Consider the following 114443-nt stretch of genomic DNA (forward strand, 5'->3'; position numbering starts at 1 on the left):
TGCCGCCGGCCGTATCCGTTCCTGTGGGACGCGTCTCGTCCAGCACGAGGGTGTCGGTCGGGCCAGTCACCGTGCCGGCGGTCGGGCCGCTGTCCTGGATCGTGAACACACCGGTGCCCACGTTGATCGGCGTCGCAACGGTGTCGCCATCCGCATCGGTGATGGTCTGCACCACCTGAAGCAGGTTCGCGGCCGACAGGGTCAGCGTCGCGGCATCGTCCGGATTGGTCGGATCGGAATGCCAGATGTTGTTGACCTGGGTGAACGTCACGATCCCGGTCGTCTCATTGATCGTGATCGTGAAGTAGGTCGTGCCGTTCGCCGAACCGGTGATCGTGTCACCAACCTGGTTGAGCACGATCTGCGTACCCTGCCCGAAATGGGTCGGGTCGGTGTCGGTCGGATCCAGCGCATAGAGACCGGAGGCCACATTCACGCCGGTCAGCTTCAGCGTGTAGGCCGTGTTGCCCGGGCCGTCGCTGCCGTAGCTGCCGGCCGAGAAGTTGTTGGAGAAGTCCGCCGTGACGGTGTCGAGCCCGGTCGGCGCCGTGCCGCCGGCAGTATCCGTTCCTGTGGGACGGGTCTCGTCCAGCACCAAGGTGTCGGTCGGGCCGGTCACCGTGCCCGCGGTCGGACCGCTGTCCTGGATGGTGAACACACCGGTGCCGAGATCGAGCGGCGTCGACACGTGGTCGCCATCCGCATCGGTGATGGTCTGCACCACCTGCAGCAGGTTGGCCGCCGACAGCGTCAGCGTCGCGGCATCGTCCGGGTTGGTCGGATCGGAATGCCAGATGTTGTTGAGCTGGGTGAACGTGACGATGCCGGTCGTCTCGTCGATCGTGATCGTGAAGTAGTTGGTGCCGCCGGCCGAGCCGGTGATGGTGTCACCGACCTGGTTCAGCAGAATCTGCCCACCCTGCCCGAAATGGGTCGGGTCGGTATCGGTCGGATCCAGCGCATAGAGGCCGGAGGCGACGTTGGCGCCGGTGAGCTTCAGCGTGTAGGCCGTATTGCCCGCGCCGTCGCTGCCGTAATTGCCGCCGGTGAAGTTGTTGGAGAAGTCCGCCGTCACGGTGTCGAGCCCGGTCGGCGCCGAGCCGCCGGCAGTGTCGCTGCCGACAGGCCGCGTCTCGTCCAGCACGAGAGTATCGGTCGGGCCAGTCACCGTGCCCGCCGTCGGGCCGCTATCCTGGATCGTGAACACACCGGTGCCGACGTTGATCGGCGTCGCAACGCTGTCGCCATCCGCGTCGGTGATGGTCTGCACCACCTGCAGCAGATTGGCAGCCGACAGCGTCAGCGTCGCGGCATCATCCGGATTGGTCGGATCGGAATGCCAGATGTTGTTGAGCTGGGTGAAGGTGACGATGCCGGTCGTCTCATTGATCGTGATCGTGAAGTAGGTGGTCCCGCCGACCGAACCGGTGATCGTGTCACCGACCTGGTTGAGCACGATCTGTGCACCTTGGCCGAAGTGGGTCGGGTCGGTGTCGGTCGGATCGAGCGCATAGAGGCCGGAGGCCACGTTCACGCCGGTCAACTTCAGCGTATAGGCCGTGTTGCCCGGACCGTCGCTGCCGTAGCTGCCGGCCGAGAAGTTGTTCGAGAAGTCTGCCGTCACGGTGTCGAGGCCGGTCGGCGCCGTGCCGCCCGCCGTATCCGTGCCGACGGGACGGGTCTCGTCCAGAACCAACGTATCCGCCGCCGCGACCACCGTGCCCGCGGTCGGACCGCTATCCTGGATTGTGAACACACCGGAGCCGAGGTTGAGCGACGTCGTCACGCTGTCGCCGTCGGCATCGGTGATGGTCTGCACCAATTGCAGGATTTCCGGACGCGACAGCGTCAGCGTCGCGGCGTCATCCGGGTTGGTCGGATCGGAGTGCCAGATATTGTTGAGCTGGGTGAACGTCACGATCCCGGTCGAGGGATCGATAGCGATCGTGAAGTAATCGGTGCCGCCAGCCGAGCCGGTGATCGTGTTGCCGACCTGGTTCAGCAGAATCTGCGCACCCTGCCCGAAATGGGTCGGGTCGGTATCGGTCGGATCCAGCGCATAGAGGCCGGACGCCACGTTGGCGCCGGTGAGCTTCAGCGTGTAGGCCGAATTGCCCGGGCCATCGCTGCCATAGCTGCCGCCGGCGAAGCCGTTCGAGAAATCCGCCGTGACGCTGGCAAGGCCGGTCGGCGCCGTGCCTCCCGCGGTGTCGGTGCCGACAGGCCGCGTCTCGTCGAGCACGAGCGTGTCCGTTGCGCCGGACAGCGCGCTCGCCGTCGGGCCGCTGTCCTGGATCGTGAACACACCGGTGCCGAGATCGAGCGGCGTCGACACGTGGTCGCCATCCGCATCGGTGATGGTCTGCACCACCTGCAGCAGGTTGGCCGCCGACAGCGTCAGCGTCGCGGCATCGTCCGGATTGGTCGGATCGGAATGCCAGATGTTGTTGAGCTGGGTGAACGTGACGATCCCGGTCGTCTCATTGATCGTGATCGTGAAGTAGGTCGTGCCGTTCGCCGAACCGGTAATGGTGTCACCAACCTGGTTCAGCAGAATCTGCGCACCCTGCCCGAAATGGGTCGGGTCGGTGTCGGTCGGATCCAGCGCATAGAGGCCGGAGGCCACGTTGGCGCCGGTGAGCTTCAGCGTGTAGGCCGTGTTGCCTGCGCCGTCGCTGCCATAATTGCCGCCGGTGAAGTTGTTGGAGAAGTCCGCCGTCACGGTGTCGAGCCCGGTCGGCGCTGTGCCGCCTGCGGTGTCGCTGCCAACGGGACGGGTCTCGTCCAGCACGAGGGTGTCGGTCGGACCTGTCACCGTGCCCGCCGTCGGGCCGCTATCCTGGATCGTGAACACACCGGTGCCGACATCGAGCGGCGTCGACACGCTGTCGCCGTCCGCATCGGTGATGGTCTGCACCACCTGAAGCAGGTTCGCGCCCGACAGGGTCAGCGTCGCAGAATCGTCCGGATTGGTCGGATCGGAATGCCAGATGTTGTTGAGCTGGGTGAAGGTGACGATGCCGGTCGAGGGATCGATCGTGATCGTGAAGTAATTGGTGCCGCCGACCGAGCCGGTGATGGTGTCACCGGATTGGTTCAGCACGATCTGCGCACCTTGGCCGAAGTGGGTCGGGTCGGTGTCGGTCGGATCGAGCGCATAGAGACCGGAGGCCACATTCACGCCGGTCAGCTTCAGCGTGTAGGCCGTGTTGCCCGGGCCGTCGCTGCCGTAGCTGCCGGCCGAGAAGTTGTTGGAGAAGTCCGCCGTGACGGTGTCGAGGCCGGTCGGCGTGGCGCCGCCCGCAGTGTCGGTGCCGACAGGACGGGTTTCGTCCAGCACCAACGTATCCGCCGCCGCGATCACCGTGCCGGCGCTCGGGCCGCTGTCCTGGATCGTGAACACACCGGTGCCGACATCGAGCGGCGTCGTCACGCTGTCGCCGTCGGCATCGACGATGGTCTGCACCACCTGCAGCAGATTGGCGCCAGACAGCGTCAGCGTCGCGGCGTCATCCGGGTTGGTCGGATCGGAGTGCCAGATATTGTTGAGCTGGGTGAACGTCACGATCCCGGTCGAGGGATCGATCGTGATCGTGAAGTAATTGGTGCCGCCGGCCGAGCCGGTGATCGTGTTGCCGACCTGGTTCAGCAGAATCTGCGCACCCTGCCCGATGCCGTCGCCGTCGGCGGTGGTCGTATCGGTCGCATCAAGTGCGTAGAGACCGGACGCCACATTCGCGCCGGCGAGGTTCAGCGTGTAGGTCGTGTGGCCCGGGCCGTCGCTGCCATAGCTGCCGGGCGTGAAGTTGTTGGAGAAGTCTGCCGTCACGGAATCAAGGCCGGTCGGCGTCGTGCCGCCCGCGGTGTCGCTGCCGACAGGACGCGTTTCGTCCAGCACCAGGGTGTCGGTCGCGCCGGTCACCGTGCCCGCCGTCGGGCCGCTGTCCTGGATCGTGAACACACGGGTGCCGACATCGAGCGGCGTCGACACGCTGTCGCCGTCCGCGTCGGTGATGGTCTGCACCACCTGCAGCAGGCTGGGGCTCGACAGCGTCAGCGTTGCCGGATCGTCCGGATTCTTCGGATCAGAATGCCAGACGTTGTTCGACTGCGTGAAGGTGACGATCCCGGTCGACGGATCAATCGTGATGGTGAAATACGTCGTCCCGCCGGCCGAGCCGGTGATCGTGTTGCCGGACTGGTTGAGGACGATCTGCGCGCCCTGTCCGATGCCGTCGCCGTCAGCAGTGGTCGTGTCGGCCGGATCCAGCGCGTAGAGACCCGAGGCCACGTTCGAGCCGGTGAGCTTCAGCGTGTAGGCCGTATGGCCGGGTCCGTCGCTGCCGTAGCTGCCGGACGTGAAGTCGTGGGAGAAGTCCGCCGTCACGCTGGCAAGCCCGCTCGGCGCAAAGCCGCCCGGCGTGTCGCTGCCAACCGGGCGCGACTCGTCCAGCACCAGCGTTTCCGCCGGCCCTTCCTTCTCGATCACCGTGCCGGCCGTCGGACCGCTGTCCTGAATGGTGAACACGCCGCCACCGAGGTTGATCGGCGTTGTCACGCTGTCGCCGTCCGCGTCAGTGATGGTCTGCACCACCTGCAGCAGGCTGGCGCTGGAGAGGGTCAACGTCGCCGCGTCATCCGGGTTGGTCGGATCGGCATGCCAGATGTTGTTGACCTGGGTGAAGGTCACGATCCCGGTCGTCTCGTTGATCGTGATCGTGAAGTAGGTCGTGCCGTTGGCCGAGCCGGTGATGGTGTCACCGGACTGGTTCAGCACGATCTGCGCACCCTGCCCGAAATGGGCCGGGTTGGTGTCGGTCGGATCCAGCGCATAGAGGCCCGAGGCCACGTTCGTGCCGGTGAGATGCAGCGTGTAGGCAGTGCTGCCGGCACCGTCGGCGCCGTAGCTGCCGCCGGTGAAATTGTTGGAGAAGTCCGCCGTCACGCTGGCGAGGCCGGTCGGCGTCGTGCCGCCCGCGGTGTCGCTGCCGACAGGGCGCGTTTCGTCCAGCACCAGCGTGTCGGTCGCGCCAGTCACCGTGCCCGCCACCGGACCATCGTCAAGGATCGTCAGATGCGAGCCGACATCGACGCTCGCGCTTGCCGACTGATTGTTGTTGTCAGTCACGGTGGCGGTCAGCGTGATCAGACCCGATGCCAGCGTGATCCCTTCATTGAAGTTGCCCGGTGTTGCCTCATGAACCGCGCGCAGATCAGTCAGCGTCACATGACCCGCGGTGTCAACCGAGACCGTGAGGACCAGATCGCCACTGATCGCCGTGCGCCCTTCCACGACGCCGGCCGCGTTGACCGTCAGCACAACGTGCTGACCGGTCGCCGAATCGATCAGACCGGAATCTTCGTTCGGGGTCGTGACCGACAGCGCATAGGTCAGCGACTGCTGGCCGCCCGGTACCGTGACGTTGAACGACACCTGCACAGACGCGACCGTTGCCCCTGCGGGTCCGAGCCCCGAACCGGCGACACCATGGTTGGTGGCCGCGGTCAGGAAGCTCTCGTCGACAATCAGCGCCGACAGCGGGTTGCCGGAAATGGTCGGAGGCGGAGCAATGCCCAGCACGAAGCCGGTCGGCGGCACAGGGGTCACGAGGTTCGGCAACTCTTCCTGCGGCGCCAACACGTTGGTCGGCACAGGAGCTAACGGATCAATCGCGAACGGACTGAAATTCGCGCCGCTCGCCTGCGCGTTGCCGTTCGAGTTGCCGCCATTGTCGGCCGCCGGCAACACGGAGGCGTCCGTGCTGATCGGAAAAAGGGTCGCGAATTCCTGAACCGAGACCTCGCGTCCCGGCGCCATCTCGATCGTGACATTCTTCAGTCCATCCGCACGGGAGTCGAAGAACGGCTCAACCGTGACGGTCGACTGGTTGTCGAACAGGATGATCAGCTTTTCGCCGACGTGAACCAGCGTGATCTTTTCATTGGCGATCGACGAAAAGTCGACCTTCACCTTCTGGTCGTATCCAAGATTGACGACCACCGCCTGATCGGTCAGCGGCTTGGTCAGCTTGTAAATTCGTACGGGAGCCGAATTGGTGGAATTGCCGGTGCCGGTTGCCTGAGCGACCTGAAACGAACCCTGCATTATCAACTCCGCAAAATGCGATTAGAGGAAAAGTTGTAGAAAAATTTAGTTTTAGGCTATTGTTAACCCTCCCCGCGGTCAAGAAATGTATTTGGTTAATCAATGCTTTCCGTGGAAGTGTGGTAAAGATCGGACAGGTCGAAGCTGAAAGAACAACGGCTTAGCCGGATTAACTTGGCCAAAGGCAGTATTTCCCCGGCCCCGTTCGTCCTTCCCGGCGATTTGGAGCAGCAGTCGATGCGGGTGATTCTTCAGGCGTGTGCCGCTGTCCTGATTTGGGGATGTTTCGGCGCGGCGGCCGCGCAAGCCCCTGCACAACCTGTCCCGCAGGAGACCACGGTGGAGCGCCAGGTTCGCGCCCTGGCCAACCGGGACACCCAGATTGGCCTCTACCTCAACGTGTTACCTGATTGCACGTCGGGGCCGCTGCCGACTATCCGCCTGGTCACTGCGCCGGCTGCCGGAAAGGTTGTGGTGAAGTCGGCGAAGGCGAAGGCCACCAATTACAAGGCCTGCCTGGCGCTCGAGGTGCCGGCCTATGTCGCCTTCTACAAGGCGCCGCCGGAATTTCTCGGCGATGACGCCCTGACCATCGAAGTCAAGTACCAGGGCGGTCGAACCGAAATTCAGAAGATCACCGTCAAGGTGAGTGCACCAGGCGGGCAGCAGAAGATCTGATGGTGTTACGGACGACCTGAGGCCCGCGCGCCGACCAATCGCCTTACAGCGGCTCGCCCTCGGCTTCGTCCTGCTGCAACGACACCTCGCTCGGTGCGGAGGCCGGCTGGCTGAGCGAAGCTCTATCCTCGTGGCAATCGCTGATTCGGCGGGCAACCACCCGGTCGGTCCGCGGCGCCTGACCAACATTGGTCTTGTTGACCTCGGTATAGGCCTCGTCGCTGAGAACCGTGATGACGGTGCTGACCGGCCCGAGATAGTCGCAGCGGTTGGAGAAGACGTATTTGTTGTTGATCTTCTCCGGTCGCGAAGAGTGGCAATTTCCAACGGACGGAGATGAGAAGGTCGCCTTCATCGCCTGGGTTGGATCGACACAGCGCGTCATTTCGCGCTCGAGCAGCGTTTGCCGGACGTTCGAGGACGTGGCGATTTCCAGCGTCCGCACGAAGCGCCACATTCCCTTTCGGAAGGTCGGCCCGCTGAATCCTTCCTCCGCCATGGCGCTCGGGGAGGCGAGCACGAACACGGAAAGCGCGGCCACGACGCCAAGCGCGGATGCGAAGATCTTCGACGGGGCGAAGCCCTCACGCGATGTCATTTATTGAATCCCTAACCGGCCGATTGACGCGGATCGCGTGACTTCGCTTGAAGCACGTCCAACCTCACATCATTCAGGAGCATTTCGTGTTAAGACCCCGTAAATGCTTAGCCTTTGCCCGAAACTCTCACGAGCTCTTGCGCCAAACACGGTGAATGCCCGGTTGCTTCAGGCCGGGGCAGCTTCGGCGCGAAGGAAGCGCAGCGTCTGCGCCGTTGGGGACGAATGGACGCCTCGTCCGCCGCCACCCGCCGTCTGATTACCAACTAGTGCTGCAAAGCCGCCGCAGCGGACTTGTCAGTCTTGGCCTCAGACTTGGCCTCAATCTTGGCCTCAATCTTGGCCGCACTACCGTCGTCGCAGTCGCCGATCCTTGTCGCGACGACCGTGTCGGTCCGGGGATGCTCTCCGGTGCTGATCTCGTTCAGCTCGGTATAGGCCTCGTCGCTGCGCACGGTGATGACGGTGCTGACCGTCCCCATGTAATCGCAGCGGTGCCCGAAGGTGTATTGATTACCGACCTTCTCCGGCTTGTCCGAGACGCAGCTTCCGATCGATCCCGAGGCAAAGGTCGCCTTCATGGCGTGGGTCGGGTCGACGCAGCGCGTCGTCTCCGCGTTGACCACCCGATACTTGAAGTTCTTGTTGGCGGTCCTGACCACATCGAGCGTTCGCACGAAGCGCCACAGACCTTTGCGGAAGCTCGGGCCAGAAAAGGCTTGATCGCCCTGAACCGGCGCTGCCGCAGCTGCCCGGCCGTTCGCCGGTTGAGGAGCCTGAGTCTGCGCATGAGCTGCCAGCGCAGGCAATGAGACAATCATCAGGGTCAGCAGCGAACGTGCAATGCCACCACGGAAGTCCATTCCCACCCCCGATGTTCGTCCAAATGCGTTCGTGATGCGATCCGGTCAGCTCATTGAAGCAATCTCCGGAACACGACTCAATACATCACACCACTTGCAGGCCAATTGTGGCCGGTAAAGGTGCATTAACGCTACCGGGCAGCTCGCAGCCGAATTCAGACCCACTGCAGCAAACTTGCAACACCTGACACGCCATTCGCATTGACGCCAGCCGATCTCCCCGCACCGCACTGGGCAGAGGTTTGACCTCCGAAGTTTTTTTTGCTCATTTAGCGCGAGATATTTTCCTCAATTGCTTAGCCTATCGCTGGACGAGGGGGCACTGATGCGTATTCGGTTTGGCTACACGGTCGCAGGCATTTTGGCGTTGGGTGCAACGCTGTTCGGCAACTCCGGGCCGGCGGCGGCAGCAGACCTTGGCCTGGTCACAAAAGCACCGGTCGGCACCTGCACCGAGATCGTCTTCACCTGCGAGAACGGCCATCAATATCCGCTGTGCCCGCGCGCTGTGTCGGTCGAGGGCGAAGTGGTCACGGCCTCCCTGCTCACCGGCCGTGGCGGCATCCATGTGCGGCACGTTCCGATGGGCGTCGGCTATCGCTATGCGGGCCGCGGCGTCTGGCTGGACGGCTTCCGGGAAAACGCGCTGCTCAACTTCGGCAAGCGCCACCAGGTGGCGTGCACCATCGCGCATTCATGAGTGCGCGCTCTGCGTCGCTGCAATGGGCGTGACGCAGAGCACCTCAAGCTGCCGAACTCTCCTCACCCCTTGGTGCGGAGCACGACGCGCGACGAGCGCGAGAACATATATGCCTTCGGATTGACGTAGACCGGGCAGTAGTCCTGCCACTGGTACAGCTGCCAATTCCATTTCCAGCAGCCCGATACGATCTGGGGCTCTTGCACGTAGTCCAGCCGGTACGGCGGATCGCCAAACGGATAGTAGTCGCCGCATCGCGCCGCCGTCGAAGACAGAACGACGATTGAAGCGGCCGCGGCAATGATAACAGAAAATGACTTGTTCATAACGCCCCTCGATCGAATGACGTGACCGCGCCAGAGTGCCAAATCCGCCGGTCGTTATCAAGGTGGCGGCCGCCTGCCCGGAGACGTCAACCGGCCGTCTACACCGCGCGATTCTGCGTCGGCGCGCGGCCGCCGCCATCGGCGACCAGCACTGCGCCGGTCACGAAGGACGCCTCGTCGGAGGCCAGGAACAGACAGCACGCGGCGATCTCGGCGGGCTCGGCCATCCGTCCCAGGGCGATGCGTCGTTCGACGCCGAGAATCTCGGCATCGACGGTGGTGCCATTCTGGTCCGCGAGCAGCTGCATTTCATGGGCGCTCATCGGCGTCCGCACCCAGCCCGGCGCCACCGCATTGGCGCGGATGCCGTCGGCGCCGTGCGCGTAGGCCAGCGAGCGCGTATAGGCGACGACGGCCGCCTTGCTGGCGGCGTAGCTTGCGCTGTCCGGGCTGGCATTGAACGCGGCAACCGAGGCGACGTTCACGATCGCTCCGCCGCGCTGCCGGAGCAGCGGCAGCGATGCCCGGCAGACCCGCATGGTCCCCGTGAGGTTGACATCGAGCGTCCTGGCCCAGACCTCGTCGGAGACACTGGCGGGCTGATCCGGCACGATCAGGCCTGCGGCGTTGACCACGATGTCGAGCCACGCCCCGCAGGCGGCGACGGCGTTGGCAATGTCCTCCGGACGCGTGACGTCGCCATGGACCGCCTGCCCTCCGCACTCCGCCGCGGCGGTCTGGAGCTCTGCCTCACCGAGCCCGAACAGCACGACGCGCGCGCCGCTCAACGCCAGCAGCGCCGCCGTCGCCCGGCCGATCCCCGTGGCTGCGCCGGTCACCAGCGCCGTCCTTCCGTCGAGCCGCGGCATCAGGGCATGATCCGGAAAGGTGGAAACCGGTTTTCCGAGAAGATCATGCTCATCTAGACTCCCCATTGCCGTTCGACGGCGAATCCGGTCTCCGGCAGCGTTGAGCCGCCGTCGACGACGATGGTCTGCCCGGTGACGTATTTGGCCTCGGTGGAGGCGAGATAGAGCATCGCGCAGGCGATGTCGTCGGCGCCGCCCATGTGCCCCATCGGAATGAAGCGCTCGAGCTTCGCCTTGTTCTCCGGCGCGCTCATGGTGCCGCGGCCCGGCTTTTCGATGAAGCCGGCCTCGACGCCGTTGACCGTGATGCCGTCGCGCGCGAGCTCGAAGGCGGCACCGCGGATGAATGCGTTGACGCCGGCTTTCGCCGCCGAGTAATGCGCGCCGCCGCCCATCGCGACACGCGCGGAGACCGAGGACGTCACGAGGATGCGCCCGAACCTGACGGCACGCATGTGCGGAATTGCGGCCTGCGCGAGCCAGATGCTGGCGTTGAGGTTCAGCGCCAGCGTATCCTCGAGCTTCGCTTCATCAAGCTCTTCAAGCGATGACCACGGACAGCCGCCGGCATTGTGCACGACGATATCGAGCCGGCCATATTGAGCAGCGACGCGATCGACCATCGCGCGCAAGCTACCGCGGTCCAGGCGGTCGAACGGAACGCAATGCGCCGCACGTCCATCGGCCACGAGTTCGCGCGCCAGCGCCTCGGCCACATCAAGCGTCCGGTTGGCGATCACCACGGTCGCACCGGCCTCTACGAGCCGTCTCACGATGGCGGCGCCGATCCCTCTGCCGCCGCCGGTGACGATGGCGATGCGCCCGCCAAGATTGAACGGAGGCGCCTGCATCAGATCGCTCCCGCGCCGCGCAGCACGTCGATGAACTGCGCCAACACCGCCGTGTGCTTGTCGACGTCGCGCGCGGACGTCGCCGGACACATCAGCAGCATGGTGTGGAACGGGGTCACCAGAATGCCCTCGTTGATGTAGAAGGCATGCAGCAGGGTCTCGAGATCAGGTTGCCGGCCAGCAATCACGTCGGCGCCGCGGCGTGGCGGCTGCGGCATGAACATGATCTCGGCGCGCGCGCCGATCTGCGTGACGTGCCAGGACAGACCAGCCGCCGCGACCAGGCGGCGCGCTTCCTGCGCGAGCCAGGTCGCGGTTCCGATCATCCGCTCGTAATTCGCAGAGGTCAGCACCTTCTCCAGCACCGCGCGCATGGTCGCGACCGTCAGCGCGTTGCCGGCAAGCGTGCCGCCGAATCCAAGATGCGCCGACTGCCGCTCGCGCGGATTGACGTGGGGGACGAGTTTCCAGAGCCGCTCGGCGATCTCCTGGCTGAGACCGAACACACCGGCGGGGATGCCGCCCGCGATCGCCTTGCCCGCAACGAAAATGTCGGGCTTGAGCCCATGGCTCTCCGTATAGCCGCCCGGCCCGCAGGAGAGCGTGTGGGTCTCGTCGATGATGAGGACGGAGCCGGCGCGGCGCGTCAGCTCCCGCAACGCATGGTGAAAACCAGGATCGACCGGGATCATGCCGAAATTCGTCATCAGCGGCTCGGTCAGCACGCAGGCGACGTCGCCATGCGCAAGCGCCGCCTCGAGGCCCGCGACATCGTTGAACTCGACGACCCGGCTCACCGCATCATGATCGAGGCCGTTGGGATGGATCATGTTGCGCAGGCCGACCCGGCCGTCGCGGATCTCGACATGCGCTTCCTCGACGCCGCCATGATAGCAGCCGGAGAACACCAGCACCTTGCGCCGGCCGGTGATCATGCGCGAGATGCGGATCGCGGCACGGTTGGCGTCGGTCGCCGACGTCGTCAGCGTCCAGTATTTCGGGCCGAAGCGCCGCGACAGCTCGGCGCCGACCCAAAGGCTGTCTTCCGTCGGCAGCATCATGGTCGCGCCACGCCTGAGCTGAGCGAGCGCAGCCTCGGTCACCGCCTCGGGCGCGTGGCCGCACATGCCGCCGGTGTCCCCAAGGCAGAAATCGATGTAGTCGCGGCCATCGATGTCCCTGATATGCGCGCCCTGCGCCTCCTCGGCATAGACAGGGAAGCCGCCGGCCCAGCGCCGCATCCAGTGCGACGGGCCGCCGTAAAGATAGTGCCGCCTTCCCTCCTGCCACGCCGCGGCCGAGCGCGGATGCAGCGCGCGAAAGCGCTCCTGCTCGGCATCGAGCAATCGGTTCAGAACGCCGGCGCGTTCGGCAGCCAAAGATGTCATAGCGCGATCCAGGCGGTCTTGAGGTCGGTATAGGCGTCGAGGGCGTGCAGCGACTTGTCGCGTCCGAAGCCGGATTGCTTGAAGCCGCCGAGCGGCACCGTGATGTCGGCGCCGCCATAGGCGTTAACGTGCACGACGCCGGCCTTGATGGCGCGCACCATACGATGCGCCGTCGACAGACTTGCGGTCCACACCGCCGACGCAAGTCCATAGGGGGTCGCATTGGCGAGCGCTGTGGCATCTTCCTCGCCCTCGAACCGCGTCACTGCCAGCACCGGGCCGAACACCTCATCGCGCCAGACCTGCATCGACGGCGTCACTTCGGTGAGGATCGTAGGCACCATGAAGTTGCCGCCGCTCTCGGCGCGGATTTGCTCGCCGCCGATCAGCCGCGTCGCGCCCTGCGCTTCCGCGCGGGCAACGGCATCCAGGTTCTTGCGCAACTGCGCCTTGCTCGCGATGGCGCCGATATCCGAGGTCAGTTCGAGGGGATCACCGACCCTTAGTTTTGTGGTGGCGTCGAGCAGCTCGGCCATGAAGCGATCATAGATCGAGGACTGCACCAAGAGCCGCGATCCGGCCACGCAGACCTGGCCGGAGTTTCGGAAGATGCCGTTCGCCGAGACCTTGGCCGCATGCTTGATATCGGGCCCATCGGCGAACACGATGTTGGGCGACTTGCCGCCAAGCTCGAGATGGACGCGCTTCAGGTTCGACCGCGCCGAGCATTCCAGGAGACGCCGGCCCACCGCACCCGAGCCGGTGAATGCAAGCACATCGACATCCATGTGCAGCGCGAGCGCTTCGCCGGCCGTTGCGCCGCGGCCGGTGACGACGTTGAGCACGCCGTCCGGCAACCCCGCCTCGGTCGCGAGTTCGGCAAGCCGCAACAGCGTCAGCGACGCCAGCTCCGGCGGCTTGACCACGACCGAATTTCCGGCGGCGAGCGCCGGGCCGATCTTCCATGCTCCGATCATCAGCGGGAAATTCCAGGGCACGATCACGCCGACGACACCAAGCGGCTCGCGATGCACGAGCCCGAGCACATCGCCTGAGGTCGGCGCGATCTCGCCATAGACCTTGTCGATCGCCTCGGCGTAGTAACGGATGGTGCCGGCGGCCGAGAGCGGTTCGGCCTTGTAGGCCATGCTGATCTCGGTGCCGTTGTCGCGCACACCGAGCACCGCAATCTCGAGCGCGTGCCGCTCGATGAGGTCGGCAAACCGCAACAGCACCTTCTTGCGCTGCGCCGGCGCCGCGCGCGACCAGCCGCCCTGCTCGAAGGCCTGCCGCGCATGTCTCACCGCGGCGTCGACATCGGCCACGTCGCCGTCAGCTATGCTGGTCAATACCTTGCCGTCGATCGGCGACACGACATCAAGCCGTGCCTCGCTGATCGCCGGTGTCGGCCGGCCGCCGATGAAGAGCTGCTGGGCCGGAATGACGGCCACGCGTAGTCGATCGATCTGGGCTTGCTGCATGCGAGATAATTGTGACGATAACAAAAGCGGCTTCCGAGCAAGACCGCTGGCACGCGCAATCCTCGCCAAATCAAGGCTTTGGCAGCAATCAACCGATAGGTGGATGTCACGGCAAGGCGCGCCCCCATAGCGTGATCGCACGATGGCCGAGCGCTCCGCCTGCGTTATCCAAACCGGTTGTCACCATCCCTTACGCCTGCCGGCGAGCCGAAGGTCATGCCTGAGATGACGCAGCCCCGCATTCTCCTGATCGGAACGGGAGACACCAAGGCCGACGAACTGCTGTTCATGAGCGAGTGCATCGCCCGCGTCGGTGGCCGAACCATCATGATGGACATCAGCGTGCTCGGCGATCCGCCGTACCAGCCGGCACATGACAAGCACGCGGTGGCGGCCGCCGCGCAGACCACGATCGAGGCGATCGCATCGAGCGGCGACGAGAATTCCGCGATGTCGCTGATGGCGGTTGGCGCCGCCAATCTGGCGCGCGCGCTCGCGGAGCGCGATGCCATCGACGGCGTGATCGCGATCGGTGGCACGATGGGCACCGACCTTGCGCTCGACGTCGCGCAGGCGCTGCCGCTCGGCCTGCCGAAGCTGATCGTCTCGACCGTCGCCTTCTCGCATCTGATCCCGCCCGAGCGCGTCGCCGCCGATCTGATGATGATCCTGTGGGCCGGCGGTCTCTACGGCCTCAACGGCACCTGCACCGCCGTGCTGTCGCAAGCCTGCGGCGCGATCGTCGGCGCCGCCAGAAGCGCAATCAGGCCGCGCAAGGACCGGCCGGTCGTTGCGATCACCTCGCTCGGCAAGAGCTGCCTGCGCTATATGGTCGAGCTCAAGCCGCAGCTCGAGCGGCGCGGCTACGAGGTGGTTGTCTTCCACACCACCGGCATGGGCGGCCGCGCGATGGAATCGATCGCCGCGCAAGGTGGCTTTGCCGCGGTGCTGGACCTCAGCCTGCAGGAGGTCGCCAACCAGCTCACCGGCTCGGTGGTCAATTCCGGCGCTGACAGGCTGGAGAATGCGGGCAGAGCCGGCATTCCACAGATCGTCGCGCCCGGGGCGATCGACATGGTCGACTTCCCGGCATGGCTTGGGGTTCCGAACGAACTGTCGGATCGTCCATTCCACGCGCATAACCGGCTGCTTGCGTCGGCAACGTCGGGATCCGCTGATCGCCAACGGATCGCCCGCGCGATTGCCGAGAAACTGTCCCAGGCCAACGCTCCCGTTGCCTTCGTGCTGCCCGCCGGCGGCATCCAGCAATGGGATCGCGAAGGCGAAGCGTTGCACGATCCCGACGCCCTCGCCGCCTTCGTCGACGCCATGCGATCGGCGATCAAGGCGCCGGTCGAGCTGCACGAGATCAAGGATCACATCAACAGTGCCGCATTTAACGAAACGGTGCTCGGCATCTTCGATCGGTGGGTCGCTGCCGGCATTGTCCCTCGCGGCCGCACCACGGCTGCCGCATGAGGAGGCCGCTTGCCCAGGCGCTGGTGCTCGACTTCGGCGGGGTGATCTCGAAGACATTGTTCGAGACCCATGACCTGACCGAGCGTGCGCTCGGGCTCGCCCCGTGCACACTGAAATGGCTCGGACCGTTCGCGCCCGACAGCGATCCGCTCTGGACTTCCATGCAGCGTGGCGAAATTTCTGAACGCGACTACTGGCTGACCCGCAGCCGCGAGGTCGGGCGCCTGGTCGGCGAGGACTGGCGCGACATGGAGACCTTTGTGAAACGCGCGCGCGGCGCCGATCCCGACACCGTGATCCGCCCCGAGGCAGCGCGCGCGATCACCCTCGCCGCCGATGCCGGGTACCGGCTCGCCATCCTCTCGAACGAGCTCGACCTGTTCTACGGCGCCGATTTCCGCAGCCGCCTCTCCATCCTCAAGCGCTTCGACACCATCGTCGATGCCACGCATACCGGAATCCTGAAGCCCGACCCCCGCGCCTATCAAAGCGTGCTGGACGAACTGGCGCTGGAAGCAGACAATTGCGTCTTCGTCGACGACCAGCGTCGCAACATCGCAGGCGCCGCCGCATGCAACATGCGCACGGTGCCGTTCGATGTGCGCAATCCTGCAGCGTCCTACAGCGAGGCGCTGCGGCATTTCGGGCTGCAATTCGACTAAAGCACTTTCGAGCGAAGCGGGTACCGGTTCGAAAACGCGTCAAAACCAGAATCTGGAGCCCCGTCCCGATTCCATCGGAACGGAAAAGGCTCCAGCCGGACAGGGAACGATCATGCGCGACAGAAACTTCCTGGTTGAGAACAATGCCAAGCCGATCTGGCACCCGATGGCCCATCCCGCCGAGATGCGGGCGCAGCCGCCGCGGATCGTGATGAAGGGCGAAGGCGTTGAAGTCACCGACATCGACGGCAAGACCGTGATCGATGCGGTCGGCGGATTGTGGAATGTCAATCTCGGCTACAGCTGCGATCCGATCAAACAGGCGATCGCGGACCAGCTCAGCGCGCTGCCGTATTATTCGGGCTTCCGCGGCACCTCATCCGGTCCCTCGATCGAGCTCGCCTACGAGCTCACCGAATGGTTCAAGCCGGAACGCATGGTGCGCGCTTTCTTCACCTCGGGCGGGTCGGACTCGGTCGAGACCGCGCTACGGCTCGCCCGGCAATACTGGAAGATCAAGGGCCAGGCTGACCGCACCAAGTTCCTGGCGCTGAAGAAGGGCTACCACGGCACCCATTTCGGCGGCGCCTCCGTCAACGGCAACGCCAATTTCCGCCGCAACTATGAGCCGATGCTGCCCGGTGTGTTCCATATCCCCGCGCCGTCGACCTATCGCAATCCCTTCAACGAGACCGATCCCGCAAAACTCGCGCAGCTGTGCGCGGCGGCGATGGAGGAGGAGATCGCATTCCAGGGCGCCGACACCATCGCGGCCTTCATCATGGAGCCGGTGCTCGGGGCTGGCGGCGTGATCGTGCCGCCGGACAGCTTCATGAAGCTGGCGCGCGAGATCTGTGACCGTCACGGCATCCTGATGATCGCGGACGAGGTCGTCACCGGTTTCGGGCGCACCGGCGCATGGTCGGGTTCGCGGCTCTGGGGCGTGAAGCCCGACATGATGACGATCGCGAAGGCGATCACCTCGGGCTATTTCCCGCTCGGCGCGACGCTGATCGGCGAGCAGGTTGCGGAAGCCTTCGAGGCCGACACGACCACGTTCGGCTCGATCGGCCATGGCTACACCTATTCCGGCCATCCGGTCGGCTGCGCCGCGGGCCTTGCGGCGCTCGCCGAGACCCGCCGCCTCAAGCTTGACGAGAATGCCGCCGCGCGCGGCGAGGACCTTGCGCGGGCGCTGGCCGCGCTCAAGGCGAAGCACGCGCTGGTCGGCGACGTCAGGGGCAAGGGTTTGATGGCCGCGCTCGAACTGGTCGCCGATCGCGACAGCAAGAAGCCCGCCGACAAGAAGACGATGGCGAAGGTTGCCGATGCCGCCTACGAGGCCGGCGTGATGCTGCGCGTCTCCGGCAACAACCTGATCCTGTCCCCGCCCCTGATCCTGACGTCGGCCGACGTTCGGCGGATCGCCGAAGGGATCGACGCCGGGCTCTCAGCGGCTACCTGATAGCGCGCTGACGCAAGCCATAGCGCGCTCGAACAGGGCGCCATCCGCCTTGTCGCGGTCGAGGCAATCGGCCAGCGATATGGCCGACATCCGCTGGTCGGTGCAGAAGATGCGCATGAAGTCGGCCGCGAGCGCGACCTTGCGCGGCGCCGGTTGCCTCTCCCAGTCGCTGGTGCTCAGATAGAGCAAGGACGCATCGTCAACGCTGCTGTTTTCGGCCGCTGCGCCACGCGCGGCTGGGCCGGTCGCCAGCAACGCCAACAGCGCGCCGACCGCGGCTCCCATGCGATGCATGCGGCCGCTCATTTCGTCTCCCTGGCATTCACCATCGGCGGCACGTCGAGCGCGGGATTGCGATCGAAGAAGTTGAACGGACGCAGCCGGAAGCCGTGCCATAGGCCCGGCATGACCGGCCAATCCTCGGCGCGCGGCACGTGGCGGAAGCCGACCGTGTACCACAGCACGAGGTCGCGGTCCTCGATCGGCCGCTTGGCCGCCGTCCATTTCGGCAGGCCGTCGACCTCGGGGTTTCCGTTCGGATACATGCCCGCGGCGTAGCGCTCGTCCTTGGCGTAGGCCGAGGTCCACAACGTGTAGGCGCTGAAACCGGCACGCAGCTGGATCGGATCGTCCTTGGCGAGCAGCGAGACGTCGGAGTGGCCGGGCATCAACTGATAGCTTGTGCGGTAGCCGCGGCCGTTGGTCCTGCCCGTGCTCTCGACCCTGAATTGCGCCGCGTTCAGCGGCATGGTGATGGGCCCTTCGGTCGCGACCGGCCTGGTGTCGACCTGCCAGAGGCTCTTGCGCTGACCCTGCTCCAGGCGGCGGACATTGAAGCGATCCTCGACCAGCCGGTTCGAGGTGCCGTCGACGTCCATGTCGATCCGGAACGTCATGTAGTGATCGTGATTGACCGCGAGCAGCCGTTCGTCGACCAGCGTCCCAAAGGCGGTATCCTGCGCCGCCGTCGGGTCGCTCAGTGTCTTGCTCGCGACGCCCTTGGTCGCATCGATGCCGTAGGCGCCGAGCCGCACATCGATATTGCCGGCACGGTCGAACACGTAGTCCACCAGATAGTCGTAATTGCCGACCACCGGCGCCATCCGCACCACCAGCTCGTTGTTCGGCCGCACCTCGGCGGTGTTGTTGATCAGCTCGCTGTGGCGCCAGATCGGATCGCCGGTCGGGCGCTCGAAGATGCACACCGCGCCCTTGGAAACGACCGGCGCACCCTTGGTATCCGAGATCGTCAGGTCGAGATAATGCGCGCCTTCGGGACAATCCACGCCGCGCTGCAATTCGCTGGAGAGCACGCCGAAGCCGTACTCGCCGATGTCCATATAGGCGCGGAACGACCAGGTCGGCGCCGGATCCATGTAGGGCACGAACATCTCGCTCGCCGAAATCTGGTATGCGATGTCGCGGAGCGTGCCGTGGTCATCGTAGCGGATCAGCGACAGCACGGCGCCGACACGCGGCTCGAGACGGACATGGAACGACCAGTTGTCCCAGCGGACCTGACCGCCCTCCACCTTCACATTGCTGCCCTCGGGCGCGGCGATTTCGATCGGCTTCGGCGGCTTGCGATATGTTCCGGAGTCGGCATAGGCGTGCGAGGGCGTCTGCGGCGGTGGCGGCACCACGCCGAGATCGGTCACCGACAGCACCGTTTTGCTCTTGAGATCGACCTGGGCGAATAGGTTCTCGATCGGCTTGCCCCAGAGATTGTTGGCGGCCCCCGTGGTGTCGACACAGGGAACGTTGAGCAGGCGGCGGCCCTTCAACGCCGGATCGGTCACTGGACCCACGGTCAGCGGCAGGCACAGCACGTTGCGGAAATCGGTGATGCCGCGCTTCGCCATCGCGGCGATCCAGCGCGGGTCCTGCTTCGGCAGGTCGCCGGCGGAGATCAGCTCGTCGATGGTCAGCGCAGCCTCGTGATCCCTGACTTCCTGCCAGCCGAGCAGGCTTCGCGTGGCGAGATCGATATGCGCCTCGTAGAGATGCCCGCCGCTCAGCAGCGTCGCGCTGGCCCGGCGCGTGAAGGGCTGTCCGGGCTTCCACGCCCGCACCTCGTCCTTGGGATCCTCCTCGACCGACATCGAGACGACCCGCGCCGAATCGTCGAGCTTGCCGGCGCCGCGCAGGATATCGGAGACCGAGCGGATTTCGTCGGTGGTGAGCCCGTCCATCGGGTGCGTTGCGGCCGCCTGCGGCCACATCCGCCGCTCGGCCTGCGCCGGCAGCGGCGCCGCCAATGTCGCGACCATCAGACCGGCCACTGCCCACACGCCATGCCTGAAAATCAGAGCCATTCCGCCCTCCACTCAAAGCCAGAACTGTCAGAATACAAGCAACGGTGGCGACGTGAAGGCCCGCTCCTTCATCCGGTAACCTGTTCCGACGCCGCCGGCAGGATCGCGGCCGCGGCCGGGCGTGGCGCGGCGCGGTGGACATCGAGCAGCCGCACGCCGATGCGATCGCGCAAGGCCGGCCAGAGGCCGCGCGGCGCCACGATCATCACCACGACGGCGATGATGCCGAGCCCCACCAGATACCAGCCGCCGGATAGGCCGAGCGGTCCGGTCATCAGCTCGCGCAGGCCGAAGAAGATGATGACGCCGAGGATCGGGCCCTCCAAGGTTCCGATACCGCCGATGATCACGATAAACATCATGTAGACGGACCAGTTGACGTCGAAGGCCGCCAGCGGCGCGATGAACAGATTGCCCATGAAGCTGAGCGCGCCGGCAAGCCCACATCCCGCCGCCGAGAGCACGAAGGCGACGAAACGATTGTGTCGGACGTCGACGCCGACGCTCATCGCGGCAAGGTCATTGTCGCGCACGCTCATCAGCCCGAGCCCGAAGCTCGACGTCATCATCCTGTACAGCGCCGCGATGGTCACGAGCGTCAGGCCGCCGGCGAGCCAGAACATCGTCGGCTCGAACCAGTCGAAATCGATCAGCTTGCTGGTCGCGAGCGGCACGCCCGACGTGCCGCCGACGGCCTGCGACTTCATTGTGAACGCGCCGATGATTTCGGCGAACACCCACATCGCGATCGAGAAATAGGCGTCGCGCAAACGAAACAGCGGAAAGGCGATGATGGCCGCAACGGCGCCCGCCACCAGCGGCGCGACCGGCAGCACCCAGATCGGCGTAACCTCGAGCCAGCCCGAGGTCAGGAACAGCGCATAAGCGCCGAAGGCGATGAAGACCTGGTGGCCAAGCGAGACCAGCCCGGCATAACCCGCCAGCAGGTTCCACATCTGCGCCATCGTCAGCAAGAGCAGGCACTCGGTCGCGAGCCGCAGAAAACCCTCGTTCAGCACGAAGGGCGCGCCGGCAATTGCGGCGACAAGCACGATGGCAGAGGCTATGAGAATTGTCCGCGTCGGCATCGGCATCACACCCTGCTCGACACGAGACCCGACGGGCGGATCAGCAGCATGAGGAAGAACAGGAGGTGCGCATAGAGCAGCCCGGCATTCGGATCGATTTTCAGCCCGATCAATTGCGCCATGCCGAGCGCGATGCCGCCGAGCAGCGCGCCCCAGAACGAGCCGAGCCCGCCGAGCACCACGACCTCGAACGCGATCAGAAGCCGCTCGGCGCCCGAGAACGGCGTGAAGCTCGAACGCACCGCCAGCAGCACGCCGCCGATCGCGCCGAGCGCGAGCGACAGGCCCATGACATAGTTATAAACCCGGTCCGGCTTGACCCCGGACAGCCGGACGATATCGCGGCGATCGGCGGTGGCGCGCACGATCCGACCGAACTCGGTATGGCGCAGCACGAGTTGCAGCGCCATGAAAAGCAACGCGGCGAGCACCAGCGTCAGCAGCGGCATGATGCCGATGTTGAGACCAGCGACCTCGAGGCTGGCGCGCGACAGCTCGCCGACCTGGAGGCTGCGCACGTCGGCGCCGAACACCTCGACCATCACGTTGCGCAGAATGACTGAAACGCCGAACGTCAGCAGCAGCGGCGAGAGCGGATCGGGCGAGGTCACGACCCGGTTGACGATGGCAGCCTGATAGAGCCAGCCTACCGCAAAGGACAGCGCGATCACCGGGATCAGCATCAACAGCGGCGACACCTGCGGAAACAGGTTGGCCAGCAGCACGGCGCAGAACGCACTCAGCACCATGAACTCGCCATGGGCGATGTTGACGACGCGCATCACGCCGAACACCAGCGCGAGCCCGATGCCGAGCAGCCCATAAAGCCCGCCGAGCAGGGCCCCGTTGATCAATGTCTCAACCCAGATCATGTCGTGCCAATCCTGGCTAGTTACCGAAATAAGCGTGCGTCAGCTGCTCCGGCTGCAAGCCTTGCGCCGGGCCGGTCAGCGACACCCGCCCCTTCAACAGGCAATAGATCCGCTCCGAGGTCGCGAGCGCGCGCTTGACGTCCTGCTCGACCAGCACGACGGCGGTGCCCTCGCGGCGGATGTCGGCAAAGGAACGGTAGATCTGCTCGACCACGACCGGCGCGAGCCCGAGCGAGATCTCGTCGCACAGCAGGAGCCGCGGGTTCGACATCAGCGCGCGGCCGATCGCTGCCATCTGCTGCTGGCCACCGGAGAGCTGGCTAGGAAACGCCCGCCGCCGCTCCTCGAGGACCGGGAACAGGTCGAACACTCGCCGCAAGGTCCAGCTCCCTTTGCGCCGGTTGACGCTGCCCATCAGCAGGTTCTCCTCGATCGTCAGCGAGTCGAACAGCAGGCGGCCCTCGGGCACCATGATGAGGCCGAGCCGCGACACCTCTTCGGCCGGCATCTGCGAGATATCGATGCCGTCGAACTGTACCGCCCCTCGCCGCTCCTCGTTCAGACCGACCAGCGCCTTCAGGAAGGTGGACTTGCCGGCACCGTTGGCGCCGACCAGCGCCACCGCCTCGCCGTCCGCGACGGTGAAGTTCATGTCGAACACGGCTTGCAGATCGCCGTAGAATATCTGCAGGCCGTTCACATCAAGCAACGCCATCGGCCTTCAATCCCATGTAGATCTCGCGCACCACGGCGCTGTCCATGACCTCGGCCGGCGGTCCCTCGAGCACCTTGCGGCCGAAATCGAGCACCAGGATGCGATCCGACACCGCGCGCAGCGCGTGCGGAATGTGCTCGATCCAGATCATGGCGTGATCGGCCTTCACCGACTGGATGATGGCAACAAGGCGCTCGACCTCCGGCTCGGTCAGCCCGGCGGCGATCTCGTCGAGCAGGATCAGCTTCGGCTTCGAGGCCAGCGCCTTGGCGAATTCCAGCCGCTTGCGGTCGATCAGCGGCAAGGCGCCCGCGAGCTTGTCGGCCTTGGCGTCGAGCCCGGTGCGCTGCAGCACCTCCATGGTCCAGCTCGATGCCGCCTCGCCGGTGAGGCCCGCGCCGTAGGATGCCGCGACCAGCGCGTTCTCGTAGACCGACAGATGCGGGAACGGTTGCGGAATCTGGAACGCGCGCCCGAGCCCCATCCGCGCCCGGCGGTGCGGCGGCAGGGCTGATATCTCCCTGTCGTCGAGCATGATCGAGCCGCCGTCGGCCGTGAGCAGGCCGACGATCAGGTTGAGCAGCGAGCTCTTGCCGGCGCCGTTCGGGCCGATCACGCCGAGGCACTCGCCGCGCGCCAGCGCGAAGCTGACATTGTCGGCGACCACGATCTCGCCAAAGCGCTTCGACAGCCCGCTGACGCGCAGAAGCGGTGCCATCTCAGGCCAGCTTGGAGAGCAGCTGGAGATCGGCCTGCTTCGGGATGAACGGCGCCGTTCCGTTGTGCACGATCAGGAGCTCGTATTTCGACTTGCCGCCCTTGGCCTTGCGCCATTGCCCGCCCGACAGCGAGGTCACCGCGACGTTCTTGATCGGGCTGTCCTTGAACTTGACCCGGCCGACGACGGTCTCCATGTCGAGGCTGGCGATCGCATCGCGCAATGAGTTCTTGTCCTTGGGATCGCTGTTCTGCAACGCTGCGAGCCCGACCTCCCACAGCGCATGGGCGTAGCCGATCGGCTGGGTCCACTGCTTGCCGGTGGTCTTCTCCCACTCCGCGGCGAGCTCGGCAGCGCTCTGCCCGGTCAGCGAGGACTTGAACGGATAGGCCGGCGTCCACCACACCTCGGTCGACATGCCGTCGCCGCGATCGCCGAGCGCATTCACCGCGGCCGGGAACAGGAAGGCCGCCGCCACCGTGCAGATCTGCGGCTTGAAACCGGCCTGCGCCGCCTGATTCCACAGCGTCACCCAGTGATTGCTAAATGTGAAGCCGGAGACGATGTCGACGCCGTTGTTCTTGAACAGCGCGATCTGGTTGGTGAAGTCGTCGGTCGCGATCTGGAATTTGCCGGCCGAGAATTCCTGATAGCCGGCCGCCGAGATGCCCGCCGGCAGGCCGAGCTTCGGATCGGAGAACGCCTGGCCCGGCGGGTTGTCGATGTAGAGCGTGCCGACCTTCTTGTTGGTGTCGACCGACTGCCACATACCCAAGAAATTTTTGGCGACGTCGTCGGCGCCCCAGAAGAAATGGTAGCTGTACGGAAACCCCTTGTCCGGCGTCGACTTGCGCGGGAACATCCAGCCCTGCCACGGCACCATCGTCGAGATGGTGGGAATGCCGCGCGCGTCGGCGAGCTCCTGCACCGGCGGCTGCGCGTCGCCGTCCTCGATCAGGATCAGGTCGCACTTTTCACGCAGCACCAGCTCGCTCGCGATCACCGACGAGCGGTTCGGATCGGATTGATTGTCCTTGAACACCAGCTCGACCTGATAGGTCTTGCCGCCGATCTTCAGGCCGTCCTTCAGCCGCGCCTTGATGCGCTCATGGATCCAGGGATCGGGCTCGGCGAACTGCGCGCGGACACCGGAGAGGCAGCCGACCCAGCCGATCTTGATGGTGTTGCCGGCGGCCCGCGCGACATTGACCAGCGGCACGCTCATCGCCGATGCGAGGCCGGTGGCACCGGCCGCTTTCAAGAGCGTGCGCCGATTGAGCCGGCCGGATGCCGTATTGTTCTTTGTCTCAGTCATGTCCCTCTCCCTCCACAACCAATGAAAATGCCTGACCGCGGCTCACGCAGCCGATCGCTGGATCGCCGCACGGCTCACCGCGGCGAATTTGCACAAGGTGTTTTCGATGATCTGGCGCGGGATGCCGCGCACGATGAAGACGAGCCGCGAGCGCCGGTCCGCCGACGGCCAGCCCTGCAGCGCGATCGGCGGATGGAACACGTGCTGCACGCCGTGCACCACCATGGGCGCATCGGGCTGCTCGGCGACATGCACGATCGCCTTGAAGCGCAGCAGGTCCTCGCCTCTAAGCGCCGCGACATAATCGAGCCAGCGCGCGAACGCCTCCCGCTGGATCGGCTCGTCGATGATCAGGCTGTAGGACGATACGCCGGTGTCGTGCGCGTGGTGACTGTGGTGGCTGCACGCCTCGCCGTCGCAATGGTGATCCCCGTGATGGTGCGGCGTGTTCGCCGCCTGCGCTGCCAGATCGAACCAGCGCACCACATCAGCGGAGCGCGCCGCCGGATCGAACAGCCCGGCATCGAGGACTTTTGCCGGATCGACGATCCCGTTCCGCACGTGTGAGCGCGTTGCGACCGGATTGATCGCCGCAAGCTGCGCATCGAGCCGCGCAAGTGCATCATTGGCGGCCAGGTCGGTCTTGGTCACCAGCAACCGGTCGGCGACGGCGATCTGCCTGACGGCTTCGCTGTGCGCCGCAAGAGTGTGCGCACCATTAACCGCATCGACGGTCGCGACCACACCGTCGATCCGGTAGCGGCCGACGATATCGGACGCCGTCATCAGCGTGTGCAGCACGGGCACGGCATCGGCGAGCCCGGTGGTCTCGACCAGCACCCGGTGGAATGGTGGGATCGTGCCGTCAGCGCGGCGCGATGCGAGGTCGGCCAGCGTCTCGATCAGGTCCTCGCGCACCGAGCAGCAGATGCAGCCATTGTCGAGCAGCGCCAGGCGGTCTTCGCTGCTCTCGACCAAAAGGTGATCCAACGCCACCTCGCCGAACTCGTTGATGATGGCGACGACGCCGCCGAGCTCGGGCTGGCGCAGCAAATGGTTCAGCACCGTGGTCTTGCCGCTGCCGAGGAAACCGGTCAGCACCGTGACCGGGATCTGATCCGCCGTGCCCATCACGCGCCCCGCTCGTAAACCTTGCGGCCCTCGAAGAAGGTCAGCTCGACCCGCGTATCGGCCAGTTGATCCGGCGGGATGTCGAAGATCATCTGGTCGAGCACGATCAAATCGGCGGATTTGCCCACCTCGATCGAGCCGATCGACTGGCCGAGCCCGGCCGCGCGCGCGGCGTCGATGGTGTAGATGTCGATCACGGTTTTGAGGTCGAGCGCCTGCTCCGCCCACAGCGACTTGCCGGGAAAATCTCCGGTCGGATTCTGCCGCGTCACCATGCCCTCGATGCCCTGCCAGGGGTCGGGGATCGGGATCACCGGCCAGTCCGAGCCGCCGGCCATCAGTGCGCCGGCTTCCTTCAAATCCTTGTTCGGCCAGAAGCGCTGCGCGCGCTCCTCGCCCATCGCGGCCTTGTGCGCCTCGAGGAAGATGGTCGGATACCAGATGATCGGCGACAGGTCGGCGGCGACGCCGAGCTCGGCGAAGCGCTTGACATCGTCGGGCGCGATATAGCTCGCATGCGCGATCTGATGGATCAGATGGGTCGGGCCGTTGAAGCTGCGCACGACATCGATGGCGTCGAGCGCCTGCGTCACCGCGGCGTCGCCCGCGCAATGGATCTTCGCGGCAAGGCCGAGCTTCTCGCAGCGCCCGAGCCAACGGATCAGGTCCGGCACGGTCAGCATGGTGGAGCCGCGGAAGCAGCAGCCGCGCACCGGGTCGGCCACATACGGCTCGTGGAAGGCCGCGGTCTTGGCGCCCGGCACGCCGTCGAGGAACACCTTGACATAATCGGGCTTCACATGCGCACCGCGGTAATCCTCGCGCAGCGCGAACAGCTCCTCGCCGGCCTTGCCGAACATGAAGCCCGGCTCGACCACCGGCATCGCGCACACCGCCCAGGCGGTGAGCTCGCCGCGATCGTCGAGCCCCTTCAGCGCCGCCATGATCGGCTGCATGCTGGCGGCGTCGATGAAGGCGGTGACGCCATAAGCGTTCAGCACCGAGATCGAGCGCGCCACCGCCGCGCGGTCCATCGCGGCCGTGTAGTGACCGGAGGCCGCGAGCGCCCGCTCGACCAGGCCGGAGGCGGCCTCGATCACGATCCCGGTGAGCGTTCCGGACTTGAGGTCGCGGCCGATCTCGCCGTCGGTCGGATCGGGCGTATCGGCCTGCACGCCGGCAAGCCGCAGCGCCGCAGAGCTCGCCCAGCGATTGTGATAGGTGTCGTCGCGCAGCACGACGGGATGCCCGAGGCATGCCGCATCCAGCAGCGCGCAGGACTCCGCGGTGTTCATCTCGTTCAAGAGATTGTTGCCGAACTGCCCGCCGACGATCCAGGCGCTGGGCGCCGCCGCCGATGCGGCCTTGTGCAGGCTCTCGGCGATCCTTGGAATGCTGTCGGCGTTGGAGAAGCGCAGCTCGTAGAGATCGGCCTGCCCGCCCATCATGATGTGATTGTGGATGTCGACGATCCCCGGCATCGCCATGCGTCCGCCGAGATCGACGGTTGCCGTCCCCTCGCCGACGAGCGCCGCGATGTCGCGTTCCTCGCCCACCGCGATGAACCGGCCGGCCTTGACGGCTGCGCAGCTTGCCCAAGGTTGCCCGCGGTTCGACGTGTAGATCCGGCCGTTGCGGAAGACCGTGTCGGCGAATGTCCTGTTCATACGGATCAAACTTCTCGATTGGGAAAGCCTGGAGCGATCAGCCTCTCACCGTGCGGCGCACAAGGCTGAACCGCGCACGACGCCAGCATGATGGCCAAACGTTCGGCATGTCGGCATTTGGAACAATCCACCGTCCGGTGGATGCTCCGCCGCGTCCCCGCAATGCGGGCGGCGGCCTCAGCTCAGGATGATAGTCATGGGGCACATCGGTCCATCCACGTCATTGCGAGCCGAGCGAAGCAATCCATCACTCCGCGGGCGGTGATATGGATTGCTTCGTCGCTGTCGCTCCTCGCAATGACAACTGTAAGAGCCTCACCGCCCCTCAAAACCCCAGCGCCAGACCGTCCTTGCGGTGGTCGGAGGCACCGAACAGCACGCCCGTCGCATGGTCGATGCGGATCGCCTGGCAGCCGCCGATCGGCTCCTCCGAGAACCGGGCATCGTGGCCGCGGGCGCGAAGGTCGTCGCGTATCCCTGGAGAAATGGTCGTCTCCAGCGACAGCGCGCCGTCGAAGGCAAAGGAGCGCGGTGCCTCGGCCGCGGCCTGGATGTCCATCTTCATGTCGAAGATGTTGGACAACAGATTGGCGTGGCCCGCGGCCTGGTAGTGCCCGCCCATCACGCCGAACGACATCACGGTCTTGCCGTCCTTGCGCAGCAGACCCGGAATGATCGTATGCATCGGCCGCTTGCGCGGCCCGAGCGAATTGGGATGTCCCGGTTTGGCGCGAAAGCTCCAGCCGCGGTTGTGCAGCAGCACGCCCGATTGCGGCGCGTAGATGCCGCTGCCGAACGGATAGAACAGCGAGTTGATCAGCGACACGGCGTTGAGGTCGCGGTCGACCACCGTGACATAAACGGTGTCGCGATGCTCGATATCGTCCCAGGTCGCGGGCGCGGACGCGCGGCACATGTCGATCTTGTCGCGGATTCTCCCGATATAGTCCTCGGCAAGGAATGCGGCCGGATCGACCTTGCTGGTGGCAGGATCGCAAAAGAAGGCATCGCGCGCGCGGTAGGCCGCTTTGGTGGCTTCGGCCAGCAGATGGATGCGATCGGCCTCTCCGAGCTTGCCGACATCGAAGCCGGCAAGCGTCCGCAGGATCATCAGCGCGGCCAGGCCCTGCCCGTTTGGCGGACACTCGACCACGTCGTGGTCGTGGTAGCGCGCCGAGATCGGGCGCACATAGTCGGAGGCTTGGGCGGCGAAATCGTCGGTGCTGTGTGCGCCGCCCAAGGCACGCAAGATAGCCACCATCTCGTCGGCAGCCTCGCCCGCGTAGAACGCGTCGCGCCCGTGCTGCGCGATCCGGCGAAGGGTGCGGCCGAGCGCGGGTTGCGTACGGATGTCGCCGACCTCAGGCGCCTTGCCGCCGGGCAGGAACTGCGCCGCCGCATTGCCGTCGATCTCGATCCGGGCCCGGAAGCGGCGCCAGTCCTCCGCGACGCGGGGCGTCACGCAAAAGCCCCGCTCGGCAGCCGCGATCGCCGGCCGGAAGATCTCCTCCAGGGACCTGCTGCCATGATCGGCGACCAGCCGGCACCACGCATCGATCGCGCCGGGCACGGTGACGGCCTCGGGCGCGGTCGGCGGAATGTCGCGTGCACCGCTCGCGGCAAATTTCTCGGCATCGGTTGCGGCAGGCGTGCGGCCCGAGCCGTTCAGCGCGATCGGCTCGCCGGCGTCAGGCGAATACAGCGCGAAGCAGTCGCCGCCGATCCCGGTCATCTGCGGCTCGACGACGCCCTGCACCGCGACCGCCGCCACCGCGGCATCGACGGCGTTGCCGCCGGCCTTCAGCATCTCGACCGCGGCCAGCGTCGCCTGCGGGTGCGAGGTCGCGGCCATGCCACGCTCCGCAACCGCCACCGAACGGCCGATGGCCATGAAATCGCGCATGTCGTTTCCTTCAATGTTGTGAGCGGCCGCCGCTCGCCACATTGTCGAAAACGACACCGGTCCTCGCGGAGGACTCTCGTTTGGCCACCGGGCAGGCAGCAATCCACCTAACGGTGGATCGGTGAACACGGACGAGGTTGTTCTGCCAGACGCGTCTCGGACGCGGCGGATTGATCCGGCGGGCAACCCGGCAACACACCTGTCAAACCTGCACGTGAGGAATTCTTTCGGCCTATCTGAATAGTTGCGTGCTCGGCGGCAATTCTGTGGTGGGTAACTGGTTGCCAAGCCCGGAGCGCGATGGCACGCTGCCATGATCAATTTAGCTCATGTCGATTGCCAATGCCGATGTCATCTCTCAGAGAGTTTCATGGCGCCAGGCGAAGTCGGTTCGGTTGCGGGGCTGGTTGGTTACGCATTGTCTCGTCTCTGGTTTCACTGTCATGCTGCGCCGTCGTTCACGACGTGCGTGCAGCGTCGCCCAATGAGGAGTCGAGCCGGCAGGTGACGGCATCCGAACCGTCGGCTCAATCCGATGCCGACGGAGGTGTCTTGCCGGATGCGGACCGAGCGTCGCCCGAGGCTCTGTCGACGACGCCAAGCGAGAAGCAAGCTGAGCAGGCCTCTCAAACCGCCAACGTTACCGACCCGCTCAAGGCCGCTCCGGACAATGTCGATACAGTCTTGGTCCTGGACGAGTGCTTTGTTGCCGAGACGTGCATCGACCGGTTCCTTGGCGCGCTTTACATGCGCGCGCCGAAGACCGACTGGATCGTCGTGTACGAAAAAAAGGACGTGATCATCAAACGGAAGCGCAAGCTGATCACCGTCACGCGCAGCTTCCCGAAGCGGGTCGAAAATGACTTCGGGTGGAAGGACCCCAAGGCGGCAGAAAGAGCCCGCATGCCTCTGATGGATTACGTGATCGGAGGGATGGATCGAGCCTTCAAGCTAAAGCTGTTCTATTTGCTCCATGCAGCGGAACAGGCCGGATTGGCACCCGGGATCACAAGCGGATTCCGCGATGACTACCGCCAATCGATTGCAAACGGGCTGAAGGCCGCAAATGACAAATCTTATCACGGTGGCAGCTCGCGTGGAGGCTATGGTCACGGGCTCGCTGCAGACGTCGTCAGCATGAATGGCGGGAGCAAGGACGAGCGTGCAACCGAGACCAAGCGATTATGGAAATGGATAGATGAGCACGAAAAGCAGTTCGGAGTTGGACGTCCATACTTGAATGGAGACCCAGCGCATCTCGCACCGGTCGATGGTCGGGAGTATGCTGCTCATCGTACTGTATCAAGGCACACAAAGCTGGCCGGCAAGCGACATACCCGAATTGCAGCATCGTCCAGACATGGCGTGACGCCGCGCGCAAAGTCAAAGGCAGCGTCGAAGGCCGCGACGACGAAACTCAGCTCGCGCCTCTGATTGGCCTACCCCTCCTGCGCTTCGTGCGCTCCGGCGCCCCAACTCAGGGGGTGAGCTGGGGCTGACGGCGGCTTCGGAGGCCGTAGCGGCCAGCCTCCACCCATGACGTTACGCCTCGCTCCGGACTCTCATCTACCAGGAACCGCGATTGCTGCGCCGCGCTACTACTTCTGCGCTGTGGAGCCTGCTTGCCGCTGAATCTGTTACTCGGGGCTAGTCCAGAATGGCAATTGCCGCGTGCGCTTATCGATCTATCATGTCCCCAGTCGTGCGGATTGGCCGACATTTTGCCCACACCCGACCATGCACCTCGCGCGATCAGGGATCGCCGCTTCGGCCCACGGAGCGACGGTCCCGCCCAATTCCGGATGTGTGACTCACGGACCGCGCCCCACACTCAATGTCGTCCTGGCGAAAGCCAGGACCCATTGCCCCGGATCGCAATTGTTGCGCGACGCTGGGGCCACGATCCCGTTCATGATCAAATGCTGTGGTTATGGGTCCTGGCTTTCGCCAGGACGACGATCGTGTGTGAGGAACCCGCACCATCTCTGGAATACTGGATCGCTCGCATGCGCGGGTGATGACACCGACGATGGGAGCGCAATGATGGTGCGTTGTCTCGCGCGAGAACGATCCTCATCGTCCTCCCTGCGAAAGCAGGGACCCATAACGACAGGCAGTCATTGTTGAGCGACGCCCGAACGACGAATCCCGTCCACAACATCCGCCGCGGCGGATGGGTCCCTGCTTTCGCAGGGACGACGTGCCGGAAGAGCCGCGGGCTCTAATCGACAGCCCGCGCCTCAATGCGGCCGCGACATCATTGCCACGACGGCGGAGCGGGTCTCGACGCCGAGCTTTTCGAAGATATGGATCAGATGCGTCTTCACCGTCGCGAGGCCGATGTTCAGGCACTCGCCGATCTCGCGGTTGGTTCGGCCGCAGCACAACAGCTCGACGACTTCCATCTCGCGCGAGGTCAGGCCAAAGCGCGCCGGCTCGTCGGCATTCGACGACAGGCGACTGGTCAGGTTGAACTCGAGATAGTCGTGGATCTTCTCCGCAATGTGCATGCTACCGTCGGGGATCGCGCAGCCCGGCGCCCACAGCACGCTCATTCCGGCGACGATGCGGTCGTTGCGGCGGAAGAAGAACTCGATCATGTCGGCGACGCCGCATTGGCCGGCGAAGGCGCGGTAGGTCGCCGCCTCCTGGGTCGCGCATTGGTCGAGCGCCGTGCTCAGCCGCGCAATCGGCCGGTTGCTCGCCGAGCGCGGATGTAACGGATCGAGCCGGTTCATGCCGGCAAGATACTGGTCGTGGAAACTCGGCGGCACGTTGCTGCTGAGCACGAAGCGGTTGAGGGTCAAATTGCCGTCGACCTCGTAGAACGCGGTCGCCGACCCCTCGAGAATGCCGCGCGCGAACTGAATGGCCTGCGTGGTTGCCGGATCCGGTCGGCCCAGAAGCGCGATCATGACCTACCTCCCGATGTTTCCCGATGGCGAACGTCTGCGCGTCGCGTAACCGTCACGCTGAGGCACGCGCGAGCCATAGTCAAGCAAATTGCGGGCCAAACGCACGGAGCGCACATCCGGGGAAACGGTTACGCCGAAGTAACCCAACGGCCCCCTCCACCATCCGGTTGATTGCGAGCGACGCGAGCCATGCGGAACTTTCGCGCATCATCCGATGTCATTGCTGGATCAAGAATGAATTCGCGTCGCATCATGGCCGCCTTCCCGTCGGCGGCCGACGAACAGGTCACGCTCGCCAACTGGCGCCAACATCCCTTCAACGAGTGGGCATTCCGCAATGTCCGCGAATTGCTGCCCACCGCGAACATCGCGCGCGCCGCAGCGCCGGCGCCACTGTCCTTTGCGCCGCGCTATCTCGACGACCTCAGCTTCGCCAACCCGCGCGGCGAGACGGTCGGCGTCGGCGAGGCGCTGCGCGCCAGCCACACCGACGGCATCGTCGTGTCGCATCGCGGACAGGTCGCGTTCGAATGGTATGCCCATGGCCTGACGCCCGATACCCCGCACCTGATCTTCTCCGTCAGCAAGTCGGTCGCCGGAACGCTCGGCGGCATCCTCGCCGATCACGGCAAGCTCGATCCCGACGCGCCGGTCACGCGCTACATCCCGGAGATGGAGGGCTCGGTCTATGGCGGCGGCTGCAGGGTGCGGCATCTGCTCGACATGAGCGTCGGCATCCGCTTCGACGAGGATTACATGGCGCGCGACGGCGACGTCATGAACTACCGGCGCTCGACCGGCTGGGAGCTGCCCGATCCGGCGATTCCGCCGAGCAATCTGCGCGACTATCTGCGCACGCTGCGGTCGAACGGCGCACCGCATGGAGAGACCTTCCACTACGTATCGACCAATACCGATGTGCTCGGCTGGGTCTATGAGCGCGCCTGCGGCCTGTCCTACGCAAAGATCCTCTCGCACTATCTGTGGCAGCCGATGGGCGCCGAGCACAATGCCTACATCACGGTCGATTCACGCGGCGCAGGCCGCGTCGCCGGCGGCATCTGCGCGACACTGCGCGATCTCACCCGCTTCGGCGAGATGATGCGCAATCACGGCATCAGCAACGGACGACAGGTCGTCCCCGGCTGGTGGATCGACGACATCAGGCAGAACGGCAATGCCGAGGCCTGGTCGCGCGGCGACCTGACGAAAGTGTTTCCAAACGGCAATTACCGCAACAAGTGGTACACGCTCGATCGACGCGAAACGCCGTTTGCCGCGGTCGGCATCCATGGCCAGTGGATCTACATCGATCCGGCCAATGAGACCGTGGTCGCACGCGTCTCCTCGCAGCCGCTGCCGATGGATCTCGATCTCGATCACATGTGGATGCGCGGCTATCGCGCGATCGCGGCCAGGCTTGCCGGCAAGAGCTGACCGATTGCGACAGGGGGACACCATGGGACCATCGATCAACCGCCGCCGTCTGTTGCAGATCGGCGCGGGAGCAAGCCTCGGCATTGCGATGCCGCGCATCGCGCGAGCCAGTTCGAAGACGATCACGGCCGTCATGCACGCGCCGCTGCGCGCCACCGACCCGATCATGACGACGGCGTGGACCGCGCGCAACCACGGCTACATGATCTATGACACGCTGTTCTCGACCAATTCGAAATTCGAAATCAAGCCGCAGATGGTCGAGGCCTGGGATGTCTCCACCGACAACTTGACCTACACCTTCCGCCTGCGGCCCGGCCTCAAATTCCATGACGGCAGCGCGGTGACGTCGGCCGACGTCATCCCTTCGCTGCAGCGCTGGGCCAGGCGCGACACGATGGGCCAAAAACTCTTCGAATTCGTTGCCGAGCTGAAGGCGGTCGACGAGCGCACCTTTCGCATGGCGCTGAAGGAGCCGTGCGGCTTCGTTCTGGCGGCGCTCGGGAAACCGACCGCCAACGTGCCCTTCATCGTGCCGGCGCGGATCGCCGCGACGCCCGCCGACCAGGCCATATCAGATCACCTCGGCTCCGGACCGTTCCGCTTCGTGACGGCGGAATTCCAGCCCGGCGTCAAGGCCGCCTATGAGAAGAACCCGGACTACGTTTCCCGCGACGAGCCGTCCGACGGCACCGGCGGCGGCAAGGTCGTCAAGATCGGCCGCTACGAATGGATCAGCGTGCCGGATTTCCAGATCGCGACCAACGCGCTTGTCAACGACGAGATCGACTATTTCGAGGTGCCGCCGCACGACCATCATCCGATGCTCGCGCGCGCAGCGAATGTCGAGCTGACCGATTACAACACGCTGGGCTTCTCCGGCATGTGCCGGATGAACTGGCTGGTGCCGCCGTTCGACCGGCCGGAGATCCGCCAGGCCGTGCTGCACGCGGTGAACCAGAAGGACTGGCTCGACACCCAGATCGGCAATCCCGATTACTACAAGATCACGCCGGCGATCTTCGTCGCCGGCACCCCGTTCGAAAGCGCGGTCGGATGGTCGACCAAGGCGGACACCGCGAAAGCCAGGGAGCTGCTCAAGCAGGGCGGCTACAAGGGCGAGCCGATCACGATCCTGCACGCAACCGACGCGCCTATCATCACCGCGCTCGGCACGGTCACCGCCGAGGCGCTGCGTTCGATCGGCATGAACGTCAACCTGCTGGCGATGGATTGGGGTTCGGTGGTGGCGCGGCGCGCCAAGCAGTCGATGCCGGCCGAGGGCGGCTGGTCGCTCTACCATTCGACCTGGGCCAGCGCCGACCTCGTCAATCCGATCGGCAACGCCTGCGTCAACGGCAAGGGCAAGAACGGCGGCTTCTTCGGCTGGGTCGAGGACGCCGAGCTCGAGCGGCTGCGCGACAGCTTTGCCCGCACCGCGGCGCCGCCGGACCAGAAGGCGCTGGCCGACAAGATCCAGGCACGCGCCTACGAGGTGGTCACCCACGTCCCGACCGGGCAGTACAATCAACCGGCCGCGACGCGCAAGGCGCTGAAGGACATCGTCCGCGCGCCGGTGCCGCTGTTCTGGAATGTCGACAAGACAGGCTAGCGATGCCTATTCGATCGGCGGCCGCCGCGTATGCCAGTCCGTCACCGACTGGAACGCGGCGCCGGCGCGGACCAGCACGTCTTCGGACAGATGCGGGCCGACCAGTTGCATGCTGAGCGGCATCTGGTCCGAGGCCATGCCCATCGGCAGCGTGATGGTCGGGCTGCCCGAGAAATCGAACACCGCCGTGAAGCGCAGAATGCTCAGGAGGACATTGGGGTCGGCACCGTATTCGCTCATCTTGGTGAGCGTCGGGATCGGCACCGGCATCGTCGGGATCAGCAGCAGGTCGATATCTTCGAACATGGCGGCGAGGCTGCCGCTGAACTTCTGCCGTTCATGATGGATGGCCGCGATGTCGACGCCGCTCGTCGCCCTGCCCTGCTCGATCAGCTGCGCGAGGTCGGGTCCGTATTCCGACTTGCGCGACGGGTAGGTGTCCAGATGCGCCTCAGCCGTCTCCACCGAGCACATCGCAATCCACTGGCTGACGAGCTTCTGGTAAGGCGGGAAATGCACCTCGCGGATGTCGGCGCCGAGATCGGCGAGCGTGCGCTCGGCTTGCACCAGCGCAGCGACGACCTGCCGATCGATGCCCTCCTGGGTGTACCTGCGGTCAACACCGATCCTGAGGCCCCTGATGCCGTCGCCCGCTCCAGCCAGATAGTTCGGCACCGGAGCCCGCAAGGCGGTCGGGTCGTTGATATCAGCGCCCGCGATGACGCCGAGCATCGCCGCGGCATCCGCAGCGCTCCGGCACATCGGCCCGACGTGATCGAGCGAGTCGGCCAGCGGGAAGACGCCGTAGCGGCTGACCCGCCCCCAGGTCGGCTTGATCCCGGTCAACCCGCAGGTCGCCGACGGAAAGCGGATCGAGCCGCCGGTGTCGCTGCCGATCGAGCCGTAGCAGAGCCCCGCCGAGGTCGCGACGCCCGATCCGGTCGATGAGGAGCCAACCCAGTAGTTCACATTCCACGGGTTGAGCGGGGCCTGAACGGCCGGATGATGGCTGGTATAGGCCCCCTCCGTCATCTTCAGCTTGCCGAGCGTCACCGCGCCGGCGACTTCGAGCCGATCCACGATCGTGGCATTGAAGGACGGCACGAATTTGGCGTGGATCGTCGTGCCACCCGCGGTCGGTGCAAACGAGGTGTAGCAGAGGTCCTTCAACCCGATCGGAACGCCATGCAGCGGGCCGCGCCAGACGCCCTTGGCGATCTCCGCATCGTACTGCTTGGCCTGGGCCATCGCCCGCTCCGCAAGGACCAGCGCATAGCCGTGAAACTGTCCATCCAGCTTCGCAATCCGGCCCAGCATCGCCTCGGTGATCTCCGAGGGCTTCACCTCCTTGCGGCGAATGAGCTCGGAGATTTCGGTGATGGATTTGTAGTGCAATGAATCCGCTGACATCTGACGCCCTGCTGTTATCGGAATATGCCTGCCCGGACCGCCGCCGCGGGCGGCGATCTCGCGACTCCGCTGACGGCGCGACCCGCCTAGAACTGGACGCCGCGCGTCAACGCGCCGTCCACCACGAGGTTGGTCCCGGTGATGAAGCTCGCCGCCCTGCTGGCGAGGAACACGGCGGCGTTCGCCATCTCTTGCGGCGTGCCCATGCGGCCGGTCGGGTTGAGCGCCAGTGCGGTCTTGTACAGTTCGGGATTGCCGTCCTTGATCATGTTCCAGACACCACCTTCGAAGTAGGTGTTGCCCGGCGACACCGAATTGGCCCGGATGCCCTTGGCGGCGAGCTGGTAGGCGAGGCCCTGCGTGTAGTGGATGATCGCCGCCTTGAACGTACCGTAGGGACCGCTGGCAAAATCGACCTCGCGCCCCGACACGCTCGAGATCGTGACGATCGCGGCCGCCGCACTCTTCTCCAGATACGGCATCGCCGCGTTGACGAGCCGCACCGTGCCCATCATGTCGGTCGAGAACTCCTTCTCCCAGCTCTCCTCGTCCTGCCCGATCGAGAGCGCGCTGACATTGGCGACCACGACATCGATGCCGCCGAGCTTGGACGCCATGTCGGCGACCCAGGCCTTCAGGGCCGGCCCGTTTGAGACGTCGACGGCACTACCGAACGCCGAAACGCCCTTGGCCTTGAGCGCTGTGACCGCAGCGTCGACGTCGCCCTGGTTGCGCGCACAGATGCCGACATTGGCGCCCTCGGCGGCGAACGTGTCGGCGATCGCCCTGCCGATGCCTTTGGTGCTGCCGGTAACGAGAACCTTTGCTCCCTTGAGTCCGAGATCCATGTCCATTCCCTCCATTATTATCAATTATGCAACGCATTGACCTCACCGCATCGCGCGGTCGATCACAGTAACAGCTGTGCGCGAACGTTGTCCGCGTTGACCTCCTCACCGGCCAGCGATCGCGTGATCTTGCCCTTCTCCATGATGTAGCAGCGCTGCGCGATCTCCAGGATGGTGTCGAGGTTCTGCTCGACGAACACGATCGTGGTCCCGAGCTCCGCTCGGAACGATTTCAGCGCCTCGCAAATATGCTGCACGATCGACGGCTGGATGCCCTCCGACGGCTCGTCGAGGATCATCAGCGCCGGATTGCCGATCAGCGCGCGGCCGATCGCAAGCTGCTGCTGCTCACCGCCGGACATAGTGCCCGCGATCTGGCGCCGGCGCTCCTTCAGGCGTGGAAAATACTCGTAGACGAGCTCGGGCAGCTTCTTGCCTTCGGGCCCGCCGATCAACTCGCCGACCTGCAAATTCTCCTCGACGCTCATTTGCGGAAACACGTCGCGGCCCTGCGGGATGTAGCCGAAGCCGGCGCGCGCCCGCGCATCGGCCTCGAGCTGCGTGACATCCTGATCCATGAAGCTGATGGTGCCGCGCCAGGTCTGCAGCAGACCGATCAAGCACCGCATCAGGGTCGACTTGCCGACGCCGTTGCGGCCGATCACGCCGACGATCTCGCCGCGCGACACCGACATGCTGACGCCTTGCAGGATCGGCGTCGCGCCGTAGCCCGCCCAAAGTCCCGACACCTCCAGGATGCGATCAGTGGGCATGAGTCTTACCCAGATAGATTTCTGCGACCTTCTCGTCTTCCAAAATCGCCTCCAAGCTGCCGCGCGCGAAGATCTTGCCAAGATGCAGAACGGTAACGCGCTGAGCAACCTGACGCACGAACGCCATGTCGTGCTCGACGACCAGGACGGTCATGCCCTCGGCATTGAACGACTTGATCAGCTCGCCGGTCTTGAAAGTCTCTTCCGGCGACATGCCGGCGGTCGGCTCGTCCAGCAGCAGCAGCTGCGGCTGCAGCGCCAGCGCCATCCCGATCTCCAGCCATTGCTGCTGGCCGTGCGAAAGCGCACCGGCGAGCTTGCCGCTATCGTCAGCCAGATTGAGCAATGCGAGCAGCCGCTCCTCTTCAGCACGGCATTCCGCGCCCGAAATGCGTTCCTGCAGCGCGATCTGGATGTTCTGCCGCACCGGCAGCTCCTTGAACACGCTCGGCGCCTGCATCTTGATGCTCATGCCGCGCTGCACCCGCGCGTAGGGCCGCTCGGCGGTGATATCGATCGAGTCGAAGAAGATGCTGCCCGTGGTCGGCGGATAGAGCCCGACGATCAATTTGAACAGCGTGCTCTTCCCGGCCCCGTTGGGCCCGATCAGGCAGTGCACCTCCCCGGCATTGACCGTCAGGTCGACGTCGGAGACGGCGGTCAAACCACCGAAACGCTTGGAGACACCTTTCACATCGACCAGCGCCATGATTCAGGTCTCATCCGATTGCAGGCGGGCGGTATCGGCCAGCGCCGGGGCTTCGTCGCGGCGCCGACGCCTGGTCCACCAATCGACGACGAGCTTGCCGATGCCGAGCACGAAGCCCTGCGGCGCCAGCATCACGGTGGCGAGCAGCAGCACGCCCATCAGCACCAGCGCCGCTTGCTGGCTGTAGACCGTGATGGTCTGAAAGCCGAACAGCAGCAGGAACGATCCGACCAAGGTCGCGGTCAGATCGTTGCGTCCGGAGAACGCCACCCACACGATCGGCATCGCCGCCGCCGGCAGGCCGATGCTGGATGGCGTGATGAACTGCCCCCACGACGTGTACAGTGCGCCGCTCAACCCTGCGAGGCCGCTGCCGATCACGAACGTCAAAAGCTGATACTTGCGGACGTCGTAGCCGAGCATCTCGGCGCGCTGCGGATTTTCCCGCGTCGCCACGATCACGTTGCCGACGCTCGAGTTCACCAGCATGCGCAGCGCGATGTAGACGATCACGATCAGCGCGATCATGACGTAATAGAGCGCCGAGCCCTCGATGTCGAAGTCGCCGACCGTGAGCGGGTCCATCCCCTTCATGCCGTTGAAGCCGTTCAGCCGAGCCGGACCGATATGCCATTCGGGCCCCGCGGTCTGCCCGAGGAAGAAGGCAAGCACTAGCGTCGCCGACAACGTCACGATGCCGAAGAAAATCCCGCTGATGCCGCCCCAGATCATGAAGTAACCGAGGATCCCGGCCGCGATCATCGCGATGACCACGGAGAGAACCAGCGCGGCGATCGTGGTCGTTCCCCCGCCCATATTGATGGCGAGCACGCCATAGCCGTAGCCAGCGATGCCAAAGAAGAAGGTCTGGCCGAACGACAGCATGCCGCCGTATCCCCACATCAGGCAGAGACCGAGCGCCATGAATATCCAGATCAGGAAGTAGGCGAAATTGCCGACGTCATAGGAATCGGCGAACAGCGGATAGATCAGTGCCCCCGCCAGCACGGCGAGGAAGCAGGACCAGAAGATCTTCCCGCGTCCGAGCGTCTGCGGGCCCTCGAGCAGCTTCAACATCAGAAATTCCCGTCTAGCGCCCACGACGAACCAGCACGCTGGATAGTCCCTCAGGCAGCACACGTATGATCAGGATGACAGCAAACAGCATGCCGATCTGCCCGATGATCTGCCCGTAGCTGGCATTCAATGCCATTCGGATCATCGCCAGGAACACCGCGGCCGGCGCGGTTCCAAGCAGGACATTGGCGCCGCCGATCACCACGGTGACGAAGCTCTCGACCACAAAGGTCGCTCCCATGGTCGGGATCAGCGTCATGGTCGGCGCGTAGAGCGCGCCGCAGAGCCCCGCGAGCGCGGTGCCGATGCCGAAGCTGATGGAATAGATCCGCCCGGTGCGCGCGCCGAGCGCCTTGGCCATCGCCGCATTCTGCATCGTGGCGCGCGCGATCACGCCAAAGCGCGTCTTCATGAAGATGATGTAGAGGCCCGCCAGCACCGCTACCGCACAGGCAAACAGCACCAGCCGGTAGGTCGAAAACGTGTAGCCCCCGATCGCGAAGCTTCCTTCCGGCGTGCCAATACCCCGCACCGCGGAGCCAACGATCAGCAGCATCGACTGCGTCACGATCAGACTGAGGCCCCAGGTCGCGAGCAGCGAGTCGAGCGGTCGCTTGTAGAAGCGCCGCACGACGAGGTACTCGACGATCATGCCGATGATCCCCGCCGTCAGCGCGGCCAGGATCTGCGCGATCGGAAGCGGGACGCCGAGATTCACGAGCCCCACGGTGACGTAGGCACCGCACATAATGAACTCGCCATGCGCCATGTTGATGACGCCCATCATACCGAACACGATGGCCAGGCCCGCCGCCGACAGGATCAGGAACGCGAAGACATCGGCGAACTGATAGAATACCGAGAAGAGTTCAGCCGACATTCCGGTCTCCCTGATCGCGGCGCCGCATCATTGCGGCGCCGGCTTGCTTCAAAGCCGCGATGCAAACACGAGCAAGATTCGTGCCTGCGCGCATCACGACTTGCTGGGAAGATGACTCGGCGTGTACTGATCCTTGTCGTTCTTCTTGGTGAGGTCGCAGCCGATCTCGCCGAGCCAGTATGGCTGGATCGTCCCGTAGTCCTTCTCCACCGTCACCTCATGCTTGGGCCCGACCGAGATCAGGCGCATGCGGTGCGACGTATGCTGGCTCTTCGGATCGATGCAGACCTTGCCCTCGGGAGCCTCGATGCAGGCATCACCCGTTGCGATCACCTTGCGCATGTCCTCGAGCTTGGTCGACTTCGCCTTCTCGACCAGCGCCTTGTACATGTAGAGCGCGTTATACGCGTTGTAACCCATGTCGTTGATGTAAAGCTCATCGGGGAACTTGGCGTGCCAGCGCTTCTTGAAGTCGTTGGCTTCGGGGGTATCGATCTCCTCGAACCAGTTCGCGGTCGCATGCATGTTGTTAAGCGCCGGCGGCTTGAACCGCTTGTGTTCGAAGCCGAGCATGATCTTGATCGAAGAGCCCATCGGCAGGTTGAGGTTGGCCGCGGCCGCCTGCTCGAAGAACGAGTCCTGCGCCGCGCCGACATTGATCGTCAGCAACCAGTCCGGCTTCGCCTTCTGAATGTTCTGGATCGTCTGCGCGAATTGCGACACGCCGAGCGGGATGAATTCCTCGCCCACGACCTCGCCGCCGAGGTCCTTCATGATCTTGCGGTTCCACTCCGCGGAGATCTGGCCGAAATTGTAGTCGGCTGCGATGACATAGACCTTCTTGCCGAACTTCTGGACCATCCAGGGGATCAGGGTCGAGAACTGCTGCTCCGGCACCGCGCCCATGCTGATCATGCTGGCGTCGCAGACACCGCCTTCATACTGGTTCGTATAGAAGTACGGCGTGGTGGTGCGATCGACGATCGGGCGCAGCGCCTCGCGCGATGCAGAGGTGATGCCGCCGATCAGCACGTCGACCTTGTCGCGATTGAGCAACCGGCGGCCGAACTCCTGATAGCGGGCATTGTCACCCTGGGGATCGAGATGGATCAACTCGATCTGCCGGCCGAGAATGCCGCCGCTCTTGTTGATCTCCTCGACCGCGAGCTGCGAGCCGTGCAGCTTCGGCATGCCCATGAAGGCGAGATCGCCGGAGACGTCCTCCAGCAAGCCGACCTTCAGCGGCGGTTCAGCCGCCTGGGCGGCACCTATTGCCGCGGTCCCGAGCATTGCACCAAGCAAAGCCATTCCGACTATACGCCCCGAATACATCGCGATGTCCTCTGTCGTTGAAGGATGTTTGAAGTCACGCCTTGAGGTAATTCTTCAGGATCGACGCCCCCATCGTGTATTTGGGATCGACCATGTTGCCGAGCCGCATGCGGCCGGCCTGGCTGAGCAGCATGTAGGCGTCGATTTCGTCGAAGCCGTAATCGGCGCTCATCCAGCGCACGAGCTCGCGATAGGCGATACGCGCAGCGTCCTCGAGCGGGCGTGCGCTGCCGATCGTCATGATGAAGTCGCGCGTCTCCAGCCGCGGCCAGGCGAAGCTCCAGTTCTTGATCAGATCGATCTGCAGCGTCACCGTCGCGCGCTGCTCCAGCGCGACGCCCGAGAGCTCGCCGTCGCCCTGCGTGGCGTGGCAGTCGCCGACATAGAGCAGCCCGCCTTCGGCATGCACCGGCAGATAGATAATCGCGCCCGGGGCGACGTCGGGCAGGTCCATGTTGCCGCCGTGATAATCGGGCTGCAGCGAGGAGATCGCCTCGATCTCCGGCGAGACGCCGATCGTGCCGATGAACGGCTCATAGGGCAGCGTGATCTTGTCGTTCCAGCGCACGCCGTTGCGGTCGACATGCAGCTTCCTGACGCGTTCCGGCAGCGGTGGATTGAGCAGCGCCGTGGATGCGGTCCCGACCAGGCCGCCGAATTCCGGAATGATGCAGGTCGTTCCGGCCGGCTGCGCGCCGCGAGTCTCGACGTCGCGGATATAGACGGCGAGGCAATCGCCCTTCTTGGCGCCCTTGACCGCGATCGGCCCGCATTGCGGGTTCAGATAGGGGAAGTTCAGCTTCGCCGTGGGACTGTCGCTTTCGCTGGTGAGCACGCCGCCGAAGGCGTCTTCGGTCTCGACAACGACGACCCCGCCCGGATCGATCGACAGGGTCGGCTTGGCATAGGGCCCATAGACGTAATGGAAGCCGCCCTGCTGCTCGATCGTCAGGCTATGGGTCGTGCCGATCGCGCCCTTGGCAAGGGCGCGCTTGGCCATGATGGAACTCTTCAACCAGTCTTCGGTCATGCGAACGGCTCCTCAATTCAGATCGCGGGATGGCGCTTGTGCCAGTCGGTGACGCGCTGGAAGGCATCGCCCGCGCGAACGAGGCTTGCTTCGTCGAAGTGACGGCCGACGAACTGGAAGGCGATCGGCCCGCCGTTCGGCGCGAAGCCGCCGGGAAGCGTGACGGTCGGGCTGCCGGTCATGTCGAACGGACAGGTGAAGCGCAGCAGCCCGGTAATCAGCGACGGGTCCTCACCCAGCGCCGCCATCTTGGCCAATGTCGGCGCAGCGAATGCCTGGGCCGGGACGGCGATCAGATCGACCGTCTCGAACAACAGCCGCACCGCGCCGCGGAACGCTTCGCGCCGCAGCACGATCTTCTGATAGTTCATGCCGGATTGCGCCCAGCCGAGATCGAGCAGGCCGGCGAGCGCCGGACCGTATTCGTCCTTGCGGGCCGGATAGGTCTCTTCATGCGCGACGGCCACTTCGATGCCGCACAGCGGGAACCAATCCTCGATCACAGCCTTGGGATCGGGGAATGTGATGTCCTTGATCTTCGCACCGAGGTCGGCCGCGACGCGCAGCCCTTCGCTGAGCACCTTGCCGGCAGCCTCGTCGGTTCCTTCGCTGGTCCAGCGCCGATCGACCCCGATCGTCACGCCGCGCAAATCGCCGGACAGGCCAGCGAGATAGTTCGGCACGGGCAGCGGCACGGAGGTGGTGTCCTTGGGATCCTGGCCGGCAATCACGGCGAGGATCGCGCCGCAATCGGCCGCGCTGCGCGCCATCGGCCCGATGTGATCGAGCGTTGCCGCGAGTTCGAACGCGCCATAACGGCTCACGCGTCCCCAGGTCGGCTTCAGCCCGGTGATGCCGTTGGCGGCCGATGGAAAGCGGATCGAGCCGCCCGTATCGGTGCCAAGCGAACCGAAGCAAAGCCCCGCGGCGGTGGCGACGCCGGAACCGCTCGACGATGCGCCCGACCACAAATCGGCATTCCACGGATTCTTCGGCGGATCGATCTTCGGGTGGTGGTCGGCATAGGCGCCCTCGGTCTGCTGCAGCTTGCCGAGGATAACAGCGCCGGCATCCTTCAGCCGCGCGACGACCGTGGCATCCTCGCTCGGCCGGAAATCCCGGTGGATGGTCATGCCATGCGCGGCCGGCGCGCCCTTGGCCCAGCACAAATCCTTGACGGCGATCGGCACGCCGTGGAGCGGTCCCTTGATCTTGCCGGCAGCGATGTCCTTCTCGGCTGCCGCCGCTTCGGCCAGCGCCGCCTCGCCCATCACATAGGCGTAGCTCTTGAGCTTGCCGTCGAGCTGCTCGATCCGCCCGAGCATCGCCTTGGTCACCTCGACCGGCGAGAGCTTTTTGGCCTGGATTTGCTGCCCGATCTCAATGAGCCCGAGATAGTGAAGATCCGTCGTCGGCATCGTTTCTCATCCCCACACTTGACATGACGCAAGCGCAGGCACTGCCCATCACCGCGCATGCGCCTCCGGCTTGGCGGCACGGACGTGTCGCCAATTTGTTTAGCGGCAAAAGCAAAAAGCCACCCGCCCCTCCGAAACGAAGGTGACGAATGGCCCAAATGCCGCGGCTATGAACTATCGCATGGGTCCGGAGTCGAACGGAGCACTCTGCGCGGCGATCGGGACGTCATCGGCCAAATCGACGCACGCAAGGTTCGACAGGAAGCCCTGTAGGAGAAAATTCTAAGGAGGTGTGCAGCGCGTTGTCAACGAGGCTGGCTGCACAAATTTCGCGAGGTGCATGCGCAGCAAATCGGCATGACCTCTTGCACCGACCTCTGCGAAGATGATTTCCTTGATGCGTTGCGCCGCCGAAAGCACTCAATGACCAAGCCCTCCATTCCAGTTGGCATCATCTGCTCGCAGCACGGGCCCTATCAGGCCATGGGACGCGAGATCCTGAAGAGCGCCATGATGGCGGTCGACGAAATCAACAATCAGGACGAGTTCGACTTCGCGATAGCTGCGCATGTCCGCGATCCCCGCGGAATCATTTCGGAGTACCACACGGTCTGCGACGACCTCATTCGCAACGTCGGCGTTGAGCACATCATCGGCTGCTACACCTCAGCCTCGCGCAAGCAGGTGCTGCCGATCGTCGAGCGTACCGACCGCCTGCTCTGGTATCCGGCGCGCTACGAGGGGTTCGAATGCTCCGACAATGTCATCTATGTCGGCGCCTCACCCAACCACAATGTGCTGCCGCTGGTGCGTTACGTGCTCGATAATCTGTCGCGCGAGATCTTCTGTGTCGGCTCCAACTATGTCTGGACCTGGGAAACCAATCGCGTCACCCGCGAGCTGGTGACGGCGGCCAAAGGACGCATTCTCGCCGAACGCCTGCTCGAACTCGGTGAGAGCGCGGTCACGCACATCGTGGACGAGATCGTGCGCCGCCGGCCGCCGGTCGTCTTCAACACCCTGGTCGGCAGTTCGAGTTATGACTTCATCCGCGCCTTTCATGCGGCGACTGCCGCGGCCGGCCTCGACATCCCGATGCTGAGCTGCAGCCTGTGCGAGCCCGAGCTCAAGATCGCGGGTCCCGCATCGGCCGGATGCATCACCTCGTCGGCCTATTTCGAAAGCATTCGCCTGCCCGAGAACCGGGCCTTCGTGGCGCGCTGGAAGACGCGCTACGGCGAGCACAGCAGCCCGTCCGTCGACGGGCAATCCGCCTATGTCGCGGTCTATCTGCTGGCCCGCGCGCTGCAGCGCGCCGGCACATCCGATATCGGCGAGGTGCGGCGCGCCGCCGCCGGCCATCGCTACAATTCGCCGCAAGGTCCGGTCTGGATCGACGGCAGCAACAACCACTGCGTCCTGACGCCGCGGCTGGCCGTCTCGAACGCCGAAGGACAGTTTGACATCTTCTGGGAAGCTGAAGCGCCGGTTAGACCGGATCCTTATCTGACGCAGCTCGACATCGCCGCCAGCCCGGCAAGGGATGGAACGTTGCCGAATGCGCCGCATTTGCGGGTTGTGAAATGAGCAAACCGTCTGCATTTTCGCTGCGCGGGCGCAAGGCGCTCGTCGCCATCAAGGATGAGCGCGATGCCTCGATCGTCAGGCGCCAGTTCGAGCGTCTCGGGATCGAGATCGTCACATGGGAGCCCGGTGCCAGTATCGACTGCCGTCCCGACGTGACGCTGATCGATGACGAGTTCCTGCCGCTCACCTCGCCGGCACAGCGGACGTCGCTTGGACGAAGCCCGGTCATCGCCCTGCTCGGCACCGAGACGCCGAGCCGTCTGAAGCTGGTGCTCGACCTCGATCCGGCGTCATTCCTGGTGAAGCCGCTGCGCTCGGCCGGCATCTATGCCGCGCTCGTCCTGGCTTTCGAGCGAAGCGAGCGCACCAGCGAGCTCAAGCAGCAGGTGCTCAAGCTGGAGCAGCGCCTGCGATCCCGCCGCGTCGTGCTCGCCGCGGTCCTTCAGGTCATGCACACCCATGCGCTGGCCGAGCCGGCTGCGTTTGCGCTGATCCGCCGCGCCGCCATGGAGCAGCGCAAGACGATCGAGGAACTCTCGGCGGAGATCACCGCAAAGGGTTCCCTGCCGCGGGCAACGGGCTAGAAGCGGTCGTCTATTTCTTCAGTTCCGCGTAGAGCTGCATCACCCGTTGCGGCAGCACCTCGATGCGCGGCACGCGGAGCGCAAAGCGCTCGCCGAAAATCCGATCGAGCTGGGGAAACCTGTGCTCACCGATACCAAGGGCAAAGATATCGGTGCCGCGCCGCCGCAGCTGCTGCGCGGCCCGGCGGGCGTCCTCGACGAGATATTGCGCATCCGGCACGTCGACGTCGGACGGCTCGCCGTCGGTCAGAACCAGCAGCACTTTCCGGAACGCGCGTCGTTCCGCGAGGTAGCCCCCGGCATGGCGCAATGCCGCGCCGAGGCGCGTGGAATGGCTGCTGCCAAGACCCGCGAGACGTGAACGAACCACGGCATCCATCGGCTCCGCAAAGCCCTTGATGCGCAGATAGCGCACGCGCTCGCGGCCGTCGGAGCTGAAACCATGCACCGCGATCGCATCATTGGCGGCCTCGACCGCCGCCGCCATGATCGCAGCCGCCTTGCGTTCGACGTCGAGGACCGTCCGGCCGCGGCGGTCACGGTCGGCGGTCGATTGCGACAGGTCCAAGAGCAGCAGGATGGCGAGATCGCGCGGTCCCGGCGCATCGCGCTGGTAGACCCTGGGCTCGCTGATATTGCCGGTGCGCCGCTCGATCGTCAGGGCGATCGCCGCGTCGATGTCGAGCGCGTCGCCGTCGCGCTGGCCCTTGTGTCTGATCCGGCGGCCGATCGACGCGTCGCGGGTCAACTCCGTGATCCAACGCATCGCCTCGGCGTCCGTCGAGGAATCGAAGGGCTGCGCGGAAACGGCGGCATCGGCTTCCAGAATCGTGGTCCGGTCCGGCCGCTCGGTACGCGCCGCATAGTCCCATTCCGGGTAGGTCGCGACCGGAAACCCATCCGGCAAGGTTACCGCGCTGGCCTTCGCGCGCAACGTCTCGTCCGGCCTGGCGTTGTCGTCGGTCGATTGGGCACCCGCATCGTCGCGCCGCTCGATCCGGACGGAATCGACGGCAAGCTCGATCGTCTCGGCCGGACTGTCCAGCTGGTCGCCGAAATCCCACAGCGCCAGATTGTCGTCGCGATAGGCAGGTTCGACGACGTAGCTCTTGGCGTTGAACTGCAGCCGCATCTGCCCGATGTCGTTGCCGAGCAAACCACCGATCTCGCGGCTGATGGCGGGATCGGTCCAGCGGCCGGCGGCAGCGGCAAACAGCGTCCGCCCCTTGGTCACCCACGCATCCGGATCCTGATAATCGGGATCGATCAGCGCCCGCGCCAGCCGCATCATCAGTCCGGCCGCGGTTGCCTGGCCGGCTGGCGTCGCACTGTGAAATGGCAGCCACAGCCGGCGCAGTCCGGGCATCTGGTGGAGCGCCAGCGCCTCGACCCGGGCATCCTCGATCAGCGAGACCAGCGCGATCTGCAGCGCCTTCAGTCGTCCCACCGGAAAGCGGACGGTGGAATGCACCAGATGCGCGCCGGCATGCGCGACCGCCGCGAGATAGACGGCGTCGGCCGCCTCGCCTTCGAAGCCGGGAAAGGTCTGCGGAAGACCGATGAGGCCGGCGGCAAGCGAGGTCCGCCGCGGCACCGGCGTCGGTGCAACGGCAAGTTTGCGGAAACGCGGTTTTCTGTTCCACAACGCGATCGTGGTTGCAGCGAGGCGCTTCTCCAGCCGCGCGAAATCATCCCCGCTCCGACCGGCTGCGAACAGCTGCGCCGAAAGCTGATCGTCGAGCGCGAAATAGGCGCGGCGGCGCGATGCGCGACCGCCACTGGCGCGCAATCCAGCGGAGACCCACGCCGCAAACTCCTCGCCGCCGGCATGCGTCAGAAACTGCCCCAGTCGGCCGATCGCGAGCCCCGCCGACTCCGGCCCGGTGGCTGCGAGTTCGTCGAGCGCGGCGAGAACCGCGGTGAGTTCTCCTGCACCCGCAAGCCGGGGCAGCACCTTGGACAATTCGGTCAGCAAGGCATGGGCGACGCGGCTTCCGGCACTGCAGCCGATGTCCCTGACCGCGCGGCCGATCGCGATCAGATCATCGGCCGATCGCTGCGCCGGCCATTGCTCCGATAGACGCAGAAAACCCTGCACCACGGCTTGACCGAGATTGGCCTCGAACAGGGCGTGCACGGCCTCGTCCCAGACCGCCAGGTGATCGAACCAACCAGTTCGTTGCAGAGCGGTACGCGCTGTCTGCACCGCCGCAGCTACATCGTCATGGCCGCGCAAGAGTGCCGCAAGCCGACGTCCGGACCGGAAGCTATCGAGCGAACTGATTTGCGCGACCGCCACCTGCAATCTTCCACTTACCCACAGGCCGAGATCACGTCGCGCAACGTGTTCCTGGTGTCCGCATCATCGGTCAGGGGAACGACGATCGTGGTCTCGCAGGCCTTTTCGAGGCTGATGCCGCATCCGATCAGTCGGCCGGCATTGACCAGCATCCGGGTCGAGGCACCTTCGTCGAGCCCCTGGCCTTTCAGGTTGCGGCTGTGCTGGGCGATCTTCACCAGGAGATCGGCGAGGTTCGGCTCGATACCGGCTTCGCGCGACACCACCTCGGTTTCGGCCGGCCGATCAGGATAGCCGAAATCCAGCGCCGCGAAGCGCTGCTTGGTGGATTCCTTGAGGTCCTTGATCGCGCTCTGGTAGCCCGGATTGTAGGAGATCACGAGCTGGAAGTCGGAATGGGCGTGGATCAATTCACCACGCTTTTCCAGCGGCAGCACACGACGATCGTCGGTCAAGGGATGGATCACGACCGTCGTGTCCTGGCGCGCCTCGACGATCTCGTCGAGGTAACAGATCGCGCCAAGACGCACCGCTGTGGTGAGCGGCCCGTCGCTCCACACCGTGCCCTCTGCGTCGAGCAGCCAGCGCCCCACCAGATCCGCCGCCGTCATGTCCTCGTGGCAGGCCACCGTGATCAGCGGGCGGCCGAGCCGCCACGCCATATATTCGATGAAGCGAGTCTTGCCGCAGCCGGTGGGCCCTTTCAGCATCACCGGCATGCGGTTGGCATAGGCTGCACCGAACAGTTCGACCTCATCCTTGAGCGGCCGGTAATACGGCTCTTCCCGGATGCGGTACTGGTCGAGCAGCAGGGCGGGATTGGACAAGCTCACGCCTCCCATGATCGCGCAGGCAGCCGTTCGCAACCGGTCAATATCACGATGCGAGCAGCTCCTTGAGCTTGCCGTCGATAAAGTCGACATCGACCGGATTGGTCCCCGGCCCGCCGGCGAAGTGGCCCCAGATCGACGGCACCGGCACGAGCTTGGCGTTCGGCATGTTCTCGACCTCGAACGCGCTGTCCTCCGGCGGGAAATAGAGATCGGTCTGCCCCGGCATGACATAGGCCTTGGCCTTGATCGCCTGCAGCGCGGCCTTGAAGTCGCCGTTGTAGATTTCGTTGTCGCTGATGTCGCCGTGCTGCCAGGTCCACAGCATGGTCAGCAGGTTGTTGGGATCCTTCGGCAGGAAGAAGCCTTCCCAGAACGCCACCAGGAAATCCTCCAGCGACGAATAGCCCAGCGTCTTGATGTCGAGCTGCTCGCGATAGAAGGCTTGCGAAAAGCCCCAGCCGGCATAGACACGCGCGGCGGCGCGCAGGCCGCGGGCCGGCTTGTCGGTGTACCAGCCCTCCTTCCACGCAGCATCCGCCGTGAGTGCCGCCTTCACGCCTTCGAGGAACACGAAGTTGTGGCGCGAGCATTTGGCCGAGCCGCAGAACGGCGCCAAGAGGTCCATCATATCGGGATAGAGCGCGCCCCAATGGAACGTCTGCAGCGCGCCCATCGACCAGCCGACGACGAGACGGATGTGCTTGATACCGAATTTCTCGGTCACCAGCCGATGCTGGGCGCGCACATTGTCATAGGCCGTCACCTGCGGGAAACGCGGTCCATTATACGGTTCCGGCGTGTTGCTCGGCGACGACGACAGCCCGTTGCCGAGCATGTTCGGGATGATGATGAAGTACTTTGCCGGGTCGAGCGCCCTGCCCGGTCCGATCAGCCATTCATTGTCGTAGTGCTGGCCGGAGTACCAGGTCGGATAGACGATGACGTTGTCCTTGGCTGCGTCGAGCTGGCCATAGGTCTTGTAGGCGAGCTCGCAGTCGCGAATGGTCGCGCCGCGCTGCAAGGTCAAATTGCCGAGATCATGGATCTGATAGTCGACGCTCATTGATGTACCCTTCTTGCTTGATCGAGCTGATCGCTTACGCCGGACGCGCCACCTTTTCAGTCGGAGACTCCACCCGTGCGATCGCACCGTACACGATGCCTGCGACCACCGCGGCGGAGATCGCAGTGGACAGTCCCGGCATCAGGTTTTCAACCGCAAAGGCAAACAGCGACCCGATGCCCCAGGCGATGAACGGCTTCGCACGCCAGTCCACGTCCGCCCGCGCCTCCGCCCGCAGCAGGTACTGGTCGACCAGGATGATCGCACCGATCGGCGGCACCAGGATGCCGAGCAGCGACAGCCACTGGATGAAGAACGCCCAGACATTGCCGGCAGCGACCAGGATGCCAAGCGCGCCGAGCACCACCGCCATCAGCCGCATATTGGTCCCGAGGATGCGCGACCAGCCGGTGGCCGCATTGTACAGGCAATGCGAGCAGACGGAGCCGAGATTGGCATAGAGGAAGATGAACGCGAGGATGCTGAGCCAGGTCAGCTGCTTGCCGTTCATGTAGCCGAACATGTTGTCGACACCGAACGGATTTGCGTTCGGCACGGCGAGCGCCGCCGTCATCACGCCGCCGACCAGCATCGCCACCAGATTGGCGAACGGAAACGCGCTGAACGTGGCGAACAGCGAGGACCGCGTGCTCGGCGCCCAGCGATTGAAGTCCGCCGTCACCGTGCCGGCGTCGATGAACAGCGCGAGCACCACGGTAAGCCCGACGCCCATCGACATGCTGGCGACGCCATTGTTGCCGGCATAGCCGAAGATCGCCGCCGACGTCGTGGTCGAGGCGGCATCGGCCGCGACCCAGAGGCCAAGCACGACAAACAGCGGCACCGACGCCAGCCCGATCCAGTGCAATCCCTTCACGCCGACGAAGGTGATCCCGATATAGAGCACGCCGGCGACGATGGTCATCGCCACATAGTTGAGGCCGTAGGTCGAGGAGATCAATGCGCCGGTGATGCCGGTCTGCACCGCATACCAGCCGAGCAGCAGGGTCGACAGCAGGCCCGACGCCAGCACGTAGCCCTTCTTTCCGAACACGATGCTGGCGATCAGCGCGAAGTTCATGCCGCGCCGGGTGCCGATCAGGCCGAGCGCGCCCACATAGGCGAACATGATCAAATTGCCGACGATCATCGCCACCAGTGCATTCTTGAACCCCATGCCAAGCACCAGCAGCGATCCGGTCATCGCGCCGGTGATGATCATCGGAAAGCCCAGCCACACCATCGTGACCGAGAAGGCGCTGCGCCGGGCGCTCATCGGCACCGGCTCGTGCTCGAATTCATGGCCGAGAAGGTCGTCGATCTGCCCTTCAGTCTGCTGAACCAGCCCGCTATTCGATTGACCGCTCATGATGTCCCCCCTGTTTCCTCCGCGAGGAAGCGTCCGCCGTTGCATCGAACCACGCCGGCGCGAAACGTCGCGCCGGCGCCGATCGTCGATGTCACTCAACGATGTGCGACTTTCTGGTTCGGAATGCCCTCGATCGGGCATTCGTCGGTTCCGACGGTCGGACGGGTCATGGCTTCGACCATTTCCCGGGTGCCCTCGGGGTCCGTGATCCAGTTCTTGTAGAAAGTGTAGGGGCAGACCGCGTGCCCCCGATCGCCGTCGCCGGAGTTGATCAGGCCGGTATAGCCGCGGTGCATCAGCTTGAAGAGATGGTTCTGCGACTGCATGTTGCGGCGGGCGTCGCGGATCAGCGACACCGAGAGCTGCGCGTACTGGATGCCGTTCTCCTCCGTGCCGCACTCGCCGAGCGTCCTTCCGTCGAAACCGATGAGCGCGGAATGGCCGAAGTAGGAATAGACGCCGTCGAAGCCAGAGGCGTTGGCGACCGCGACGTAGCAGTTGTTGGCCCAGGCCATCGACTTCGAGATCTGGATCTGCTGCTCCTTGGCCGGATACATGTAGCCCTGGCAGCGCACGATCAGCTCGGCACCGCGCATCGCGCAGTCCCGCCAGATCTCCGGATAGTTGCCGTCGTCGCAGATGATCAGGCTGATCTTCAGCCCCTTCGGCCCGTCCGAGACGTAGGTGCAATCGCCGGGATACCAGCCCTCGATCGGTACCCACGGCATGATCTTGCGGTACTTCTGGACGATCTCGCCCTTGTCGTTCACCAGGATCAGGGTGTTGTACGGCGCCTTGTTGGGATGCTCCTCGTGGCGCTCGCCGGTCAGCGAGAACACACCCCAGACCTTCGCCTTGCGGCAGGCGTCCGCGAAGATGCGGGTCTCCTCGCCCGGCACGGACGACGCCGTCTCGTACATCTCCTTGGAGTCGTACATGATGCCGTGGGTCGAGTATTCCGGGAAGATCACAAGGTCCATACCGGGCAGGCCGAGTTTCATGCCCTCGACCATCTTGGCGATGTTGCGCGCGTTATCCAGCACCTCGGCCTTGGTGTGCAGGCGCGGCATCTTGTAGTTCACCACGGCAACGCCGACCGTGTCCTTGCTGCTCGATATGTCTCCATGCAACATGTCTCGACTCCCTTTCCTGAGCGATAATTCCCGCTACACGGCCATGTGCAGCTGGATGAGATCATCGGTGAGCTCACCGATCGCGCCCTTGGCGACGACGCGTCCCTTTTCGAGCAGCGCGAAGCGGTGAGACGCGCGCCGCGCGAACGCGACATTCTGTTCGACCAGCACGACCGTGATGCCGCGCTCGCGATTGAGACTGACGATCACGTCCTCGATCTGCTCGACGATGTTCGGCTGGATGCCCTCGGTCGGCTCGTCCAGCAGGATGACCTTGGGCTTGGCCAGCAGCGCCCGCGCGATCGCAAGCTGCTGCTGCTGGCCGCCGGAGAGATTCCCGCCATAGCGATTGAGAAAGTCCTTGAGTACCGGAAACAGCTCGAGCACCCACTCCTCGATGCCGTTGGCAGATCTCGCGGCAAAGGTCCCGAGCGTCAGGTTTTCCCGCACAGTGAACTTCGGCAAAATCCCGCGGCCCTGCGGCACGTAGGCAATACCGGCCTTGGCACGCTGATAGGTCCGCAGCGGCGAGATGTCGGCACCGTCGAGCGATAGCCGTCCGGTGCACCGGTCCATCAGGCCGAGGATGCTGCGCATCAGCGTGGTCTTGCCGACGCCGTTGCGGCCGAGCACCGAGAGGAATTCGCCATTGCCAACCATCAGGTTGATGCCCTGCAGGGCGCGGCTGTTGCCGTAGAAGGCGTCGACGTCGGTCAGCTCAAGCATGGCTGATGCCTCCCGATCCGAGATAGGCGCGGCGCACTTCCGGATGCGCTTCCACTTCCGCCGCGGTGCCCTCGGCCAGCATCTGGCCCATATGCATCACGGAGATGATGTCGCCGATCGCCTTGACGAAGCCCATGTCGTGCTCGACCACGATCAGCGTGTGCTTGCCCTTCAGCCGTGCGAACAGTTCGGCGGTCTTGCGGGTTTCCTGCGCCGTCATGCCCGCGGTGGGCTCGTCCATCAGGATCAGCTCGGCGTCCTGGGCGACCAGCATGCCGATCTCCAGCCACTGGGTCTGACCGTGCGACAGATAGGCGGCCGGCCGATCGAGCTGCTCGGTGAGCCCGACCAGCTCGGCCAGACGCTCGACATGCTCACGCCCGGAATTGCCAATATTCCAGCGCAAATTGCCAAGCACGGAGGTGCGACGCGCCCGCGCCACTTCAAGATTCTCGGAGACCGACAGCTCGCGGAACACGCTCGGCACCTGGAATTTGCGGCCGACGCCGGCGCGGGCGATTTCGTATTCCTCAAGGTCCTGCAGCGCGGTGCCATCGAAGCTCACCGTGCCGGCGCTCGGCTTGACCTTGCCGCAGATGATGTCCAGCGCGGTGGTCTTGCCCGCGCCGTTCGGCCCGATCAGGCAGCGCAGCTCGCCCTTGCGCACGCTCATGTTGAGTGAATTGAGCGCCTTGAAACCGTTGAAGCTGACCGACACGTCGCGGAGATCGAGATGGGAGCTCATGTGCTGCCCTCCGTCTGGCCGACGCCTTGCGCCACCCCGCCCGCGGCCGCATGGCGGCGCTGCACGATCCAGCGCAGCACGACCTGCGCAAGGCCGGCGAGCCCCTTCGGCAAAAACAGCACCACGAGCACGAACAGCGCGCCCATCACCAGCGTCCAGGTTTCCAGGAACGCCGCTGACTCCGACAGCGCGCCCTGCATGCCCGCCACCAGCACCGCGCCGAGGAACGCACCGACCAGGCTCTGCCGGCCGCCGACCGCGCACCACACCACCACGGAAAGAGAGAGTTGCACGCCGAGGAAGGTCGGCGAGGCAAACTCCATCACCACCGTGTAGAGCATGCCGGCAAGGCCCGCGATCGCCGCCGACAGCGCGAACACGAAGATCTGGTAGAGCGCGACGTCGTAGCCGAAGTAGCGCACTCTGCTTTCATGGTCGCGGATCGCTTGCACGATCAGTCCGGCCTTGGTTCTCGTGAAAGCAAAGGCGACAAGCAGGCTGAGCAGGACACAGCTGGCCACGAGATAATAGGTAGCCCGGCCATAGGCATCGAACGCGACGCCGAAGATCTCGAGCTGGGCGAGATCGGTGATGCCGTTGAAGCCGCCGGTGTAGCTCTGCTGGTCGATGATCACGAGATTGATCACCACCATGGTGGCGAGCGTGATGATCGAGACATAGACGCCGGTGACCCGTCCGCGGAACATGAACCAGCCGAGCGCCGCCGCAACCAGCGCCGGCACGATCAGGCCCGCGGCGATTGCGAAGGTCAGCGAGCGGAACGGCTCCCAGAACCACGGCAAATGCTGGATATTGTTCCAGACCATGAAGTCCGGCAGTCCGCTCGCTCCGGTGTGCACCGGCACGGTCTTGAGCTTGAGCGCCATTGCCATGGCGTAGGAGCCGAGCCCGAAGCTCATCGCCTGGCCGAGATTCAGGATGCCGCCGAATCCCCAGGACAGCCCGAGCGACACCGTGAGGATGCCCAGCACCAGATAACGCGCGACCTTGTTGAGCAGGAAGTCGTTGTTGAGCATCACCGGCAGCGCAAACACCACGGCGCAGACGATCAGCAGAGGCGCAAGCTGCGCGATCAGGCGCTGCAATCCGCTGGAGTTAGGAACATGCGACGGCATAGATGAGCGATCTGTCTCAGGCCCGCACGCGTGCGGTGAAAAGCCCCTCGGGGCGGAAACGGATGAGCACGACGATGGCGAGCAGCACGATCGCCTTGGCCACCGTGTCGTTCTGCAGGAAGGCAATGCCGCCGGAGAGCTCGCCGAGGATGAAGGCGCTCGCCACGGTACCGGCGAGGCTCTGCACGCCGCCGAGCACCACCACCATGAAGGCATCGACCACATAGCCGGTGCCCATATCGGGCGACACACTCTTCAGCGGCGACACCAGCGCGCCCGCCAGTCCGGCCAGTCCCGCGCCATAGGCGAAAGTCAGCGCATAGACCCGTTTGGCGTTGATGCCGAACGAGGCGGCAACCGAACGGTCCTGGATGATCGCGCGCAGCTTCATTCCGACCGTGGTGCGGTTCATCAGCAACCAGGTCGCCACGAACAGTGCGATCGACACCACGAACAGGAACACCCGATAGGACGATACCGAGATGCCGAACACGTCCATGCTGTCGGACAGCGCCGGCGGCAGCTGCACATAGCGCAGTTCGCTGCCGACCATCAGCCGCACCGCCTGCTGCAGCATGATGCCGACGCCCCAGGTCGCTAGGATCGTATCCAGCGGCCGGTTGTTGAGCAGGCTCAGGACGTAGCGCTCGATGACCCAGCCGAACGCGGCGACCACGAGAAAGATCGGCACCAGGCTCGCGAGCAGGCCGAGCCCGAGATAGGTATGGAACACCCAGGCCGCGTAAGCGCCCAGCATCACGAACTCGCCGTGGGCGAGATTGATGATGCCCATCGAGCCGTAGATGATCGACAGGCCCAGCGCGACCAGCAGCAGGATCGATCCGATGCTGAGGCCGGTGACGATTTGTTCGATGAATTGGTCCACGTCGGGATCCGCTTTCGATGTTCGCGTTGTGCGCCCTGCCCCTCGCCCCCGTTCGTGCGAGAGGCAGCATTCGTTTCGGGACGCTGGCCGCCGGCGCCGCACGCCGACGGCCTTCGTCAGCCCCCGTCGTCAGCTCTTCTCGACCAGGCCCTTCTCGGTGCATGACTGTCCGGGATAGGCCGCGTAAGGCACCGGCTTCAGCCACTCCTTGGCCTCGACGAGAATCTCGAACTGTCCGTTCGACTTCGCCTGCGCGATCTTGGGCCACAGCCAGGTGTGCAGGTTCTCCGGCTCGATCCGGACCTTGCCCTGCGGTGCAATCACTTCCTGGCCCTTGACCGCGTCGCGGATGTTCGGCGGCGTGAGATCGCTGGTCGCGAGCTTCTCGACCGCCTGCTTGAACAGGTAGGTCTGGAAGTAGCAGGCCTCCGACACGAAATGCGTCACCTTGTCGGCGCCCCAACGCTTCTTGTAAGCCTCGACGAACTTCTCGTTCTCCGGCGACTTGTGCACCATGAAGTAAGGCGCCGAGGTGAAGTGACCGGCGGCCGCCTCGCCGCCCATCGCAGCGACTTCGTTCTCGGAGGTCGTGAGACTCGCCATCGGCATCTTCTCGGGATCGAGGCCGGCCGCCTTGTACTGGCGATGCAGCGCGACCACGGAATCGCCGACCACGGTGGAGAAGATCACGTTCGGCTGGGTGGAGCGGATCTTGTTGATGACGGAAGAGAATTCGGAATGGCCGAGCGGCACATATTCTTCCGCCACGACCTCGCCGCCGAGTTTCTCAAGCAGCTTCTTGCAGTAGTTGTTCTCTTCCTTCGGATAGATGTAGTTGGAGCCGATCAGGTAGAACTTCTTGCCGAACTTCTTGACCAGCCAGGGCACGAACTCGTCCTGCTGCTGGTTCGGCACCGCGCCGGTGTAGATGACGTTCTTAGAGCACTCGCGGCCCTCATAGAGCGTCGGATACCAATAGAGATTGTTCTGCCGCTCGAAGACCGGGAGCACCGCCTTGCGGCTTGCCGAGGTGTAGGAGCCGAACACACTGACGCATTTGTCGCCGACGACGAGCTTGCGGGCCTTCTCCGAGAACGTCGCCGGATCGGACGCGGGGTCCTCGACGATCGGCACGATCTTGCTGCCCTTGATGCCGCCTGCGGCGTTGATCTCCTCGATGGCAAGCAGCGTCGCCTTGTTGAGCGATTCCTCGATGATCGCGGTCGTTCCCGTCAGCGAGAACAGCACGCCGACCTTGATCTCGCCGCCGGCGGCGTAAGCGAGGTCGGCGTTCTTGATCCAGATGTGCGGCAGTCCGGCGCCGGCAAACGCGCCAAGCGCCGCGGTATTCCTCAGCAAAGTCCGCCGTGAAATGCTCATCCCTAGCTCCCTTCAGGACTGAAAAAACAAAAAGCCCTCCCGATGCGCGCTTACGCGAGCATTGGGAGGGCTTTGTTGCCGGTTGTGTCGAAGGCGGCGCTGTCGCCGCCGGCCCCGCTATTGGGGCTTACTGTTGATGATCGTAGCCAAGCAGTTCGAACGAGTCAACAATCGCCGCGGCGACTGCACTTGCCGACACGCGACGATCCATCGCCTGTCGTCTGATGAAGCCATAGGCTTCGGTTTCCGGCATCTGCCGCGTCGCCATCAGGATCGCCTTGGCACGCTCCACCGTGCGCATCGAGCGCAGATTGTCATCGAGCTTCTCGATCTTGCTGCGAAGCCGCCGTTCATAACCAAATTGACTGCGCGCCAGCACGAGACTGGACAGCACGGCATTCTGCGTGAACGGCCGCGGCAGCACGGCGTTCGGCGTCGCATGACACAGCGCATCGGCGTGAACGGTTTCCGTCGCCGGCAGGATCACAACCAGCGCCGAGCGCGCGTCGCCGGGAATCCATGGCAGGCGCCGCGCCAGGTCAGGGGAATATTCGCAGTACACCACGTCGGCATCGGCGGGCACGCTCTCCGGCATCGGCCAGACCTGCCGCACCCGCATCCGGAACCGCTGCAACTCGCGCAGCAACATGCCGACCTGATCGTCGACCGGCGCGACCACCACCGCCGACAGATCGGCAAGTTCCTGAACCATGGTCTTGCGTCCGCCGACGTCTCGGCTCAGCGACGGCTTACGCGACATTTCGTTCATTGGACGCTTCCTGTTTGCGTTGCACGACCATATCCGATCAGGAACGGATCCGCATGCACCGGCTCCTTCGACTGGCTGACGACATCGAACTGGCCCTGGCGGTTGGCGCGCCCGATGCGGGTCCAGAGGTCGGTATGACCCGACATCGGGTTGACGGTGACGGCACCTTGCGGTGCATCAAAGCTGGTGCCGAACACCATCGAGCGGAGCACTTCGGTGTCGAGTGAATTGACCTGCTCGAGCGCCTTCGCGAACAGATGCAGTTGGAAATAGGATGCTTCGGCGCACATGTTGGTCGAGATATCGGCGCCGAACCGCTTCTTGAAGCGCTGCACAAACGCATTGTTGGCGCTGCCCTCGACACCCTGGAAATACGATGCGGCCGTGACGTGTCCCTCGCCGACGTCGAAGCCCATGGCGGCGATTTCCGCTTCCGTCGTGGTCAGGCTGGCGATCGGCACCTGCTTTGGATCGAGCCCGACATTCGCATAAGCCTGATAGAGGAACACCGTGCCCTCGCCGACGACGGTCGAGAAGATCACGTCGGGCCTGACACGCTTGATATCCTGGATGATCGGCACAAAATCCTGCCAGCGCGCATAGACATTGACATAGCGCTCGCCAACGACCGAGCCGCCATTGCTCTTGAGCAGCTCCCGCATCACCCGGTTGGACTCGCGCGGATAGATGTAGTCCGACCCCACGAAATAGAACCGTGTTCCGAACGTATCCATCAAATAGCGGCACAGCGCGAGGCTGTTCTGGTTCGGCGAGGCGCCGGTGTAGATGACGTTGGGCGACGCCTCGAACCCTTCGTAAAGCGTCGGATACCAGAGCAGACCGTTCAGGCGTTCGACCACTGGCAGCACCGCCTTGCGGCTCGATGAGGTGTAGCAGCCGAAGATCGTGCTGACCTGATCCTCGATCATCAGCCGCTTGGCGTAATGACCATAGGCGGCCGAGTCCGATCCGGGGTCATAGGCAACGGGAACCAGCTCGCGGCCGCAGACGCCGCCCGCTTCATTTACCTCTTCGATCGCGAGTTGCGTGCCCTGATACTGGGTCTCCTCGATGACCGACATGAAGCCGGTTCGCGAGAACAGCACTCCTATCCGCCACGGAGCGGATGTCGTTTGGGTAAGGTTCGACATGATCAGGCCCTCGACAGAATTGGAGGGACGAGAGGGATTATTGTTCTTGTTGCTCTCGAACAGCTTTGCCGGCTGCGGAAGATTGCATGCCATCTGCCGCGAGACAAGGACCATGGCCGCTCATCCTGTCAGCGAAGCTGACGCGAAAGCAGGCAGACTAATGTGTCACCCGCGACGGATCGCAAGCGCAGCGCTCCACGGACCACCTATCTCCGGTAGCTGCACCGCCGATTTCCCGTATCAAGGCATGTCCGGCCGGTCACCTCGCGTACATCAACCGGAAGGTTGAGAGCTGCAACGAGATTGCTCGTTAACCTGCGCCCCGGTCGGGAGATGCCGCAACTCCCGATCAAGGAGGTCCCATCAGCGCAGGCTGGGCAGATCGAGCCGGTTGGCGCGCGCGCATTCGATCGCCGTGTCATAGCCGGCGTCGGCGTGGCGCATGACGCCCGTCGCCGGGTCGTTCCATAGCACACGCTCGAGCCGGCGCGCCGCCTCCGGCGTGCCGTCAGCGACGATCACCATGCCGGCGTGCTGCGAATAGCCGATGCCGACGCCGCCGCCGTGATGCAGCGACACCCAGGTGGCGCCGCTCGCGCAGTTGAGCAGTGCATTGAGCAGCGGCCAGTCGGACACCGCGTCCGAGCCGTCGCGCATCGCCTCGGTCTCGCGGTTCGGGCTCGCCACTGAGCCGCTGTCGAGATGATCGCGGCCGATCACGATCGGCGCCTTGAGCTCGCCGCGCGCCACCATCTCGTTGAAGGCAAGGCCAAGCCGATGGCGGTCACCGAGCCCGACCCAGCAAATTCGCGCCGGCAGTCCCTGAAACTTGATGCGCGCCTTGGCCATGTCGAGCCAGTTGTGCAGGTGGCTGTCGTTGGGCATCAGCTCCTTGACCTTGGCATCGGTCTTGAAGATGTCCTCGGGATCGCCCGACAGCGCCGCCCAGCGGAACGGTCCGACGCCGCGGCAGAACAGCGGACGGATATAGGCCGGAACGAATCCCGGGAAATCGAACGCCTGCTTCAGGCCCATGTCCTTGGCCATCTGGCGGATGTTGTTTCCGTAATCGAGCGTCGGGATTCCCTGCGCGTGAAAATCCAGCATGGCCTGGACGTGATCGACCATCGAGGTCTTGGCCGCCGTCTCAACGGCCTTCGGATCGGCCGCGCGTTTGGCTTCCCAATCTGCGAGCGTCCATCCCTTGGGCAGATAGCCGTTGATCGGATCATGCGCGCTGGTCTGGTCGGTGACGATGTCCGGGCGCATGCCGCGGCGCACCAGTTCGGGAAAGATCTCGGCCGCATTGCCGAGCAGGCCGACCGACACCGGCTTCTGGCTCTTGACCGCCTCAGCAATGATCGCGAGCGCGTCATCGAGCGTCGCCGCCTGGCGGTCGAGGTAGCCCGTCCGCAGCCGCATCTCGATGCGGCTCGGCTGGCATTCGACCGCGAGCATCGAGGCGCCGGCCATCGTCGCGGCCAGCGGCTGGGCACCGCCCATGCCGCCGAGGCCCGCCGTCAGGATCCATTTGCCGGCGAGACTGCCGCCATAGTGCCGGCGGCCGACCTCGACAAACGTCTCGTAGGTCCCCTGCACGATGCCCTGGCTGCCGATATAGATCCAGGAGCCTGCCGTCATCTGGCCGAACATCATCAGGCCCTGGCGGTCGAGCTCGTTGAAATGATCGAGCGTTGCCCAATGCGGCACCAGGTTGGAATTCGCGATCAGTACGCGCGGCGCGTCGGCATGGGTCCGGAAAATGCCGACCGGCTTGCCGGACTGCACCAGCAGGGTCTGGTCGCCTTCGAGCTTGCGCAAGGACGCGGCAATCCGGTCAAAGCTCTCCCAGTCGCGCGCCGCACGGCCGATGCCGCCATAGACCACGAGTTCGCTCGGGCGCTCGGCGACATCAGGGTCCAGATTGTTCATCAGCATGCGCAGCGGTGCTTCCGTCAGCCAGCTCTTGGCGCTGATGTCGGTGCCGCGGGGAGCACGGATGATGCGTTCGTTATCCAGTCGGCGGTTCATGACGGATGTTCCTGCTAAGCAAGTCTTCTAAGTCAGTCTTGGAAATGGATCGGTCGGAAGCACCGCGATCGCAGCGGCGGGCAGCGCGTCGGCTTCGATCAGAGCGGCCGCCCTGGCGAGATCGTCAGCCATGTAGCGGTCGGCGGCGAGCGCCGGAACCTGCTCTCGGAGCGCGGCAATGACCGCAGCGAGCGGCGCGCTCGTTGAATGCGGCGCGCGCAGCGTGATGCCCTGCGCGGCGACCAGCAGCTCGATGCCGAGGATGGCGGCGAGATTGTCGGCCATATCGGACAGCCGGCGCGCAGCATGCGCGGCCATCGAGACATGATCTTCCTGATTGGCGCTGGTCGGCGTCGAATCGATCGAGCACGGCATCGCACGCTGCTTGTTCTCCGCATAAAGCGCCGCCGCCGTCACCTCGGCGATCATGAATCCGGAGTTGATGCCGGGCTCGGGCGTCAGGAACGGCGGCAGGCCGAAGTTCAAGGCGGGGTCGACAAGGGTCGCGATCCGCCGCTCGCTGGTCGCGCCGATCTCCGAGAGCGCGAGCGCAATCTGGTCGGCGGCGAACGCCACCGGCTCGGCGTGGAAATTGCCGCCTGACACGATCTCGCCGGTCTCGACCAGGACCAGCGGGTTATCCGTCACGGCATTGGCCTCGATGGTCAGCCCGCGCGCGGCCTGCGCGAGCAGGTCGAGCACGGCGCCCGCAACCTGCGGCTGGCAGCGCAGACAATAGGGATCCTGCACGCGCTCGTCGCCCTCGAGATGCGATTGCCTGATATCGCTGCCGTCAAGCAGCGCGGTCAGGGCGGCGGCCGCAGCGATCTGCCCGTCATGGCCACGCAAAGATTGAATCTCGGGACGAAACGGCACCGTCGACGCCATCGCCGCATCGACCGACAGCGCGCCGGTCACCAGCGCGGCGCACGCCAGACGATGCGCACGCAGCAGGCCGGAGATGGCGTAGGCGGTGGAAAACTGCGTGCCGTTGATCAGCGCGAGCCCCTCCTTCGGGCCGAGCGTCAACGGCGCGAGGCCGGCAGCGGCAAGCGCTTCGCGGCCCGGCACCGCTTTGCCATCAAGGATTGCCTGCCCCTCTCCGATCATGACCGCGGTCATATGAGCGAGCGGCGCGAGATCGCCGGAGGCGCCGACCGAACCCTGCTGCGGCACCAGCGGAGTGACGCCGCGCGCCAGCATGTCCTGCAGCTGCTCGATCACCTCGCGGCGCACGCCGGATGCACCGCGACCGAGCGAAATCACTTTCAACGCCATCATCAAACGCACGATCGGCTCGGGCGTGTTCGGACCGACTCCGCAGCAATGCGACAGGATGAGGTTGCGCTGAAGCAGCGCAGTCTGGTCGGGCGCGATGCGCGTCGATGCCAGCTTCCCGAAACCGGTATTGATGCCGTAAACGGGAATTTCGATGCGCGCCGCCTTCGCCACGATCTCCGCGGCCGCCCCGACGCGCGGCAAGCACGATGGATCGAGCACGATGGACGCGCTGGCGAGCACGCGCGCCAGGACGTCGAGGCCGACGGTTCCGGGCGTCACGACGACAGGCGCATCCCGATCGCTCATTGCCCCCTCCACACCCGGCTGTGCAGCGGGTTGAAGCCGATGCGGTAGACCAGTTCGGCCGGACGCTCGATGTCCCAGATCGCCAGATCGCACCACTTGCCGGCCTCTAACGTACCGGTCTCGGCGAGCATGCCGAGCGCGCGCGCCCCTTCCCGCGTCACCCCTGTGAGGCATTCGGCGACCGTCATCCGGAACAGCGTTGCGCCCATGTTCATCGCCAGCAGGAGCGAGGTGAGCGGCGAGCTGCCGGGATTGCAATCGGTCGCCAGCGCCATGTTCACACCGTGGCTACGGAACAGCTCGACCGGCGGCTTGTGCGTTTCACGAATGAAATAGAACGCGCCGGGCAGCAGGACCGCGACGGTGCCGGCCTTCGCCATCGCCACCGCGCCGGCTTCGTCGGTGTGCTCGAGATGATCGGCCGAAAGCGCCGAGAATTTCGCGGCCAGCGCCGCGCCGCTGAGATTGGACAGCTGATCCGCATGCAGCTTGACCGGCAGTCCGAGCGCACGCGCCGCCTCGAACACCCGTGCCGTCTGCTCTCCGGAAAACGCGATCCCCTCCATGAAGCCGTCGACGGCATCGGCGAGGCCGGCCTTGGCCACGGCCGGCAGCATCTCGTTGCAGACCAGATCGATGTAGCCGTCCTTGTCGCCGTTGGCCTCCAGCGGCAGCGCATGCGCTCCGAGGAACGACGTGCGGATCGCAACCTGCCGCAGGCGGGCAAGGCTGCGTGCCGCCGCAAGCTGCCGCATCTCGGTCTCGGCATTGAGGCCATAGCCGGACTTGATCTCGACCGTGGTTGCGCCCTCGCCGATCAGCGCGTCGAGCCGCGGCAGCGCGCCGGCGACGAGCTCCGCCTCGGTCGCCTTGCGCGTCGCCGCAACGGTCGAGACGATGCCGCCGCCGGCGCGCGCGATCTCCTCATAGCTCGCGCCCTTCAGGCGCAGCTCGAACTCGTGCGCGCGGTTGCCGCCGAAGACGAGATGGGTGTGGCAATCGACGAGGCCAGGCGTGATCCAGCGGCCGGCGCAATCGATCCGTTCAACGGCGTCGGCATCCACAGGAAAGTCCGACTGCGCGCCGGCATAGACGATGCGGCCGTTGCGCGCCGCGATCAGGCCCCGCTCGATCTCGCCGAGATCAGTGCGGTCGCTGCGCATCGTGGCGAGCCGGGCGTTGTGCCAGATACGGTCGAAGCGCTCTGCCATGCGATCGTCCCCTTGAGGTGGGATGCTTGACTTATATGTCTAGACATATAATCGTGTCCGGGTTCTGTCCAGCCGGCGTGGAAAAATGACACGACTGCATTTCGCATTCGCGCTGCTGCCTTCGGGCTGGGCCAATGACGTGCAGGTCGTCGTTGTCGATGGCGCGATCACCTCGGTGACGGCGGGCGTTGCGCCCAGCGCCGGCGACGAACGTCACCAAATGGCGGTTCCGGGATTGGCGAGCCTGCACAGCCACGCGTTTCAGCGCGGCATGGCCGGCCTTGCCGAACAGCGCGGCGACACGACCGATACGTTCTGGACCTGGCGTGAGACGATGTATCGCTTCGCGCTGACCATGACGCCGGACGACGTTACAGCCGTCGCGACCCTGCTCTATGTCGAGATGCTCGAGCGCGGCTTTACCCGTGTCGGCGAGTTTCACTATCTGCATCATGATCGGGACGGCGCGCCTTACGCCAATCTCGCCGAAATGGCCGTACGCATCGCAGAGGCCGCCGACGCCTCCGGCATCGGGCTCACGCTGCTGCCAAGTTTCTATGCTCACAGCACGTTCGGCGGCGCCGCACCGCATGCCGGGCAACGTCGCTTCATCTGCTCGGTCGATCAGTTCGCCGCGCTGATGACTGCCTCGCGCGAGGCAATCCGAGATTTGCCTGGCGCCAACATCGGCATCGCTCCGCATAGCCTGCGCGCCGTGGCGCCGGATGAGCTGGCGGCGATCATCCCGCTTGCCGGGGCGGACCCGATCCACATCCACGCCGCCGAACAGGTGCGCGAGGTGGAGGATTGCCTTGCCTGGTCGGGGCGGCGGCCGGTCGAATGGCTGCTCGAACATGCGCCCGTCGATCGGCGCTGGTGCCTCATTCACGCGACCCACATGACGGAGCAGGAAGTCACAGCGCTCGCCCGCAGCGGCGCGGTTGCCGGCCTTTGCCCCGTCACCGAAGCAAGTCTCGGCGACGGCATCTTCTCGGCGCGCGAATTCCTCGCCGCGGGCGGCCGGTTCGGCATCGGAACCGATTCCAATGTACTGGTCAGCGTCGCCGACGAGCTGCGCCAGCTCGAATACGGTCAGCGGCTAAAACACCGCGAGCGCAATGTGCTCTCGGGGCGTCCCGGCACATCCACCGGCCGCGCCCTGTTCGACCAGACGCTCGCTGGCGGCGCGCAGGCTTTGGCACAGACCAAGGCCGGGCTTGCGCCCGGCGCGCGCGCCGACATCGTCAGCCTCGACACCGCGCATCCGTCCCTCGCGGGACGGTCGGACGACGCGGTTCTCGACGGCTGGCTGTTTGCAACCGGCAGCGACGCGATCGATTGCGTCTGGGCCGCCGGCGACAAGGTGGTGGCGGGCGGACGGCACCGGCTGCGCGACAAGGCGCGTGAGCAGTTCAATGCAAGCGTGCGGAGGCTCGTCGCATGAGCCTCGCCTCCGACCAGGCCAAGCCCGGCGCGGCGAACAAGCCGACACTCTACAAGCGCATCCGGCTCGACATCGAGACGCGGATCCTGACCGGCGAATGGCCGCCCGGGCATCGCATCCCGTTCGAGCACCAGCTGATGGCGCGCTATCGCTGCTCGCGCATGACGGTGAACAAGGCGCTGTCGGAACTGGCGCAGGCCGACCTGATCGAGCGGCGGCGGCGTGCCGGCTCATTCGTGCGCCGTCCGCAGCATCTGTCGGCGGTGCTCAAGATCGCCGACATCCGCGCCGAGATCACCGCGCTCGGCCGCAGCTACGGCTATCAGCTGATCGAATGCCGGCGCCGTACCGCGACATCGGCCGATCGCGCCCGGCTCGGCGTCAGTACGGCCGGCAAGGTAGTCGCGATCGCCTGCCGGCACAGCGCCGATAATGTGCCGTTCGCCGTCGAGGACAGGTTGATCGATCTCTCCACGGTCCCGGAAGCTGCAACCGCGGACTTCGCCCGCGAACCGCCGGGATCATGGCTGCTGCACCATGTGCCGTGGACCGAAGCCGAGCATACGATCAGCGCCGTCGTCGCCGACGACCGCACGGCAAAGGCGCTCGACATCGCGGTCGGCGCGCCGTGCCTCGTGATCGACCGCTACACCTGGCGCAGCGCACGCACGGTGACGGCGGTGCGGCTGCATTATCCGGGCGAGACGCATCGCCTGGTGGCTCGCTTCAAGGGAGGCTGAGGACGCCTTGCGCGGCATATTTCATGCAATGCATCATGGGCCATCGTCCGCCGACATGCTTCATGCGGCAATCCGCCGCGACTGACGTAAGACATCAACTGGGTTCAATCCATCGTTCAAGGGGTCGACAATCATGCGTTCCTTCAAGCTATTGCCCGCAATCGCAGTGTTGCTCGCGTCCACGGGCGCGTTCGCGGATGACGTCAAGGTCGGCGTCGGCATCTCCGGATGGACCGGCTTCGCGCCGCTGACGCTCGCCAAGGAGGCCGGCATCTTCAAGAAGAACGGCCTCGACGTGACCTTGAAGAAGATTCCGCAAAAGGACCGCCATCTCGCGATTGCGTCGGGCGACATCCAGTGCGCGGCCACCACGGTCGAGACCTGGATCTCCTGGAACGCCAACGGCGTCGCGACCAAGCAGATCTTCCAGCTCGACAAGAGCTATGGCGCCGACGGCATGGCCGTGCGCAACGACGTCGCCGCGATCAAGGACCTCAAGGGCAAGACCGTCGCGGCATCGGCGCCGGGCACCTCGCCCTATTTCGCGCTGGCTTGGATGCTGAAGAAGAACGGCCTCACGGTGAAGGACGTCACCGTGGTGAATCTGGAGCCCGCCGCCGCGGCGCAGGCCTTCGTCTCCGGCCAGAACGATGCCGCGATGACCTACGAACCCTATCTGTCGACCGTGCGCGCCGCTCCCGACAAGGGCAAGATCATCGCGACCACGCTCGACTACCCGATCGTGATGGATACCTTCGGCTGCACGCCGAAATTCCTGACCGACAATCCGAAAGCTGCGCAGGCACTGGCCAACAGCTATTTCGAGGCGCTCGACATGATCGCCAAGGACCAGGCCAAGTCCTACGAGATCATGGGCGCTGACGTGAAGCAAAGCGGCGAGCAGTTCGGCAACTCGGCAAAGTACCTGCGCTGGCAGGACAAGGCCGCCAACCAGAAATTCTTCGCCGGCGACTTCCTCACCTTCAACAAGGACGCTGCCGAGCTCCTGCTCGAGGTCGGCATCATCAAGGCCGCGCCGAAGGTCGAGGACATCTACGACGCCAGCTTCATCAAGTAACGCAGCAACCATTCCGACCGGTCCCGCATCGCGACACAGCGGGCGGGACCGGCGCATAAGCTACTCCCGGATCATTTGATGCGTCCTCTCGAGCCCACGACATCGAAGCAGCGCGTGGCCTATGGCCTCGCCTTCTTCGTGCTGTTCGTCGCCCTCTGGTCCTGGGCGACGTTCGGCGGCCACGTGTCGAAGACCTTTCTCGCCAACCCGCTGACCATGGTGCAGGAAGGCTATGAGCTGCTCGCCAAGCAAGGCTTTCTGTTCGACATCGGGATGACGATCTGGCGCGTGATCGGCGGGTTTGTCCTTGCTGCCGTCATCGCGGTGCCGCTCGGCGTTTTGATGGGAGCCTACAAACCAATCGAGGCCTTTCTCGAGCCGTTCGTGTCCTTTGCGCGCTATCTGCCGGCATCCGCCTTCATCCCGCTGCTGATCCTGTGGGCGGGCATCGGCGAGTTGCAGAAGCTGCTCGTCATCTTCATCGGCGCGGTGTTTCAGATCATTCTGATGGTCGCCGTCACCGTCGGTGCCACAAGGCGCGACCTGGTGGAGGCCGCCTACACGCTCGGCGCCCGCGACCGCGGCATCATCCGCCGCGTGCTGCTGCCCTCCGCCGCGCCCGAGATTGCCGAAATCCTCCGGCTGGTGCTGGGCTGGGCCTGGACCTACGTCATCGTGGCCGAATTGATCGGCTCATCGTCGGGCATCGGGCACATGATCACCGACAGCCAGGCGCTGCTCAACACCGGCCAGATCATCTTCGGCATCATCGTGATCGGGCTGATCGGCCTGATCTCCGATTTCCTGTTCAAGGCCTTCAACGCCTGGCTGTTCCCGTGGAAGCTGGCATGACCGCGCTCAGGATCGATCAGGTCTCGCGAACCTTCCCCGCCCGTGCCGGCAACGCGCCGACGAAAGCGCTCGAGCCGACCACGCTCGACGTCGGCGACAACGACTTCGTCACCATCCTCGGCCCCTCCGGATGCGGAAAGTCCACTTTGCTCCGGATCATCGCCGGGCTCGACCGGCCGACCAGCGGACGGGTCACGCTCGACGGGCGCGAGGTCACCGGCCCCGGCGCCGACCGCGGCATGGTGTTTCAGTCCTACACATTGTTCCCCTGGCTGACGGTGCGGGAGAACATCGCCTTCGGCCTGCGCGAGCGCGGCGTTGCGCAAGAAGAACGCCACAAGATCGCCGACGCTTTCATCCGGCGGGTCGGGCTGTCGGGCTTCGAAAACCACTGGCCCAAGCAGCTGTCGGGCGGCATGCAGCAGCGCACCGCGATCGCCCGCGCGCTGGCCAACGATCCAAAGATCCTGCTGCTCGACGAGCCGTTCGGCGCGCTCGACAACCAGACGCGCGCGCTGATGCAAGAGATGCTGCTCGGGATCTGGGAGCGCGACCAGAAGACGGTGCTGTTCGTCACGCATGACATCGAGGAAGCGATCTTCCTCGGCAGCCGCGTCATCGTCATGAGCGCGCGGCCCGGCCGCATCAAGGCCGAGATCGCGGTCGACCTGCCGCATCCCCGGTCCTACAAGATCAAGACCACGCCTGAATTCGTCGCCCTGAAGGAACGGCTGGTGGAAGAGATCCGCACCGAGGCCCTGAAGGTCGCCGAACAGGCCTGAGAGCCTGTTTCTCCGTCATGCCCGGCCTTGTGCCGGGCATCCACGTCTTTGCTTCAATCGGACAAGAAAGACGTGAATGGCCGGGACAAGCCCGGCCATGACGAAGCAGCGCCAGTTGAGGAAAGCCGACGATTGGCTGCGCTGTCAGTGGCTGATCATCCAGGGACGCGCGGTGGGAAATCCCTTGGCGCCGCTCTTGGTCTTGGTCATCAGCCGCGCCGGCTTCTTCTTTCCGGTGGAGCAGCAGCCGCAGCCCGGGCCGTGCGCCGCCTTGTACTGATCGAGCGTCTTCGGCGCATGCCGGCTCTGCTCATTGGTGGCGTGCGCCTTGCGCTTGTCGGAGGGCATGCAGAAGAACGCCGGCGCAGTCAAGATCACGCGCGGCGACGTCGCCTCGCATTGCGGGCAGTCCTGCGGCAGGTCGCATTCCGCCATCGGCCGCATGTCGGTGAACGGCCCACAGTCGTTGCAGAGATATTCGTAGATCGGCATTTCGTTAATCCTTGCGCAGTCGTGCGTGACATCCGGCGATGGATGCGGGGCGGCCAAAACGCAGCCGTCCCGCACCCTTCGCGCAGGGATCACTCAAGGGATCATTTGTCGGGCGAGATCGGCATCTGCACGTCGCCCTTGATATGTTTGATCGGTCCCGCCGACGACGGCATGACGTCGAAGTCGAAGATCTCCGTCGGCAGCCACAGCGTGGCACAGGCATTCGGCACGTCGACGACGCCGGAGATGTGGCCCTGGCACGGCGCGGTGCCGAGGATCGAGTAGGCCTGGGCGCCGGAGTAGCCGAACTTCTTCAGATATTCGATCGCGTTCAGGCAGGCCTGGCGATAGGCGATGTGGACGTCGAGATAGTGCTGCTTGCCGGCCTCGTCGACCGAGATACCTTCGAAGATCAGATAGTCCTTGTAGTTCGGCGTGATCGGCGACGGCTTGAACACGGGGTTCTTGATACCGTATTTCGAGACGCCGTCCTTGATGACATCGACCTTGATGTGCAGCCAGCCGGCCATTTCAATGGCGCCGCAGAAGGTGATCTCGCCGTCGCCCTGGCTGAAATGAAGATCGCCCATCGAGAGGCCGCCGCCTGGCACATAGACTGGGAAGTAGATCTTCGAGCCGCGCGACAGATCCTTGATGTCGCAATTGCCGCCATGCTCGCGCGGCGGCACGGTGCGGGCGCCCTCGAGGCCGATCTTGGCCTTGACGTCACCCTTGGCCTGGCCGGCATGCGCGGTGGGCGCGAACGGCGGGTTGGCGAGGCCCGGCACCCGGGTCGGGTTGGTCGCGATCAGTTCGGCTTCGCGCGCGTTCCATGCGGCAAGCATCTTGGCGTCGGGCAGACAGCCGATCAGGCCGGGATGGATCAGGCCGGCGAAGTTGACGCCGGGGACGTGACGCGACGAGGTGTAGAGGCCCTTGATGTCCCAGATCGACTTCTGTGCCAGCGGGAAATGGTCGGTGAGGAAGCCGCCGCCATTCTGCTTGGAGAAGAAGCCGTTGAAGCCCCACAGGCTCTCCTTCAACGGACCAACGTCGAGCAGGTCGACGACGAGGAGATCGCCGGGCTCGGCGCCCTTGACGCCGATCGGGCCGGACAGGAAGTGCACGATCGACAGATCGATATCGCGCACGTCGTCGGCTGAATCGTTGTTCTTGATGAAGCCGCCGGTCCAGTCGACGGTCTCGATGATGAAGTCGTCGCCGGGGCTGACCCACTCGACGATCGGAACCTCCGGATGCCAGCGGTTATGGATCTTGTCGTTTTCATAGGCCGACTTGCTGAGATCGACCTTGATCAGTGTATCTGGCATCGCATTGCTCCCCTTCGTTTACTGGTGGTTACACAGACAGATATTTCGAGATCTGCGCGGCATCGACGCTGGCGCGCGGATCGTCGCGGACGATCTCGCCGTTCTCGATGACGAGCACGCGGTCGGCGATATCGAGGGCGAAGCTCAGGACTTGCTCGGAGACGACGATCGACAGCCCGCGCTCGTCGCGGATCCGCTTCAGGGTACGCGCCATGTCCTTGATGATCGACGGCTGGATGCCTTCGGTCGGCTCGTCCAGCAGCAGCACCTTGGGCTTGGTCGCCAGCGCGCGGGCGATCGCGAGCTGCTGCTGCTGTCCACCCGAGAGATTGCCGCCGCGGCGGCCCTTCATCTCGAGCAGCACCGGAAACAGCTCATAGATGTCGCCCGGTACCTCGGAGCCGCCTGACACCACGAGCCCGGTCTCGATGTTCTCCTTCACCGTCATCGTGGAGAAGATCATGCGACCCTGCGGCACATAGGCGAGCCCCTTCGCGACCCGCTCGTAGCTCTTCATCGCGCCGAGCTCGGCGCCGTCCATGGTCACCTTGCCGCTCTTGGCCGGCAGGATGCCCATCAGCGACTTCATCAACGTGGTCTTGCCCATGCCGTTGCGGCCCATGATCGCGACGATCTCGTTGGGTGCCACCGAGACGTTGAGGCCGTGCAGCACCTCGCTCTGGCCGTAGGCGACGTGAAGATCATTGATTGCCAGCATCGTCCCGGTTCCTCAGTGGCCCAAATACACTTCGATGACTTTCGGATCGTTCTTGACGTGCTCCATCGTTCCCTCGGACAGGATCTGTCCCTGGTGCAGCACCGTGACCTTGTGCGCGATGTCCTCGACGAACTTCATGTCGTGCTCGATCACCAGCACCGAACGGTCCTTGATGATGCGGTTGAGCAGCTCGGCGGTCTTGGCGCGCTCGGACACGCTCATGCCGGCGACCGGCTCGTCGAGCATCAAGAGGTCCGGGTCCTGGATCAGCAGCATGCCGATTTCGAGCCACTGCTTCTGGCCATGGCTCAGCTGGTCGGCATAGGTGTTGAGCTTGTCCTTCAGGAAGATCATCTCGGCGACTTCCTCGACCCGCTGCTTGACCGTGTCGTCGCGCTGGAAGGTCAGCGAGCCGAACACGGTGCGGCCGCGCGGAAAGGAAATCTCGAGGTTCTCGAACACGGTGAGATCCTCGAACACCGACGGCGTCTGGAACTTGCGCCCCACCCCGGCTTGCACGATCTCGTTCTCGCGCAACCTGGTCAGCTCCTGGCCGCGGAACTGGATCGAGCCGGACGTCGCCCTGGTCTTGCCGCAGATCAGGTCGAGCACCGTGGTCTTGCCGGCGCCGTTCGGGCCGATGATGACGCGGATCTCGTTCTCCTCGACATAGAAGGAGAGATCGTTCACCGCCTTGAAGCCGTCAAAGGACACGGTGAGACCGGAGACCGCGAGCAGGAAGTCCTTGGGCTGATGGCCGACGAGCATGATGATCTCTCCTCACTCGGCCGGTGCGCCGTCGGCGATCAGGCCGGCCGCCGATTTCGACTTGCGTGATGCCAGCAGGCGATCGATACGCGGCTGGACGTGGTCAGCCCAGATGCCGGAGAGCCCGTTCGGGAAGGCGAGCACGACCGCGATGAACAGCGCGCCGAGGCCGAATAGCCAGAGCTGCGGGAAGGACTCCGAGAGGCTGGTCTTGGCGAAATTGACCAGCAGTGCGCCCCAGACCGCGCCGAAGATCGACATCCGGCCGCCGACCGCGGTGTAGATCACCATCTCGATCGACGGCACGATGCCGACGAAGGATGGCGACATGAAGCCGACCTCGAGCGTGAACATGGCGCCGCCGATCGCAGCGAACACCGCCGCGGCGCAGAACGCGAAGATCTTGAAGTTGGCGACGCTGTAACCGGAGAAGCGCACGCGATCCTCCTGCTCCCGCATTGCCACCAGGATGCGCCCGAGTTTTGTCAGGCGGATGAACTGCGCGACGCAGATGCAGCCGAACAGCAGCATAACCTCGACGAAATACAGAATGAACTTGGCGTGATCGGTGCGGATGTCCCAGCCGTGCAGCGTGCGCAAGTCGGTAATGCCGTTGATGCCGCCGGTGTAGCCTTGCTGCCCAACAATCAGAATAGTGAGGATCGCGGCGATCGCTTGCGTGATGATGGCAAAGTACACGCCGCCGACCCGGCGCTTGAACATCGCGGCACCGATGATCAGCGCGAAGACCGCGGGAACCAGCAAGGTCGCCAGCAGCGTGACCGGGAAACTGTGGAACGGCTTCCAGAAGAAAGGTAGCGAGGTGAGCTGGTTCCAATCCATGAAATCGGGAATGCCCGGCGTCGACTGGATCTTGGTGTTGGCGACCGACGACGCCTCGAGCTTGAGGTACATCGCCATGCAGTAGCCGCCGAGGCCGAAGAACACGCCCTGCCCCAGGCTCAGGATGCCGCCATAGCCCCAGCACAGCACGAGGCCGATCCCGACGAAGGCGTAGGTCAAATATTTGGCGACGAGGTTGAGGCGGAAGATATCCAGCGACAGCGGCAGGATGACAAACAACAGCACCGCGAGCGCAAGGAAGCCGAGCAGTTCGGAGCGATTGAAAAAGCGCGAGTTGATAATCATGACCAGCCTGCTTGTTCTTATTTGCGGACCTTGAGCGCGAAGAGCCCCTGCGGACGCACCATCAGGATCGCGACGATCGTCAGCAGCGTGATCACCTTGGCCATCGATCCCGACAGGAAGAATTCCAGCGTCGATTGGGTCTGCGAGATCGAGAAGGCGGAGGCGATGGTGCCGAACAGCGAAGCCGCACCGCCGAACACGACGACCAGGAAGGTGTCGACGATGTAGAGCTGGCCGGCGGTCGGTCCGGTCGAGCCGATCATGGTGAAGGCCGAGCCGGCGATCCCGGCGATGCCGCAGCCGAGGCCAAAGGTGTAACGATCGACCTTCTCGGTGTTGATGCCGACGGCGCCCGCCATCACGCGGTTCTGCACCACGGCGCGTACCTGCTTGCCCCAGCTTGACCAGAACAGCACATAGGCGACCGCGATCGTGATCAGGATGGTCAGCGCCATCACGAACATGCCGTTGATCGGAATCTGGATGGAGTCGGTCGCCTGCCAGGAGCCCATCATCCATTCCGGCAGTTCGACGCCGACCTCGCGCGCGCCGAAGACCGAACGATAGGCCTGCTGCAGGATCAGGCTGAGGCCCCAGGTCGCCAGCAGCGTGTCGAGCGGACGCTTGTAGAGATGGCGTATCAGCGCCCACTCGACCAGCATGCCGAGCGCGCCTGACGCAATGAACGCGAGGATCATTGCGATGAAGAAGTAACCGGGGAACAGCCAGGGCGCGACGTGCTGCACGGCGTTCGACGTCATCCAGGTGACGTACGCCCCCAGGATCATGAACTCGCCATGGGCCATGTTGATGACGCCCATCTGGCCGAAGATGATGGCAAGCCCCAGCGCCATCAGCACATAGACGGAGAACAGGATGAGCCCGGCAAATCCCTGCATCGCAAGGATGGCGCCGAGATCGCTGATCGAATAGTCGCCGAACATCTGGTCCTCCGTCATTCCAAGGGGCACGCGCCGCCGGTCAAGCGACGCTCGTTCCGCGGCGTGGACGATGACGTCCACGCCACGATGCGTTGTGGAGCTTCGTAGCCCGGGTGAGCCGGTGCGATACCCGGGACGGTCCCGCATATCGCCCCGCTCATGCAGGCTATTGGCTCACTGGTAGCCCTTGGGGAACGGATCCGGCTCGACGAGATCGGCGGTCTCGTAGATCAGTTCGTACTGGCCGTCGGCCTTGGCGCGTCCGACGCGGGTCTTCGACCAGAGGTGATGGTTCTCGTGGATCCGGACGTAACCTTCCGGCGCGCCCTTGAACTCGACGCCGGGCGACGCGGCCGCCACCTTGTCGATGTCGAAGGAGCCGGCCTTCTCCACCGTCAACTTCCACAGCCACGGACCGAGATAGGCAGCCTGGGTGACGTCTCCGATCACGGTCTTCTCGCCCCACATCTTCTTGAAGGCGGGCACGAAGGCCTTGTTGTTCGGATTGTCGAGCGACTGGAAGTACTTCATGCAGGCATAGGCGCCGGCGATGTTCTCGCCGCCGATGCCGTCGATCTCGTCCTCGGTGACCGAGATCGTCAGCAGCGTCTGCTTGGACAAGTCGATGCCGGCCGCCTTGAGCTGCTTGTAAAATGCGACGTTGGAGCCGCCGACGATGATCGCGTAGATCACGTCGGGCTTGGTCAACTTGATCTTGTTGATGACCGAATTGAACTGGGTCGAGCCGAGCGGGAAGTATTCCTCGCCGACCACCTTGCAGCCTTGTAGATGGTTCTCGATATGCTTGCGCGCGATCTTGTTCGAGGTGCGCGGCCAGATGTAGTCCGAGCCGAGCAGGTAGAAGCTCTTGGCGCCCTTGGTCTTGTTGACCCAGTCGAGACCGGCGATGATCTGCTGGGTCGCCTCCTGGCCGGTGTAGATCACGTTCTTGGACTGCTCGAGGCCTTCATAGAAGGTCGGGTAGTACAGCATGCCGTTGTACTGCTCGAACACCGGCAGCACCGCCTTGCGCGAGGCCGAGGTCCAGCAGCCCATCACGGCCGCGCATTTGTCGTTGACCAGCAGCTTCTTGGCCTTTTCCGCGAAGGTCGGCCAGTCGCTCGCGCCGTCTTCCTGGATGAACTTGATCTTGCGGCCGAGCACGCCGCCGGCGGCGTTGATCTGCTCGATCGCGAGCTTCTCGGCCTCGACCGACCCGGTCTCGGAGATCGCCATGGTGCCGGTCACGGAGTGCAGGATGCCGACCGTGACTTCGCTATCGGTGACTGCAAGACCCGTGGTATTGACCGCAGAGGTTGCAGGAACGTCGGCAAATGCCGGACGGCCGAGCATCGAAACGGCCGGCAATGCCGCCATTCCCATCAAGAGCTTGCGCCGGAGCGGAGACTTCAGGCCTGGTTTTGGTTCGTCTGACATGAGCACCCCATCTGGTTCGAGAACGCTTATTGATCAGGCGAGGATTGCTCACTTTTGTGCAGCGCACTGATACGTGAGATCGCGTATACTGCACCGCAAAATAGCGACGTAGGTTTTTGGTACGGGATTTGCCCGCGATCAGCGCATCGTGGACCAGGAGTTCAAACGAGTGGCAGGGCGGCAGCGGATAGACCGCGTCAGGCGCCAGTACAATCAATGGGTCGCCAACCAGACGCTGGAAGACTACGCGCTGCGCTTCACCGCCAAGAGCGCGCGGCGCTGGTCCGCCGCCCGCGTCGCCAACACCGCGCTCGGCGCGATCTCCTTCCTCGCGCTGGAGGCGATCGGCGGCACCATTACGCTGAACTACGGCGCGATGAACGCCTCCGCCGCGATCCTGGTCGTCAGCGTCATCATCTTCCTCTGCGGACTGCCGATCGCCTACCATGCCGCGAAAAGCGGCATCGACATCGACCTGCTGACCCGCGGCGCCGGCTTCGGCTATATCGGCTCGACCATCACCTCGCTGATCTACGCCTCCTTCACCTTCATCTTCTTCGCGATCGAGGCGGTGATCCTGGCCAGCGCGCTCGACATGTGCTTCGGCATCCCGCGGCCGATCGGCTATTTGATCAGCGCAGTCGTGATCATTCCGCTGGTCATCTACGGCATCACGCTGATCAGCCGCTTCCAGCTCTGGACCCAGCCGCTGTGGATCATCCTCCACATCATGCCGTTCGCGGCGATCGCCTGGGCCAATCCGCATTCGTTTACCGAGTGGCGCAAATTCGCCGGCGATCACGGCGATCCCGCAGGGAATCTCGACTTGCTGCTGTTCGGCACCGCGGCCTCCGTCGTGTTTGCGCTGGTGGCGCAGATCGGCGAGCAGGTCGACTTCCTGCGCTTTCTGCCGCGTGACCGCCGCACCTCGCGCAAGGCCTGGTGGATCGCGCTGCTGAGCGCCGGTCCGGGCTGGATCGTGCTCGGCGCGCTCAAGCTGCTGGCCGGCTCGTTCCTGGCCTTCTTCGCGCTCAGCCACGGCGTCTCGGCCGAGCACGCGGCCGAGCCGGCCAACATGTATCTCGAAGCCTTCCGCTACGTGCTGTCGCAGCCGGATCTGGCAATGGCGCTGACCGGGACATTCGTGATCCTGTCGCAGGTCAAGATCAACGTCACCAACGCCTATGCCGGCTCGATCGCCTGGTCGAATTTCTTCTCCCGCCTCACCCACTCGCATCCCGGCCGTGTGGTGTGGCTGGTGTTCAATGTCGTCGTCGCGCTGCTGCTGATGGAGATCGGCGTCTACAAGGCGTTGGAGCAGACGCTTGCGCTCTACTCAAACGTCGCGATCGCCTGGGTCGGCGCGCTGGTGGCCGATCTCGTCGTCAACAAGCCGCTCGGCCTGCGGCCGCAGCACATCGAGTTCAAGCGCGCCCATCTCTGCGATATCAATCCTGTCGGCGTCGGCGCGATGACGATCGCGACCGTGGTCTCGATCAGCGCGTTCTACGGCCTGTTCGGCCCGACCGCGAAGGCGCTGTCGGCCTTCGTCGCGCTTGCGGTCGCGTTCGTCACGGCTCCCCTGATCGCCTGGGCCACCGACGGCAAGTACTACATCGCCCGCAAGCCGAAGCGCAGCTGGCAGAACATTGAATCGATCCAGTGCTGTATCTGCGAGCATGCGTTCGAGCCCGAGGACATGGCCTCCTGCCCGGCCTATGCCGGCCCGATCTGCTCGCTGTGCTGCTCGCTCGACGCACGCTGCCATGACCTCTGCAAGCCGCATGGCCGGATCGGCGCACAGGTCTCGGACGCGCTGGGCAAGGTGATGCCGCAACCGATCTACGCCCGCATCAACTCGCAGCTCGGGCATTATCTCGGCGTGTTCGCGGTCTCGGCCGGCCTCGTGGCGCTGGTGCTCGGCCTGATCTACCTGCAGACCACGGCGGCCGTGCATGCCAATGAATTGCTGGCCGACGTGCTCTGGAAGGTGTTCTTCGCGCTGACCCTCATCATCGGCGTCGTCGCCTGGCTGTTCGTGCTGGCGCAACAGAGCCGGCGCGCCGCGGAAGCGGAAACGCGCCGGCAGACCACGCTGCTGATCCAGGAGATCGACGCCCACAAGCGCACCGACGCCGAGCTACAGCGCGCCAAGGAAGTTGCCGAGTCCGCCAACCTTGCCAAGAGCAGATATGTCGTTGGCCTCAGCCATGAGCTGCGCTCGCCGCTGAATGCGATCTCCGGCTACGCGCAATTGCTGGAGCAGGACGACAGCCTGCAGGTGCGGCCGCGCGAGCAGGTGCGCGTGGTCCGCCGCAGCGCCGATCATCTGTCGGGGCTGATCGACGGCATCCTCGATATCTCCAAGATCGAGGCCGGCCGCCTCTATTTGTCGCGCGACGAAGTGCGGTTGAACGATTTCCTCGAGCAGCTGGTCGGCATGTTCCGCCTGCAAGCCGCAGCAAAGGGCATCGACTTCGTGTTCAAACGGCCGGCCGTGCTGCCCGTCGTCGTCTATGCCGACGAGAAGCGGCTGCGGCAGATCCTGATCAACCTGCTGTCGAATGCGATCAAGTTCACGCAATCCGGCCAGGTGCAGTTCGTGGTGCATTACCGCAGCCCCGTCGCTGAGTTCGAGGTGATCGATACCGGGCCGGGCATCCAGCCCGACGACCTCGAGCGGATCTTCGCGCCGTTCGAGCGCGGTGCGCTCGGCGTCACCCAGCCGCAGACCGGCACCGGGCTTGGCCTGACCATCAGCCGCCTGCTCGCGGGCGTGATGGGCGGCGACATCAAGGTTTTGAGCACGGTCGGCACCGGCAGCACCTTCCGCGTCAAGCTGCTGCTGTCGGAGGTCACCAATCCGCGGCGCGATGCGCCGGTCGATGCTCCCGTGTACGGCTATCACGGTCCGCGCAAGACCATCCTGATCACCGACGACGACCCGACCCACCGCGACCTGTTGCGCGAGATCCTGACGCCGCTCGGCTTCATCCTGCTCAGCGCGCCGGACGGGCCAGGCTGTCTCGCCCTCGCGCAGCATTGCCGGCCGGACCTGTTCCTGCTCGACATCTCAATGGCGGGCATGGACGGCTGGACGGTCGCCGAAACCTTGCGTTCCGAAGGCCATCACCAGGCACGCATCCTGATGATCTCGGCCAGCGCGCTGGAGGCCCATGGCGCGCCGCTGGCGCAACCATTCCATGACGGCTACCTGATGAAGCCGATCGACATCCCGCGGCTGCTCGAGACCATCCGCCAGTTGCTCAAGATCGAGTGGCAGTATGAGGCCGAGCCGGCCCCGCCTCCGCAATGGAAGCCCGAGAGTGGTTCGCGGCCGCCGGTGAAATATGTCGAAGAGCTGATCAGCCTCGGCCAGCTCGGCTATGTCAGGGCGATCCAGCTCAAGCTCGACGAGATCGGCAATGAGTGTCCTGAACATGCCGACTTCGCCGGCCAGATGCGCACGCTGATCGACCGGTTCGATCTCGATCAATATATGGCGACGTTGAAGACATTGCACAGCTATGACCATTGAACAGAAGAAGCGCGACGTCGCGCTCGTCGTCGACGACTCTCCGGAGACGTTGCGCCTGCTCACCGATGCGCTCGACGGCGCCGGCATGACCGTGATGGTCGCGCTTGACGGTGCCTCCGCGATGCGCATCGTCGAACAGATCACACCCGATATCGTGCTGCTGGATGCCGTGATGCCCGGCATGGACGGTTTCGAGACCTGCAAGCGGCTGAAGCGCGATGCCGGGCTCGACGGCGTGCCGATCATCTTCATGACGGGGCTCGCCGAGACCGAGCACATCGTGCGCGGGCTGGAGGCCGGCGGCGTCGACTATGTGACGAAGCCGATCGTGGTCCAGGAGATGCTGGCGCGCATCCGAGTCCATCTCGCCAATGCGCGGATGACGCAAAGCGCCCGCGCGGCGCTCGACGTCTCCGGCCGCTATCTGCTCGCCGTGAACAGCGCCGGCGCGCTGCTGTGGGCGACGCCGCAGGCACAGCGACTGCTGTCGGATACGCTCGCCGACGCCGCCGACAATTTCGTGCTGCCGGATCCGATGCCGCAATGGCTCGAACAGGCGCAGAAAGGCAAGACCGGATCGAAGACCGCGACCATGGCGTCGTTCCCCGGCAACGAGCAGCTTCGGCTGCAATATATGGGCAAGCTCGGCCCGAATGAATTCCTGCTGCGGCTCGCCAAGGACACCAGCGGCGACATGCCGGCCGAGTTCTCCAGCGAGCTCGGCCTGACCACCCGCGAGGGCGAGGTGCTGTCCTGGCTCTCCAAGGGCAAGACCAACCGCGACATCGCGCAGATCCTCGGCCTCAGCCCGCGCACCGTCGACAAGCACCTCGAGCAGATCTACGCCAAGCTCGGGGTCGAGAACCGCACCGCCGCCGCCGCGATCGCGGTCAACGCAAGGCATCGCAAGTCTTGATCGAGCGCCCTCTGCGCCTCGCGCACCGAAACGTACGCGAGGCACGGAGGACGCTACGCATCCACAGTCGGCGAACTGCCTTTCCGATCAGCCGGCACGGCAGATTCCGACGACACGTCCTGTTCCGGCGGCTGCGTCTTTCGCCACTGCGCCGGCGTCACGCCCATGTGGCTCTTGAAGGCGCGCTGAAAGGCGGCCTCCGATTGATACCCGACCATCTCCGCAACGGCGCCGGTCGAAAGCGATGATCCCTTCAACTCGTTCGCCGCAAGTGTCATCCTGATATCGGTGAGCAGATCGCTGGCCGATCGCCCGAGCTTGTCCTGGAACTGGCGCGCCAGCGTGGCGCGCGACATGTTGCAAAGCCGTGCGAGTTCCGGCAGCGACCACGCACGCGCGGGCTCCTTGAACATGGCGGCCACGGCCGGCGCGAGCCTGGGATCGCCGACCAGGGCGAGAAGTCCCCGTGACGTTGCATCGGTCTCGCTGGCAAGCCGCAGCACAAGCGCGAACATTGCCGTGGACAGCGCATTCAGCATGGCGTGGCCGCCCAGATGATCGTCGGCCGTTTCGCTGCGCATCAGCGACACGAGGCCGGCGAGCTGCGCAGCCGTTCCCTTTCCCGCACGCGTGCCTGCATGCACGACAAGACGCGGCGGAAGATAACCGCGCAACAGACGGTCGTATGGCGGTGCAATCGCGAAGTGCCCGCACAACAGGTCAAGCCGTTCGTCCGATCCGAGGTTTTCGCTGATCGTGAAATTCTCCGCCGCCCGGTTGCGCGCCGGCAGCGGTGTCGCCCCGCTTCCGTCGTGCATCACGTGTCGCGGGTTGCCGGGAAGCAGGAGAATATCGCCGGGCTTCAGCAGCAACGACCGTCCGCCCGCGGCGTCGTCCAGGATCGCCGAGCCGGCAAGCACCGCATGATAGGGGATTTCACTGGTTACACCCGGTCCCTGCTCGATACGCCAGGGGACGCTGTAGCTGCAGCGCAAGTCGAGCCGCCCGCGCACCGGCATCATCTCGAACAGCCGGCTCAGCCAATCCATAGCCAAATTCCCCTGAAGCAGCACTTGAGACGATTGAGCATATAAACGAGCAATATGAACATTCAATGTCTCAAACCTCGATCCTAATGTCACTCCGCAATCGTTCACCACCCCGAACAAGGAGTGCCACCATGTCTCGTCTCTCAACCCCCAATCTCGAAACCGATACCGGCCCGTCGGGCCAGATCTACGCCCAGATCAAGAAGGCGATCGGCGCCGTCCCGAACACCTACGCGGCGATTGCGGCCCACGGTCCGGCCGCGCTCAAGTCGATCCTCGCGGCCGATGCCGTGCTGACCGGCGGCAGCCTGCCCCGGCGCGACCTGGAGGTCGTCAAGCTCGTGATCAGCGCAGCCGGCGGCTGCGATTATTGTGTCGCCGCGCATTCGCATCTCGCCAGGCTCGCCGGCGTGAATGCCGATGTGCTCAAGCAGATCCGCGACGGCGCGCCGACCGGTGACGCCAAGCGCGATGCGCTCGTGCATTTCGTCCGCAAGCTCGCGCAGTCGAGCGGCACCGTCAGCGATGAGGATTTCGCCGCGATCAAGTCCGCCGGCTACAGCGACGCGCAGCTGGTCGAGATCAGCCTGGCGTTTGCGACCACGGTCTTCACCAACGTCTTCAACCGCATCAACGACACCGACATCGACTTCCCGGCGGTCGCCTGAAGCGACCGGGCGATGTCACGCGAAAGGATCACGACCATGACCACGCTTGCCAACACCACACAAAATCCGCTTGTCCGCGCGCTTCATAGGTCCGGCCTGCTGGCGGAGGATCTCGACTATCACATCGTCCGGGCCGCGATGGTGATCATGTTCCTGTTCTTCGGTTACCAGAAGTGGTTTCCGTACGAATTCGAACGGCTGGTCCCGTTCATCAGCAACGGTCCGCTGATCTGGTGGCTGTACCCGGCGTTCGGCCACGCCGGCGCCAGCTACTTCCTTGGCGCCTCGGAGTGGACGTTCGGTTCGCTGCTGCTCGCGGGCTTCTGGGACAAGCGGCTCGGCGTGCTCGGCGCCCTCGGCTCGACCGGAACCTTCATCGCGACGGTCACCATCATTCCGTTCATGCCTGATGGCTGGGACGTTGCCGCCGGTGGATTCCCCGCGATGACCGGTAACGTGCCGTTCCTGATGAAGGACGTCGTTCTGCTCGCCGTCTCGCTCTACCTGCTGCGACACGACGTGGTTCGTCTGATCAGGCAATAGCTGATCACGATTGATCGCCGGTCGGCCTCGGGCGTGCCGGCGATCGCGCGTCGTATTGAGCAGACGCAGCATCTCTCTCGAACACAACGACATGGCAGTCATTATTGTTGCACGGGTCCGGCGGCCCTTGCTCTTTAAGGCCGAGCCATAACCCATTGCCGAACTTGCATAATGCGTTGCGGCCACGCGCTCCGCGCGATCGGCTGCGCTGTCGCCCGCTCGACGACGCATCGCCGCTTCCATGCACGAATGATCCGGTAGCTCTCCGGCCATGAACATAGTTCCGCCGCGCGGTCTGCGCTAAAAAGGAGCGCCGGTGTTGTTCTGGGGTGAGTTGATGAAGAAGGACGACGTCACATGCCCGCGCTGCGGGGCTGGATTCCGACGCCTTGAGCTGGCATCCAGGTCAGGAAGCGAGGGCGAGTATCGCTGCCCGGTTTGCGAGACGACCCTCGAGCAGTTCGATGGCGACAAGCTTGTCGCTTACCGCCTGACCATCCAACCCTCGATTCGCGGGTTGAAGACCTAGCGGCCCCGCTGGATGGAATGCCGCCGGAGCAAAATCCGGATCACGATCTCCGCTTGAGGACATAGCTGTCCATGATCCAGCCGTGCCGCTCACGCGCCTCGCGTCGCGCGGCGACGATGCGAGGACCCACCTCTGCCAGTTCTCCCGCCATGACGATCTGATCGGGCATGCCGAGATAGGCGCCCCACCAGATTTGCAGTCCGGCAGGATCCAGCGTCTGGAAGGCGGCGCCGCCGTCGAGCATCACGACCACGGTGTCGAGGCCGGGCGGCCAGCCGCCCTCGCGCAGCCGCCGGCCGGTCGTCACGAGAAACGGCTCGCCGATCTCATTGAGCGGCAGCGCATGCGCCGCGCACAGCGCCTGGATCGACGTGATGCCGGGGATTACCTCGATCGATGGCAACGGATCGAGCCGTCGCGCAATCCGCAGGCTCGAATCGTAGAGCGAGGGATCACCCCAGATCAGCAGGGCGACGCGTCCCTCGCCGCCGAGATGGCGCGCGATTTCCTGCGACCACGTCGCGGCGATCGCGTCGTGCCAATCGTCCACACCCTTGCGATAATCCTCTTCGCCGACGTCACGCACCGGCAGGTCGAACTCGGCAATGCGTGCGCGACCATTGCTCAAGGCTTCCGCGCAGATGGTGCGACGCAACTCGGCGAGATCCGACTTCGCCGTCCCCTTGCGCGGAATCAGGATCAGGTCGGCGGCATTGATCGCGGCGGTCGCGGCGAAAGTGAGCTGCCGGGGATCACCGCAACCGATGCCGATCAGGGAGAGCGTCAACATGGCCGCGTCACCCTCGTTCCGGCGCCAGCGCACCGAACAGGATAACGGCAGCCACCGTAGCGGCCTCGGCATGCGTGAGCCGGTCGGCCAGCGCTGTGATCGTGGTGCGAAGCAGCCGCTCGTCGGCGTGGCCGAGCGATTCCGCCAGCAGTGCGGGCGTGTCGGGCGCGAGGCCGTGCGCGATCAGCCTTGCTGCCAATGCCGGGAAGGTCCGCCGCCCCATATAGACGACGGTGGTCGCTTCCGGATCGGCCAGCGCCGCCCAGTTCAGGTCCGCGGGCAATTCGCCCGTCACATCGGCGCCGGTGACGAACTGGACCCGGCGCGAGGTCAGCCGGCGCGTCAGCGGAATGCCGGCCTGCGCGGCGGCAACCGACGCCGAGGTCACGCCGGGAATGATCTCGTAGCCGATGCCGGCCGCGCGCAGCGCTTCGATCTCCTCCTCGAGGCGTCCAAAAATGCCGGCGTCGCCGGATTTCAGCCGCACCACCCGCACGCCGGCGGCAGCGTAATCGACCAGCAGCCGGCTGACATGGTGCTGCTTCGCCGACAGGCGGCCGGCGCGCTTGCCGACTGCGACGAGATTGGCGCCGGAGCGCGCAAGATCGAGGATCGCGCCCGAGGCAAGATCGTCATAGAGCACCACATCGGCCTCGCGCAGCCGCGCGGCTCCCTTCATGGTCAGGAGTTCGGGATCGCCGGGACCGGCCGAGACGAAGGAAACGAATCCGCTCACCGGTCCTCCGCAATCAGATGGAAGAATGTACCCGTCGCACAGCCGCGCCGCGATCCGGTCTCCGCAACGATCGTACCGGTCGCATCGCGCACCACCGCGAGCGGCGTGTCGGGCTGCGCGATGATCGTCGAATAATGAAACTCGTGGCCGCGCAGGCGTGCGCCTGGGCCGTGGCCGGGCATCGGTGCGGCAAGCTCGGCGAGCCGGTAGCCCAGATGCATGCGGCGCTTGGCATAGCTCGTCTCAAGGCCGAGCAGGCCCGCCATCTCGTGGCGCACGCCGTCGGCATCGGTCAACGCGGCGCCCAGCACCATGTAGCCCCCGCATTCGCCATGCACCGGCCTCGTCTCGGCGAAGGCGCGGAGCTGCCCGAGAAATCGCCTGTTGGCCGCAAGCTGGCCGGCATGCAGTTCGGGATAGCCGCCGGGCAGCCAGCACACATCGGCATCAGCGTCGGGGCCTTCGTCGGCAAGCGGCGAGAACGTCATGATCTCTGCGCCGGCCGCGCGCCAGGCTTCCAGCATGTGAGGATAGACAAAGGAGAACGCCGCGTCGCGTGCGAGCGCGATGCGCTGACCGGGCGGTGTGATATCCAGCCCACGCACGGCTGGTTGTGGCGACGAGGCGCGCGCCGATCGCAGCACGGCGTCGAGATCGACATGCTCGGCGACGAAGCGTGCGGCTTCGTCAATCAGACCGTCGATCTGGGCCTGCTCTTCGGCCTGCACCAGGCCGAGATGACGCTTCGGCAAGGCGATCTCGGCGTGGCGCGGCAGCGATCCCAGTACCGGAATGCCCGCGCCGGCCATGGCATTGCGCACCAGGGCTTCATGCCGTGCGCTCGCGACGCGATTGAGGACGACGCCGGCAAGCCGTACGCCGGCGCGAAAATCACGCAATCCCGCCGCGACTGCCGCTGCCGTCTGTGCTTGGCCGGAGGGATCGATCACCAGCAATACCGGCCATCCCATCATCTCGGCGATGTCGGCGGTGGCGCCGGTTCCCGAGACGCCACGCGCGGCGACGCCGTCGAACAGTCCCATCGAGCCTTCCGCCAGCACGAGATCGGCATCCGCGCCGCGGCCTGCCAAATGCGCGATGGCTTCGCGCGCCATCGCCCAGCTATCGATGTTGACCGACGCGCGTCCGGTGGCGACCGCGTGAAAGGCGGGATCGATGTAATCAGGCCCGCTCTTGAGGCATTGCACTCTCACGCCGCGATTGCGATAGGCGCGCGCCAACGCCAGGGTCAGCGTGGTCTTGCCGACACCGGATGCCGGCGCGGAGATGACGAGCCCCGCGGTCATTGCGATGATTCCGGCGACGATTCCGGAAAACGCGGTGCCGCCCCGACCGGACGGTAGCGGCGGTCGTAGTCGGCTGCATAGAGACGGCTCTCGGCAAATTCGTCCGCGCCGAGCGTCTTGCCGACCAGAATGAGCGCAGTGCGTTCGAGCTCGGGGCCGACGGCGGTATCGAGCGTCGCGAGCGTGGCGCGCACGATGCGCTGGTCCGGCCAGCTCGCGCGCCAGACGATCGCAACCGGGCAATCCGCGCCGTAGTGCGGCGTGAGCTCGGCGATGACCTTGTCGAGCAGATGGATCGAAAGATGGATCGCCAGCACCGCGCCGGTCGCGGCAAAAGCTGCGAGCGTCTCGCCATCCGGCATCGCGCTCGCCCGGCCCGGCGTGCGCGTCAGCACCACTGATTGCGCAAGGCCCGGCAGCGTCAGCTCGGCCTCCAGCGCTGCCGCAGCCGCCGAGAAGGCCGGCACCCCGGGCGTGACCGAATACGGAATCTGCAACGCGCGTAGCCGGCGCAGTTGCTCGCCCATCGCCGACCAGACCGAGAGATCGCCCGAATGCAGCCGCGCAACGTCCTTGCCCTCCGCATCCGCGGCAGCGATCTCGGCAATGATTTGGTCGAGCGACAGCGGCGCGGTGTTGACGATGCGCGCATCCGGCGGACAATGCGCCAGAACACCCGATGGCACCAGCGATCCGGCATAGAGACAAACCGGGCACGAGGCGATGAGATCGCGCCCGCGCAGGGTCAGCAAATCGGCAGCGCCAGGCCCTGCGCCGATGAAATGCACCGTCATTCGCCGTCTCCTTCCGCGATCGCCGCGATGGCCATCCGATCCTGTGACGCGGCCCTGACCGAGATCAGGCGCGCACCGCGCCCTGCTGCAGCGATTGCCGCAGCCTCGGCGACCGAGCCCGTTCCGAATCTTGCCTTGATGAACTCGGATTGCGTTGCAGTCCTTATCTCAGCCAGGACCCCGGCCGGAATGCTCCGGACCGGCAGCCCGAGTTCCCGCGCCAAGTCTCTCAATGCCGCCGCGTCGGCCTTGTCACTCACCGTCGCAACGGCCGCAAGGCCGTCGGAACCGCCGGCCGCGTCGAGCGCGTCGCGCAAGGACGCGACACTGGCATTGCGCCTGAATCCGAGACCAGCGACCTTCATCGGAGCGCGCTCCATTGCACGATCGGCCGTGCGGCCTTCCAGGCGCGATAGCGGCCCAATGGCTCGGCCTGCGCGATCTCGAGTCGCATCAACTCGCCGCCATGACGCTGGTGCAGATCGCAGAGCAGCGCCTCTGTCTCCAGGGTCACCGCATGCGCGACCAGCCGCGTGCCCGGCGCGATCTGCGACCAGATCGCATCGAACATCGCGGCATCGAGGCCGCCGCCGATGAACACCGCATCGGGCGCCGCGAGGTCCGATAAAGCGCCGGGCGCCTCGCCCTCGATGACTGTGATCCGATGCGTCAAGCCGAAGCTCGCCGCATTGCTGCGGATGTTGGCGGCGCGTTCGGTGCGGGCTTCGACGGCGATCGCCGTCCCTCCACACAGCGCCCATTCGATCGAGATCGAGCCCGAGCCCGCGCCGACATCCCACAGCCGCTCACCGAGCCGCGGCGCAAGCGCCGACAGCGCAAGCGCGCGGACCGGCCGCTTTGTCAGTTGCCCGTCATGCACAAAGAGCGCATCGGCAAGACCCGAGCTGCTTGCGATTCCCTGCGCTCCCCGCGCCTCCAGCGCGATCGCGACCAGGCTCTCGCCTGAATCACCCGGATACGAGTCGGCGCGATGCCGCGTGATGGATTCACGCGGTCCGCCAAGCGCCGCAAGCGTCCATATTGCCGACGCCCCCCAACCACGCTCCGTCAGCCAGCGCGCGAGGTCGGACGCCGCGTTGCCGTCGCGCAGCAGGCAGATAATACGTGCATCGCGCGCCAGATGCGGCAACAGCCGCTCGAACGGCGCGGCATGAAGACCGAGACAGACAGTATCCTCGATACGCCAGCCCAAACGAGCCGCCGCCAGTGAGAACGTCGACGGCGCGGAGTGCGCGTCCCACTCACCGGCCTGCAGCTTCTCGACAAGGCTTCCGCCGACGCCATGCCAGAACGGATCGCCCGACGCGAGCACCACCGTCGGACGGCCGCGACAGCTCAGCACGATGTTCGCATCGAACGGCACCGGCCAGGCACGGCCACGGTCGGCGATGCCGGCGAGCGCGAGGTGCCGTTCGCCACCGAAAACCGTTTCGGCTTCGGACAGCGCCTTTCGGCTTGCATCGGAGAGGCCGGCAAGGCCATCTTCGCCGATGCCGATGATGGTCAACCAGGGATTATCCATGATGCGCGCCCTGATCCTGGGCGGAACGGCCGATGCCAATCTGCTCGCCGCTGCGATCGCAAGCGCGGGGATCGACGCGGTCTATTCCTATGGCGGCCGCACCCGTGCGCCGGCTGACCAGCCATTGCCGGTCCGCAGCGGTGGTTTCGGCGGCGTCAGCGGTCTTGCCGACTATCTGCAACGCGAAGCCATCACGCATGTGGTCGATGCGACGCATCCCTTCGCGGCCGAGATGAGCCGCAACGCCATCGCGGCGTGCGCGCAGACCGCAACGCCGCTGCTCGCGCTCGAACGCGCGCCCTGGGACAAAACCTCCGGTGATCGCTGGATCGAGGTCGCGGACGTCGTATCCGCAGCCGCGGCCTTGCCGGACAGCCGCGCCAGCGTGTTCCTCGCGATCGGCCGCCAGCATATCGCGCCGTTCGACAACCGGCCGCAACATGCCTATACGTTGCGTTTCGTCGACCCGCCCGAGCAAGCGCTGCCATTGCCCGATGCCGACGTCATCGTCTCGCGCGGCCCCTTCACGCTCGAGGGCGAACTCGCGATGATGCGCGCACGTCGCATCGAGTGGATCGTCGCCCGCAACTCCGGCGGAACCGGCGCGCGCGCCAAGATCGACGCCGCCCGCGTGCTCGGCCTTCCCGTTATCATGATCACGCGGCCGCTGCTGCCCGACAGGCCGCGGGTGGACAGCGTGAGCGAGGTGATGCAATGGCTCGGTCATCGGACCTGCCTCGGCGCGTAGACCCAGCGGCCGACCCGCCGTGTCGCCGAATTGCCGACGATCACGAGCGTCCGCATGTCGGCCATCTCCGGCCTCGCGTCGCGCAGTTCGACCGTCTCGATCCGCTGCTCGGGCGTGCTGACGGCGCGCGCGAACACCACGATCCGCTCGTCACAGCCGGCCTCGCGCAAGATCTCGAGCGCGCGCCCAAAACCTTCCGGCCGGCTGGCCGAGCGCGGATTGTACATCGCGATCGCGAAATCCGCTTCGGCCGCAAGCCGCAGGCGTTTCTCGATCAGCGGCCAGGGCTTGAGATTGTCGGAGAGATTGATCGCGCAGAAATCATGACCGAGCGGCGCGCCGGCGCTTGCGGCTGCCGCCAGCATCGCCGTCACGCCGGGCAGTACGCGGATCGGCAGGTCGTGCCATTGCGGCGCTTCCTCCAGCGCTTCGAACACAGCCGATGCCATCGCAAACACGCCGGGATCACCTGAGGACACCACGACGACGTGGCCTCCTTCCGACGCGAGCCGCAGCGCGTCAGCGGCGCGCTGCAACTCCACGCGATTGTCCGAGGGATGCAGCGTGAGCCCGGCGCGCGGCGGCACCCGCGTCACATAGGGCGCATAGCCGACGATGTCGGTCGCAGCCCCAAGCGCAGCAGAGACCTCCGGCGTGATCAGGGCCTCGTCGCCCGGACCGAGCCCCGCGATGGTCAACGTGCCGGTCATAGCGCGGCCTCCCTGCGCCGCCCCTGCCCGTGCACCAGCACGATCGCAAAATACGGACACTCGGCCTTGCCGATATCCGCAAGCCGGGCGACGCGCTGATCCGGCATGGTGCCGCGTTCGACCAGCCACGCATCATCGAGGCGCCCCGCGGACGCCAGCGCGCGGCGAATCTTCGGAAGATTGCGACCGGTCTTCATGACGACCAGCGCGTCGGAGCTGCGCATCCGCTCGGCGAGCTCCGCCTCCGGCAGCGTCCCCATCAGAACGGTCGTCACATCGTCGGCCAGCGCAATCGGCTGTCCCACCGAATTCCAGCAGCCGACCATGCCGGGAATGCCGGCGATCACGTCGATCTCGACACGCCCCTGCAGCCGCGCATGCAGATGCATAAATGAACCATAGAAATAGGGATCGCCCTCGCAGAGCACGACGATGTCGACCGCGCGCGCAAATCGCGCCAGGCGCTCGGCCCATTCGTCATAGAAGTCGGCAAGCAGCCGCGCATAGTCCGGACTGTCGAACGCGATCTCGGTGGTGACCGGATATTCCATCGGATATTCGCTGACGTCTGCGGCGAGCAAGCCTTCGACAATGCGGCGTGCCTGCCCCGGCTGGCCCTTCTTGCGAAAATAGGCGACGTGCTTCGCGGCACGCACAACGCGGTCGGCGCGCAAGCTCATCAGGTCCGGATCGCCTGGGCCGAGGCCGCAGCAGATGATGCGTCCCATCGCTATTCGCTCCGGCTCGCCAGCGCATTGACGGCGGCAACCGTGATCGCCGAACCACCGAGCCGTCCCTCGACCGTTAGTGCCGGCGCGGGGGGCTCAGCCATCAATGCCGCCTTGGATTCCGCCGCGCCGACAAAGCCGACCGGACAGCCGATGATCGCCGCCGGCCGTGGGCAATCGGGATCTTCCAGCATGTTGAGCAGATGGAACAGCGCCGTCGGCGCATTGCCGATCGCGACGATGGCGCCGCCCAGATGCGGCCGCCACAGCTCGAGCGCTGCCGCGGAGCGCGTGTTGCGCATCGATTGCGCGAGTGCAGGCACCTTGACATCACCGAGCGTGCAGATGACGGCATTACCGGCCGGCAGCCGCGCGCGCGTAATTCCTTCCGACACCATGCGCGCGTCGCAGAGGATCGGCGCGCCCTCCTGCAAGGCGGCTCGCGCGCGGGCGGCCATGCCCGATGTGAAGCGGACATGCGCTTCCAGGCCCACCATGCCGGCGGCATGAATCATGCGCACGACCACCGGCTCCTCGTCTGGCGTGAAGCGGGCAAGGTCGGCCTCGGAGCGGATGGTGGCAAAGGACTGGCGATAGATCGTCGCGCCATCGGTCTCGTAGACGTGCGGCATCAGCGGCCTCCCGTCAGCACAGAGGGATTTGCGACGAGGTACGAACTGCTCAACCCTCGGATGACCGGCGCATCCCGCGTCGTGCCGCGGCGGATCAGATCAAGGCCGTTGTCTGTCGCAACGAGGGTAACATCCGCAGAACCGGAATGGGCACAGCCCTTGGCGCAGCCGGAGACGTGAAGCCGCGCATCAGGTGGGATATGCCGCGCGAGCGCCGACGCCAGCATACGCGTATCCGCATGCGCATCGCTGCAGCGCGGTGCGCCGCTGCAGGCGACCACGCGCAGCCTCGGATCGCCGGCATCAGTCACGAGGTCCGCCCCACCCGGCATCTCGCGCATCCCCTCCACCAGCATCATCCGCCACGGCGTCATGCGGAGAGCCCGCGCGCAGCCGGAGAGATCGTTGAGCGTCTGGTGCGGCATCTGCCCGAAGGCGACGCCAACCATCGCGCCGATTGGATAGATGCCCGGCACAGGGCTCAACGATTGGCCCACGGGCTCGGCATCACCGCCAAGCGACTGCGGCAGGCTCGCGCCGCCGGCGAGATGGGCCGCCATCCGCCTTTTCTCACCCCTGACTCCGCCGGAAGCGACGAACCACTCGGCCAGCGCCAACGCCGTCCGCACAGCCTCGCTCCGCGTGACCGAAAGCCCGCACTGTGCGCCATCGGCACGTACCAGCAGTCCGCCGTTGCGATCGCGCTCGATCCTGACGTCGGCGGACGCGCGCGCCAGCATCCGCGCATCGCCATCATCGATTGCGAAGCCGAACTTGGTTGGAAGATCAAGCGAGGCACCGGCAAGCCCTTGCTCAAGCTCGGTCGCAAGCGAGCGCGTCTCGTCGACGGCGGTCCAGAACGGCGTCACCAGAATGTTGCGCTGCGCCTCGGTATTCGAGTCCGTGTCCAGCAACCCGAGCTCAGCGAGCCCATCGACCAGGGGCGGATAAGCTTCATCGCTGACGCCGCGGATCTGGAGATTGGCGCGGCTGGTCAGGTCGATCAGGCCATTGCCGTATCGCGCCGACAGCTTGGCGATTCCCGTTGCCTGCGCCGCGTCCAGCCGTCCGCCGCGCGGGCGAATGCGCACCACGAGGCCATCGCCTGATAGCATCGGCCGCAGCGCGCCTGGACACCAGCCCTTGACCGCAACCGCGCTCATGAGGCCTCCTGCAGCGCAGCCGCGATCGAATTGCGCCGCGTCTGCCAGAGCGAGGCTTCATGCAATCTCGTGAAGCAGGTTTCGATCGCAGCCAGCGCCGCCGGGTTCTCGCGCGCCATGAAGCCGCGAACCTCGTCATTGCCGAGCGTCGCATCGTAGTAGAGATCGAACAGATGCGGCGGCACCGCGCCGGCAAGATGGGCGAACGCCGCCATGTGCTCCAACGTCGCTGTGATTTCGGCGGCACCACGGAAGCCATGGCGCATCATGCCCGCGATCCAGGCAGGGTTGGCCGCGCGCACTCGCACCACCCGTGAGATTTCCTCGGTCAACGCCCGGGCATACGGCTGATCCGGCCGCGTCGCATCGAGGTGATAGAGCGATGGGGCTTTCGTGCCAAGGCGCCTCGCCGCCGCCGCGATGCCCGCCTCGTGCGCGGCGTAGTCGGCCGCCAGCAGCAGATCGGTCTCCGGCAGATCCTGGGTGTGAACAAAACTGTCCGCAGCCGCGAGCCGCGCCTCGATGCCGGCGCGATCGGGCCGCATCTCGCCGTCGGATGCGAGAGCCCACGACGATGCCGACAGCCATGCTTCGCCGGCCGCCTCGCGCGCCTCCGGTGTGAAGACGTCGGGGACCGACGAAATACCAACACCATAATGTCCGGGGCGAGGACCGAACACGCGCGCGATGCGCTGCCGATAGGGATTCTCGTCCGCCTCGTCGCTGCGTTCGGACAACGCCTCCGCCGCGGCTTCGAACAACTGGGCCAGCCCTGAGAAGACGTCGCGGAACAGCCCCGACACCCGCAGCGTAACGTCGATGCGGGGACGGCCGAGCTCCGCCGGCGCGATGATGTCGTAGCCCGACACCCGCCCCGATCCATGATCCCAGCGCGGCGCGATGCCCGCGAGGTGCAGGGCCATCGCAAAGTCCTCGCCGGCGGTGCGCATCGTCGAGGAGCCCCAGAGATCGACCACGAGTCCCTTCGGCCAGTCGCCGTGATCCTGCAAGTGACGGCGCAGCAGCTCCTCGGCGAGTTTCACGCCCTGCGCATGCGCCGACGGCGTCGGCACCGCGCGCGGATCGACGGCAAACAGGTTGCGTCCGGTCGGCAGCACGTCGCGGCGCCCGCGATAGGGCGAGCCCGACGGCCCCGGCGCCACGCGCCGACCCGCGAGCGCATCGCGCAGCGCCGCCCTCTCCGCCTCGCCGCAGGCGCCCTGCCCGAACACATGCAGGCCGTCGCCGAACTGGCTTTCCTTGAGGTCGCAGACGAAACGATCGATCTGCGGAACGGCCTCGGCCGCCGAGACCGACGCCGCGAGACCGAGATCGTCCTCCAGCCCGGCGATGCGCGCTTCGTCGCGGATCGCAGCGATCAGGCGCTGCCGCCGCGCCGGATCGAGACCATCGGCGGTCGAATACTCATCGAGCAAGCGCTCAAGATTGCGCAAGCCTTTGGGGACCGCGGCCTGTGCCAGTGGCGGCGGCAGATGACCGATCGTCACGGCACCGATCCGGCGCTTGGCCTGCGCCGCCTCGCCGGGATCGTTGACGATGAAGGGATAGACAACAGGCAGATCGCCGATCAGCGCCTCCGGCCAGCATGCGGATGACAGCGCAACCGACTTGCCGGGCAGCCATTCCAGCGTGCCATGCGCGCCGATGTGCACGACGGCGTCGATGGCCTGCCGCCTGAGCCACAGATAAAACGCGACATAGGCGTGGCGCGGCGTGCGCGCCAGATCGTGATAGTCGGCGTCGCGCTGCCCTACCTCACCGCGCTCCGGCTGAACGGCAATGACCGATTTGCCGCAGCAGATCGCCGCGAAATGAAATGCGCCGTCACGGCAATCGGGATCATCTTCCGGCGCGCCCCATGCGCGGCTGAGATCGTCCTGCAGCAGCTCGGGAAGGCCGGAAAGCGCCGCGCGATAGTCGGCGACGTTCCACGTCAGGGTCCTGCGCAAAAGAATGTCGCCCAGCGACGCCACCGGCTCAAGGTCAAATCCGGCGGCCGCGAGATCAGCCAGCATCGCCCCGACCGAGGCAAGCGCATCGAGGCCGACGGCATGCGCGACTTGATGTGGACGGCCGGGATAGTTCGATAGCACCAGCGCAAGCCGCTTCTCCTGTGTCGGCTTGCTGGCAAGCCGATGCCAGGCGGCCACGCGTGCGGCAATTGCAGCGACGCGCTCGGCATCCGGTCGATGTGCAAGATGCGCGAACTGCAGCTCGGGATCGCGCTCACCAGGCGACTTGAAGCTGACGACGCCCGCGAACAGGCGGCCGTCGACCTCCGGCAGCACCACATGCATCGCGAGATCGCCGGGCGACAGACCGCGCAGCGATCCGGCCCAATCCTCGCGCTGCGCCGTCGACAAAGCGACCTGGAACACCGGGCATGATGCGGCGTCGAACGGCGTCGCGCCGTCGTCACCGGCCGCGGAAAACGCGGTCGCATTGACGATGGCCGCTGGAGCGCATTGCGCGAACTGAGCGCGCAGCCAGTCGGCCACGCCCGCCGCCTTCAGCGAGGTGACGAACACGCCGTGGGCATCAAAGCCCCTCTCACGCAATGCATCGATCAATGCATCGACCGGCTCGGTGTCGCCGGCCGCGAGATAAGAACGATAAAACGTCACCAGCACGCGCGGCCGGCCGTCCGGTGCCGGCAACGCCGCGACGGCACCGCGCCGGGGATCGTAGACGCCGATCTCGGGAAGATCGATCTCGCCGACCACCGGCCCGGCATAGAGTCCGGACGCCAGCGCCAGTTGCGCGATCACGGCCTGCGCGGCAACCGGGCCGCCCTTGTCGCACAGCACCTTCAGACGGCGCAGCGTCGAGACCGGCAAGGTCGAGAACTCATCCAGCCGCAGATCGTCGCGGCCATCGGCCGGCAGCACGACCAGGGCGATGCCGCGCTCCTTCGCCAGCCGATGCACCGCGGCCAGCCCGTACGACCAATAGGGCTCGCCGCCGATCAGCCGAACCAGAATGCCACGCGCGTGCGACAGCGTCCGCTCGATATAGGTATCGACCGACAGCGGATGGCGCAGCTCCGCGAGATTGGCGAGCCGCAGTGACGGCAACGCGGCGCGGCCGCGCCGCCAGCCGGCCGCGAAGGCAGCAAGATCGCTGTCGGAAAACGACAACACCACGAGATCGGCCGGATCCTGGCCGAGGTCCCTTGGCGTCGCGGTCTCCTCAAGGCCGCGGCTCTCGCGGAAGACGACGTGCATCAGACACCAAGCCGTGCCCTGATCGCGGCTTCATCGATGTCGGCATGTTCGCCGATCACGACGAGCTTCGACTGCCGCGCCCGGGCGCCCCAGGGCATGTCGAACTGATGCCTGACCCGCTCCCCGACCGATTGCACCAATAGCCGCATCGGCTTGCCTTCGACCGCGATGAAGCCCTTGGCGCGCAGCACGTTCTGCTCGCGCGCCAGCCCCTTGATCGAGGCGACCAGCGCGTCGACATCCGAAACTTCCGGAAGATCGATCACAACCGAATTGAAATCGTCGTGCTCATGTTCCTCCTCGCCATCGTGATGCGACGGCCGCGCCGCGAGATCGTTTTCCGCCGCCGCCCCGAGCCCGAGGATCACGCGCGCGTCGATCGTGCCGTCGACGACCGGCAACATCGGCACCTCGCGCGGCATCTCGGCCGCGATCACCGCTTTCGCTGCCTTGATCCCCTCCGCCCCGGCGAGATCCGCCTTGGTCAGCAGCACGATATCGGCACAGGCGATCTGGTCCTCGAACACTTCCGACAGCGGCGTCTCGTGGTCGAGATTGTCGTCCGCTGCACGCTGCGCATCCACCGCGGCCGGATCAGGCGCAAAACGGCCGGCGGCGACGGCCTCGGCGTCGGCGAGCGCGATCACGCCGTCGACCGTGATCCGCGAACGGATCTCCGGCCAGTCGAACGCTTTCAGCAGCGGCTTCGGCAGGGCGAGCCCCGAGGTCTCGATCACGATGTGATCGGGCTTCACGTTCCGCGCCAGCAACTGCTCCATCGCCGGGATGAAATCGTCGGCGACGGTGCAGCAGATGCAGCCATTGGCGAGCTCGACGATGTTCTCGGCCGGACAATTGGCGTCGGCGCACGACTTCAGGATGTCTCCGTCGACGCCTTCGCTGCCGAACTCGTTGACCAGCACCGCGAGCTTCTTGCCGTTGGCATTGCGGATCAGATGCTGGATCAGCGTCGTCTTGCCGGAGCCGAGGAAGCCGGTCACGACCGTGACCGGAATTTTGGCGAGCGTGGTCATTCTGCGGCCTCCGGCACGACGGGAAGAGGTGGAATGCGGGCGAGCGATTGCTTGCGGAAGATTTCCGGACGGCTGCGCCACGGCACGATGCCGTCGGGCGCCGCCGCATAGGCGGAGGCACCGGCAATCACATCCGCGGCATTATCAGCGGACAGTCGGCCGTAGACATAGGACCAGCGCCCCGGCGCGCTGAGCGCGACCGAGCAACCCTGGCTGCAGGCCGACAGGCATGCGACGGGAACCAGATTGACGTCATCGGGCACGCCGGCCTCGACAAGCGCGGCATGCAGGCGTGCACCGGGCGCGAGCTCACCTTCCGCCGGCGTCTGGCCGGCGCGGCAGGTGATGCAGACATGAAGTGTAACGCTCATCGCCCTTCCTGGATTGACAGCGGGAAGCGATGAGGCACACGAACCGATTTTGGACAGGTTCGTTCCCCGTCGCGGAACACCCCGTCCGCCGGTTTCACAACATGCTGCGTTGGCAGGTCTCCCGGCTTGCGGAGCAGGTTTTACCCTTCAATGCCCACCTTCCCAACCCCGCATGGAATCAGTGGCTTGGGCATCTCTCCGGTCACGGTCGCGGGGGCGGCTGCGCTTCGGGCCCGATTTAGCGGAGCCCTATCGCATTCCCTCTTCGCCTGTCGTAGGACAGGAACCAACGCGGGACCACCATTCGTCCAAGCCTCGCACTTGTCAAGCCGAAGGAATGTGATGACTTCTGATGGAAAGGACGCTGAAGACGGCGCCGTCGGCACCGATCTTTCGCTGGATACGCGCCACGCGGACAAGATGGCGAAAAAGAAGGCCGCCCGCGACCGCATCATGGCGACCAAGAGCGGTGAAAAGGGCCTGATCATCGTCCATACCGGCGCCGGCAAAGGAAAATCGTCCTCCGCGTTCGGCATGATCGTGCGCTGTGTGGCGCACGGCTTTCCCTGCGCCGTGGTGCAGTTCATCAAGGGCGCCTGGGATACCGGCGAGCGCCGCCTGCTCACCGGGCATTTCGGCGATCTCTGTCAATTCCACGCTATGGGCGAAGGCTTTACCTGGGAGACGCAGGATCGCGCCCGCGACATCGCGGCGGCGCAAGCCGGCTGGGAGAAGGCCAAGCAGCTGATCGCAGACCCGAGCCTGCGCATGGTCGTGCTCGACGAGATCAACATCGCGCTACGCTACGAGTACCTCGCGATCGCCGACGTCGTCGAGTTCCTGACCACGTCGAAGCCGCCGATGACCCATGTCGTGCTCACCGGACGCAACGCCAAGGAGGAGCTGATCGAGATTGCCGATCTCGTCACCGAGATGACGCTGGTGAAGCACCCGTTCCGTTCCGGCATCAAGGCCCAGCCGGGCGTCGAGTTCTGACAGACATCACCATGGCGCGCGCATTGATGATCCAGGGTGCGGGTTCGGACGTGGGCAAGTCGCTCATCGTCGCCGGCCTTGCGCGTGCCGCGCGACGGCGCGGGCTGCGCGTGCTGCCGTTCAAGCCGCAGAACATGTCCAACAACGCCGCCGTCACCGTCGACGGCGGCGAGATCGGCCGCGCGCAGGCTCTGCAGGCGCTCGCCGCCGGCGTCGAGCCGCACACCGACATGAATCCAGTGCTTCTGAAGCCCGAAACCGATGTCGGCGCCCAGATCATCGTGCACGGCAAACGGATCGCCACCGCACGGGCGCGCGAATATGCCGGCATGAAGCCGTCGCTGATGGCCGCGGTGCTGGAGAGTTTTGCGCGCCTGAAGCAGCGCGCCGACCTCGTTCTGGTCGAGGGCGCCGGCAGCCCCGCCGAGGTTAACTTACGCAAGTCCGATATCGCCAATATGGGTTTTGCGCGCAAAGCCGACGTGCCGGTGGTGCTGGTCGGCGACATCGACCGCGGCGGCGTGATCGCGCAGCTCGTCGGCATCAAGACGGTGATCGCCCCTGATGATGCGGCGATGATCCAGGGCTTTGTCATCAACAAATTCCGCGGCGATCCGACATTGTTCGATGACGGTTACCGCCTGATCGAAGAGCGCACCGCCTGGCGCGGCTTTGGCGTGCTGCCCTGGTTCGTCCGCGCCGGCGAACTTCCGGCCGAAGATGCGCTCGGGCTCGGTGAGGCGCGCAAACCGGGCCAGTGCAAGATCGCGTTCCTTGCGCTGTCGCGGATCGCCAATTTCGACGACCTCGATCCGCTGAAGCTCGAGCCCGGCGTCGATCTCGCGATGGTCCGTCCGGGCGAAGCCATCCCGGGCGATGCGAAGCTCGTCATCCTGCCCGGCTCGAAATCGACCCGCGGCGATCTCGCCTTCCTGCGCGCGCAAGGCTGGGACATCGATCTCCTCGCGCATCATCGCCGCGGCGGCCATGTCCTTGGCCTGTGCGGCGGATACCAGATGCTTGGACACAGCGTCGCCGACCCCGATGGGATCGAGGGTCCCGCCGGCGAAACGCGCGGCCTCGGTCTGCTCGATGTCACGACCACCATGACCGAACAGAAGACGCTGACGCGCGTCAGCGCAGTGCATGCCGCGACCAGCCAGCCGATCAGCGCCTATGAAATCCATATCGGGCGCACCGACGGGCCGGATCGCGCGCGGCCCTTTGCATCACTCGACGGTACGGCTGAGGGCGCTGTCTCCGCAGATGGGCGCGTTCACGGCAGCTATCTGCACGGCCTGTTCGCCTCGGACGATTTCCGCAAGGCGTTCCTTGCACAACTCGACATCGCGGCGGCTGATCAGCCCTACGGCGCCAGGGTCGAGAGCGCACTCGACGCACTTGCCGGGCACATCGAGGCCCATCTTGATGTCGAAGGCCTGCTCGCACTGGCGCGTTAGAGCGAGATGATTCCTGGTCGAACAGCGACGGCGCTGTACCCCCTCTCCCCGCACGCGGGGCGAGGTGACGCTGAGATCGTCGCTAGACCGAAGACAACACGGCGGAAAGGCGCGACCACTCGGGCTCACTGCCCGGCAAGCCGAGGCGCAGCCATCCCGGTTTCTGCTGGAAGACCCGCGACCAGATCTGCGCACGGGCAAGTTTCTCCTGCGCAGCCAATGCATCGCCCGTCTGGTAGAGCCGGAACAGCAACGTGCCACCGAGCAGCGTCCAACCCTGCGATCGCGCTATTGCGTCGAGCCTGACGCAGTCGTCCGCGAGCCGCGCGGCCGTGGCCTTGGCCCAGTCGTGATCGAGCAACGCGCGCCGCCCGATCGCGATTGCTGCTCCCGAAACCGGCCATGGGCCCGCCATCGCGGCAAGCGCGGCAATGTCCGCCTCGCTGCCGATCGCGAAACCGAGGCGCAAGCCGGCAAGTCCGTAAAACTTGCCGAAGGAGCGCAGGATCAGGAGCCCGGCGCGTCCTGCTTCCGGCGCAAGGGACAGGTCAGGAACGGCGTCCGCAAAACTCTCGTCGATGACGAGCCGGCCAACGCGCGGCAGCAGTGCCAGCAACTCGCGCCGATCATGGCGTCGTCCATCCGGATTGTTCGGATTGACGACGACGGCGATGTCCGCTCCCGCAAGCGCCGCGAGATCGGACACCTCGGCGACGTCCCAGCCCGCGGCCGACAACACCGCGGCATACTCGTTATAGGTCGGCGCCAGAATCCGCGCCCGCCCCTTGAGCGCCAGATGCGGCAGCAACTGAATCGCGGCCTGCGCACCGCCCATCGCCACGATCGGCGCCTTGGTGACATAGGCCTGCCGCGCAGCGTCGTGCAGCGATTCAAGATCGGATCGCGACGGCAAGGCGCTCCATTGCCGCGGCTCGACATCGACCAAGGGATACGGCACCCGATTGATCCCGGTCGACAGGTCGATCCAGTCGTCCGCGGCGCCGCCGAAGCGCTGCTGGGCGACATCAAGGTTCCCGCCGTGCTCACGCATGCGCCGCACCTTCACGCCAGCGCCAGGACTAGCAGCGCCCCGGCCAACAGAATCATGGCGTAACGATAGAGTCTCAGCCCGGTGAGGACGTCAGCTGCAGCCGGATCGCGCGCCCCCTCGTTCAGCCAGGGCTCATCGGCGATGTGCCCGTGATAGATGCGAGGACCGCTCAGCCGCACGCCGAGCGCGCCGGCCATCGCAGCTTCCGGCCAGCCGGCATTCGGCGAGCGATGCCGGCGCGCATCGCGCAACATGCATGACCACGCCTGCGAACGGTTCGGCGCGAGCAGCACGAACAGAACACCCGTCAACCGCGCCGGAACGAGATTGGCGAGATCGTCGATCCGGGCGGCCGCCCAGCCAAAGGCTTCGTGCCGCTCGGTGCGATGACCGATCATCGAGTCCAGCGTGTTGATCGCCTTGTAGCCAAGGATCCCCGGCAGGCCGAACAGCGCGCCCCAGAACACCGGCGCCACGATGCCGTCGGATGCATTCTCGGCGAGGCTCTCGATGGTGGCGCGCGCGATTCCGGAATCGTCGAGCGTTGCCGGATCACGCCCGACAATCTGCGCGACCGCCGAACGCGCGGCTGTGATGTCGCCGGATGCCAAGGGACTTGCCACCGCGGCGACATGGTCATGCAGCGAGCGCACGGCAACCAGCGGCCATGCCAGGACGCCGACAAGGACAACGCGCACCCATCCGGATGCGAGCACGGACTGAACGGCCCAACCCAGCGCAATCACCAGCGCGATCACGAGGATCGCAGCTGCAACACCAGCGCCGCGACGAAACGCCGGCGGGTCGGAGGCGCGGTTCCAGGCGCTGTCGACAAGATTGATCAGCCGGCCGAGCCAGGTCACGGGATGGCCGATGCGGCCAAACAGCCACGCCGGCCAGCCGATCAGGGCATCCACCGCCATCGCCACCGCCATCGCTCCCGCAAAACCCACGATAATCCTCTCCTCGCCGCGGTCCCCCTGATGCGCAAGACATCGGTCGAGCGCAAGCCCTCCGTGACGGATTTCGGCTTTGTCTTTCTCCGCGATTGGTGGTTAGAGCGTTTGTGAACGACGTGCGTACCGGTCGCACAGGAGATGATATGGCCGTCATTCTGATCACGGGGGGAGCCCGGTCCGGCAAAAGCCGGCGCGCCGAATTTCGTGCGCGCAGCTTTCCGGGACAGCCGGTCTATATCGCGACCGCCGAGGCGCTCGACGCGGAAATGGATGACCGGATCGCCAAACATCGCGCGCGGCGCGGCAGCGACTGGCTCGAGCGCGAGGTGCCGCTCGATCTGGTTGAAGCGCTGTGCGGGACCGATGGCGCTGGTGCAAGGCTGGTCGATTGCCTGACGCTCTGGCTATCCAATCTGCTGCATGCCGGGCGCGACTGGTCGCAGGAAGTGACGCGGCTGGCGGATGCGCTGTCGCGCCAGCACGGCCCGGTCGTGCTGGTCACCAACGAGGTCGGTCTCGGCATCGTGCCGGACAATGCATTGGCGCGGACGTTCCGCGACGCCGCAGGAATCATGAACCAGACTATCGCCGGCATCGCAGACGAGGTCGAGTTCGTCGTTGCGGGCCTGCCGATGAAGCTTAAATGAAGTCCGAGATCGATCCTGCCAAAGGCGCCGCAATGGTCTCATTCGACGATACGTTTCGCCGGCAACTGCACGAACTGTTCGTGTGGCGGCGCGACGTGCGGCGGTTCCGGGCCGATCCGCTGCCGGATGGCACGATCGAGCGGCTGATCGAGATCGCCTGCCTGTCGCCTTCGGTCGGCCTGAGCCAGCCTTGGCGGTTCGTCATTGTCGACGACGAGACACGACGCCGCGCTGTTATCGACGACTTCAAGGCCTGCAACGCCGATGCGCTGCGGTCCTATTCGGGCGAGCGCGCCACAAAATATGCCGCGCTGAAATTATCAGGCCTCGAGGAGGCGCCGGGCCACCTCGCCGTGTTTGCCGAGAAGGCCGACCAGATCGGCGCCGGTCTCGGCCGCGCGACGATGCCGGAGACGTCGGAATATTCCGTGGTGGCCGCGATCTGCTCGATGTGGCTTGCCGCGCGCGCCGAAGGCATCGGCATCGGCTGGGTATCGATCCTCAATCCAGAACGCATTCATGGCGTTCTGGAAATCCCGGACTCCTGGAAATTTATCGGCTATCTCTGCATCGGTTACCCCCAGACCGAGTGCGACCGTCCGGAGCTCGAACAGGCCAAGTGGGAATCGCGGCGAGGTCCGGATGAATTCACCATCCGACGCTGACCGAGCCCCTGCCGGCGACGGCACCTTGAGCTGTGACGCGCACTGGCGCGCCGACATCGCCTCGCTGGTCTTTCCCGTGCCGGAGCACCGCGCTATCTGCGCGGTGCATCGGGGCGCCTTTCGCACGCTGCTGGGCACCGATCCGACGGTGGACGCATGTCTCGCCCATTTCAGGCGGTTTGAACCAGCCTTCAAGGCAGCCGCACGCGCCAAGATCGAGCGCAAGCGCATTCCTCTTGGAACAAATTTGCATCTTACCAGTCGCGACATCACCCGAAAGCTGCTAGAAGCCGATCAAATCGAATGTGGAGAACGACCATGAGCCAGTCCCAGACCGCGCAAACCCAGGTTACTCAAGCTCAGGTCACGCATCTGCCGATCGCCACCCGACAGGTCGGACGGCTTGCACAGTCGTTGATGGCCATGACGCTCGGCCTGTTCATTGTCGGCGTGGTCGGCTTCTCGCACATCGACGTGATCCACAACGCCGCGCATGACGTGCGCCATTCCAACGCCTTCCCCTGCCACTGATCTCGTTGGCATGAGCACGTTTCGCTCGATCGTCTTCTCGTCGGTCATTGCCGGGTTCGTCGTCGGCCTGATCGTCACGGCGGTCCAGCAATTCGGCACCGTTCCCCTGATCCTCAGGGCCGAGGTCTACGAGAAGGCGGCAACGCACAAGCACGAAGCCGCCGCGCCACCGCAGGCGATCCTCGTGCATGATCATGCGGATCATGATCATGGCGCGGAGGCCTGGGAGCCGCGCGACGGTTTGGAACGCAACGTCTATACCGCGGGAGCGAACATCCTGACCGCGATCGGTTTTGCGCTTCTGCTCTGCGGCTTCCTCGCGGTTCGCAGCGGCGCGACCGGCGAGCAGATCTCGTGGCATAAAGGCTTGATGTGGGGCCTCGCGGGTTTTGCCGTCTTCACCATCGCTCCGGGCCTTGGACTGCCGCCTGAATTGCCGGGCGTTCCCACCGCTCCATTGCTCTCGCGCCAGATCTGGTGGGTGACGGCGGTGCTGGCGACCGCAGCCGGCCTCGGGCTGATCGTGTTCCGGCGCTCGATGCCGGCCGCCATCGCCGGCGTGGTCCTGATCATGCTGCCGCATCTGATTGGCGCGCCCGAGCTGGAGCACGTCGAGACCAACGTGCCTTCGTCCCTGTCGCATCAGTTCATGGTCGCCGTCACGCTGACCAGTCTGGTGTTCTGGTCCCTGCTGGGCAGCCTGACGAGCGCCGCATTCGCCTATTTCGATCGGCCGGGCTCATCCGCTCACGGGTGACAGCCGCTGCCTGAAAAACGCCAGGATCTCATCGCGGGCCGCGATGGTCGGCTGGCCCGCCTCGTCGATCAGATGCACCGTCACGACGCTGTGCGGTGTCGTGACGAAATTCCGGAAGAACGGCGGCACATCGCGGTTCGCCGCGCTGTCGGGAAGCACTCGCCCGATGAAGCGGTCGCCGAGCGCCTCGCGATAGGCCGCAAAGCGCTGCGCCATGCAGAACTTGTCGCCCTCAAAGCGATAGGCCAGCACGGTCAGGTCTTCGCGCTCCAACCGCTCGCGCACCGCCCTCACCTCTTCCGGCGCGATCTCGATGCCCGCCGGATCGTTCAATGGCAATGACGGCTGCGAAAGCACCGGCGCCAGCATCGACGGCTCCAGCATCATGGTGAGCGCGAAATTGCCGGTAAAGCACATCCCGATGGCCCCGACACCGGGACCGCCGCATTCGTCATGGGCAAATCGCGCCAGCGCGCGCAGCCATTGCGTCACGGGACTGGACTGGTTTGCGGCCATCGCGCGAAACTCGGCGCTGACGCAGGCGCGCTGAAACACCGCGGCGCCCTCCTCTGCGCTCGCAATAGCGCCGTCGCGGCCGAACAGCGATGGCATATAGACGGTGAATCCGGCATCGCGAACCCAGCGGGCGAAGCGCGCCACATGCGGGCTGATACCCGGCATCTCCGCCATCACGATCACCGCAGGACCGCCGCCGCCAACATGGACGGTCTTGCCGGCACCATCGAGGGTGATCTGGCGGCGCTCGAAATCCTCGAGCGGATCGTCCTGGGTCATCGGCCGGTTCGGCATCGGCGGTCCTCCTGATCGAGATCGGCAGCGTCTCGGCGTCAGAGTTGCGTTTTTCCGGCCGGGCAGCTAGCGTCAAAAATGACATTGATCGCGGATTTTATGACATGACCAGGATTGCGGTTGTCGAGATCGACGGCTGCCTCGCGTCAGCGGCCGCCATCACCCACGACGTGCTGGCCACCGCCAACCGGATCAGCACGACGAAGCGCGCGCCCTTCGAGGTGACGACGCTGCGTTATGGGCCGAGGCGGCGCGCCGCCCGATTGCGCGGCGCCGACCTGGTCATCGTTCCGGGGCTCGGCTCGGCGTCGGCCGATGCACTGGAGCGGAAGCTGGCGACACCGGCGTGTCGGCACGCCCGCGACATGCTGGTCACGGCGTTCGCGAGCGGCGCGATGCTCGCCGCGTCCTGCGCCAGCAGCTTCCTGCTCGCGGAGACCGGCCTGCTCGACGGCAAGCGCGCGACCACGACATGGTGGTTCGCGCCGCTGTTTCGGCAACGCTATCCGAATGTCGAACTGATGACGGAGCGGATGGTGGTCGCCGACTGGCCGATCGCAACCGCCGGCGCGGCGATGGCGCAGATGGACCTGATGCTTGCGGTGATCGCGCGTTTCGGCAGCCCGGCGCTGGCCAAGGGCTGCGCCAATTACCTGCTGCTTGGCGAGCGGCATTCGCAGGCGCCCTTCATGGCGATCAATTATCTTGCCAGCCAGGACCCCAAGGTCGCCAGGGCCGAGAAATGGGTGCGCAGCAACATCGCGCGCGACTTCACGATCGGGGACGTTGCCGCTGCCGTGGCGCTGGCGCCGCGGACATTTGCCAGACGGCTCGAGTCGATCTGCGGTGTGTCGCCCATTCAATTCGTGCAACGCATCAGGATCGAGACGGCTCGGTCGTTGCTCGAGACCACGCGCCTGTCGGTCGAAGAGATCGCGGGCAAGGTCGGATATGCCGAGCCCTCGACCCTTCGCCGGCTGATCCGGCGCGAAACGCGGCATTCGCCGCGGCATTTCCGTTCAGGCTGATAATCCGCAACGACGCCACATCCGCGATGAGATCATCACGCCGAGAGCCACGCGAAGGCGCGGCGCAAGAATACCGGCGCATCCTTTTCGACTGGCGTGCCATGGGCCATCAGCACCTTTTCGGCAGGCCACGCCAGAATCCTCTGCAAGGCCGCGCGCGCCGCGCGGCGGCCCGTGAAGGCAACGCGGAACTTGCGCGGCACCGACGGCTCCGGCCCGACCATCAGGTCGAGCTTCGCGATCGTCGCCCGCCAGCCCGAGACCAGGTCGGGAGGAATCTGCTGCAGCAAGTCGGTGAACAGCACGGTGCCGCTTTCGACATGGAAGAACACCACCTCGGTGGTGATCAGGTTGCCGCGCATCACCACCTGATCGATCTGTCCGGCCCAGTCGAGGCTCGCCGCGTCCGCGAGATCGGCATCGAAGCCGAGGTCACGGCGCCGCTTGCGCAGGCCTGGCGGGGCGTGGAGCACGGCGGCCGGATAGGCCTGCTTCCACTCGGCGAGGAACAAATGATGCAGCGAGTTGGGCGCCACGATGTGCCTGACCTGGCCGAGTGCGTCGACGCCGGCCTGCATTTGCTCCGTCAACCGGACCGGCGACCAGATGAAAAGGGCACCGTCCGCCAGCCTGACGATGGCCATCCGGGTCGGATAGTGAAACCCGGCGACCGCAAGGTTCGGTCCCCCGGCAATCCAGATGTCGTGGCCGAACTGCTGCAATACCGCCATTCGCGATGAACCTTGACCGTCGGGCTCCGCATCCAACCCCGCACGCTGCCGTCACGTTGCGGGTTCATTTACCATGCCCGGCGTGACAGGCCGCGGACAAGGGCAATGTCGATCATCGGTTCCGATTGCGCCGCGGCCAATTGCAACGATCGGGTTTACGCAACCTTAGACGATTTGATCCAAATGTTGCGCGTGCACGACGCGATTGGGATGAAGCGGCCGATGTCGCAAAAGTCGGACCTCGAGGGACACAGGCTGGCCTTCGCTGATGACGCCGCGCGTCACTTCGCGGCGGATGACGCGAGTCGTGGCGCTGCGACGCCGCGCGCAGCCGTCAGCCGAACCTCGAATGCGTCCACAGGTCAGCCGCAGGCGGCAATCGCGCATTCACCGCAGTCCGGCGCGGGCGCGCTGGTCTCCACGCTGCGTGAGGCCGACTGGCTCACATCTGACCGTGTCACCGCCTTCACCCGCGTATTTCTCGTCCTGTTCATCGGCTGCATCGTGATCATCCCATGGGCTGCGCCGACGATGGATGTCGGCCATGATTTCGCGGCGTTCTGGACCGCGGCGAAGCTCGCGCTCGAAGGCCGCGCCGGCGACGCCTATGGCGACGCGGGCCGCGCCGCTGTAGCCGCCGTGCTCGGTCAGAACACCTACGCACCGTTCTTCTACCCGCCGACGTCGCTGTTGTTCTGGCTGCCCTTTGCACTGGTTCCCTTTGCAACGGCGGCCGTCATCTGGATCTTCGCGACCGGCGCCGCCTATGCAGCCGCGGTAAGAGCCACGCTCGAGCGCGGCTCCGTCGTTCCCGCGCTCGCCTTTCCCGCCGTGTGGGTGTGCGCGCTGTTCGGACAGAATTCGCTGCTCTCGGCGGCCCTGCTCGGCGGATCGGCCGTCACGCTGGACCGCTACCCGGTGATCGCCGGCGCGCTGCTCGGCTGCTTCAGCTACAAGCCGCAGATCGCCCTGCTTGCGCCGCTGGTGCTGATCCTGACGCGGCGCTGGCGCGCGCTGGCTGCTGCGGCCGCAACGACGCTCGTGCTTGTGCTGGCGGCCACCGCCTTCTTCGGCATCGACCCGTGGATCAAGTTTGTTGCCGTTCTGCCGGAGGCAAGCGCCTGGAGCCTCGGCGGCGGACCCGGTTTCGAGAAGTTCGCCAGCCCCTATGCCGCGATCAGGCTGGCCGGCGGATCCAGCAGCACGGCCTGGCTCGTCCAGGTGACCGCGGCCGCGATCGCGATCGCCGTCCTGATCCTGGTGCTGCGAAAACGTCCCGGCGGCGCCGCCGAGATCGCGCTGATGGTGGCGATGACCGGCCTGTGCGTACCGTCGCTCGGCAACTATGAGGTCGTGATCCTGGCGATCCCGGGCGCGTGGCTGATCGCGCAGGCGCTTGCACAGGGCTGGCTGCCCTATGAGCGCATCGCCCTCGCGGCGCTTTATTTGACGCCATTCGCCATGGTACCTGCGGGCGCCAACGGCCTGCAACTGGCACCGATCGCCGCAGCGGCCGTTGCCATCCTTGTCGTGCGCCGCATCAGGCATCTGCCATCCTTGGACGGCGAAATCGTGCAGACCTGACGCCCTAAGCGAAGCTATGACCCACAAACGACGACCCATATTGGGTGTCGTCCCTGCGAAAGCAGGGACCCATAACCACAAATGCTGATTGTTGAACGATGTTGGGACAACGAGTCCCACTCACAACACCTGCCGCGGCGTATGGGTCCCTGCTTTCGCAGGGACGACGCCGAACAAGCTGTTTGACAGTTGAATCCGAAAACCAATGTGGCTCATACCCGCCGCAACGCGACGAACCGCACGTCCTGCTGCTATCCAGCCGGCATCAGGATCGCCTCTCGCGCCGCGTGCCAGTTCGCCTCGTCGGGCGCGCACAGCAAGCCGCCGGTCAGATTGACCGGCCGGTAGGGTGATCCGTCGAAATGCGCGCTGTAGCCGCCGGCCTCGCGATGCAACAGCCAGCCCGCGGCATGATCCCATGGCATCAGCTTGTTGTAGAACAGCAGATGGCAATGTCCGGACGCCGCCATACGATATTCGTGCGCGGCGCATCTGAGCCAGGCGCTGCCGCCGAGCCTGGAAAGATTGCCGGCGACGATCATGCGCAGCGGCTCGGGCAGGAAGTTGACGCCGACGATCGCATCCATCTGCTTGACCGGCACGGCGGGAGCCACTTTGAGGTCATGCCGCCGGCCGTCCGGCATCGCGAGCCACGCGCCCTCGCCGCGCAGCGCGAATGCGGTGTCGTTGCTGACCGGATCATGGATCGCGCCGAACACGATCTCGCCGCGCATGGTGGCGGCCACCATGGTGCCGAACAGCGGAAGACTCGAGGTGAAGTTCCGCGTGCCGTCGATCGGATCGATGATGAAGGCAAGCTCCGCGGTTCCGACCTGATCGAGCGCGGCCGGATCACGCGCGGTGCCCTCCTCGCCGATCACAACCGCATTCGGAAACGCCCGCAGCAGCGCCGCCGATATCGCCTGCTCGGCCAATTCATCGGCTTCGGTGACGACGTCGAATGCCGACGTCTTGGTGCGGACCTCGATCTCCCGCACGCGGCGGAACCGCGGCATGATCTCGCTGCGGCCGACTTCGGCAAGGATGGCTCCGATGTCAAGCGCGTCGGCATGGGACAGTTTCACGCGGCATTCTCCTGCGTTGCGCCGGCACCCTACCGTTGAATTGTGACTGCGTGGCGGTCAGCGGCGCTGGTTGTAGACATCGATGCAGACGGCGCCGAGCAGGACGAGGCCCTTGATCACTTGCTGATAATCGATGCCGATACCGAGGATCGACATGCCGTTGTTCATCACGCCCATGATCATGGCACCGACCACCGCGCCACCGACCCGGCCGACGCCGCCATAGGCCGACGCACCGCCGATGAAGCAGGCGGCGATCACATCGAGCTCGAAGCCGAGGCCGGCCTTCGGCGTCGCGGTGTTGAGCCGGGCTGCGAACACCAGCCCGGCAAGCGCGGCCAGCACGCCCATGTTGACGAAGGTGAAGAAGGTGAGCCGTTCGGTCTTGACGCCCGACAGTTTCGCCGCCTTGGCATTTCCGCCCACCGCGTAGATCTGTCGCCCGATCACCGTCCGCCGCGTGACGAAGCCATAGAGCGCGATCAGGACGGTCATGATGACGAGCACGTTGGGCAGGCCGCGATGCGAGGCGATCAGATAGGTGAAGTAGAGCACCGCGCCCGCCAGCGCGATGCTCTTGACGATGAAGAACGCGTAGGGCTCGACGGCGATGCCGTGCGCCTGCTCGCGCGCCCGGCTCCTGGCGGTCGCCAGCACCAGGACAAACGCCAGGACGATGCCGATCGCGAGCGACGTCGGATAGAGCGTGCCGGCGCTCGGGAACAGCTCGGGGATGAAGCCCGACGACAGCTTCTGGAAGGTCGGCGGGAACGGCCCGACCGACTGGCCCTGCAGGACAGCGAGCGCGAGGCCCTTGAACACCAGCATGCCCGCCAGCGTCACGATAAAGGACGGAATGCCGAAATAGGCCACCCAGTAGCCCTGGGCCGCGCCGATCGCGGCGCCGACCAGGAGGCAGGCGACGAAGGCGATCGGGTAGCTGACATGGTAGCGCACCATCAGCACCGCCGCGACGGCGCCGACGAAGCCCGCGACCGAACCGACCGAAAGATCGATATGCCCGGTGACGATCACCAGCAGCATGCCGAGCGCCATGATGACGATGTAGCTGTTCTGCAGCACGAGATTGGTGAGGTTGAGCGGCTGCAACAGCGTGCCGTCGGTCACGATCTCGAAGAACAGCATGATCGCGAGCAGCGACAGCAGCATGCCGTAGTTGCGCAGATTGTTCTTGATGAAGCCGGAATGCCTGGGGGCCTCGGGAAGTGATACCGTCTTGTCGGTCATGGTGCCCCTCCTCCGGCGCGTGCCGCCTCTTCGTCGGCGCCGCGTCCGGACATTCTGACATTGCGCATGATGGCGCGCATGATCTTCTCCTGCGTCGCATCGTGGCCTGCGAACTCGCCGACGAAGGCGCCGTCATTCATCACGCAGATCCGGTCGCAGATGCCGAGCAGCTCGGGCATCTCCGAGGAGATCACCACGACGCCCCTGCCGGCCTCCGCCAGCTCGTTGATGATGGAGTAGATCTCGTATTTCGCGCCGACGTCGATCCCGCGCGTCGGCTCGTCCAGCAGCAGCACCCTCGGATCGGTCATCAGCCATTTCGACAGCACGACCTTCTGCTGGTTGCCGCCCGAGAGGTCGCCGGTCGCCTGGTAGACGTCGGAGCAGCGGATCCGCATCCGGGTGCGATAGTCGCTCGCGGCCTTCAGCTCGGCGACATCGTCGATCACGCCGCGCTCCGACACCTGCCGCAGGCTCGCCACCGTCACGTTCTTGCGGACGTCGGCGGCAAGGATCAGCCCGAGCTGCTTGCGGTCTTCGGTGACATAGGCGATGCCGGCATCGATCGCGGCCGGCACGCTGGACAGATCGGCCTCGCGTCCATCGAGGCGGACCCTGCCGGAGACGTTGGTGCCCCAGGCGCGGCCGAACAGGCTCATGGCGAACTCGGTGCGGCCGGCGCCCATCAGGCCGGCGATACCGACCACCTCGCCGCGCCGCAGCGTGAAGTCGACGTTCTTGATCACCTGCCGCTCGGTATGCAGCTGGTGATACACTGACCAGTTCTCCACCGTCATCACGGGTTCGCCGATCTCCGCCTTCCGTTCGGGGAATCGATGCGCCAGATCGCGGTCGACCATGCTGCGAATGATGCGGTCCTCCTCGATCCGCTCGGTGCGGCAGTCGATGCTGTCGACGGTACGGCCGTCGCGCAGCACCGTGATGCGGTCGGCGACCCGCGCAACCTCGTTCAGCTTGTGCGAAATCAGGATCGAGGCGATGCCCTGCTCGCGGAAGGCCAGGAGACGCTCGAGCAAGGCGGCACTGTCGGCTTCGTTGAGACTTGCGGTCGGCTCGTCGAGGATCAGGAGACGCACCCGCTTGGACAGCGCCTTGGCGATCTCCACGAGCTGCTGCTTGCCGACGCCGAGGTCGGTGATCAGCGTGTCCGGCGGCTCCCGCAAGCCGACCTGCGCCAACAGTTCGGCGGTCCGCCGATGCACCGCGTTGCGGTCGATGACGCCGAACCGCGACGGCGGATGCGACAGAAAGATGTTCTCGGCAATCGACATCAGCGGGATCAGCGCCAGCTCCTGATGGATGATGATGATCCCGAGCGCCTCGCTGTCGTTGATGTCGCGGAAGCGCCGCTCCTCGCCGTCGAACACGATCGATCCATCGTAGCTGCCGGCCGGATAGACTCCGCTCAAGACCTTCATCAAGGTCGACTTGCCGGCGCCGTTTTCGCCGACCAGCGCATGGATCTGCCCGACCTCGACGGTGAAGCTGACGTCGCGCAGCGCCTGCACGCCGGCAAAGCTCTTGCTGACGCCGCGCATCTCAAGCATTGCCGTCATCGGATCATGTCCTGCAGCGTCAATCGCCCCCGGCCCGGCTCGCCGCCGCGTGCCCGGCGATCCGCCCTGGAGCCTATTCCGTTCCGATTAAATCGGAACGGGGCTCCAGATTCTAGTTTTGACGCGTTTTCCTCACGCGAACCGGTACCCGCTTCGCTCGAAAACGCTCTAGTCGAATTGCGAGCGCTTGTAATAGCCGCTGTCAATCAGGACTTTCTCCCAATTGGTCTTATCCACCACGACCGGCTTGAGGAGATAGGACGGAACCACCTTGACCCCGTTGTTGTAGGTCTTGGTGTCGTTGACGGCGACCTCCTTCTTGCTCAGCACGGCGTCGACCATGTCGGCGGTGACCTTGGCGAGGTCGCGGGTGTCCTTGAAGATGGTCGAATATTGCTCGCCGCGCAGCATCGCCTTGACCGAGGGGACTTCGGCATCCTGCCCGCTGATATACGGCATCGGCTGGTCCTTGCTGCCGTAGCCGACGCTCTTCAGCGAGGAGATGATGCCGATCGACAGGCCGTCATAGGGCGACAGCACCGCATCGACGCGCTTCTTGCCGTAGAACGCGCTGAGCAGGTTGTCCATCCGCGCCTGCGCGGTCGCGCCGTCCCAGCGCAGCGTCGCAACCTTGTTCATGCCCGTCTGGCCGCTGCCGACCACGAGCTTGCCGCTGTCGATATAGGGCTTCAACACCGACATCGCGCCGTCGTAGAAGAAGTACGCGTTGTTGTCGTCGGGCGAGCCGCCGAACAGCTCGATGTTGAAGGGCCCCTTGCCCTCCTTGAGCCCGAGCGCGTTCTCGATCGACTGGGCCTGCAGCACACCGACCTGGAAATTGTCAAAGGTCGCGTAATAGTCGACGTTGGGGGTGCCGCGGATCAGGCGGTCATAGGCGATCACCGTGATGCCCTGGGCCTTGGCCTGCTTCAGGACATCGGACAAGGTGGTGCCGTCGATGGCGGCGATGACCAGCACCTTGGCGCCCTTGGTCACCATGTTCTCGACCTGGGAGAGCTGGTTCGGAATGTCGTCTTCGGCATATTGCAGATCGGTGCCGTAGCCGCGCTCCTTCAGCACCTTGACCATGTTGTTGCCGTCGTCGATCCAGCGTGCCGAGGACTTGGTCGGCATCGCGATGCCGATGGTCGGCTTGCTCTGGGCCATGGCGTCGCGATCCGACACCGTCGCGGCAAGGCCGGCCAGCGCAAGCGCGAACAAGGTGGTCTTCAATTTGAACATGCTTCACTCCCCTGCTTTTTTGAGTTGGGATTCCAGTTGCCGTGGACAGCGTCAATCGACGGCGATCGTTCGTGGCTCGGCCGCAGATTCTACGGCGATGTCGGATCGGCGCCGGGACCGTCACGAACCGAAATTGCGGAATGTCGATCGACCCCGTCAACAGCGCCAGTGCTCG

101 protein-coding genes and 1 riboswitch (1 of these 102 only partly in view) are annotated in these 114443 nt (G+C 65.1%); of the genes, 29 read left to right on the forward strand and 72 right to left on the reverse strand.

Features of this window, described 5'->3' with window-relative positions; translation table 11 throughout:
• Positions 1-6106: the 5' portion of a DUF5801 repeats-in-toxin domain-containing protein gene (locus tag QA635_RS26655; RefSeq protein WP_283062333.1), read on the reverse strand. Its footprint begins 3563 nt before the window's first position; only the first 6106 of its 9669 coding nucleotides appear in the window; the start codon lies at positions 6104-6106; its stop codon lies beyond the left edge, outside the window.
• A 174-nt stretch (positions 6107-6280) separates the two neighbouring features.
• On the opposite strand from QA635_RS26655, the gene QA635_RS26660 reads away from it, so the two are divergent.
• Positions 6281-6784 (forward strand): hypothetical protein, encoded by a 504-nt coding sequence (locus QA635_RS26660; RefSeq protein ID WP_253609349.1) that lies wholly within the window; start codon positions 6281-6283, stop codon positions 6782-6784.
• A 43-nt stretch (positions 6785-6827) separates the two neighbouring features.
• Here QA635_RS26660 and QA635_RS26665 read toward each other — a convergent pair whose 3' ends face one another.
• Both QA635_RS26665 and QA635_RS26670 read right to left on the reverse strand, forming a co-directional pair.
• Positions 6828-7382, reverse strand: a complete 555-nt coding sequence (locus QA635_RS26665) for a DUF3617 domain-containing protein (protein ID WP_283062334.1) — start codon at positions 7380-7382, stop codon at positions 6828-6830.
• A 266-nt stretch (positions 7383-7648) separates the two neighbouring features.
• Positions 7649-8245, reverse strand: coding sequence for a DUF3617 family protein (locus tag QA635_RS26670; RefSeq protein WP_283062335.1), 597 nt, complete (start codon positions 8243-8245; stop codon positions 7649-7651).
• A gap of 325 nt (positions 8246-8570) precedes the next feature.
• Between QA635_RS26670 and QA635_RS26675 the strand changes: the two genes are divergently transcribed.
• The gene (locus QA635_RS26675) at positions 8571-8945 is read left to right on the forward strand and encodes a hypothetical protein (protein ID WP_016845748.1); all 375 of its coding nucleotides are present in this window, start codon (positions 8571-8573) and stop codon (positions 8943-8945) included.
• A gap of 62 nt (positions 8946-9007) precedes the next feature.
• On the opposite strand, the gene QA635_RS26680 is transcribed toward QA635_RS26675, so the two are convergent.
• The 5 genes from QA635_RS26680 to QA635_RS26700 form a co-directional block, all read right to left on the reverse strand.
• Positions 9008-9271, reverse strand: coding sequence for a hypothetical protein (locus QA635_RS26680; protein ID WP_076826182.1), 264 nt, complete (start codon positions 9269-9271; stop codon positions 9008-9010).
• A 98-nt stretch (positions 9272-9369) separates the two neighbouring features.
• Complete coding sequence (locus QA635_RS26685; protein ID WP_283062336.1) at positions 9370-10110, reverse strand: SDR family NAD(P)-dependent oxidoreductase; 741 nt, start codon at positions 10108-10110, stop codon at positions 9370-9372.
• Between the two features lie 83 nt (positions 10111-10193).
• Positions 10194-10991 carry an SDR family oxidoreductase gene (locus QA635_RS26690; protein ID WP_283062337.1) on the reverse strand — a complete coding sequence of 266 codons (798 nt, stop codon included), beginning with the start codon at positions 10989-10991 and terminating at the stop codon, positions 10194-10196.
• Positions 10991-12379, reverse strand: coding sequence for a transaminase (locus QA635_RS26695; protein ID WP_283062338.1), 1389 nt, complete (start codon positions 12377-12379; stop codon positions 10991-10993). Before QA635_RS26695 ends, QA635_RS26690 begins: the two co-directional genes overlap by 1 nt.
• Complete coding sequence (locus QA635_RS26700) at positions 12376-13860, reverse strand: aldehyde dehydrogenase (RefSeq protein WP_283062339.1); 1485 nt, start codon at positions 13858-13860, stop codon at positions 12376-12378. The genes QA635_RS26695 and QA635_RS26700 overlap by 4 nt, the downstream gene beginning before the upstream one ends.
• A 216-nt stretch (positions 13861-14076) precedes the next feature.
• On the opposite strand from QA635_RS26700, the gene QA635_RS26705 reads away from it, so the two are divergent.
• The 3 genes from QA635_RS26705 to QA635_RS26715 all read left to right on the forward strand — a co-directional run bounded on the left by QA635_RS26705 (position 14077) and on the right by QA635_RS26715 (position 17466).
• Positions 14077-15339 carry a Tm-1-like ATP-binding domain-containing protein gene (locus tag QA635_RS26705; RefSeq protein WP_283062340.1) on the forward strand — a complete coding sequence of 421 codons (1263 nt, stop codon included), beginning with the start codon at positions 14077-14079 and terminating at the stop codon, positions 15337-15339.
• A complete protein-coding gene (locus QA635_RS26710; protein WP_283062341.1) occupies positions 15336-16001 on the forward strand; it encodes an HAD family hydrolase in 666 nt (221 codons plus the stop codon). The genes QA635_RS26705 and QA635_RS26710 overlap by 4 nt, the downstream gene beginning before the upstream one ends.
• A 112-nt stretch (positions 16002-16113) precedes the next feature.
• Positions 16114-17466: an aminotransferase class III-fold pyridoxal phosphate-dependent enzyme gene (locus QA635_RS26715; RefSeq protein ID WP_283062342.1), complete on the forward strand. Its 1353-nt coding sequence runs from the start codon at positions 16114-16116 to the stop codon at positions 17464-17466.
• On the opposite strand, the gene QA635_RS26720 is transcribed toward QA635_RS26715, so the two are convergent.
• The 10 genes from QA635_RS26720 to QA635_RS26765 all read right to left on the reverse strand — a co-directional run bounded on the left by QA635_RS26720 (position 17452) and on the right by QA635_RS26765 (position 29190).
• Positions 17452-17772: a hypothetical protein gene (locus tag QA635_RS26720; RefSeq protein WP_283062343.1), complete on the reverse strand. Its 321-nt coding sequence runs from the start codon at positions 17770-17772 to the stop codon at positions 17452-17454. The genes QA635_RS26715 and QA635_RS26720 overlap by 15 nt on opposite strands.
• Positions 17769-19781, reverse strand: a complete 2013-nt coding sequence (locus QA635_RS26725) for a copper amine oxidase (protein WP_283062344.1) — start codon at positions 19779-19781, stop codon at positions 17769-17771. The genes QA635_RS26720 and QA635_RS26725 overlap by 4 nt, the downstream gene beginning before the upstream one ends.
• Before the next feature lie 68 nt (positions 19782-19849).
• On the reverse strand, positions 19850-20875 hold the full coding sequence (locus QA635_RS26730; protein WP_283062345.1) for a branched-chain amino acid ABC transporter permease: 1026 nt from the start codon (positions 20873-20875) through the stop codon (positions 19850-19852).
• Positions 20875-21741: a branched-chain amino acid ABC transporter permease gene (locus QA635_RS26735; protein ID WP_283062346.1), complete on the reverse strand. Its 867-nt coding sequence runs from the start codon at positions 21739-21741 to the stop codon at positions 20875-20877. The genes QA635_RS26730 and QA635_RS26735 overlap by 1 nt, the downstream gene beginning before the upstream one ends.
• Positions 21742-21757: 16 nt before the next feature.
• Complete coding sequence (locus QA635_RS26740) at positions 21758-22456, reverse strand: ABC transporter ATP-binding protein (RefSeq protein WP_283062348.1); 699 nt, start codon at positions 22454-22456, stop codon at positions 21758-21760.
• A complete protein-coding gene (locus tag QA635_RS26745; RefSeq protein WP_283062350.1) occupies positions 22443-23174 on the reverse strand; it encodes an ABC transporter ATP-binding protein in 732 nt (243 codons plus the stop codon). Before QA635_RS26745 ends, QA635_RS26740 begins: the two co-directional genes overlap by 14 nt.
• A 1-nt stretch (position 23175) precedes the next feature.
• On the reverse strand, positions 23176-24489 hold the full coding sequence (locus tag QA635_RS26750; protein ID WP_283062351.1) for an ABC transporter substrate-binding protein: 1314 nt from the start codon (positions 24487-24489) through the stop codon (positions 23176-23178).
• A gap of 42 nt (positions 24490-24531) precedes the next feature.
• A complete protein-coding gene (locus QA635_RS26755) occupies positions 24532-25620 on the reverse strand; it encodes a CobW family GTP-binding protein (protein WP_283062352.1) in 1089 nt (362 codons plus the stop codon).
• Complete coding sequence (locus QA635_RS26760) at positions 25620-27287, reverse strand: amidohydrolase (RefSeq protein WP_283062353.1); 1668 nt, start codon at positions 27285-27287, stop codon at positions 25620-25622. Before QA635_RS26760 ends, QA635_RS26755 begins: the two co-directional genes overlap by 1 nt.
• Positions 27288-27612: 325 nt before the next feature.
• A complete protein-coding gene (locus tag QA635_RS26765) occupies positions 27613-29190 on the reverse strand; it encodes a gamma-glutamyltransferase family protein (protein WP_283062354.1) in 1578 nt (525 codons plus the stop codon).
• Between the two features lie 504 nt (positions 29191-29694).
• Between QA635_RS26765 and QA635_RS26770 the strand changes: the two genes are divergently transcribed.
• On the forward strand, positions 29695-30624 hold the full coding sequence (locus QA635_RS26770) for a D-alanyl-D-alanine carboxypeptidase family protein (protein WP_283062355.1): 930 nt from the start codon (positions 29695-29697) through the stop codon (positions 30622-30624).
• 806 nt (positions 30625-31430) lie between these two features.
• Here QA635_RS26770 and QA635_RS26775 read toward each other — a convergent pair.
• The gene (locus QA635_RS26775) at positions 31431-32105 is read right to left on the reverse strand and encodes a helix-turn-helix transcriptional regulator (RefSeq protein ID WP_028345120.1); all 675 of its coding nucleotides are present in this window, start codon (positions 32103-32105) and stop codon (positions 31431-31433) included.
• Between the two features lie 234 nt (positions 32106-32339).
• Here QA635_RS26775 and QA635_RS26780 point away from each other — a divergent pair, with 234 nt between their 5' ends.
• Complete coding sequence (locus tag QA635_RS26780; protein ID WP_283062357.1) at positions 32340-33542, forward strand: serine hydrolase domain-containing protein; 1203 nt, start codon at positions 32340-32342, stop codon at positions 33540-33542.
• A 22-nt stretch (positions 33543-33564) separates the two neighbouring features.
• Positions 33565-35154 carry an ABC transporter substrate-binding protein gene (locus QA635_RS26785; protein ID WP_283062359.1) on the forward strand — a complete coding sequence of 530 codons (1590 nt, stop codon included), beginning with the start codon at positions 33565-33567 and terminating at the stop codon, positions 35152-35154.
• Between the two features lie 6 nt (positions 35155-35160).
• On the opposite strand, the gene QA635_RS26790 is transcribed toward QA635_RS26785, so the two are convergent.
• The 9 genes from QA635_RS26790 to QA635_RS26830 all read right to left on the reverse strand — a co-directional run bounded on the left by QA635_RS26790 (position 35161) and on the right by QA635_RS26830 (position 44631).
• A complete protein-coding gene (locus QA635_RS26790; RefSeq protein ID WP_283062361.1) occupies positions 35161-36564 on the reverse strand; it encodes an amidase in 1404 nt (467 codons plus the stop codon).
• Positions 36565-36650: 86 nt separating this feature from the next.
• On the reverse strand, positions 36651-37412 hold the full coding sequence (locus QA635_RS26795; RefSeq protein ID WP_283062362.1) for an SDR family NAD(P)-dependent oxidoreductase: 762 nt from the start codon (positions 37410-37412) through the stop codon (positions 36651-36653).
• A 62-nt stretch (positions 37413-37474) separates the two neighbouring features.
• On the reverse strand, positions 37475-38185 hold the full coding sequence (locus QA635_RS26800; protein WP_050386935.1) for an ABC transporter ATP-binding protein: 711 nt from the start codon (positions 38183-38185) through the stop codon (positions 37475-37477).
• On the reverse strand, positions 38175-38894 hold the full coding sequence (locus tag QA635_RS26805; RefSeq protein ID WP_018270850.1) for an ATP-binding cassette domain-containing protein: 720 nt from the start codon (positions 38892-38894) through the stop codon (positions 38175-38177). Before QA635_RS26805 ends, QA635_RS26800 begins: the two co-directional genes overlap by 11 nt.
• Before the next feature lie 3 nt (positions 38895-38897).
• Positions 38898-39971 (reverse strand): branched-chain amino acid ABC transporter permease, encoded by a 1074-nt coding sequence (locus QA635_RS26810; RefSeq protein WP_057015931.1) that lies wholly within the window; start codon positions 39969-39971, stop codon positions 38898-38900.
• A gap of 13 nt (positions 39972-39984) precedes the next feature.
• Positions 39985-40851 carry an ABC transporter permease subunit gene (locus QA635_RS26815; protein WP_016845722.1) on the reverse strand — a complete coding sequence of 289 codons (867 nt, stop codon included), beginning with the start codon at positions 40849-40851 and terminating at the stop codon, positions 39985-39987.
• A gap of 93 nt (positions 40852-40944) precedes the next feature.
• Positions 40945-42159: an urea ABC transporter substrate-binding protein gene (locus QA635_RS26820; protein WP_141339913.1), complete on the reverse strand. Its 1215-nt coding sequence runs from the start codon at positions 42157-42159 to the stop codon at positions 40945-40947.
• Between the two features lie 58 nt (positions 42160-42217).
• Positions 42218-43213, reverse strand: a complete 996-nt coding sequence (locus tag QA635_RS26825) for an acetamidase/formamidase family protein (RefSeq protein WP_092080049.1) — start codon at positions 43211-43213, stop codon at positions 42218-42220.
• A gap of 17 nt (positions 43214-43230) precedes the next feature.
• Positions 43231-44631 (reverse strand): amidase, encoded by a 1401-nt coding sequence (locus tag QA635_RS26830; protein WP_283062364.1) that lies wholly within the window; start codon positions 44629-44631, stop codon positions 43231-43233.
• A 423-nt stretch (positions 44632-45054) separates the two neighbouring features.
• Between QA635_RS26830 and QA635_RS26835 the strand changes: the two genes are divergently transcribed.
• Both QA635_RS26835 and QA635_RS26840 read left to right on the forward strand, forming a co-directional pair.
• The gene (locus QA635_RS26835) at positions 45055-46218 is read left to right on the forward strand and encodes a transporter substrate-binding domain-containing protein (protein WP_283062366.1); all 1164 of its coding nucleotides are present in this window, start codon (positions 45055-45057) and stop codon (positions 46216-46218) included.
• Positions 46215-46802 carry an ANTAR domain-containing response regulator gene (locus QA635_RS26840; RefSeq protein WP_092080040.1) on the forward strand — a complete coding sequence of 196 codons (588 nt, stop codon included), beginning with the start codon at positions 46215-46217 and terminating at the stop codon, positions 46800-46802. The genes QA635_RS26835 and QA635_RS26840 overlap by 4 nt, the downstream gene beginning before the upstream one ends.
• Before the next feature lie 10 nt (positions 46803-46812).
• On the opposite strand, the gene QA635_RS26845 is transcribed toward QA635_RS26840, so the two are convergent.
• The 15 genes from QA635_RS26845 to hutI form a co-directional block, all read right to left on the reverse strand.
• Entirely contained in the window at positions 46813-49101 is a 2289-nt protein-coding gene (locus QA635_RS26845) for a VWA domain-containing protein (RefSeq protein WP_283062369.1), read from the reverse strand.
• Between the two features lie 14 nt (positions 49102-49115).
• The gene (locus tag QA635_RS26850) at positions 49116-49943 is read right to left on the reverse strand and encodes a CbbQ/NirQ/NorQ/GpvN family protein (protein ID WP_051002629.1); all 828 of its coding nucleotides are present in this window, start codon (positions 49941-49943) and stop codon (positions 49116-49118) included.
• A 34-nt stretch (positions 49944-49977) separates the two neighbouring features.
• Positions 49978-50997: an alpha/beta fold hydrolase gene (locus tag QA635_RS26855; RefSeq protein ID WP_283062371.1), complete on the reverse strand. Its 1020-nt coding sequence runs from the start codon at positions 50995-50997 to the stop codon at positions 49978-49980.
• Positions 50998-51031: 34 nt separating this feature from the next.
• Positions 51032-52366, reverse strand: a complete 1335-nt coding sequence (locus QA635_RS26860; RefSeq protein ID WP_225647403.1) for a purine-cytosine permease family protein — start codon at positions 52364-52366, stop codon at positions 51032-51034.
• A 95-nt stretch (positions 52367-52461) separates the two neighbouring features.
• On the reverse strand, positions 52462-53499 hold the full coding sequence (locus QA635_RS26865; RefSeq protein ID WP_283062372.1) for an aliphatic amidase: 1038 nt from the start codon (positions 53497-53499) through the stop codon (positions 52462-52464).
• A gap of 33 nt (positions 53500-53532) precedes the next feature.
• Positions 53533-54225, reverse strand: coding sequence for an urea ABC transporter ATP-binding subunit UrtE (urtE, locus tag QA635_RS26870; RefSeq protein ID WP_057015923.1), 693 nt, complete (start codon positions 54223-54225; stop codon positions 53533-53535).
• The gene (urtD, locus tag QA635_RS26875; RefSeq protein ID WP_057015922.1) at positions 54218-54970 is read right to left on the reverse strand and encodes an urea ABC transporter ATP-binding protein UrtD; all 753 of its coding nucleotides are present in this window, start codon (positions 54968-54970) and stop codon (positions 54218-54220) included. The genes urtE (QA635_RS26870) and urtD (QA635_RS26875) overlap by 8 nt, the downstream gene beginning before the upstream one ends.
• Entirely contained in the window at positions 54967-56106 is a 1140-nt protein-coding gene (gene urtC, locus QA635_RS26880; protein WP_283062373.1) for an urea ABC transporter permease subunit UrtC, read from the reverse strand. The genes urtD (QA635_RS26875) and urtC (QA635_RS26880) overlap by 4 nt, the downstream gene beginning before the upstream one ends.
• Positions 56107-56122: 16 nt before the next feature.
• On the reverse strand, positions 56123-56992 hold the full coding sequence (urtB, locus tag QA635_RS26885) for an urea ABC transporter permease subunit UrtB (RefSeq protein WP_028345137.1): 870 nt from the start codon (positions 56990-56992) through the stop codon (positions 56123-56125).
• A 129-nt stretch (positions 56993-57121) separates the two neighbouring features.
• A complete protein-coding gene (locus tag QA635_RS26890) occupies positions 57122-58372 on the reverse strand; it encodes a transporter substrate-binding domain-containing protein (RefSeq protein ID WP_057015919.1) in 1251 nt (416 codons plus the stop codon).
• Positions 58373-58499: 127 nt separating this feature from the next.
• The gene (locus QA635_RS26895; RefSeq protein WP_016845707.1) at positions 58500-59141 is read right to left on the reverse strand and encodes an ANTAR domain-containing response regulator; all 642 of its coding nucleotides are present in this window, start codon (positions 59139-59141) and stop codon (positions 58500-58502) included.
• Positions 59138-60292 carry a transporter substrate-binding domain-containing protein gene (locus QA635_RS26900; RefSeq protein ID WP_028331424.1) on the reverse strand — a complete coding sequence of 385 codons (1155 nt, stop codon included), beginning with the start codon at positions 60290-60292 and terminating at the stop codon, positions 59138-59140. The genes QA635_RS26895 and QA635_RS26900 overlap by 4 nt, the downstream gene beginning before the upstream one ends.
• A 363-nt stretch (positions 60293-60655) precedes the next feature.
• A complete protein-coding gene (gene hutU, locus QA635_RS26905; RefSeq protein ID WP_283062377.1) occupies positions 60656-62323 on the reverse strand; it encodes a urocanate hydratase in 1668 nt (555 codons plus the stop codon).
• Between the two features lie 27 nt (positions 62324-62350).
• Complete coding sequence (gene hutH / locus QA635_RS26910) at positions 62351-63910, reverse strand: histidine ammonia-lyase (RefSeq protein ID WP_283062378.1); 1560 nt, start codon at positions 63908-63910, stop codon at positions 62351-62353.
• Positions 63907-65121: an imidazolonepropionase gene (gene hutI, locus QA635_RS26915; RefSeq protein WP_283062380.1), complete on the reverse strand. Its 1215-nt coding sequence runs from the start codon at positions 65119-65121 to the stop codon at positions 63907-63909. Before hutI ends, hutH begins: the two co-directional genes overlap by 4 nt.
• Before the next feature lie 85 nt (positions 65122-65206).
• Here hutI and QA635_RS26920 point away from each other — a divergent pair, with 85 nt between their 5' ends.
• The 5 genes from QA635_RS26920 to QA635_RS26940 all read left to right on the forward strand — a co-directional run bounded on the left by QA635_RS26920 (position 65207) and on the right by QA635_RS26940 (position 70017).
• The gene (locus QA635_RS26920) at positions 65207-66565 is read left to right on the forward strand and encodes a formimidoylglutamate deiminase (protein ID WP_283062381.1); all 1359 of its coding nucleotides are present in this window, start codon (positions 65207-65209) and stop codon (positions 66563-66565) included.
• Positions 66562-67305 carry a histidine utilization repressor gene (gene hutC / locus QA635_RS26925; RefSeq protein ID WP_283062382.1) on the forward strand — a complete coding sequence of 248 codons (744 nt, stop codon included), beginning with the start codon at positions 66562-66564 and terminating at the stop codon, positions 67303-67305. Before QA635_RS26920 ends, hutC begins: the two co-directional genes overlap by 4 nt.
• Before the next feature lie 133 nt (positions 67306-67438).
• Positions 67439-68383: an ABC transporter substrate-binding protein gene (locus tag QA635_RS26930; protein ID WP_283062384.1), complete on the forward strand. Its 945-nt coding sequence runs from the start codon at positions 67439-67441 to the stop codon at positions 68381-68383.
• 78 nt (positions 68384-68461) lie between these two features.
• A complete protein-coding gene (locus tag QA635_RS26935) occupies positions 68462-69235 on the forward strand; it encodes an ABC transporter permease (protein WP_018270830.1) in 774 nt (257 codons plus the stop codon).
• Positions 69232-70017 carry an ABC transporter ATP-binding protein gene (locus tag QA635_RS26940; RefSeq protein WP_283062386.1) on the forward strand — a complete coding sequence of 262 codons (786 nt, stop codon included), beginning with the start codon at positions 69232-69234 and terminating at the stop codon, positions 70015-70017. The genes QA635_RS26935 and QA635_RS26940 overlap by 4 nt, the downstream gene beginning before the upstream one ends.
• A gap of 144 nt (positions 70018-70161) precedes the next feature.
• Here the strand turns inward: QA635_RS26940 and QA635_RS26945 are convergent, their stop codons facing one another.
• The 7 genes from QA635_RS26945 to urtA form a co-directional block, all read right to left on the reverse strand.
• Complete coding sequence (locus tag QA635_RS26945) at positions 70162-70509, reverse strand: FmdB family zinc ribbon protein (RefSeq protein WP_038382073.1); 348 nt, start codon at positions 70507-70509, stop codon at positions 70162-70164.
• Positions 70510-70610: 101 nt separating this feature from the next.
• On the reverse strand, positions 70611-71840 hold the full coding sequence (fmdA, locus tag QA635_RS26950; protein ID WP_050400074.1) for a formamidase: 1230 nt from the start codon (positions 71838-71840) through the stop codon (positions 70611-70613).
• A 28-nt stretch (positions 71841-71868) separates the two neighbouring features.
• A complete protein-coding gene (gene urtE / locus QA635_RS26955) occupies positions 71869-72558 on the reverse strand; it encodes an urea ABC transporter ATP-binding subunit UrtE (protein WP_283062388.1) in 690 nt (229 codons plus the stop codon).
• Positions 72559-72570: 12 nt separating this feature from the next.
• Complete coding sequence (urtD, locus tag QA635_RS26960; RefSeq protein WP_168857086.1) at positions 72571-73326, reverse strand: urea ABC transporter ATP-binding protein UrtD; 756 nt, start codon at positions 73324-73326, stop codon at positions 72571-72573.
• A 12-nt stretch (positions 73327-73338) separates the two neighbouring features.
• Complete coding sequence (gene urtC, locus QA635_RS26965; RefSeq protein WP_283062392.1) at positions 73339-74475, reverse strand: urea ABC transporter permease subunit UrtC; 1137 nt, start codon at positions 74473-74475, stop codon at positions 73339-73341.
• Between the two features lie 17 nt (positions 74476-74492).
• Complete coding sequence (gene urtB / locus QA635_RS26970) at positions 74493-75419, reverse strand: urea ABC transporter permease subunit UrtB (RefSeq protein WP_076833517.1); 927 nt, start codon at positions 75417-75419, stop codon at positions 74493-74495.
• 171 nt (positions 75420-75590) lie between these two features.
• Positions 75591-76853, reverse strand: coding sequence for an urea ABC transporter substrate-binding protein (gene urtA / locus QA635_RS26975; RefSeq protein ID WP_057015907.1), 1263 nt, complete (start codon positions 76851-76853; stop codon positions 75591-75593).
• 169 nt (positions 76854-77022) lie between these two features.
• On the opposite strand from urtA, the gene QA635_RS26980 reads away from it, so the two are divergent.
• Positions 77023-80391, forward strand: coding sequence for a hybrid sensor histidine kinase/response regulator (locus tag QA635_RS26980; protein WP_283062394.1), 3369 nt, complete (start codon positions 77023-77025; stop codon positions 80389-80391).
• On the forward strand, positions 80381-81307 hold the full coding sequence (locus QA635_RS26985) for a response regulator (protein WP_283062395.1): 927 nt from the start codon (positions 80381-80383) through the stop codon (positions 81305-81307). The genes QA635_RS26980 and QA635_RS26985 overlap by 11 nt, the downstream gene beginning before the upstream one ends.
• A gap of 53 nt (positions 81308-81360) precedes the next feature.
• Here the strand turns inward: QA635_RS26985 and QA635_RS26990 are convergent, their stop codons facing one another.
• Positions 81361-82356, reverse strand: coding sequence for an AraC family transcriptional regulator (locus QA635_RS26990; RefSeq protein WP_283071827.1), 996 nt, complete (start codon positions 82354-82356; stop codon positions 81361-81363).
• Positions 82357-82487: 131 nt separating this feature from the next.
• Here QA635_RS26990 and QA635_RS26995 point away from each other — a divergent pair, with 131 nt between their 5' ends.
• Together QA635_RS26995 and QA635_RS27000 are read left to right on the forward strand one after the other, a co-directional pair.
• A complete protein-coding gene (locus QA635_RS26995; protein ID WP_283062396.1) occupies positions 82488-83024 on the forward strand; it encodes a carboxymuconolactone decarboxylase family protein in 537 nt (178 codons plus the stop codon).
• Between the two features lie 36 nt (positions 83025-83060).
• Positions 83061-83567 carry a YkgB family protein gene (locus QA635_RS27000; RefSeq protein WP_283062397.1) on the forward strand — a complete coding sequence of 169 codons (507 nt, stop codon included), beginning with the start codon at positions 83061-83063 and terminating at the stop codon, positions 83565-83567.
• Between the two features lie 569 nt (positions 83568-84136).
• On the opposite strand, the gene cobF is transcribed toward QA635_RS27000, so the two are convergent.
• Genes cobF through cbiE form a run of 6 tightly spaced genes read right to left on the reverse strand, consistent with a single transcriptional unit; the run spans position 84137 to position 89266 of the window.
• Positions 84137-84886 (reverse strand): precorrin-6A synthase (deacetylating), encoded by a 750-nt coding sequence (gene cobF / locus QA635_RS27005; RefSeq protein ID WP_283062399.1) that lies wholly within the window; start codon positions 84884-84886, stop codon positions 84137-84139.
• 7 nt (positions 84887-84893) lie between these two features.
• The gene (gene cobA, locus QA635_RS27010) at positions 84894-85622 is read right to left on the reverse strand and encodes a uroporphyrinogen-III C-methyltransferase (RefSeq protein ID WP_283062400.1); all 729 of its coding nucleotides are present in this window, start codon (positions 85620-85622) and stop codon (positions 84894-84896) included.
• The gene (locus QA635_RS27015) at positions 85619-86929 is read right to left on the reverse strand and encodes a cobyrinic acid a,c-diamide synthase CobB (protein ID WP_283062402.1); all 1311 of its coding nucleotides are present in this window, start codon (positions 86927-86929) and stop codon (positions 85619-85621) included. The genes cobA and QA635_RS27015 overlap by 4 nt, the downstream gene beginning before the upstream one ends.
• Positions 86926-87723, reverse strand: coding sequence for a precorrin-4 C(11)-methyltransferase (gene cobM, locus QA635_RS27020; protein WP_283062403.1), 798 nt, complete (start codon positions 87721-87723; stop codon positions 86926-86928). Before cobM ends, QA635_RS27015 begins: the two co-directional genes overlap by 4 nt.
• On the reverse strand, positions 87720-88088 hold the full coding sequence (locus QA635_RS27025; RefSeq protein ID WP_341850389.1) for a cobalamin biosynthesis protein: 369 nt from the start codon (positions 88086-88088) through the stop codon (positions 87720-87722). Before QA635_RS27025 ends, cobM begins: the two co-directional genes overlap by 4 nt.
• Entirely contained in the window at positions 88085-89266 is a 1182-nt protein-coding gene (gene cbiE / locus QA635_RS27030) for a precorrin-6y C5,15-methyltransferase (decarboxylating) subunit CbiE (RefSeq protein WP_283062407.1), read from the reverse strand. Before cbiE ends, QA635_RS27025 begins: the two co-directional genes overlap by 4 nt.
• Here cbiE and QA635_RS27035 point away from each other — a divergent pair.
• The gene (locus tag QA635_RS27035) at positions 89265-90014 is read left to right on the forward strand and encodes a cobalt-precorrin-6A reductase (protein ID WP_283062408.1); all 750 of its coding nucleotides are present in this window, start codon (positions 89265-89267) and stop codon (positions 90012-90014) included. The genes cbiE and QA635_RS27035 overlap by 2 nt on opposite strands.
• Here QA635_RS27035 and cobJ read toward each other — a convergent pair.
• From cobJ to QA635_RS27070, 7 genes are read right to left on the reverse strand one after another with little or no spacing between them, the layout of a single operon-like run.
• Positions 89990-90724 carry a precorrin-3B C(17)-methyltransferase gene (gene cobJ / locus QA635_RS27040; protein ID WP_283062409.1) on the reverse strand — a complete coding sequence of 245 codons (735 nt, stop codon included), beginning with the start codon at positions 90722-90724 and terminating at the stop codon, positions 89990-89992. The two genes, QA635_RS27035 and cobJ, sit on opposite strands and share 25 nt — an antisense overlap.
• Positions 90721-91452, reverse strand: coding sequence for a precorrin-2 C(20)-methyltransferase (locus QA635_RS27045; protein ID WP_283062410.1), 732 nt, complete (start codon positions 91450-91452; stop codon positions 90721-90723). The genes cobJ and QA635_RS27045 overlap by 4 nt, the downstream gene beginning before the upstream one ends.
• Before the next feature lie 2 nt (positions 91453-91454).
• Positions 91455-92084 carry a precorrin-8X methylmutase gene (locus tag QA635_RS27050; RefSeq protein WP_283062411.1) on the reverse strand — a complete coding sequence of 210 codons (630 nt, stop codon included), beginning with the start codon at positions 92082-92084 and terminating at the stop codon, positions 91455-91457.
• Positions 92084-93247, reverse strand: a complete 1164-nt coding sequence (cobG, locus tag QA635_RS27055) for a precorrin-3B synthase (RefSeq protein ID WP_283062412.1) — start codon at positions 93245-93247, stop codon at positions 92084-92086. The genes QA635_RS27050 and cobG overlap by 1 nt, the downstream gene beginning before the upstream one ends.
• The gene (gene cobN / locus QA635_RS27060; protein WP_283062413.1) at positions 93244-96492 is read right to left on the reverse strand and encodes a cobaltochelatase subunit CobN; all 3249 of its coding nucleotides are present in this window, start codon (positions 96490-96492) and stop codon (positions 93244-93246) included. Before cobN ends, cobG begins: the two co-directional genes overlap by 4 nt.
• Positions 96492-97526 (reverse strand): cobalamin biosynthesis protein CobW, encoded by a 1035-nt coding sequence (gene cobW, locus QA635_RS27065; protein ID WP_283062414.1) that lies wholly within the window; start codon positions 97524-97526, stop codon positions 96492-96494. Before cobW ends, cobN begins: the two co-directional genes overlap by 1 nt.
• Entirely contained in the window at positions 97523-97897 is a 375-nt protein-coding gene (locus QA635_RS27070) for a DUF1636 family protein (protein WP_028331460.1), read from the reverse strand. The genes cobW and QA635_RS27070 overlap by 4 nt, the downstream gene beginning before the upstream one ends.
• Positions 97898-97991: 94 nt before the next feature.
• Positions 97992-98203: riboswitch (cobalamin riboswitch) on the reverse strand.
• Between the two features lie 36 nt (positions 98204-98239).
• On the opposite strand from QA635_RS27070, the gene cobO reads away from it, so the two are divergent.
• Together cobO and QA635_RS27080 are read left to right on the forward strand one after the other, a co-directional pair.
• A complete protein-coding gene (gene cobO / locus QA635_RS27075) occupies positions 98240-98893 on the forward strand; it encodes a cob(I)yrinic acid a,c-diamide adenosyltransferase (protein ID WP_283062415.1) in 654 nt (217 codons plus the stop codon).
• 11 nt (positions 98894-98904) lie between these two features.
• Entirely contained in the window at positions 98905-100353 is a 1449-nt protein-coding gene (locus QA635_RS27080; RefSeq protein ID WP_283062416.1) for a cobyric acid synthase, read from the forward strand.
• Positions 100354-100435: 82 nt separating this feature from the next.
• On the opposite strand, the gene cobD is transcribed toward QA635_RS27080, so the two are convergent.
• The gene (cobD, locus tag QA635_RS27085) at positions 100436-101404 is read right to left on the reverse strand and encodes a threonine-phosphate decarboxylase CobD (protein ID WP_283062417.1); all 969 of its coding nucleotides are present in this window, start codon (positions 101402-101404) and stop codon (positions 100436-100438) included.
• Between the two features lie 11 nt (positions 101405-101415).
• On the reverse strand, positions 101416-102357 hold the full coding sequence (gene cbiB, locus QA635_RS27090) for an adenosylcobinamide-phosphate synthase CbiB (protein WP_283062419.1): 942 nt from the start codon (positions 102355-102357) through the stop codon (positions 101416-101418).
• 149 nt (positions 102358-102506) lie between these two features.
• Between cbiB and cobU the strand changes: the two genes are divergently transcribed.
• Genes cobU through QA635_RS27115 form a run of 5 tightly spaced genes read left to right on the forward strand, consistent with a single transcriptional unit; the run spans position 102507 to position 104963 of the window.
• Entirely contained in the window at positions 102507-103010 is a 504-nt protein-coding gene (gene cobU / locus QA635_RS27095) for a bifunctional adenosylcobinamide kinase/adenosylcobinamide-phosphate guanylyltransferase (RefSeq protein ID WP_283062421.1), read from the forward strand.
• Positions 103011-103042: 32 nt separating this feature from the next.
• On the forward strand, positions 103043-103675 hold the full coding sequence (gene bluB / locus QA635_RS27100; RefSeq protein WP_283071829.1) for a 5,6-dimethylbenzimidazole synthase: 633 nt from the start codon (positions 103043-103045) through the stop codon (positions 103673-103675).
• Positions 103653-103997, forward strand: a complete 345-nt coding sequence (locus QA635_RS27105) for a hypothetical protein (RefSeq protein WP_283062422.1) — start codon at positions 103653-103655, stop codon at positions 103995-103997. The genes bluB and QA635_RS27105 overlap by 23 nt, the downstream gene beginning before the upstream one ends.
• Positions 103994-104206, forward strand: a complete 213-nt coding sequence (locus tag QA635_RS27110) for a CbtB domain-containing protein (protein ID WP_057015885.1) — start codon at positions 103994-103996, stop codon at positions 104204-104206. Before QA635_RS27105 ends, QA635_RS27110 begins: the two co-directional genes overlap by 4 nt.
• 10 nt (positions 104207-104216) lie before the next feature.
• Positions 104217-104963 carry a CbtA family protein gene (locus tag QA635_RS27115; protein ID WP_283062424.1) on the forward strand — a complete coding sequence of 249 codons (747 nt, stop codon included), beginning with the start codon at positions 104217-104219 and terminating at the stop codon, positions 104961-104963.
• Here the strand turns inward: QA635_RS27115 and QA635_RS27120 are convergent.
• On the reverse strand, positions 104946-105773 hold the full coding sequence (locus QA635_RS27120; protein WP_283062426.1) for a dienelactone hydrolase family protein: 828 nt from the start codon (positions 105771-105773) through the stop codon (positions 104946-104948). The genes QA635_RS27115 and QA635_RS27120 overlap by 18 nt on opposite strands.
• A 104-nt stretch (positions 105774-105877) precedes the next feature.
• Between QA635_RS27120 and QA635_RS27125 the strand changes: the two genes are divergently transcribed.
• Complete coding sequence (locus tag QA635_RS27125; RefSeq protein ID WP_283062427.1) at positions 105878-106801, forward strand: GlxA family transcriptional regulator; 924 nt, start codon at positions 105878-105880, stop codon at positions 106799-106801.
• Between the two features lie 35 nt (positions 106802-106836).
• On the opposite strand, the gene QA635_RS27130 is transcribed toward QA635_RS27125, so the two are convergent.
• Positions 106837-107532 (reverse strand): DUF4336 domain-containing protein, encoded by a 696-nt coding sequence (locus tag QA635_RS27130; RefSeq protein WP_283062428.1) that lies wholly within the window; start codon positions 107530-107532, stop codon positions 106837-106839.
• Between the two features lie 222 nt (positions 107533-107754).
• Here QA635_RS27130 and QA635_RS27135 point away from each other — a divergent pair, with 222 nt between their 5' ends.
• On the forward strand, positions 107755-109116 hold the full coding sequence (locus QA635_RS27135; protein ID WP_283062430.1) for a glycosyltransferase family 87 protein: 1362 nt from the start codon (positions 107755-107757) through the stop codon (positions 109114-109116).
• Positions 109117-109367: 251 nt separating this feature from the next.
• On the opposite strand, the gene QA635_RS27140 is transcribed toward QA635_RS27135, so the two are convergent.
• The 4 genes from QA635_RS27140 to chvE all read right to left on the reverse strand — a co-directional run bounded on the left by QA635_RS27140 (position 109368) and on the right by chvE (position 114268).
• A complete protein-coding gene (locus QA635_RS27140) occupies positions 109368-110201 on the reverse strand; it encodes an inositol monophosphatase family protein (RefSeq protein WP_283062432.1) in 834 nt (277 codons plus the stop codon).
• 57 nt (positions 110202-110258) lie between these two features.
• On the reverse strand, positions 110259-111449 hold the full coding sequence (gene mmsB / locus QA635_RS27145; protein WP_168857111.1) for a multiple monosaccharide ABC transporter permease: 1191 nt from the start codon (positions 111447-111449) through the stop codon (positions 110259-110261).
• Positions 111446-113026, reverse strand: coding sequence for a multiple monosaccharide ABC transporter ATP-binding protein (gene mmsA, locus QA635_RS27150; RefSeq protein WP_283062435.1), 1581 nt, complete (start codon positions 113024-113026; stop codon positions 111446-111448). The genes mmsB and mmsA overlap by 4 nt, the downstream gene beginning before the upstream one ends.
• A 168-nt stretch (positions 113027-113194) precedes the next feature.
• Positions 113195-114268 (reverse strand): multiple monosaccharide ABC transporter substrate-binding protein, encoded by a 1074-nt coding sequence (gene chvE, locus QA635_RS27155; protein WP_283062437.1) that lies wholly within the window; start codon positions 114266-114268, stop codon positions 113195-113197.
• Positions 114269-114443: the final 175 nt, after the last annotated feature.

The sequence above is a fragment of the Bradyrhizobium brasilense genome, assembly GCF_029714345.1.
GTDB lineage: Bacteria > Pseudomonadota > Alphaproteobacteria > Rhizobiales > Xanthobacteraceae > Bradyrhizobium > Bradyrhizobium australafricanum.

Excerpts from the sequence above, each read along its gene's own strand:
- QA635_RS26665 (WP_283062334.1), bottom strand. The coding sequence starts at position 7,382 with ATGACATCGCGTGAGGGCTTCGCCCCGTCGAAGATCTTCGCATCCGCG.
- QA635_RS26670 (WP_283062335.1), bottom strand. The coding sequence starts at position 8,245 with ATGGACTTCCGTGGTGGCATTGCACGTTCGCTGCTGACCCTGATGATT.
- QA635_RS26675 (WP_016845748.1), top strand. The coding sequence starts at position 8,571 with ATGCGTATTCGGTTTGGCTACACGGTCGCAGGCATTTTGGCGTTGGGT.
- QA635_RS26680 (WP_076826182.1), bottom strand. The coding sequence starts at position 9,271 with ATGAACAAGTCATTTTCTGTTATCATTGCCGCGGCCGCTTCAATCGTC.
- QA635_RS26690 (WP_283062337.1), bottom strand. The coding sequence starts at position 10,991 with ATGCAGGCGCCTCCGTTCAATCTTGGCGGGCGCATCGCCATCGTCACC.
- QA635_RS26695 (WP_283062338.1), bottom strand. The coding sequence starts at position 12,379 with ATGACATCTTTGGCTGCCGAACGCGCCGGCGTTCTGAACCGATTGCTC.
- QA635_RS26700 (WP_283062339.1), bottom strand. The coding sequence starts at position 13,860 with ATGCAGCAAGCCCAGATCGATCGACTACGCGTGGCCGTCATTCCGGCC.
- QA635_RS26705 (WP_283062340.1), top strand. The coding sequence starts at position 14,077 with ATGCCTGAGATGACGCAGCCCCGCATTCTCCTGATCGGAACGGGAGAC.
- QA635_RS26710 (WP_283062341.1), top strand. The coding sequence starts at position 15,336 with ATGAGGAGGCCGCTTGCCCAGGCGCTGGTGCTCGACTTCGGCGGGGTG.
- QA635_RS26715 (WP_283062342.1), top strand. The coding sequence starts at position 16,114 with ATGCGCGACAGAAACTTCCTGGTTGAGAACAATGCCAAGCCGATCTGG.
- QA635_RS26720 (WP_283062343.1), bottom strand. The coding sequence starts at position 17,772 with ATGAGCGGCCGCATGCATCGCATGGGAGCCGCGGTCGGCGCGCTGTTG.
- QA635_RS26725 (WP_283062344.1), bottom strand. The coding sequence starts at position 19,781 with ATGGCTCTGATTTTCAGGCATGGCGTGTGGGCAGTGGCCGGTCTGATG.
- QA635_RS26730 (WP_283062345.1), bottom strand. The coding sequence starts at position 20,875 with ATGCCGATGCCGACGCGGACAATTCTCATAGCCTCTGCCATCGTGCTT.
- QA635_RS26735 (WP_283062346.1), bottom strand. The coding sequence starts at position 21,741 with ATGATCTGGGTTGAGACATTGATCAACGGGGCCCTGCTCGGCGGGCTT.
- QA635_RS26740 (WP_283062348.1), bottom strand. The coding sequence starts at position 22,456 with ATGGCGTTGCTTGATGTGAACGGCCTGCAGATATTCTACGGCGATCTG.
- QA635_RS26745 (WP_283062350.1), bottom strand. The coding sequence starts at position 23,174 with ATGGCACCGCTTCTGCGCGTCAGCGGGCTGTCGAAGCGCTTTGGCGAG.
- QA635_RS26750 (WP_283062351.1), bottom strand. The coding sequence starts at position 24,489 with ATGACTGAGACAAAGAACAATACGGCATCCGGCCGGCTCAATCGGCGC.
- QA635_RS26755 (WP_283062352.1), bottom strand. The coding sequence starts at position 25,620 with ATGGGCACGGCGGATCAGATCCCGGTCACGGTGCTGACCGGTTTCCTC.
- QA635_RS26760 (WP_283062353.1), bottom strand. The coding sequence starts at position 27,287 with ATGAACAGGACATTCGCCGACACGGTCTTCCGCAACGGCCGGATCTAC.
- QA635_RS26765 (WP_283062354.1), bottom strand. The coding sequence starts at position 29,190 with ATGCGCGATTTCATGGCCATCGGCCGTTCGGTGGCGGTTGCGGAGCGT.
- QA635_RS26775 (WP_028345120.1), bottom strand. The coding sequence starts at position 32,105 with ATGATCGCGCTTCTGGGCCGACCGGATCCGGCAACCACGCAGGCCATT.
- QA635_RS26780 (WP_283062357.1), top strand. The coding sequence starts at position 32,340 with ATGAATTCGCGTCGCATCATGGCCGCCTTCCCGTCGGCGGCCGACGAA.
- QA635_RS26785 (WP_283062359.1), top strand. The coding sequence starts at position 33,565 with ATGGGACCATCGATCAACCGCCGCCGTCTGTTGCAGATCGGCGCGGGA.
- QA635_RS26790 (WP_283062361.1), bottom strand. The coding sequence starts at position 36,564 with ATGTCAGCGGATTCATTGCACTACAAATCCATCACCGAAATCTCCGAG.
- QA635_RS26795 (WP_283062362.1), bottom strand. The coding sequence starts at position 37,412 with ATGGATCTCGGACTCAAGGGAGCAAAGGTTCTCGTTACCGGCAGCACC.
- QA635_RS26800 (WP_050386935.1), bottom strand. The coding sequence starts at position 38,185 with ATGCCCACTGATCGCATCCTGGAGGTGTCGGGACTTTGGGCGGGCTAC.
- QA635_RS26805 (WP_018270850.1), bottom strand. The coding sequence starts at position 38,894 with ATGGCGCTGGTCGATGTGAAAGGTGTCTCCAAGCGTTTCGGTGGTTTG.
- QA635_RS26810 (WP_057015931.1), bottom strand. The coding sequence starts at position 39,971 with ATGTTGAAGCTGCTCGAGGGCCCGCAGACGCTCGGACGCGGGAAGATC.
- QA635_RS26815 (WP_016845722.1), bottom strand. The coding sequence starts at position 40,851 with ATGTCGGCTGAACTCTTCTCGGTATTCTATCAGTTCGCCGATGTCTTC.
- QA635_RS26820 (WP_141339913.1), bottom strand. The coding sequence starts at position 42,159 with ATGGCTTTGCTTGGTGCAATGCTCGGGACCGCGGCAATAGGTGCCGCC.
- QA635_RS26825 (WP_092080049.1), bottom strand. The coding sequence starts at position 43,213 with ATGACCGAAGACTGGTTGAAGAGTTCCATCATGGCCAAGCGCGCCCTT.
- QA635_RS26830 (WP_283062364.1), bottom strand. The coding sequence starts at position 44,631 with ATGCCGACGACGGATCTTCACTATCTCGGGCTCATTGAGATCGGGCAG.
- QA635_RS26835 (WP_283062366.1), top strand. The coding sequence starts at position 45,055 with ATGACCAAGCCCTCCATTCCAGTTGGCATCATCTGCTCGCAGCACGGG.
- QA635_RS26840 (WP_092080040.1), top strand. The coding sequence starts at position 46,215 with ATGAGCAAACCGTCTGCATTTTCGCTGCGCGGGCGCAAGGCGCTCGTC.
- QA635_RS26850 (WP_051002629.1), bottom strand. The coding sequence starts at position 49,943 with ATGGGAGGCGTGAGCTTGTCCAATCCCGCCCTGCTGCTCGACCAGTAC.
- QA635_RS26855 (WP_283062371.1), bottom strand. The coding sequence starts at position 50,997 with ATGAGCGTCGACTATCAGATCCATGATCTCGGCAATTTGACCTTGCAG.
- QA635_RS26860 (WP_225647403.1), bottom strand. The coding sequence starts at position 52,366 with ATGAGCGGTCAATCGAATAGCGGGCTGGTTCAGCAGACTGAAGGGCAG.
- QA635_RS26865 (WP_283062372.1), bottom strand. The coding sequence starts at position 53,499 with ATGTTGCATGGAGACATATCGAGCAGCAAGGACACGGTCGGCGTTGCC.
- urtE (WP_057015923.1), bottom strand. The coding sequence starts at position 54,225 with ATGCTTGAGCTGACCGACGTCGACGCCTTCTACGGCAACAGCCGCGCC.
- urtD (WP_057015922.1), bottom strand. The coding sequence starts at position 54,970 with ATGAGCTCCCATCTCGATCTCCGCGACGTGTCGGTCAGCTTCAACGGT.
- urtC (WP_283062373.1), bottom strand. The coding sequence starts at position 56,106 with ATGCCGTCGCATGTTCCTAACTCCAGCGGATTGCAGCGCCTGATCGCG.
- QA635_RS26890 (WP_057015919.1), bottom strand. The coding sequence starts at position 58,372 with ATGAGCATTTCACGGCGGACTTTGCTGAGGAATACCGCGGCGCTTGGC.
- QA635_RS26895 (WP_016845707.1), bottom strand. The coding sequence starts at position 59,141 with ATGAACGAAATGTCGCGTAAGCCGTCGCTGAGCCGAGACGTCGGCGGA.
- QA635_RS26900 (WP_028331424.1), bottom strand. The coding sequence starts at position 60,292 with ATGTCGAACCTTACCCAAACGACATCCGCTCCGTGGCGGATAGGAGTG.
- hutU (WP_283062377.1), bottom strand. The coding sequence starts at position 62,323 with ATGAACCGCCGACTGGATAACGAACGCATCATCCGTGCTCCCCGCGGC.
- hutH (WP_283062378.1), bottom strand. The coding sequence starts at position 63,910 with ATGAGCGATCGGGATGCGCCTGTCGTCGTGACGCCCGGAACCGTCGGC.
- hutI (WP_283062380.1), bottom strand. The coding sequence starts at position 65,121 with ATGGCAGAGCGCTTCGACCGTATCTGGCACAACGCCCGGCTCGCCACG.
- QA635_RS26920 (WP_283062381.1), top strand. The coding sequence starts at position 65,207 with ATGACACGACTGCATTTCGCATTCGCGCTGCTGCCTTCGGGCTGGGCC.
- hutC (WP_283062382.1), top strand. The coding sequence starts at position 66,562 with ATGAGCCTCGCCTCCGACCAGGCCAAGCCCGGCGCGGCGAACAAGCCG.
- QA635_RS26930 (WP_283062384.1), top strand. The coding sequence starts at position 67,439 with ATGCGTTCCTTCAAGCTATTGCCCGCAATCGCAGTGTTGCTCGCGTCC.
- QA635_RS26935 (WP_018270830.1), top strand. The coding sequence starts at position 68,462 with ATGCGTCCTCTCGAGCCCACGACATCGAAGCAGCGCGTGGCCTATGGC.
- QA635_RS26940 (WP_283062386.1), top strand. The coding sequence starts at position 69,232 with ATGACCGCGCTCAGGATCGATCAGGTCTCGCGAACCTTCCCCGCCCGT.
- QA635_RS26945 (WP_038382073.1), bottom strand. The coding sequence starts at position 70,509 with ATGCCGATCTACGAATATCTCTGCAACGACTGTGGGCCGTTCACCGAC.
- fmdA (WP_050400074.1), bottom strand. The coding sequence starts at position 71,840 with ATGCCAGATACACTGATCAAGGTCGATCTCAGCAAGTCGGCCTATGAA.
- urtE (WP_283062388.1), bottom strand. The coding sequence starts at position 72,558 with ATGCTGGCAATCAATGATCTTCACGTCGCCTACGGCCAGAGCGAGGTG.
- urtD (WP_168857086.1), bottom strand. The coding sequence starts at position 73,326 with ATGCTCGTCGGCCATCAGCCCAAGGACTTCCTGCTCGCGGTCTCCGGT.
- urtC (WP_283062392.1), bottom strand. The coding sequence starts at position 74,475 with ATGATTATCAACTCGCGCTTTTTCAATCGCTCCGAACTGCTCGGCTTC.
- urtB (WP_076833517.1), bottom strand. The coding sequence starts at position 75,419 with ATGTTCGGCGACTATTCGATCAGCGATCTCGGCGCCATCCTTGCGATG.
- urtA (WP_057015907.1), bottom strand. The coding sequence starts at position 76,853 with ATGTCAGACGAACCAAAACCAGGCCTGAAGTCTCCGCTCCGGCGCAAG.
- QA635_RS26985 (WP_283062395.1), top strand. The coding sequence starts at position 80,381 with ATGACCATTGAACAGAAGAAGCGCGACGTCGCGCTCGTCGTCGACGAC.
- QA635_RS26990 (WP_283071827.1), bottom strand. The coding sequence starts at position 82,356 with ATGGATTGGCTGAGCCGGCTGTTCGAGATGATGCCGGTGCGCGGGCGG.
- QA635_RS26995 (WP_283062396.1), top strand. The coding sequence starts at position 82,488 with ATGTCTCGTCTCTCAACCCCCAATCTCGAAACCGATACCGGCCCGTCG.
- QA635_RS27000 (WP_283062397.1), top strand. The coding sequence starts at position 83,061 with ATGACCACGCTTGCCAACACCACACAAAATCCGCTTGTCCGCGCGCTT.
- cobF (WP_283062399.1), bottom strand. The coding sequence starts at position 84,886 with ATGTTGACGCTCTCCCTGATCGGCATCGGTTGCGGTGATCCCCGGCAG.
- QA635_RS27015 (WP_283062402.1), bottom strand. The coding sequence starts at position 86,929 with ATGACCGCGGGGCTCGTCATCTCCGCGCCGGCATCCGGTGTCGGCAAG.
- cobM (WP_283062403.1), bottom strand. The coding sequence starts at position 87,723 with ATGACGGTGCATTTCATCGGCGCAGGGCCTGGCGCTGCCGATTTGCTG.
- QA635_RS27025 (WP_341850389.1), bottom strand. The coding sequence starts at position 88,088 with ATGAAGGTCGCTGGTCTCGGATTCAGGCGCAATGCCAGTGTCGCGTCC.
- QA635_RS27035 (WP_283062408.1), top strand. The coding sequence starts at position 89,265 with ATGATGCGCGCCCTGATCCTGGGCGGAACGGCCGATGCCAATCTGCTC.
- cbiE (WP_283062407.1), bottom strand. The coding sequence starts at position 89,266 with ATGGATAATCCCTGGTTGACCATCATCGGCATCGGCGAAGATGGCCTT.
- cobJ (WP_283062409.1), bottom strand. The coding sequence starts at position 90,724 with ATGACCGGCACGTTGACCATCGCGGGGCTCGGTCCGGGCGACGAGGCC.
- QA635_RS27045 (WP_283062410.1), bottom strand. The coding sequence starts at position 91,452 with ATGGGACGCATCATCTGCTGCGGCCTCGGCCCAGGCGATCCGGACCTG.
- QA635_RS27050 (WP_283062411.1), bottom strand. The coding sequence starts at position 92,084 with ATGCCGCACGTCTACGAGACCGATGGCGCGACGATCTATCGCCAGTCC.
- cobG (WP_283062412.1), bottom strand. The coding sequence starts at position 93,247 with ATGAGCGCGGTTGCGGTCAAGGGCTGGTGTCCAGGCGCGCTGCGGCCG.
- cobN (WP_283062413.1), bottom strand. The coding sequence starts at position 96,492 with ATGCACGTCGTCTTCCGCGAGAGCCGCGGCCTTGAGGAGACCGCGACG.
- cobW (WP_283062414.1), bottom strand. The coding sequence starts at position 97,526 with ATGACCACGCTCGCCAAAATTCCGGTCACGGTCGTGACCGGCTTCCTC.
- QA635_RS27070 (WP_028331460.1), bottom strand. The coding sequence starts at position 97,897 with ATGAGCGTTACACTTCATGTCTGCATCACCTGCCGCGCCGGCCAGACG.
- cobO (WP_283062415.1), top strand. The coding sequence starts at position 98,240 with ATGACTTCTGATGGAAAGGACGCTGAAGACGGCGCCGTCGGCACCGAT.
- QA635_RS27080 (WP_283062416.1), top strand. The coding sequence starts at position 98,905 with ATGGCGCGCGCATTGATGATCCAGGGTGCGGGTTCGGACGTGGGCAAG.
- cobD (WP_283062417.1), bottom strand. The coding sequence starts at position 101,404 with ATGCGTGAGCACGGCGGGAACCTTGATGTCGCCCAGCAGCGCTTCGGC.
- cobU (WP_283062421.1), top strand. The coding sequence starts at position 102,507 with ATGGCCGTCATTCTGATCACGGGGGGAGCCCGGTCCGGCAAAAGCCGG.
- bluB (WP_283071829.1), top strand. The coding sequence starts at position 103,043 with ATGGTCTCATTCGACGATACGTTTCGCCGGCAACTGCACGAACTGTTC.
- QA635_RS27105 (WP_283062422.1), top strand. The coding sequence starts at position 103,653 with ATGAATTCACCATCCGACGCTGACCGAGCCCCTGCCGGCGACGGCACC.
- QA635_RS27110 (WP_057015885.1), top strand. The coding sequence starts at position 103,994 with ATGAGCCAGTCCCAGACCGCGCAAACCCAGGTTACTCAAGCTCAGGTC.
- QA635_RS27115 (WP_283062424.1), top strand. The coding sequence starts at position 104,217 with ATGAGCACGTTTCGCTCGATCGTCTTCTCGTCGGTCATTGCCGGGTTC.
- QA635_RS27120 (WP_283062426.1), bottom strand. The coding sequence starts at position 105,773 with ATGCCGAACCGGCCGATGACCCAGGACGATCCGCTCGAGGATTTCGAG.
- QA635_RS27125 (WP_283062427.1), top strand. The coding sequence starts at position 105,878 with ATGACCAGGATTGCGGTTGTCGAGATCGACGGCTGCCTCGCGTCAGCG.
- QA635_RS27130 (WP_283062428.1), bottom strand. The coding sequence starts at position 107,532 with ATGGCGGTATTGCAGCAGTTCGGCCACGACATCTGGATTGCCGGGGGA.
- QA635_RS27135 (WP_283062430.1), top strand. The coding sequence starts at position 107,755 with ATGTCGCAAAAGTCGGACCTCGAGGGACACAGGCTGGCCTTCGCTGAT.
- mmsB (WP_168857111.1), bottom strand. The coding sequence starts at position 111,449 with ATGACCGACAAGACGGTATCACTTCCCGAGGCCCCCAGGCATTCCGGC.
- mmsA (WP_283062435.1), bottom strand. The coding sequence starts at position 113,026 with ATGACGGCAATGCTTGAGATGCGCGGCGTCAGCAAGAGCTTTGCCGGC.
- chvE (WP_283062437.1), bottom strand. The coding sequence starts at position 114,268 with ATGTTCAAATTGAAGACCACCTTGTTCGCGCTTGCGCTGGCCGGCCTT.